Source organism: Acidiphilium sp. 20-67-58, from assembly GCF_002255515.1.
Taxonomy (GTDB): Bacteria; Pseudomonadota; Alphaproteobacteria; order Acetobacterales; family Acetobacteraceae; genus Acidiphilium.
On the sequence record NZ_NCAS01000011.1, the window covers coordinates 1 to 110831 of the forward strand.

Genomic DNA, 110831 nt, shown 5'->3' on the forward strand with positions numbered 1-110831 from the left:
ATAGGCGTATCGCTCCTCAGGGAGGTTCTGGCAGGCTTGGACACCCGCCACGATACGCCGCCTTCTCAAACCTCATCACCTATTTTCAGCCATAGCCCAGCCCGACGTGGTGATCAGCACACCCTTCTGGGCACCGTAATTGACCAGCGCACCGAGAAACGCCTGAACCATTTCACTGCCGATGGTGTTCCCCGGCTGGTAGCGCTTGGCCTGAAGGTAGATGCGGTCGAGCCCGAGTCGATCCTCCCGGATGACCCCATCGACCCCGCCATCTCCCGAACGGCCGAGTTGTTCGCCGGCCTCGAGACGCGAGCCGCGGTACCCCATTTTGAGGAGTAGATCGATGATCATGCGCTCGAAAAACGACGGTGTCGCTTCGAGGATGCGCGCCAAGAGGCTTTCGCGCAGCGCCTCGGCAAGCGTTCCGGCGGCCTGCTCGATCAGTTCCTCCGGCGTTTCGGATACCGGCGAGACCGCCGGAAATTGAGCATCGGGAGAATCAGCATCGCCACTTCGCCCGGATTTGCGAGGCTTTGTCCGCGCGAGGAAAGCTTGGAACACCGGGTCTGCCCGCAACATGTCGAGCGTGACCGGCTGCCCATCCGGACGGTCGAGCAATGCGCGTCCCTTGGCTGAAATGGTCACCAGTCCACGCTTCGGTTGTTCGACGAGGCCTGCCTGCTTCAGATAGGTCTTGGCCCAATGGACGCGGCTGGCGATGATCGTAACGCCGCCGCTTGGAATTTGCTCCGCCCGCTCGGCCGCGCTCAGGCCAAGATCATCCGAGATGCGCTCGATCAGGTCGCGCATCGACCAGACCCGCCCGGCGCAATGCTGGAGAACCGGCTGCATGAGAGCGTCGTATGCTGGAATGCCCATGATCTCATGACCCCCGCGAGATACGCGCGCAATCCGGCATAACCGGACGCGCGCCCTGTCTCACCTGCGTGAAGATTGACGGGACGTCAATGCAACCAACGAATGGAGGCTGGAGCGGGTAGCGGGAATCGAACCCGCGCGTTCAGCTTGGGAAGCTGACAGGCTACCATTACATCATACCCGCATGGCGCTAGGCGAGATTTAGTCTGCACCGGGCGCGGGCGCAACTCCCATCGCGGCGAGGGCGCGGGGGAAAAAGTCCGGGCCGCCGAAATTGCCGGATTTGAGGGCGAAGAGGCGGGGGGCGGACTCGATGCTGCGCAGCAGCGGCACGCCGGGGGCGATTTCGGCGCCGATCTCGAAGGCGGGGATGCCGAGGCGGTCGACGATCGCGCCCGAGGTTTCGCCGCCGGCGACGATCAGGCGGCGCACGCCGCGTTCGGCAAGTCCCACGGCGAGGGTGGCGAGGGCGGCCTCGATCCGCGCGCCGATCGCAGCACCATGGGCGGATTTCAGCGCCGCGACCGCCTCCGGCGTGGCGGAGCTGGCGAGCAGGACGGGGCCGGCGCCGAGATGCGCGCCGGCCCAGGCGAGGGCGGCGGACATGTCGCCGGCGAGAAGGGCGGCGGCGTCGAGATGGCGGACCGGCATCCGCCCCTCCACCGCGGCGATCTGGCCGAGCGTCGCCGCCGAGCAGCTGCCGGCGATGATCGCGGCAGGCCCCGCCGGCGCGGAGAAATCGGGGGCGGCGGCAGCGGCGGCAGGGCCCGCGATGGCGCGGGCGAGGCCGAGGCCGAGGCCGGACGCGCCGGTCGAGACCGGGCGGCGCAGCGCCGCCTTGCCCAGGGCGAGGAGATGGCGCTCGGCGATGGCATCGACGATGCAGGCCGCCCTGCCCTCGCCCGACGCCGCATCGAGCGCGGCCGCGATCGCCGCCTCCCCTTGCTCGACGAGATCGAACGGCGCGAGGCCGACCTTGCGGGATGACTGGCGGGCGAGCACGCGGACGAGGTTGGAATCCCGCATCGGGTTGAGCGGGTGGTCCTTGAGCGGGCTTTCGGCGAGCGGGACGGCGCCGACGAAGAGATGCCCCTGGTAGACGGTGCGGCCGGTTTCGGGAAAGGCCGGGCAGACCGGCACGCAGTGGCCGCCGGCGCGCGCCGCCAGCGCCTCGGTCACCGGGCCGATATTGCCCTCGTCGGTCGAATCGAAGGTCGAGCAGATCTTGTACATCACATGCTCAGCACCCCGGGCCGTGCAGTATTCGGCGGCGGCGAGGGCGGCGGCGACGGCCTCCCGCGCCGGGACGGAGCGGATCTTGAAGGCGACGACGATGGCGTCGATCTCCGGCAGGGCAAGGCCGTCGGCGGGGATGCCGATGGTCTGCACCGTGCGCAGGCCGTTGCGGCTCAGCGTGTTCGCGAGGTCGGAGGCGCCGGTATAGTCATCGGCGATGCAGGCGAGGCGCAGGCTCATCGGCCGCGCCCGGCGAACGTGGCGGGGCGCGGGCTCATCGGCCGCGCCCGGCAAACAAGGGCGGGGCGCAGGCTCATCGGCCGCGCCCGGCAAACCATTCGAGGCCGTCCTCGGTGCGGCCGCGCGGGCGGTATTCGCAGCCGACGATGCCGGCATAGCCGAGGCGGTCCAGCTCGTCGAACAGGAATGGATAATTCAGCTCCTCGCCATCCGGCTCGTGGCGCGAGGGGACCGAGGCGATCTGCACGTGGCCCACCTGGCGGATCAGCCGGCGCAGCCGCATCGTCACGTCGCCATGGATGATCTGGCAGTGATAGATGTCGAATTGCAGACGAACATTGCCCAGGCCGAGCCCGGCGATGAACGCGGCGGCGGCATCGACATCGTTGAGGAAATAGCCCGGCATGTCGCGGCCGTTGATCGGCTCCAGCAGCAGGTCGATGCCGTGATGGGCGAGGGTTTCGGCGGTGCGGCGGACGGCGTCGCGATAGCTTGAGCGCGCGGCGGGGTCGGCCGGATCGGCGAGCCCGGCCATCAGGTGCAGGCGGGTCACACCCGTCGCCGCCGCGTATTCGAGCGCGCGGGCGGTGCCGGCGGCGAGTTCCTCCTCGCGGCCGGGCAAGGCGGCGAGGCCGCGCTCGCCGCCGGCCCAGTCGCCGGGCGGCAGGTTGAACAGCGCCTGGGTCAGCCCGTGCCGCGCGAGGCGGGCGCCGATCTCTTCCGGCTGGTGATCGTAGGGGAAGAGGAACTCCACGGCGTCGAACCCCGCATCGGCGGCGGCGGCGAAACGGTCGAGGAAGGGAACCTCGTTGAACATCATCGAGAGATTGGCGGCGAAGCGGGGCATGGGGCCCTCCGGATCAGGCGTGTGGAGTCAGGCGTGTGGCGTCAGGACGGTCGGGATCAGGTCGGTTCGGGCAGCGAGATCGGCGCGATGCGGGCGAAGAGCCGGGCGACGGAGGCATCGTCGTCCCGCCCCATGCCGGCGGCGGCGGTCATCAGGAAGAGTTGCAGCGCCTCGGAGGCCATCGGCACCGGCATCCGGCCTCGCCGCGCCATGTCGAGCACGATGCCGAGATCCTTGGTGAAGATGTCGACCGCGCTGCGCGGCGCGTAATCGGCGTCGAGAATATGGGGCACGCGGTTCTCGAACATCCAGCTATTGCCGGCGGAACCGGTGATGACCTCGTAGACGCGGGCGAGATCGAGCCCCATCGAGGCGGCGAAGGCGATGGCCTCGCAGGCGGCGGCGATATGCACGCCGGCAAGGAGCTGGTTGACCATCTTGAAGCCGGCGCCGATGCCCGGGGCGTCGCCGAGTTCGTGGATCGTGGCGGCCATCGCGTCGAGCGCGGGGCGGGCGGCGGCGAAGGCGGCTTCGCTCCCCGAGGCCATGATGGTGAGCTTGCCCTCCGCCGCGCGGGCGGTGCCGCCGCTGATCGGCGCGTCGAGATAATGCACGCCCATCGCCTCCAGCCGGGCGGCGAGGGCGCGGACGGCCTCCGGCGCCATCGTCGCACAGGAGATGAAGACCGAACCCGGCGCCATCGCCGCGGCACAGCCGGCCGCGCCGAACAGCACCGCCTCGGTCTGCTCGGCGTTGACGACGACGCTGACGACGATCTCCGCCCCGCGCGCGGCGGCCTCGGGCGAGGCGGCCGGCGCACCGCCGGCGGCGGCGAGGCGGTCGAGATTCGCCGGCACGACGTCGAACCCGCGGAGCGAAAATCCGGCGCGCAGCAGGGCGGCGGCCATGCCCGCACCCATCGAGCCGAGGCCGATCACGGCGGCCGCCCTGCCCGTCCCCGCGCTCATCGCCGCCCGTCCGCTGAAGCTGTGGTCATGCCGTTCTCCTGAGGCTCATGTGCTGCCGCCGGCCTCGAGCGTGAAACCGACATCGAGGCGGCGGGTGGTCGGCTCCCGCCCGGAGATGCGGGCGAGAAGCATGGCGGCGGCCTCGCGGCCGATCTGGCGGCGGGGCGAGACGATGGTGGTGAGCGATGGCGTGGTCAGCGCCGCGATCGGCAGGCCGTTGAAACCGGCGATGGCGATGCGGCCGGGAATGTCGATCCCGTCGCGCCGGGCGCGCAGCAGGGCGCCGACGGCCATTTCGTCATTGGCGAAGAACAGCGCGTCGAGCGCGGGGGCGATGGCGAGCAGCTCGGGCAGCGCGTCCCACCCGGCCTGCTGGCCGCCGCTTTGGCCGCCGCTTTGGCCTTCCGTGCCCGCGCGGTCGAACAGGGTGATTGCGGCCTGGCCGGCGAGGCGGCGGCGCAGGCCGTCATAACGCTGGCGGGCGCGGTAATCGTCGTGCATGCGCAGGCCGACGAAGCCGATCCGCCGGTAGCCGCGGGCGAGCAGGTGGGCGGCCATCGCCGCCCCGGCGCGGACATGCGAGAGGCCGACATTCATGTCGATCGGCGCGCGGCCGGTTTCCATGAACTCGACGATGGGGATGCCGGCATGGCGCAGCAGGGCGGTGGTGCGCTTGTCGTGCCGCAGCCCGGCGACGAGCATGCCCGGCGGGGCCCAGCCGAGCAGGGTGGTGGCCAGCGCCGCCTCGGTCGCGAGATCGTAGCCGGTGCTGCCGAGCAGCATCTGGTAGCCCTCGGCCTCCAGGGTTTCCTGGATGCCCTCGATCACCTCGACGAAGACGACATTGGCGAGCGAGGGCACGATGACGGGGATGACGCGGGTGCGCGCCGAGGCGAGCGCGCCGGCCATGCGGTTGGGCACGTAGCCGAGCGCTTCGACCGCCTGTTCGATCCGGCTGCGCAGGGCATCGGAGACCGAGGCGGGGTTGTTGATCGCGCGGGAGACGGTGATGGGGGCGACGCCGGCGCCGGCGGCGACCTCGGCCAGGGTGACCGCGCCGCGGCCGCGCCGGATGCGGCGGGGGGGCGCGGCTTCCGCGTCCGTCGCCGTTCGCGCTCGTTCTGCCATTGCGCCGCCCGCGCGCGCCCTTGCCATGAAACGACTATCGCGGAGATCGGCGCGCGGCGCAAGATGGTAGCGCTGTCAAACAGTGGTTGCGCTACCACGACCCGGCTCCTATACATAGAGCACGTTCCGATCCATCCGGATCGGATGGCGTGCTCTGTCTTATTGATAATTGGAGCATCTTTATCCGATCAGATGATTCCATCTGATCGGATGATGCTCTAGCAGACGAACGAACCTGCGGGAGAAACCTTCATGTCGGCCAGCGGATCAAAACCCTCCATCGGCTTCATCGGCGTCGGCTTCATGGGCCACGGCATGGCGAAGAACATCGTCGAGGCCGGTTACGCGCTCACGGTGATGGCGCATCGCAACCGCGCGCCGGTCGAGGATCTGATCGGCCGGGGGGCGAAGGAGGCGAAGAGCCCGCGCGAGATCGCCGAAACCGCCGACATCGTGTTCCTCTGCGTCACCGGCAGCCCGCAGGTGCGCGCCGTGACCGAGGGGGAAAACGGCCTCGCCGCCGCCGGCAGGAAGCTCATCATCGTCGATTGCTCGACCTCGGACCCCTCTGTCACCGTGCCGCTCGCCGAGAGCCTTGCCGCGCGCAACATCACCCTGCTCGACGCGCCGCTCGGCCGCACGCCGAAGGATGCCTGGGAGGGCACGCTCGACGTGATGATCGGCGGGGCGGCGGAGGATATCGCCCGCGTGCGCCCGGTGATCGACACCTTCGCCCAGCGCGTGATCCATACCGGGCAGACCGGCACCGGCCACACGATGAAGCTGCTGAACAATTTCCTCTCGATGGGCTATGGCGCGCTCTATGCCGAGGCGCTGATGCTCGGCGCCAAGGCCGGGCTTTCGGCCGAGACCTTCCACAGCGTGATCGCCGGCGGGCGGATGGATTGCGGCTTCTACCAGACCTTCATGCAATACGTGGTCGGGCGCGACCGCAACGCCCACAAGTTCACGCTGAACAACGCGCTGAAGGACACCGCCTATCTCAACGCCTTCGCGGTGGCGCAGGGCGCGGCCAACCCGCTCGCCGCCGCCGTTCGCAATTCCTATGCCCAGGCGGTGGGCGCCGGGCGGGGCGACGATTTCGTGCCGATGCTGGCCGATTTCATCGCCGAGGCCAACGGGGTGAAGCGGGCGGAATGAGCGAGAGCGCGCTGCGCGAGGCGATCTGCCGCTTCGGCCGGTCGCTGTTCGAGCGGGGGCTGACGCCCGGCTCCTCGGGCAATATCAGCGTGCGGCTGGAGGATGGCGGCTGGCTCTGCACGCCGACCGACGCCTCGCTCGGCTTTCTCGACCCCGCGCGCATCGCCCGGCTCGACGCCAACCGGCGGCTGGTTTCGGGCGACAGGCCGACCAAGGAAATCCCGCTGCACGACGCGCTGTATGACACCAGGCCGGACGCGGGCGCGGTGGTGCATCTGCACTCGACCCATGCCGTCGCCCTCTCGCTGCTGCCGGAGATCGACCCGGCGGAGGCGCTGCCGCCGCTGACCCCCTATGTGATGATGCGCGTCGGCAAGGTCGCGCTGGTGCCGTTCCATGTGCCGGGCGATCCGGCGGTGGGCGATGCCATTCGCGGGCTCGCCGGCAAGCACAGCGCCGTGCTGCTGGCCAATCACGGCCCGGTCGTCGCCGGCACGTCGCTCCAGGCGGCGGTGTTCGCGATGGAGGAGCTTGAGGAAACCGCGAAGCTTCATCTGCTCACCCGTGGGCTCAACCCGCGGCTGCTGACGGCCGAGCAGCAGGCGGCGGTGCGGGCGAAATTCGGGGTCTGATTCCCCTTCCCTTCCCTGCCCTGTCGTCAGGCCGCGCCGGTTTCGTCGGGGAAAGATTGCGGCGCCTCGCGCCGGTCGGTCATGCCGTAGTCGCGGATGACGCGCACCAGCCGGTGCGACGCCCCCTCGCCCGCACCATCTACCGTTCCACTGCGGAGGAGCAAGACATCGCCGGGGGTGAGGACCGCCTCGAACACGTCCCAGCCGAGGAGGCCAGGCATCGCGGGGTCGAGCCCGAGGTCGCGGGCGAGACCCTCCGGCGCCATGTCCGCAGCCCCCTCGCGCCGCGCGGTGAGGAGGGAGACATGCGCGCCGTCATCGGCCAGCACGCCGACGCGCAGGCGATACTCCGCGAACAGCGCGCGCCGCGCCTCGGCCTGGGCGCGGTGGTGCAGGGTGTGGCGGCGCCAGGCGATCAGCGCCGCCTCGTCGCGCCAGAGCGAAACCGAGAGCAGCACGCCCGGCCGGGTCAGGCTGCGATAGCGGATGTTCTCGATGAAGCCGTCGATCGCTTCAAGCTCGGGGCGCAGCAGGCGGGCATGGCCGAAATACTCGTCCAGCCTGCCATCCTTCGGCCTGACCTCGAAGATGACAGCGTGCATCGAGCTATTCCGCCGCCGACGCCGCCTCGGCCTCGCGCTGGCGCTCTTCCGCCCGGGCGCGGATCTTGGCGACCAGCGGGCCCTGTTCGTTATAGGCGTGGCAGGAATTGAGCAGCGCGGTCGGGATGTCCCAGCGGTCTTCGGTGGTGCCGCCCTCGCGCGCGGCCTTGTGGGCGCGGATGGAGAACATGGTCTGGATCGCGGTGGTCGCGACCTGCTGGAGCAGCTCGCGCAGATGGGTGCAGCCGGCGGTGCCGCCGACGCGCTCCATCGCCCCCTTGAGGAAGCCCTTGCCGATGGTCAGCCCGACCAGTGCGGCGAAATTGGGCGCAACGCCGGGGCAGATCGCGTGTGGCGTGTCGTCCATCGTCGCCTCGGCGCGGACGACGGTCAGCTTGTCGTCCAGCGTCACGCGCAGGCCCATGCCGTGCAGCGCCTCGCCGGCATTGATCCGGCCGCGGTCGTGATTGCCGAAACTGTAGGTCTTGGTGTCTTTCAGATGCGCTTCGATGTCGACAAGGCCGTCGGCACGGAGGAAGCCGCGGATCGCGATGTCGCGCAGATGGAGCAGTTGCCGGGGCTCGGCATGGCTGAGGGGCATGGGGCGGTGACTTTCCCTGATCACGATATTGCCCAATAGGGTAAGCGCTGCCACGGCGCGTTGCAAATGCCACGGGCGGTTGCATGGCAGGGTTGCTGCCCCAGCGCCGGAGCGGCGCGGCAGCACGGTTGTGCGGCGGCGGCGGCGCGGGCAATCTGGCGCGCTGTCCTCCTCACCCCGAGCGGGCGCGAGCATCGCGGAACCATGGAATATACGCACAGGCAACGGCTTCAGGTCATTTCCGGCATCATCCTGTGCATCCTGCTGGCGGCGATCGACCAGACGGTGGTGATCCCGGCGGTGCCGGCGATGGCGGCGGGGCTGCACGGCTTCGCGCATCTCTCCTGGGTGGTGACGGCCTATCTGCTGACCTCGACGGCGACGACGCCGCTGTATGGCCGCCTGTCAGACCAGTTCGGCCGGCGGCAGACGCTGATCCCCTCGATCGCGCTGTTCGTGCTGGCCTCCTGCGTCTGCGCCACGGCACAGACGCTGCCCTGGCTGATCGCCGGGCGGGCCTTGCAGGGGGTGGGCGGCGGCGGGCTGATGGCGATCGCGCAGGCGGCGATCGCCGACGTGGTCAGCCCGCGCGAGCGCGGCAAGTACCAGGCCTACATGGCGGGGACATGGGGCGTCGCCTCGACCGCGGGGCCGGTGGTCGGCGGCTGGGTGACGGATCATCTCTCGTGGCAGTGGATCTTCTGGTTCAACGTGCCGCTCGGCCTCGCCGCACTGGTGCTGAGCCAGATCGGGCTGCGCCAGCTGCGCACGATGCCGCGCGGCGGGCGGATCGATTACGAGGGGGCGGCGCTGCTAACCGGCGCCGTTACCGCCTTCCTGATCGGCCTTTCATGGGGCGGTCGGACCTATCCGTGGCTGTCGCTGCCGGTGGTCGGGGTGTTCCTCGGCGGGGCGGCGCTGATCGCCGCGCTCTGGCGGTGGGAGGCGCGGGCCGCCGTGCCGCTGCTGCCGATGCGGCTGTTCGGCAATGCCTCGTTCGTGCAGCTCGTCGCCGTCGGGTTTCTCACCGCGCTGGCGATGTTCTCGGCGATCTTCCTGCTGCCGCTGTTCTTCCAGCTGGTCTACCACGCCAATGCCGCGCAATCCGGCTGGGACATCATGCCGTTCATGATCGCGAGCACGATCGGCGCCTATGCCGCCGGGCAGGTGGCGCGGCATACCGGGCGGACGCGCAGCCTGCTGGCCGGCGGGCTCGCGGTCGGCACCGCCGGGTTCCTGCTGCTCGGCCTGCTGCCGCGGGCAACGCCGCTCGGCCTCGTCGTGTTCAACTGCTTCGTCATGGGGCTCGGGATCGGCTTCGTGCTGCCGTCCAACCTCGTCGCCGTGCAGAACGCGGCGAGCCGGCACGATGTCGGCGCGGCGACGGCGACGCTGCTGCTGCTGCGCGCGATGGGCGGCGCGTTCGGCGCGACCATCGCCGGGGCGGTGCTGCTGCTGCGCCTCGGCGGGCGGATCGACACGTCCGGCCACGCGGCCCAGACCATGGCGGCGAACCCCGCCCTGCCGGTGGCGTTCCACGACGCTTTCCTGGTCGCATCCGGCTTCGCGCTGCTCGGGCTGGTCGCGGCATTGCGGGTGGAGGACACGCCGCTGCGCGAGACGGTGGCGACCGAGGGGACCGACACGGCCGAGGCCGCACCCGAGTCCGAGCCCGAGCCGGCGCCGATCGGGCATTAGAGCATCATCCGATCCCTCAGGATCGGATCAAAGCGGCGTTTCACCTTTTCGTGATGATGCGCCGCGACATCGGTCAGGCAGCGCGGTCCGCGCAATAAAATTTCGTGGCCGCCGCGGCGCGAGGGGAGCGGGATTGCCGCAGGAGGCTGCTGCGCGCAGCGATCGGCAAACTGTTACGATCCTGACAAAAACCTGATTTTGCTCGCAAATTCCGGCCACGCGGCGCATGATCCGGGGCGGAGAAAAAGCCCGGCGGCAACAGCCGGGCGGGGGAAAATTCCGCATGAAATCCGCCGACACCATGCTCGACATCCGCTACCGGCAAGGCGCCGGACGGGTGATCCTGACCGGAACCCAGGCGCTGATCCGCCTGCTGCTGACCCAGCGCCGGCGCGATGCGGCGTCCGGGCTGGACACCGCGGGGTTTCTCTCCGGCTATCGCGGCTCGCCACTCGGCGCGGTGGACATCCAGGCCCACGCCGCCGAAGCGGTGCTGGCGGCGGAGGGCATCGTGTTTCGCCCCGGCGTCAACGAGGACCTGGCGATGACGGCGATCTGGGGCACGCAGATGGTCCCGCTGTTTCCCGGCGCCACGCGGCAGGGCGTGTTCGCCATGTGGTACGGCAAGGGGCCGGGGGTGGATCGCTCGGGCGACGCGCTCAAGCACGCCAATTACGCCGGCACCACGCGCCACGGCGGCGTGCTGGTGGTGGCGGGCGACGATCATGCGGCGAAATCCTCCACCATCGCGCATCAGAGCGAGCCGGCGCTGATCGCCGCCGGCGTGCCGGTGCTGGCGCCAAGCTCGGTGGCGGAGATCCTCGAACTCGGGCTGTATGGCTGGGCGGCCTCGCGCCATGCAGGGCTTTATGTCGGGTTCAAGACGGTCGAGGAGATCATCGACTGCACCGCCTCGGTCGAAACCGGCCTCGATGTCCCGATCATCCTGCCCGACATCGACCCCGAGAGCGTCGCGATGCGGCTGCATGAGCCGGTGCTGGCGCAGGAGGCGCGGGTGCTCGGCCTGCGCCGGCCGGCGCTGATCGAGTTCGTTGCCGCCAACCGGATCAACCGCATCGTCGAACCCGCCCCCGGCGCGCGGCTCGGCATCGTCACCGCCGGGAAATCGTTCCTCGATGTCGAGCAGGCGCGGGCCGATCTCGGGCTCGGCTTCGCCCGCGTGCTCAAGCTCGGCATGACCTGGCCGGTCGAGCCCGGGATCGTGCGGGACTTCGCGCGCGGGCTGGAGGAGATCGTCGTCGTAGAGGAAAAGGCGCCGGTGATCGAGGACCAGTTGCGGGCGATCCTGTACGGGATGACCGACGCGCCGCGCATCGTCGGCAAGCGCGACGAGACCGGGGCCACGCTGTTCCGCGCCGAAAGCGATCTTGCCGCCGCCGATGTCACGCTCGGGCTGGGCCGGCGGGCGCAGCGGATCGTGCCGGATGCGGCGCGGGAGGCGGCGCTGGCGCGGCTCGCCGCGACGATCGAGGCCGGGCACGCGCTCGATTTCGGCGCGCACCGGGTGCCGCATTTCTGCGCCGGCTGCCCGCACAACACCAGCACCAGGGTGCCCGAGGGCTCGCGCGCGATGGCGGGGATCGGCTGTCATTTCATGGCGACCTGGATGGACCGCGCGACCGATGCCTATTCGCACATGGGCGGCGAGGGCGCGGCCTGGATCGGTCAGGCGCCGTTCACCGCCGAGCCGCACGTCTTCGCCAATATCGGCGATGGCACCTATCACCATTCCGGCCTGCTCGCGATCCGCGCCGCCATCGCCGCCGGGGTGAACATCACCTATCGCGTGCTGTTCAACGACGCGGTGGCGATGACCGGCGGCCAGCATGTCGACGGGCCGCTCAGCGTGCCGCAGATCACCCGCGAACTGGCCGCCGAGGGGGTGAAGCGGATCGAGGTGGTGACCGACGAGCCGGAAAAATATCGAGAGGTGCGCGATCTCGCGCCGGGCGTTGTCGTATCGCATCGCCGCGAGCTGGACGCGATCCAGCGCGCGATCCGCGAAATCCAAGGTGTCACCGCGATCGTCTACGACCAGACCTGCGCGACCGAGAAGCGCCGCCGCCGCAAGCGCGGCACGATGGCGGACCCGGCGAAGCGCGCCTTCATCAACAAGCGCGTCTGCGAGGGGTGCGGCGATTGCTCGCTTGTGTCGAACTGCATCGCCGTGGTGCCGGTGGAAACCCCGTTCGGGCGGAAGCGGGCGATCGACCAATCCGCCTGCAACAAGGATTTCTCCTGCGTCGAGGGGTTCTGCCCGAGCTTCGTCACCGTTCATGGCGGCGGGCTGAAAAAGCCGGAGGCGACGCGCGCCGCCCCGCCGGATGATCTGCCCGAGCCCACGCTGCCGCCCGCGGAATGGGACATGGTGGTGGCCGGGATCGGCGGCACCGGGGTGGTGACGATCGGCGCGCTGCTCGGCATGGCGGCGCATCTCGACGGGACGCAGGTTTCGGTGGTCGATGTGCTCGGCCTCGCGCAGAAAGGCGGCGCCGTGGTCTCGCATCTGCGCTTCGGCGCGGCGGCCGGGGCGGCGCAGGCGCTGCGGGTGCCGGCGGGTCGGGCCGACCTGCTGCTCGGCTGCGACGCGCTGGTCGCCGCCGAGCGGGAGACGCTCGACTGCCTGGGCGACAAGACGCGCGCGGTGGTCAACCTGCACGAGACGATCACCGGGGAGTTCACCCGCAACCCCGCCTTCTCGCTGCCGATGGCGCGGCTGCGGCAGAGCCTGTCGCGGCGGGTGGGCGAGGCGCATCTCGACACGATCGAGGCGACCGCGATCGCCACCGCGCTGATGGGCGACGCGATCGCGACCAACCTGTTCCTGCTCGGCTATGCCTGGCAGCGCGGGCTGGTGCCGGTGAGCCGGGCGGCGATCGCGCGGGCGGTGGAGATGAACGGGCAGGCGGTCGGGCTCAATCTCGCCGCCTTCGCCTGGGGCCGCGCGGCGGCGCATGATCCCGGCACGGTGGCGGAGCCGGGAGCGGAGCCGGGCGCCGCGCCGGGAGCGGAACCGGGGGGGTTCGACGCGCTGTTCGGGATGTTGCGCGACGATCTCGTCGCCTATCAGGACCGGCGCTACGCCGCCCGCTTCGCCGAGGCGGTGGAGGCGGTGCGCGCGGCGGAGCAGGCGGTGCGGCCGGGCTCGACCACGCTGGCCGAAACGGCGGCGCGCACGCTGCACCGGCTGATGGCCTACAAGGACGAATACGAGGTGGCGCGGCTCTACGCCCTCCCCGCCTTCCGCGCCGAGCTGGCGCGCAACTTCACCGACACGCGGGATATCCGCCTGCATCTCGCCCCGCCGCTGCTGGCGCGGCGCGACCAGGCGACCGGCCTGCCGCAAAAGCGCGAATACGGCCCCTGGATGCTCAAGGCGATGGCCGCGCTGGCGCCGCTCAAGGTGTTGCGCGGCACGGTGCTCGACCCGTTCGGCCACAGCGCCGAGCGGCGGGGCGAGCGGGCGCTGATCGGGCGCTACGAGGCGACGCTGCGCCGCATCGGCGCCGCGCTGGATGAGGGGAATTTCGCCGCCGCCCTGGCGCTGGCCGCCCTCCCCGCCGAGATCCGCGGCTTCGGTCACGTGAAGGCGCGCAGCCTCGCCGCCGTGGGGGCGCGCTGGGCGGAGCGCGAGGCCGCCTTCATCGCGCCGCCCGCCGCCGCACCGCGACTGCCGGCGGCAGCGGAGTGATCAGCGGCGATGATCAGCGCGGCCGGGCGGCGCGGCGGCGGAGCAGGCGGGCGAAGAGCGGCATGGTGAACATCACCAGCAGCACCCGCAGCACATGGACGGCGAGGACGAAGGTGACGTCGGTCCGCGCGGCGATCGCCATCGCCAGGGCGGCGTAGATGCCGCCGGGCAGGGTGGCGAGGTAGCCCTCGAACGGGGTGGCCCCGGCGAGATCGGCGAGCAGCGCGCCGAGCCCGGCGCAGATCACGTTGACCAGCAGGATGAGGCCGAGCGCGGTCGGCAAGGCGCGGCCGATTTCGGCGAGGCGGGCGCGGGTGAAGCGCACCCCGGCCTGCCAGCCGATCGCGGCATAGGCGAGATCGACGATCGGCGCGGGCACGCCGGCATCGCCGGTGCGGCCGGTCAGGGTGATCGCCGCGGCGACGATCAGCGGGCCGAGCAGCGGGCCGGCCGGCATCCGGGTCAGGCGCGCGAGCAGCAGGCCGAGCGGGGCGGCGAGGCCGACAAGGACGAGCCCCTTCAGCCCGGCCGGGGGCACGGCGGCGGCCATGGCGCTGCCGTGAGAAAAATGGCCGCCGACATGAGATAAGTGGTCGGCGGCGGTCATGCCGCCGACGTGAAAGACGAAGGCGGCGACCAGCGGCATGATCGCGGTGACGAGGCCGACGCGCAGATATTGCACCACAGCGACCATGCGGATGTCGGCGCCGAGTTCGGCCGCCAGCGCCACGATGGCCGAGGCGCCGCCGGTGGTCAGCGCCAGCGCGCCGGTGGTGGGATCGACATCGCGGCGCAGGCCCATCAGCAGGCCGGCGCCGATCGAGACCAGCAGCGTCGCGAAGGTGACGAGAACGACCGGGACCGCATGGGCGGCGAGGGCGCGCAGGGTCGGCCCGCTCACCAGCGCGCCGATGACGACGCCGAGCACGGCCTGTGCGGCGAGCGAGGCGCTGCGCGGCACGCCCTCCGGCGCGTATCCCGCCAGTGCGAGGGCGGTGGCGACGAAAAGGGCCGCGAACAGGGCCGCGGAGGGCACGCCGATCGCGGCGAGCGGCACGGCGGACGCCGCCGTGACCGCAGCGAGCAGCGCCCAGCGCGCGGCCGCCGACCGGCGCGGAACCATCATCCTCCGGCGGCTACAGGCTCAGCGGCGGCCGATCTCGGTCACCAGGAAGTCGCGGAAGACGGAGACGCGCTTCGAGTTCCGCAATTCCTCGGGATAGACGAAATACATGTCGATCTTCGGCGCCTTCACCTCGGGCAGCAGGCGGACCATGCCGGTGGTATCCTCGGTCAGGTAGTCCGGCACGGCGCCGATGCCGATGCCGCTGCGAATGGCGATCAGCATGGCTTGCAGCGAGTTGACCTCGAGCGCGCCGGTGCGCGGGGCGGCGCCGTCCGGCCGGCCGATGCTGGCGATCCAGTTGACATCGGCCACCGGCGGCTTGCGGTCGCCGAACAGGATCAGGCGATGATCGTCGAGATCCTCGGGCCGCTCGGGCGTCTTGCCGGCCTCGCGCAGGTAATCCTCGGAGGCGAAGATCTGCCAGCGGATTTCACCGAGGCTGCGCTGCACGAGGTCGGGCTGGCGGGGCGGGTGCATGCGGATCGCGACATCCGCCTCGCGCATCGCGAGGTCGAGATCGACATCGTCGAGCAGGAGCGAGATGCTGACATCGGGGTATTGCTTGAGGAAGGCGCGCAGCCGGGGGGCGAGCCAGACCACGCCGAAACTGTGCGTCGTCGTCACCTTCAGCCGGCCGGCCGGGCGTTCCTTGCTCTCGGCCAGCAGCGCCTCGGTCATGGCGAGCTTGGCGAAGACGTCGCGCACCGTGCGGTTGAGCTGCTCGCCCTGCTCGGTGAGGATCAGCCCGCGGGCGTGGCGGTGGAACAGCGGCACCGCCAGCGCCTCTTCAAGCGCCGAGATCTGCCGCGAGACGGCGGATTGCGAGAGGTTCAGCACGTCGCCCGCATGGGTGAAGCTGCCCGCCTCGGCCACCGCGTGAAACACGCGCAACTTGTCCCAGTCCATGTGATTGCCTGTCACGGTCAGCTTCCCTTTCCCGGCCCGGCAATGGGCCGTATTTTATATTGTCTCAAGCAGCCTGTTGTTCGATTTGCGCGTGGTGCGCAAGGAATTTCTCCGCCTCGAGCGCCGCCATGCAGCCGGTGCCGGCGGCGGTGACGGCCTGGCGGTAGGTGCGGTCCTGCACGTCGCCGGCGGCGAAGACGCCGGGAACCGAGGTCTGCGCCGTGCCGGGGATGGTGCGGATATAGCCTTCGTCGTCCATCTCGATCTTGCCGCGGAAGAGCGACGTGGCCGGATCATGCCCGATGGCGATGAACACGCCGTCAACCGCGATGCTGCGTTCGACGCCGGTTTTCACGTTGCGCAGCCGCGCGCCGGTGACGACGGCGGGGCTGCCTTCGCCGGTGATTTCCTCGACCGTGTGATCCCAGATCACCTCGATCTTCGGGTGGGCGAACAGCCGGTCCTGGAGGATTTTCTCGGCGCGCAGCGAATCGCGGCGGTGGATCAGTGTCACCTTGGTCGCGTGGTTGGTCAGGTAGAGCGCTTCCTCGACCGCGGTATTGCCGCCGCCGACCACGGCGACCTCGCGGCCGCGATAGAAGAAGCCGTCGCACGTCGCACAGGCGGAGACGCCGGCACCCTGGTATTGCTGTTCGGAGGGCAGGCCGAGCCAGCGGGCCTGCGCGCCAGTGGCGATGACCACCGCCTCGGCGCGGTAGAGCGTGCCGGAATCGCCGCGCGCGGTGAAGGGCCGGGCGGCGAGATCGATCTCGGTGATGATGTCGTATTCGATGCGGGTGCCGACATGCTCGGCCTGGGCGCGCATCTGCTCCATCAGCCAGGGGCCCTGGATGACATCGGCGAAGCCCGGATAATTCTCGACATCGGTGGTGATGGTCAGCTGGCCGCCGGGCTGCAGACCGGCGACGATCACCGGGGCGAGATTCGCCCGCGCGGCGTAGATCCCCGCCGTGTAGCCGGCCGGGCCGGCGCCGATGATCAGCAGTTTCGTCTCGATCGTGGCCTGATCCGCCATTTGTTGCACCTCTGATGCGGAATTAAGGGTGCGGCGGCGGGTTTTCCAGCTTTCCGCGCCGCATTCACACCCTGAGGTTATGCAATTATATGACCGGACTATATCTGTCACGCGATCAACTCTTTCCGAGCGGTGAAAACCCATGCCGTCAACCCCGGCCTCCCCGTCCTCGCCGCGCCTCGCCGAGGCCACGCCGATCGACGATATCGACCGCCGGATCATCGCCGAATTGCAGGCGGACGGGCGGATGACCAATGTGGAGCTGGCGAGCCGCGCCGGAATTTCGCCGCCGCCCTGCCTGCGCCGGGTGCGCCGGCTGGAGGAGGCCGGGCTGATCCGCGGCTATCACGCCGAGACCGACGCGCAGAAGCTCGGCTGGCAGATCGAGCTGTTCGCCATCGTCGGGCTGGACAGCCAGCGCCAGGCGGTGCTGGACGCGTTCGAGGCGATGGTCGGCGGCTGGGAGGAGGTGCGCGAGTGCCACATGATCCGCGGCGGCGACGATTTTCTCCTCCGCCTGGTCGCGCGGGATACGGCGCACGAGAACCAGCTCACCGAGCGGCTGACCGCCGCCCCCAACGTGACGCGCGTGCAGACGCTGCAAACCATCCGCACCAGCAAGGCGCTTGCCGGGGTGCCGATCTGAGGCCATACCCGGCGCATGAACACGTCCCGGCATGAATTCGACCGCACCGACGCGCGCGGGCTGATCGCCATCGCCGTGCTCGGCGCCGTCCTCGACCTCGCGAGCCGGCTGGTCCCCGCTGTGCTGCCCTATCTCGCGCCCTATATTTTCAACGCGGCGATCTTCGCCGGGCCGCTGCTGGCGGCGTTCTGGTATGGGCGCGGGCTCGCGCGGAGCGCGGCGCGGCCGGCGCGCTGGCGCATCATCGCCTTCTATGCCGGGGTGGCGGCGATCTATTTCGTCGGCCAGACGCGCTTCGAATATGCCGCCCAGCACATGTTCTTCCTCAACCGCGTGCAGCAGGCGACGTTCGGTGTGTTCGCCCCGTTCCTGATCGCGTTTTCCTGGCCGCGCGACGTGCTGGCCGCCGGGGTGCCGGCCGGGCTGATCCGGCTGTTCGAGCGCGGCGCGGGACGGGTCGTGCTGCGGGTGCTGCGGTTTCCGCCGGTCGCCATCGTGGTGTGGCTGGCGACGACGGATGTGTGGCTGATCCCGCGGGTCAATTTCGCCTCGATGATCAACCCGCCGCTCTATGCGGTCATGAATGTCTCGATGATCGCGGCGGGGCTGCTGTTCTGGCTGGTGGTGCTCGATCCGCGGCCGCGGGCGGAGGCGGGGTATTCCTACCTGACGCGGATGGCGGCGGGCTTCCTGCCGATGTTTCCGCAGATCGCGGTGTCGTCCTATATCGCGCTGACCCAGACCGGGCTCTACAATTTCTACGATCTGTGCGGCCGGCTCTATCCCACGATCTCGCCGATGAAGGACCAGATGCTGGGCGGCATCATCCAGTGGATTCCGCCGGGGATGCTGAACACGGCGGTGCTGTTCGTGCTGCTGCACGCGATCCGCCGGAGCGAGGACAGGCAGGTGGCGGCGACGCCGATCCCGCCCGGAGCACGGGTGATCGAGGCGCGCTGGACCGGGCGCTAGGCCGGGCTGCCCTTGCGGCGCGGGGCGGTTGCGGCTAGGCCGCTTGTCTGTGCGGATGCGGGACTGGCCCGGATCCGGTTGGGTGACATCGTGTGATGGGGAGACAGTCCTTGCGGCGACTGCGATTGGCTCTGATGACCACGGCGTGCCTCGCGCCGGTGTTCCTCGCACCCGCGGCGCGGGCGGCGACCCCTGCCCCGGCTGCGGCCACGGCGAGCGGCGGGCGCATCGCCTCGATCCGGGTGCGCGGCAACCAGCGCATCGATGCCAATACCGTTCTCTCCTATATCCTGCTGCGCCCGGGCGACCAGTTCAGCCAGCGGCGGATGGATCTCAGCCTGAAGACGCTCTACGCCACCGGCCTGTTCAGCTCGGTCTCGCTCACCCGCGAGGGCGACACGCTGGTGGTGGACGTGCAGGAGAACCCGGTGGTCAACCAGGTGTTCTTCCGCGGCAATTCGGTGCTGAAGGACGACAAGCTCTCGAAGGCGATCTCGCTCAAGCCCGGCGCGGTGTTCACCCGCGCGGCGGCGGCGGCGGACACCAGGGCGATCCTCGATCTCTACGGCAAGCAGGGGCATTACGGCGCCACCGTCACGCCCGAGATCGTCAAGCTGCCGGAAAACCGGGTGAACGTGGTGTTCCGTTGCCATGACGGCGCGGAGACGCTGATCAGCCGGATCGATTTCGTCGGCAACCACGCCTATGGCCAGACGCGGCTGCGCGAGGTGATCTCCAGCCGCGAGGACGCGTGGTTCCGCTTCCTCTCCAGCGCCGATGAATACAACCCCGAGCGGGTGAAATACGACGAGGCGCTGCTCAGCCGGTTCTATTTCCATCACGGCTATGCCGACTTCAAGGTGCAGAGCGCCACCGCCCAGCTCGCACCGGACCGCAAATCGTTCTTCCTGACCTTCGTGATGAACGAGGGGCCGCGCTATCACATCGGCGGGGTGAAGGTGGAGAGCAGCGTCGCCAACCTGCCCGCAGCGTCGCTGCGCGCGCTGGTGCCGATCGAGAAGGGTGACCTGTTCGACGGCGATGCGATCCAGACCGCGGTGAAGGCGATCTCGAAGGCGGCGCAGAATCGCGGCTTCGCCTTCGCCCAGGTGGTGCCGGACGTTCACGAGGACCACGCGACGCACAAGGTGGATCTCACCTTCCGCGTCGTCGAGGGGCCGAAGGTCTATGTCAACGACGTGGTGATCAGCGGCAATACCCGCACCGAGGACGAGGTGATCCGCCGCCAGGTCGAGCTGGCGCCGGGCGATGCGTATAATCAGGACGCGGTCGACCAGTCGAAGCAGAACCTCGAGAATCTCGGCTATTTCAAGAAGCAGGACGGGGTCAGGATCTCGACCGCGCCGACGACCACGCAGGATCGCGTCAATCTCGACGTCAATGTCGACGAGCAGGCGACCGGGCAGTTCTCGCTCGGCGGCGGCTATTCGACCGATCTCGGCGCGCTGGCGAATATCGGGCTGAGCCAGGACAATTTCCTCGGCACCGGCATCAGCACCTCGATCTCGGCGCTGCTGGCGCAGAAGGGCACGCAGTTCAATCTCGGCGTCACCAACCCGTATTTCCTCGGCCGCAACCTGATCGCCGGCTTCGACCTGTTCCGCACCGATACCTACAACTCGACCGCCTACGTGTTCAGCGAGCGCTCGCTCGGCGGCGACGTGCGGGTGGGCTTCCGCTACAACGACCATGTCAGCCAGGCCTTCACCTATACGCTGAGCACGCGCGACATCTACAACATCGCCTCGACCGCGAGCCTCTACATCCTGAGCGAGCAGGGCAAGACCACGCTCTCGCAGCTCGGCTCGACGCTGACCTTCGACTACCGCAACAACCGCATCGATCCCTCCAGCGGCGAGATCCTGTCGCTGTCGGGCGATTTCGCGGGGCTGGGCGGAACCGCGAAATATGTCCGGCTGGAGGCGCGCGGCGCCTATTACATCCCGCTCGAACGCCTGCTCGGCGACAAGGCCTGGGTGCTAGAGTTCGACGGGCATGTCGGCAAGATTCTCGGCATCGAGGGCTACCGCACGACGCTGGCGGACCGCTTCTTCCTTGGCGGCGACAGCATGCTCGGCTTCCAGACCGGCGGCGCCGGGCCGCATGACACGCAATATGGCGACAGCATCGGCGGCAATTTCATCTGGACGCAGGACACGGTGCTGCACTTCCCGCTGCCGGTCAGCCCCGATCTCGGCGTGACCGGCTTCGCCTTCGCCGATATCGGCAGCCTCTCCGGGGTGTCGCCGATCACGGTGAACGGCACCACGCTCGGCGTTTACGACAATGCGGCGCCGCGCATCTCGGCCGGTCTCGGCGTGGCGTGGAACACGCCGTTCGGGCTCATCGACCTGTCCTATGCCCAGCCGATCAAGAAATACAAATACGACCAGATCGAGCAATTCCGCGTTTCCTTTGGTACGAGGTTCTGATCACGTGACACGCATCGCCAAAATCCGCGCCGGGCTGGCGCTTCCGGCCCTCATCATGGCCTTCGCCGGCACCGCCCACGCACAGTCCGAAACCGGCAAGGGGTATTTCATCCCGAAGCCGAAGGTGGAGGCGCCGCACACCGCGCCGATCCATACGCCACTGCCCCAGCAGCCGCAGGCGCCCGCCGGGCAGCAGCCCGGCGTGCAGCAGGTGCCGCCCGAGAAACTGCCGCCGATCCCGCAGCTCGCCCCGCTGCCCAAGGAAAAGGCGCCGCCCGCCGCGGTGATGGGCAGGGCGTCGAGAAGATCATCAACGAGCGGCGGCAGAAACTCGCCGAGGAAGCGCAGGCCGACCAGAAGAAGTGGGAAGGCGAGCAGCACGCCATCATCGCCGAGAAGGGCAAGCTCTCGAAGCCGGCGCTGGCCGCGCGCGAGCAGAAGCTCCAGCACGAGATCGAGCAGGCGCAGCTCGATTTCCATAACCGCAGCGTCGCCATCGAAGTGTCGGCCCGCACGGCGCTCGGCAAGATCGAAAGCTCGCTGATCGCGGTGATCCGCCAGGTGGCGCAGGCGCATGGCATGAACCTCGTGCTGCACCGCTCGCAGGTGGCGCTGAACGTCAACGCCTTCGACATCACCAAGGAAGTTGCCGACCAGCTCAACAAGATCCTGCCGCAGGTCGCGGTGCCGCCCTCGGTCGTGCCGAAGATGGCGCACGGCGCGCACAAGGCCGCGAAGAAGAAGTAAGCCGCGATGACCGGCGCGACCGATCCGCGGCCGGGCGATGCGCGGTTCTTCGCCCGCAGCGGCCCCTTCAGCCTGGCGGAAATCGCCGCGGCTGCAGGAGCGACGGTAGCGGGGGCCACGGTGGCGAGGGCAACGGCGGCGGGGACCAGGGTCGCGGATGCGGGGCAGCGCCTTTCCGGCGTCGCCCCGTTGCAGACCGCCGGCGCTGGCGATGTCAGCTTTCTCGACAACCGCAAATATCTGCCGCTGCTGGCCGAAACCCGCGCCGGGGCGGTGATCATGCGCCCCGAGATGGCGGCCGCAGCACCCGCGACGGTGGCGTGCCTGGTCACGCCCACCCCCTATGAAGCCTGGGCGCGGGCCTGCGCGCTGTTCCACCCCGCCCCGGTGGCGGTGGCGGGCATCCATCCGAGTGCGGTGATCGGCGCGGGGGCGGAGATCGACCAAGCGGCCGAGATCGGACCCTTCGCGGTGATCGGCGCGGGGGCGCGCATCGGCGCACGCTGCCGCATCGGCCCGCACGCGGTGATCGGGCCGGGCTGCGTTCTGGGCGAGGGCGTGATCGTCAGCGCCGGGGCGAGCGTCAGCCACGCGCTGATCGGCGACCGGGTGATGATCCATCCCGGCGTGCGGATCGGCCAGGAAGGGTTCGGCTTCGCCACCACGAAGGACGGGTTTCTTTCGGTTCCGCAGCTCGGCCGGGTGATCATCGAGCATGACGTCGATATCGGCGCGAACACCACGATCGACCGCGGCTCGGCGCAGGATACCGTGATCGGCGCGGGCACGCGGATCGACAATCTCGTGCAGATTGCCCACAACGTGCGGATCGGGCGCTGCTGCGTGATCGTGGCGCAGGTCGGCATCTCGGGCTCGACCACGCTGGAGGATTTCGTGGTGCTGGCCGGCCAGGCCGGGGTGTCCGGCCATCTCACCCTCGGCAAGGGCGCGCGCATCGGCCCGCAGGCGGGTGTGATGTCCGACGTCAGGCCGGGGATCGACCTGCTCGGCAGCCCGGCGCGGCCGGCGAAGGAGTTCATGCGCGAGGTCGCGACATTGCGGCGCTTTGCGCGGCGCGGCGGATTGAGGCATGCTCCGCCCGCACCGGAGCGGGACGCCAAATCCTGACCGGATCATCCACAACACGAACGGGACACGGACGCTCTGACATGGACCGAAGCGCGACAGACACCACGGCACCACAGCCAGGGGGGATCACGGTGGATATCGCCGGGATCATGCATGCGATCCCGCATCGCTACCCGTTCCTGCTGATCGACCGGGTGGTGGAGCTGCAGCCCAATGTCTCGGCGGTGGGCGTCAAGAACGTCTCGGTCAACGAGCATTTCTTCCAGGGCCATTTCCCCGGCCATCCGGTGATGCCGGGCGTGCTCATCATCGAGAGCATGGCGCAGACCGCGGCGGTGCTGGTGGTGGAGACGCTCGGCCCCGAGGAGGCCGGCAAGGTGGTCTATTTCATGTCGGTCGAGGGGGCGAAGTTCCGCCGCCCGGTGGTGCCCGGCGACGTGCTGCGCATCCATGTCACCAAGGATCGCAACCGCGGCAATGTCTGGAAGTTCAACGCGGTCGCCAGGGTCGAGGGGGTGGCGGTCGCCGAGGCGAGCTTCGCCGCGATGATCATGGACCGGAAAGCCGGCGAGGCATGATCCACCAGACAGCGTCGATCGATCCGCGCGCCACGATCGGCGCGGGTGTCAGTGTCGGGCCGTTCTGCACGGTCGGCCCGGATGTGGTGCTGGAAGACGGGGTCGAACTCGTCTCGCATGTCGTCGTCGACGGGCATACCCGCATCGGCGCCGGCACCACGGTGTTTCCCTTCGCCACCATCGGCCTCGCGCCGCAGGACCTGAAATACAAGGGCGAGCCGACGCGCACCGAGCTGGGGCCGAACTGCGTCATCCGCGAGCATTGCACCATCCATCGCGGCACCGTGACGGGCACCGGCATCACCCGCGTCGGCGCCGGCTGCCTGCTGATGGCGGTGGTGCATGTCGCGCATGATTGCGCGCTGGGCGAGAACATCGTCATCGCCAACAACGTGGTGATGGGCGGGCATGTCGAGATCGCGGACCGCGCGATCATCGGCGGCGCCACCGCGATCCACCAGTTCGTGCGGATCGGCACCGGCGCCATGGTCGGCGGCGCCTCCGGCGTCGAGGCGGATGTGATCCCCTATGGCTCGGTGATCGGCAATCGCGCGCGGCTGCACGGGCTCAACATCGTCGGGCTGCGCCGGCGCGGGCTCGACAAGGAAGGCCAGCACCGGCTGCGCAACGCCTATCGCCTGCTGTTCCAGGGCGAGGGCACGTTCGCCGCGCGGGTCGAGGCGCTGCGCGGCGGCGCCGGGGATGATCCATATCTCGCGGAAATCCTCGCCTTCATCGATGCGCCGAGCAAGCGCGGCCTGATCCGCAGCACGACCCGCCACGGCGACGACGCCGAGACGTGAGCGCGGATGCGCGCGGCGAGGGCATGAGCCGGGCGGCGACGCCGCTCGGCATCGTCGCCGGTGGCGGCACCCTGCCCGGGCGGGTTGCCGCGGCGGCGCGCGCCGGCGGGCGGGACGTGTTCATCGTCGCCCTCGATTCCTATGCCGATCCCGCGGTGGTGGGGGTGTTTCCCCACGAGACGATCCGCGTCGGCGCGGTGGGTGCCGCGATCGCAGCACTGCGCGCCGCCGGCTGCCGCGAGCTGGTGCTGGCCGGCCCGGTGAAGCGGCCCTCGCTGCTCGACCTGCGGCCGGACGCGATGGGGGCGAAGCTGCTGGCGCGCATCGGCCGGGCCGCCTTCGCCGGGGATGACGGGCTGCTCGCCGCCATCGTGCGGGTGCTGGGCGAGGAAGGGTTCACCGTGATCGGCGCGCATGAGGTGATCGGCGAGGTGCTGGCGCCGGAAGGCTTGCTGAGCGCGACCGCGCCGGATGCCGCCGCACTCGCGGACATCACGCGCGGCGTTGCCGTGGTGCATGCGCTCGGCGCCGCGGATGTCGGGCAGGGGGCGGTGGTGCAGCAGGGCATCGTGCTCGCGGTCGAGGCGGTGGAGGGGACCGACGCGATGCTGGCGCGCGCGGCCACGCTGCGGCGGCCGGGGCCGGGCGGCGTGCTGGTGAAGCTGGTCAAGCCCGGGCAGGACCGCCGCGCCGATCTGCCGACCCTCGGTGTCAAGACCGTGCAGGGGGTGGTGGAAGCAGGATTGCGCGGGATCGCATTCGAGGCCGGCGGTGCCATATTGATGGATCGCGAGGCGATGACGCGCGCCGCCGACGCCGCCGGGCTGTTCCTGCTCGGGATCGATCCGCGTGCCGCGCGATGGACCGAAGGGAGACAGTCATGAGCGATTTCCAGTATCTGCACACGATGATCCGGGTGAGGAACCTCGATGAGAGCGTTGCCTTCTACACCGGGCTGCTCGGGATGAAGGAGCTGCGCCGCTCCGACGTGCCGGATGGCAAGTATACGCTCGCCTTCGTCGGCTATGGCGACGAGGCGACGCACACGGTGCTGGAGCTGACCTACAATTACGGCGTCGAGGCGTATGACCAGGGCACCGCTTTTGGACATCTCGCCCTCGGTGTGCCGGATATCTATGCTGCGGTGGACAAGCTCCGCGCCGCCGGCGTGAAGATCACGCGCGAGCCGGGGCCGGTGAAGTTCGGCAAGACGGTGATCGCGTTCATCGAGGACCCGAACGGCTACAAGATCGAGCTGATCGAACGGAAGTGAGCCGACCATGCCGCGGGATCCGGTGCCGGAGCCGCCATCGCGACGACCGGGAAAGAGTCTGAAATTCCGGCTGCTGTCGGCCGGGTTCGGCGCGGCGGAGCGGGTGCTGCCGCGCGGGGTGCCGGCGCTGGACGCGGCACGGATTGCCGCCGCCGCGGGCGGTGCGATGCCGGATTTCGCGCGCGAGGGGCTGGAGCGGCTGGTCGCCTCGCTCGCGGCGGAGACGCGGCTTTCGCTGTTCGGGCGGGTTTCGGTCCGCTACGACCTGATGCGGCTGGCGCGGAATGCCGAGGCGATCCGGCGGATGCACGCGGCGAGCACAGCGATCGGGCGGGAGGCCGTGCGGGCGCCGGTTTTCATCATGGGGTTGCCGCGCTCGGGGACGACGTTCCTGCACACGCTGTTCGGCCAGGACCCCGAGGTGCTGGTGCCGCGGGTTTGGCAGACGCTGTATCCGGCGGCGCGGCCGGTGGGGTTCGATGCGCGGCGCAGTGCCGCGGTGCGCCGGACCAACCGGCAGCTCGACATGTTCGCCGGCATGGCGCCGGAGTTTCCGGCGATCCACCCGATCGAGGGGGACAGCCCGCAGGAATGCAGCGAGATCACCGCGCATGTGTTCCACTCGCTGCGGTTCGACACGACGTTCCGGGTGCCGAGCTACACCGCATGGCTCGACGCCGAGGATGACGGGCCGGCCTTCGCGTTTCACAAGCAATGGCTGCAGGCGATGCAGCACGGAACCGGCGGACGGTTCTGGGCGCTGAAATGCCCGGAGCATACGTTTTCAGTGAAGGCGATCCTGAAGACCTATCCGGATGCGCGGTTCGTGGTGGTGCACCGCGACCCGGTGCATGTGTTTGCCTCGGTCGCGCACATGACGGAGGTGCTGCGGCGGCCGTTCCTGCGGGACATCGACCCGGCGGAAATCGGCCGGCAGGTGACGGAGCGGTGGATCGACGGAGCGCGGCGCCTGGTGGCGTTCGACCAGAGCGGGGCGGTGCCGGCGGAACGGCTGGTCAATATCCAGTACGAGGCGCTGACGGCGGACCCGATCGGGGCGGTTGCGGGGATTTACGCGCGGTTTGGCGAGACGTTCACCCCGGCGGCGGAGACGGCGATGCGGCAGTATCTCGGCGCGGCGCCGCGCGGCGGCTATGGGCGGAACCGCTACCGGCTGGCGGATTTCGGCATCAACGCCGAGCGGCTGCGGCCGCGCTTTGCCGGATATGTCGAATATTTCGGCGTGCAGGCGCGCAAGCCGGGCGGGCCGCAGCCGGCCTGAGGGGCGACAATTATCAATATGATAGAGCACTACATCCGATCCCAGAGGATCGGAACGTGCTCCATGACGATATTCCCATCGGTTTTATAGGAATATGATCCTTTCCTCGCGGCGGGTGGGACAGGACGACATTCCTTGTGCCGGAGAGGGGCTACCAGCCGAGAAAGGTTTCATGGCGGTGGGCGGCACGCGGCGGAGCGTGGCGCCAGAGGCGGGTTGTCGTTTCGCGCAGGGTGTCGGCGAAGCGGAGGGTGGCGAGGTGTTCGCGGCCGGCGCAAATGTCTTCGGCGGTGATGGCGAGGGTGGCGCGGAGTGTCTGGCCGGTGAGGGTTTCGATGGCGGCGAAGGTACTGCGGAAGCCGGTGGCGCTGGCGGTGGCGAAGGCGGCGCAGGCGGGCAGGTTGCGGCCCCTGACGGCAAGCCAGGCGCGGAGCGGGGCGGCGAGGGAGAAAGCCCAGACCGGGGTTCCAAGGATGAGCAGCTCGTACTTCGCGGGGTTGATCGTGGTCGGGAGGATTTCGGGCGGGTGGCCGCCAAGGCAGGTGCCGAGCGCGCGGAACGCGCCAGGAATGCCGTAGGCGCAGGCGGGGCAGCGGATGGTTTCCAGATCAGCGCCGAATTCGCCGGCGATCATGCTGGCGATGCGCGCGGTGGTTCCTGTCCGGGAATAATAGACGACGAGGACACGCATGCCGCTCGGTCCCTCTGCGTAATGACACATTTTTATACAGAAGAGACTCAGGTTTGGCGCGCGGAAGCGGTGAACGGGACGTTAATATTTTGATAGTTTCTGGGATGAGGGCACGGATTATTTACCGACAGGGTTGCTGTGGCGTGCGGTGAGGGTGTGGGTCGATGACCCGGCCGGTTGCGGGGAATGTTTCACGGGAAACAATCGGGGCGGTGCGGGGCCGCCGATTTCAGCCGTCCAACAGCGATCTCTCGTTTTTCGAGACACTCTCATACACCAGCATCTGCACGCCGTTGCGGAGAAAAGAGTCGGATTCGGTCATGCCGATGGCGCCGAGGACGGTGCGGCTGGCAAAATTGTCGGCGCGGGCGATGGCGATGATGCGGCGCAAATGAGCGCGGTCGTGGCCGTAGCGGAGGGCGGCGCTGGCGGCTTCGCGAGCGAGGCCGGCGCCGCGGACTTCGGGCCATAGGGCGAAACGGAGCGCGATGCCGCGGCCGTCCGGGCGGTCGGCGAGGCCGGTGATGCCGAGGAAGGCGTTGGTGGTGCGGCCGCGGATGGTCCAGATTCCGAAGCCTTGCGCGCCCCAGGCGGCGATGTCTTCCGCCAGTTCGGCCACGGCCTGTTCGCGGGTGCGGACCCCGCCGAGCATCAGGGCGAAGGCGCGGGGGTCGGTTTTCAGGGCGACGAGATCCTCGACATCGGACCAGCCCACCGGATCGAGCCGCAACCGCCCGGTGGTGATCTGCCATGTCGGGTTGATGGTCATGGAAATGGCGGGGCCTTGCCCCGGGCCCCATCAGGGGCGCTGCCCCTGAACCAAGCCAAAGGCGGAGCCTTTGGAATCCATTCGTTTTGGTTTTGGGGAGGGCATCCGGGCAATTGCCTTGGTAAAGGCAGGGACACGCCCTCCCCAAAACCAAAACGCGAGCGCGGTTCCAAGGGCTCAGCCCTTGGCGGGGGTGCAGGGGGTGGAACCCCCTGCGTGGGCCCGGAACCAAGACCCTGCATCCGCTGGCTACCTTGTGAGGGGGCGGTATTTGATGCGGTGGGGTTCGGTAGCGTCGGCGCCGAGGCGGCGGCGTTTGTCTTCCTCGTAATCCTGGAAGTTGCCCTGGAACCATTCGACGTGACTGTCGCCCTCGAAGGCGAGGATGTGGGTGGCGAGGCGATCGAGGAACCAGCGGTCATGCGAGATGATGACGGCGCAGCCGGCGAATTCGGCGAGGGCTTCTTCCAGGGCGCGCAGCGTATCGACGTCGAGATCGTTCGTGGGTTCGTCAAGGAGGATGACGTTGTGTTCGCCCTTGAGCATTTTCGCGAGGTGGACGCGGTTGCGTTCGCCGCCGGAGAGGATGCCGACTTTCTTCTGCTGGTCGGAGCCCTTGAAGTTGAAGGCGCCGACATAGGCGCGGGAGGGGACGGTGCGCTTGCCGAGGTGGATGACGTCGGTGCCGCCGGAGATTTCCTCCCAGACGGTCTTGTTGTCATCGAGGCTGTCGCGCGACTGGTCGACATAGCCGAGTTTCACGGTGTCGCCGACGACGAAGGAGCCGGCATCGGGTTTTTCGACGCCGGTGATCATCTTGAAGAGAGTGGATTTGCCGGCGCCGTTGGGGCCGATGACGCCGACGATGCCGCCGGGGGGGAGCTTGAAGGAGAGGCCGTCGATCAGGAGGTTGTCGCCGAAGCCCTTGCGGAGATCCTGGGCCTCGATGACGGTGCCGCCGAGGCGCGGGCCGGGGGGGATGACGATTTCGGCGACGCCGGAGACCTGCTCGCTCGATTTGGCGAGCATTTCCTCGTAGCGGCTGATGCGGGCCTGGTTTTTCGCCTGGCGGGCCTTGGGGGAGGCGCCGATCCATTCGCGCTCTTCCTTGAGGGCGCGCTGGCGGGCGGATTCTTCCTTTTCCTCCTGGGCGAGGCGCTTCTGTTTCTGTTCGAGCCAGGAGGTGTAGTTGCCCTCGAACGGGTAGCCGCGGCCGCGTTCGAGTTCGAGGATCCAGTTGGTGACGTTTTCGAGGAAGTAGCGGTCGTGGGTGACGAGGATGACGGTGCCGGTGTAGGCGCGCAGGGTCTTTTCGAGCCAGGCGACGGATTCGGCGTCGAGATGGTTGGTCGGTTCGTCGAGGAGGAGGAGGTCGGGCTTCTCGAGGAGGAGGCGGCAGAGGGCGACGCGGCGGCGCTCACCGCCGGAGAGGTTGGTGACGGCGGCGTCGGACGGGGGGCAGCGAAGGGCGTCGAGCGCGATATCGATCTGGCGGTCGAGCTCCCAGCCGTCGCCGGCGTCGATCTTTTCCTGGAGGGTGGCCTGTTCGGCGAGCAGGGCGTTCATCTGCTCGTCGTCCATCGGCTCCATGAAGGCTTCGGAGATTTCGTTGAAGCGGGCGAGGGCGGCGCGCATGTCGGCGAAGGCGAGGGCGACGTTCTCGCCGACGGTGAGGGTCGGGTCGAGATGCGGTTCCTGCGGGAGGTAGCCGACGCGGGCGCCCTCGGCGGCCCAGGCCTCGCCGCCAAATTCCTTCTCGATGCCGGCCATGATTTTCAGCAGGGTGGATTTGCCGGCGCCGTTGACGCCGAGAACGCCGATCTTGACGCCGGGGAGGAAGGAAAGGGTGATGCCCTTGAAGACCTCGCGGCCACCGGGGAAGGCCTTGGTGAGGTCTTTCATCACATAGACATACTGGTAGCTGGCCATCGGGAGTTCCTGTGCGCGTGCGGGGTTTTGCAGCCGGTATAGGTGGGGGGCGACGCGCGGGCAACCGAGGGCGGGGTTTTGCGGCTGTGGAGCGCGCGGAATGCAGAACGGCCGGAGCAGAACGCCAGAGCGAAATACAGAACGGCCGGAGCAGAACTCCGGAGCGAAATACAGAACGGCCGGAGCAGAACTCCGGAACGAAATGCAGAACGGCCGGAGCGAAACTCCGGCCGTGTACGCGTTCAGGGGTTGGGGGTGCGGGGTGTCAGATGTCGACGTGCCAGCCGAGGGCGAGGTTCAGCACGATGCCGTAGGTGAGATACATCAGCCACAAGCCGGTGACGGTGTGGAAGAAGCCCTGGGCGCGGAGGCTGAACGGGGCGGCGACGCCGAAATAGGAAAATATTCCGGAGAAATACACGCAGCAGAGGCCAACAAAGAGGATGGCCACCGGAATGTCGCCCGCTTCGGCGAAGACGATCAGGCCGAGGACGGAGACGAGGAAGAAGGCGACCGCCATGAAGCCGTTCACCCGCATGTCACCCTGGCGCATGCGGCTCAGGCCGATGGCGAACCAGTGAACGCCGAAGACCGAGGTGAGGATGCCGGCCGCGTAGAGCGGGGCGCCGTGGAAAACGTGGAACCAGGTCAGGCCGACAAGGATGTAGGTGCCGCAGAGGAATTGCAGGAAGCCGGGCATCCAGACGCCGTACCAGCCATTGGCCCAATCGACCGCAGGCGAGCGTTCCGGGAAGCCGAAGAGCTCCTGCGGACCATAGATCAGATAGCCGGTGCCGAGGCCGAAGAAGGCGAGGCCGAGGGGCACATAGGCCGAGGTTGGAAGACTGAAGACAGTGGGTGTCATTGGGCGTCTCTCATTGGTTTGATTGAGCCCGCGCCGGCACGGGGCCGGCGCGGGCGGTCCGACGATTGTTCGGCGCCGAACGCTTCTTATTCAAACCAGGTTACGAGATCGCCAGTTTTCGGGTTCAATTATGCGTTATTCACATGGATGTGATCAAACGCCCGCGATTTTGGCACGCTGGCGTACCAAAGCGAGGACGGCGGCGCAGGTGGGGGCCGGCAGGTCGACCCAGGCGGCCATCTCGACCACGGCGCCGAGCAGCGCCTCGATCTCGATCGGGCGGCCGCGCTCGAGATCCTGGAGCATCGAGGTCTTGTGCGCGCCGACCTCGGCCGCGCCATCGATCCGCTTCTCGACATCGATGGCGAAGCGCACGCCGAGCGCCTCGGCGATGGCCGCACCCTCGAGCATCATCCCCCGCGCGAGGGCGCGGGTGCCGGGGTCGGCGGTGATGACGTCGAGTGTCGCACCGGTCAGCGCGCTGATCGGGTTGAAGGCCATGTTGCCCCAGAGCTTGACCCAGATGTCGTCGCGGATGCGGGGGCGGACCGGCGCCTTGAGGCCGGCCTCGATCATCAGGCGGCTGATCAGGGCGGCGCGCTCGGTGCGGGCGCCATCGGGCTCGCCGAGGACGAAACGGTCGCCATAGGTGTGGTTGACCACGCCGGGCTCGACGATCTCGGCGGCGGGGTAGACGATGCAGCCGAGCGTCTGCGCCGGGGGCAGCGCGGCCCAGACCGCGCCCTCGGGATCGACCGCGGTGATCCGACGGTCGGTGAAGGGGGCAGGCAGGCCGTAGGTATACCACCAGGGGATGCCGTTGATCGCGGCGATGATGGTGGTCTGCGGGCCGATCAGGTGGCGGAGTTGCGGCAGGGCGGGCTCGATGCCCTGGGCCTTGAGCGTGATGAGAACATAATCCTGCGGGCCGAGTTCGGCGGCGTCGGCCACGCGGGGGCGGGTGAGAATTTTTTCCCCGCCGGAGAGGAGCAGAAGCCCGTTGGCCTCGATGGCGGCGCGATGCGGGCCGCGGGCGACGATCGAGACATCGGTGCCGGCCGCTTGCAGCCGGGCGGCGACGAGGCCGCCAATGGCCCCGGCGCCGAAGACGCAGATGCTGGTCATGCCTCGATCCCGAGGCGGGCGGCGAGGCCGACGCGCTGGACCTTGCCGGTCGGGCCCTTGGGGATCGCCTCCATGATCAGGATGCGGCGGGGCACCTTGAAGGCGGCGAGGCGGCCGGCGGCGAAATCGCGGATCGCCTGCGGGTCGGGCGCGGTGCCGGCGCGGGGGACGACGATGGCGGCGACGTCCTCGCCCAGCTTGTCGTGCGGGATGGCGAAGGTGCAGACCTCGGCGATGTCCGGATGGTCGAGCAGGGCGACATCGACCTCCAGCGGGCTGATCTTCTCGCCGCCGCGGTTGATCTGCTCCTTGAGCCGGCCGGTGAGGAAGAGATAGCCCTCGGGGTCGAGCATGCCCTGGTCGCCAGTGCGGAACCAGCCATTGGCGAAGGCCTTGGCGTTGGCGTCGGGGTTGGCGGCGTAGCCGGCAGTGACGTTGGGACCGCGGATGACGACCTCGCCGGTTTCGCCCTGCGGCAGGAGGGTGCCGTCATCGTCCATGATCGCGATTTCGGGGCCGGCGGCGATGCCGACCGAGCCGGCCTTGCGGGCGCGCGGCGGCAGCGGGTTGGAGGCCATCTGGTGGGCGGCCTCGGTCATGCCGTAGGCCTCGATCACCGGGGCGCCGAATTTCTGCTCCAGCGCCGCCATCACCTGCGGCGGCAGCGAGGCGGAGGAGGAGCGGATGAACCGCAGCCGGGCGAGCGCCCTGACCGCGTCGTCCTCGGGGGCGCGAAGCAGGATCGCCTGGTGCATGGTCGGCACCGCCGTGTACCAGGTGGGGGTTTCCTCCTCGAGCCAGGAGAAGAAGCGGAAGGCGTTGAAGCCGGGCGTGCAGCAGACGGCGGCGCCGGCGCGCAGCGAGGCGAGGGTTGCCGCGATCAGGCCGTGAATGTGGAACAGCGGCATCACGTTGAGGCAGAGATCGTCCGGCGCGAGGGCGAGGCTGGCGGAGATGTGGCGCGCCGAGGCGGCGAGGTTTTTGCTGCGCAGCGGGACGATCTTGGGACGCGCGGTGGTGCCGGAGGTGTGCAGGACCAGCGCCTCGTCCTCCGGTTCGGCCGGGCCGGGGTTGGCGGCCGGGGTTTCGGGCAGGGCTGAGACGTCGAGCGTGAAGACGCCGGCGGGGGCGGACTCGTCCTCGGCGAGGTCGAGCAGGGGGATGCCGAGCCTGGCGGCGACGCCGCGCACCGGGCTGTCGGTGCCGGCGGCGACGATGACGGCGCGGGGCTTCAGGTCATCGAGATAGAATTCGAATTCCTGGTCCTTGTAGGCCGGGTTGAGCGGGGCGGCGCAGCACATCGCGGCGATGGCGGCGAAGGCGGTCGCGGCGGCGGGGCCGTTCGGCAGGACGATGGCCACACGATCGCCACGGCCGATGCCGCGCGCGTTGAGCGCGGTGCGCACCTCCTCCGCCAGGGCGGCGAGGGCGGGGCCGGAACAGGGGAGCCGCGCGGGCGCGGCGATGGCGCGGGCGCCGGTATGGGCACTCAGGATGTCGTGGACCGTTTCGCTCATGGCTGGCTTGCCGCCTCCTTTTATATGCTGCGATCAGAGGTGTTAGAGCAGCTTTATCCGATCCTGATGGATCGGAACGTGCTCTGGTGCGGCGATGTCTCTGACGCGGATCGGCCCGGCGGGCAAGGGGGTGGCGCGCGTTCGACCGGGGTAGGGTCAGGGTATGGCGTAGGAGGCGATGAAGCGGCGGTCGATCCGGTCTTTCCAGCGCCGCACCCAGGCGCCGGAGACGACGAGGCCGTTGCGCGTGCCGATCGCGTGGTCCGGCCCGGTGGCGAGGAGGTAGAGGGCGGCGCGCTGCGGGCGGAAGCGGCGGAGCGGCAGCCCGGCGAGGGCGCGGCGAAGGTTTTCGGCCAGCACCGGACCCTGGCGGACCGCGTAGAGCCCGGATTTCGGCACGCCGAGGGCGCCAAAGCCGGCGATGTCGCCGGCGGCGAAGACGGTATCGTGCGAGCGGGAGCGCAGCGTCGGGGCGACGGCGACGAACCCCGCCGGATCGAGGGCGAGGGCGCTGCCGCGCAGCCAGGCGGGGGCGGCGGCGCCGGCGGCCCAGACCACGGCATCGGCGGCGAGGCTGGTTCCGTCATCGAGCGGGATCTGCCCCGCCCGCGGGATGCCGGCGCGCGCCGGCGGGCCGAGCGCGATGCGGCAGGCATCGAGGCGGGCGGCGACCAGGCTTGCGGCGCGGCGCGGCAGGCCGGGCAAGAGGCCGGATGGGCCGGGCAGCAGGGTGAGGGAGAGCGTCGCCGGATCGGCCCCGGTGGCGGCGCGGCGGGCGCGCAGCCGGTGCGCGAGGGCGAAGGCGAGTTCGACCCCGGCGGCACCGCCGCCGACCACGGCGAGGTGGAACGGCGCGGGGCGGGACGACGCGGCGTCCAGCGCCGGCAGATGGGCGAGCAGGGCGTCCGGCGGGCGGACCGGGATGACGCCATCGGCAGCGGGTGAAGCGGGCGGGGCGCCGATATCGAGGGCCAGCAGGTCGTAGCCGAGCGCCTCGCCGCCGGCGCGGAGGACGCGGCGCGCATCGGGGTCGAGGCCGGTTGCGCGGTCGAGGCAGAGGGTGGCGCCGGCGGCGGCGGCGAGGCGGACGATGTCGATCCGTCCCGCTGCCGGATCGGTGCCGCCAGCGACGATGCCGGGCAGCATGCCGGAATAGGACAGGCTTTCCGACGGGGTCAGCACGGTGACGCGCAGGCCGGGATGCGGTGCTTGCGCCAGGTCGCGCAGCACCGCGATGCTGGCATGGCCGGCGCCGACGAGCAGCAGATGGCGGGCGGCCGGCATCGGCACGGCGCGGGTCAGGCGGCGGCGGGCTTCACCTTGTAGCCCTCTTCCTCGATCGCGGCGGCGAGGGCGGCGGCCTCGGCGGCGGTGGCGGCGGGGATGCGCACGGTGCCGGCGGCAAGATCGACCGCGACCTCGGCGCCCGGATGCACCGCCTGCACCGCCCCGGTCACGGCGCGGACGCAATGCTGGCAGGTCATGCCTTCGACGTTGAACTCGATCATGGCGGATCTCCTCGACAGGGGCAGTATGGGTGGAAACATGGTGTCTGCCATGATGGGAAGGTCAAGGGGGCGGGTTTGACCTTCCCATCATGGCAAACCCATATCATGCGGCGAAAGGAGCCCGCCATGACCCCGAGCAGTGCCGCAATGACCGATGCCGCCGATCCGCAGGCGGTGGACCTCGCGGTGGAGGGCATGACCTGCGCCTCGTGCGTGGCGCGGGTGGAGCGGGCGGCGCGGAAGGTGGCGGGGGTGAGCGGCGCGGCCGTCAATCTCGCCAGCGAGCGGGCGCGGATTTCCGGCAGCGGGTTCGACACGGCGGCGGTGATCGCGGCGATCAGCAAGGCGGGATATGCCGCGCATGAGGTGGTGGACAGCGAAGCTGCGGCCGATGCCGAGGACGCGCGGCGGGCGGCGGACGGGCGGCGGGATCTGCGCCACGTGATCCTCGCAGCACTGCTGACGGCGCCGCTGATCGGCAACATGGCGCTGCATATGGCGGGCGCGCCGCTGGCGCTGCCGGGCTGGGCCGAGCTGGCGCTGGCGACACCGGTGCAGCTCTGGCTCGGCGCGCGGTTCTATCGCGCGGGGTGGGCGGCGCTGCGGGCGGGGGCGGGGAACATGGACCTGCTCGTCGCGCTCGGCACCACCGCGGCCTATGGGCTGAGCCTGGTGCTGCTGGTGCAGGGCTGGGCCGGCGGGCAAGGGGGCGTCCAAGGGGGCGTCCAAGGTGGCGCGCATGGGGGCGTGCCGCTCTATTTCGATTCCGCGGCGACGGTGATCACCCTCATCCTGTTCGGCAAGTGGCTGGAGGCGCGGGCGCGGCGGCAGACCGGGGCGGCGCTCGCGGCGCTGGCGGCGCTGCGGCCGACCACGGCGCGGCTGCGCGACGCCGATGGCAGCGAGCGGGACGTGCCGATCGGGCAGGTCCGGCGCGGCGATCTCGTCGCGGTACGGCCGGGCGAGCGGATTCCGGTCGATGGCGTGATCGAGGCGGGGGAGTCGAGCGTCGATCTCTCGATGCTGACCGGCGAGAGCCTGCCGGTGGCGCGCGGGCCGGGCGGGCAGGTGCCGGGCGGGGCGATCAACGGCGAGGGCGCGCTGTTGCTGCGCACCGAGGCGGTCGGGGCGGAGACGATGCTCGCCCGCATCATCCGCCTGGTGGAGACGGCGCAGGCGGAGAAGGCGCCGATCCAGCGCCTGGTGGACCGGGTGGCGGCGGTGTTCGTGCCGGTTGTCGTGGCGGTGGCGGCGGCGACGCTGGTGGGGTGGCTGCTGGCCGGGGCGGGGGCGCCGGTGGCGATCCTGAACGCGGTGTCGGTTCTGGTGATCGCCTGTCCCTGCGCCCTCGGGCTCGCGACGCCGACAGCGGTGATGGCGGGGACCGGCGTTGCCGCACGGCACGGCATTCTCGTGAAGGACGCCGAGGCGCTGGAGGCGGCGGCGCGGGTGACGGCGGTCGCCTTCGACAAGACCGGCACGCTGACCGAGGGCAAGCCCGCAGTGGTGGCGCTGGCCCCGGCCGGCGAGATGGACGCCGCGGCGCTGCTCGCCACGATGGCCGGGGTGATGGCGGGCAGCGAGCATCCGCTGGCGCGGGCGGTGTGCGCGCGGGCGGAGAGCGAGGGCATCGCGCCGCTGCCGGCGGAGGCGGTCAAGGCGCTGCCGGGGCGCGGGGTGAGCGGGGTGGTCGGCCGGCAGCGGATCATGATCGGCAGCTCCCGCCTGCTGGAGGAGACCGGCGCTGCCGCCGGACGGCTCGGCGCGACGGCGCGGGAGCTGGAGACGGACGGGCGCAGCGTGTCCTGGGTGATCGGGACCGAGCCAGCGGGCAGCGCGGAGATGGGCGGCGCGGCGCAGGTGCTCGGGCTGGTCGGGTTCGGCGACCGGGTGAAACCGGGGGCGGCCGGCGCGGTCGCGGCACTGGTCGCGCAGGGGCGGCTCGTGGCGCTGCTGACCGGCGACAATGCGGGCGCGGCCGCCGCCGTGGCGCGGGACCTCGGGATCGACAAGGTGTTTTCGGGGCGGCTGCCGGCGGACAAGGAAGAGATCATCGGCGCCCTGCGGCGGGACCGGCACGTGGTCGCGATGGTGGGGGACGGGGTGAACGACGCGCCCTCGCTCGCCGCCGCCGATATCGGGATGGCGATGGCGACGGGCACGGATATCGCGATGCATACGGCGGGGATCACGCTGATGCGCGGCGACCCGGCACTGGTCGTCGCGGCGCTGGACGTGGCGCAGGCGACGATGCGCAAGATCCGCCAGGGCCTGTTCTGGGCGTTCGTCTACAACGTGGTCGGCATTCCGTTGGCCGCACTCGGCTGGCTGAGCCCGATGGTCGCCGGCGCGGCGATGGCGGCATCGAGCGTCAGCGTGGTGACCAACGCGCTGCTGCTGCGCCGCTGGTGGCCAAAGGTGAAATAACGTCGCGTCAGTAGGTGGCGCGGCCGCCGGAGATGTCGAACACGGCGCCGGTGCTGAAGGAGGCTTCGTCCGAGGCGAGGAAGCAGATCAAGGCTGCGATTTCCTCGACCGTGCCGAAGCGGTTCATCGGGATTTTCGAGAGCATGTAGTCGATGTGCTGCTGGCTCATCTGCTCGAAGATCGCGGTGCGGACGGCGGCGGGGGTGATGCAGTTCACCGTGATCGGCGTGCCGGCGAGTTCCTTGCCGAGCGACTTGGTCAGGCCGATGACGCCGGCCTTGGAGGCGCTGTAGGCCGGGGCGTTGGGATTGCCTTCCTTGCCGGCGATGGAGGCGATGTTGACGATGCGCCCGGCGTTGCGCGCGCGCATGTGCGGCACCACCGCCTTGCAGGCGCAGAACACGCCGGTGAGATTGACCTCGATGACCTGGCGCCAGGCTTCGAGCGGGTAGTCCCACGTCGTCGCGTTCGGGCCGGTGATGCCGGCGCTGGCGATGAGAACATCGATCGCGCCGTGCTCGCGCACCGCCTCGGCGGCGGCGCGTTCGAGGGCGCGCAGGTCGGTGACGTCGAGCGACACGCCGGAACAGGACGGGCCAAGATCCTGGGCGGCGGCAACGATGGCCTCGCGGCTGCGATCCCACAGGATGGCGTTGCCGCCCTCGGCGATGATGCGGGTGGCGGCGGCAAGGCCGATGCCGGCGGCACCGCCGGTGATCACCGCGGTCTTGCCCTCGAAACGGTTTTCCACTCGTGTTTTCCTTCAGATCGCGGCGCGCTTGTCGTGCTTCGCAAGGCGATGGAGCAAAAAGTCGATTTCGGCGCGCGCGGTTTCGGTGAGCTTGCCGGCGGGGACGCGCTGGACGTCATGGGCGATAACGCCGCGTTTGCGAAGAACATATTTGCGGGTGGCGAGACCGACGCCTTGCTGCTGTTCGTAGCGGATCAGCGGCAGATGGGCGTCGAACAGATCATGCGCGTCGTCGCGCTTGCCCGCGTTCGAGAGGCGGACGATGTCGGCCAGCATGTCCGGGAAACAATAGCCGGTCATCGCACCATCGGCGCCGCGCTCCATTTCGAAATCGAGAAAGAGCCCGCCATTGCCTGTTAGAATCGAAAGCGGGCGCAGGCTGCCCTCGCGCTGGAAGGCGCGCAGCGCGGAGATTTTTTCGAGCCCCGGCCAGTCCTCGTGCTTGAGCATGACGCAGGAGGGCAGGTCCGTCACGATGCGGCGGATGACCTGCGGCGTCATGATCACCGAGAGCGTCAGCGGATAGTCCTGGATGACGAACGGGATGTCGCTGCCGATCACCTCGATCGCGTTGTGATAGTAGGTCACGATCTGATCATCGGTGCGCAGCGAGGGCGGCGGGGCGATCATGACGCCGGCGGCCCCCGCATCCATCACCGCGCAGGCGAGGTTGCGCATGGCGGCGAAACCGGGGGCGGAGACGCCGACGATGACGGGCACGCGCATCCGGCCGATGACCTGGCGGGAGATGGCTAACGCTTCGTCAGCGTCGAGCTTGGGGGCTTCGCCCATGATGCCGAGGATGGTGATGCCAGTCGCACCGGCGGAAGAATAGAAATCGCACATCGTGTCGATCGATGTCGTATCGATCGCGCCATCGGGCAGGAACGGCGTGGGCGCGATGGGGAAGACGCCGCGCGCGGTGTGGTCGAGTTTCATTGCGGCGGCATCTTCGCCGGGGTTTCGGCGACGGGGGTGATCGGGCCCTTGCCGTCGAACCAGGACATGACGTTGCGGATCAGCAGGTCCGCCATCAGGCCGCGGGTGTGGTGCGTGCCGGTGCCGATATGCGGCACGAGAACCGCGTTGTCGCAGGCGAGAAGTGAAGCCGGGACATGCGGCTCGTTTTCAAAGACATCGAGGCCGGCGGCGAGGATTTTGCGATGGGTCAGCGCGTCGATCAGGGCGGCTTCGTCGACCACGGTGCCGCGGGCGACGTTGATCAGGATGCCATCGGGGCCGAGGGCGGCGAGCACCTCGGCATTGACGACATGGCGGGTGGCGGCACCGCCGGGGAGAACGACAATCAGCACATCGACCGCGGCGGCGAGATCGCGCAGCGAGGGGAAATGCGGATAGTCGAGATCCGGGATCCTGTTGCGCGTGTGATAGGCGATCGGCAGGTCGAAGCCCGAGAGGCGGCGGGCGACGACGCGGCCGATGCGGCCCATGCCGGCGATGCCGATGCGCCGGCCACGCAGGCTGTGGCCGAGCGGGAAGGCGCCGCCGGTCCATCTGCCGTCGCGAAGATAGCGCTCGGCGGCAGGGATCGTTCTGATCGTGGCGAGCAGGAGGCCGACGGTGAAATCGCCCATCTCGTCGTTCAGGACATCCGGCGTGTTGGTGACGATAACGCCGTGTTTGGCCGCTGCATGCGCATCGACCGTGTCGTAGCCGACGCCGAAATTCGCGATCAGTTCGAGCGCGGGCAGGCGGGCGATCAGCGGCGCATCGGTCGGGCGGCGGCCGCGCGTCACGAGGCCGCGTATCCGCGCGCCGTGCTGCGCGATCAGCGCGTCGAGATTGCTGCCGTCATCGACCAGAATGTCGAAGCGGGCGGCAAGCGAGTCCTCGATGACCGGCATCAGGTCGCCAAGGAAGAGAAGTGTGGGGCGCTCGCTCATGCGGAGGGTCCTTCGCCACGGAGGAAATCGAAATCGCAGCCTTCATCGGCTTGCAGCACGGTGGTTTCGAACAGCCTGGCATAGCCGCGCGCAGGCGGCGGGCGCATCGGCCGGGCGGCGTGATCCGCCGCGCGGCGCTGCCATTCGGCATCGTCGATCAGCAGATCGAGCGTGCGCGCGGCGACGTCGAGCCGGATCGGATCGCCGGTGCGGACGAGGGCGAGCGGGCCGCCGGAAGCGGATTCCGGAGCGATGTGCAGCACGATGGTGCCGAAGGCGGTGCCGCTCATCCGTGCATCGGAAATTCGTACCATGTCTTTCACCCCGGCGCGGGCGAGCTTGCGCGGGATCGGCAGGTAGCCGGCCTCGGGCATGCCGGGCGCGCCGATCGGGCCGGTGTTGCGCAGGACGAGGATTGTTTCGGGCGTGACATCCAGCTCGTCGGAATCGATTCTTGTCGCCATGTCCTCGACATTTTCAAAGACGAGGGCGGGGCCGGTGTGGTTCAGCAAGTGCGGCGAGGCGGCGGATTGCTTGATGACGGCGCCGCGCGGGCAGAGATTGCCACGCAGCACGGCGAGGGCGCCGGAGGATTTCAGCGGCTTGTCGGCGGTGCGGATGACGGTCTGGCCGGGGACGATTTCGGCGGCTTCGGCGATCTCGCCGATGGTCTGGCCGCTGATGGTGGGTGAAGCAGGATCGAGATGGGGCAAAAGTTCGCGCAGCAGGCGGGGGATGCCGCCGGCGTGGTGGAAATGCTCCATGTAGTGATCGCCGGAGGGTTTCAGATCCACCAGGACGGGGACGGAACGGCCGATCGCATCCACTGTGTCGAGCTCGATCCTGATACCGGCGCGGCCGGCCATGGCGGTGAGGTGGATGATGCCGTTGGTCGACCCGCCGATGGCTTGCAGCACGGCGAGGGCGTTGCGCAGCGAGGCGGGCGTAATGAGGTCGCGCGGGCGGGGCGCGCCGGATTTCGCCAGCTCGACGATGCGCTTGCCGCTGGCCTCGGCGATGCGGCGGCGCTCGGCATGGACGGCGGGGATGGTGGCGCTCATGGGGAGGGAAAACCCGAGCGCCTCGATCACGCAGGCCATGGTGCTCGCGGTGCCCATCACCATGCAGGTGCCGACCGAGGGGGCGAGGCGGCCGCTGATGGTTTCGATTTCGGCCGCATCGATCTGCCCGGCGCGGTGCATTCCCCAGAGGCGGCGGCAATCGGTGCAGGCGCCGAGCACCTCGCCCTTGTGATGGCCGACGACCATGGGGCCGGTGGGGACGACGATGGTGGGCAGGTTGGTGCTGATCGCGCCCATCAGCTGGGCGGGGAGGGTCTTGTCGCAGCCGCCGATGACGATCACGGCGTCCATCGGCTGGGCGCGGATCATTTCCTCGGTGTCCATCGCCATCAGGTTGCGCAGGAACATCGAGGTCGGGTGCGCGAAGCTCTCGCCGATGGAGATGGTGGGGAAGACCATCGGCAGGCCGCCGGCGAGCATGACGCCGCGCTTGGCGGCCTCGATCAGGTCGGGGCTGTTGCCATGGCAGGGATTGTAGTCGCTGCCGGTGTTGGTGATGCCGATGATGGGCCGGTCCAGCGCATCGTCGGAGTAGCCCATCGCCTTGATGAAGGCCTTGCGGAGAAACAGCGAGAAGCCGGCATCGCCATAGCTGGTCAGCCCCTTGCGCAAGCCCGACATGGTCAGGCCTTCTGGCTGGCGCGGAAGGCTTCGTAGCGGGCTTTGGTTTCGGCGTTCGCCGGGTAGAGGCCGGGGAGCGGCACGCCGCGCTCGATCTCGGTCATGATCCAGGCTTCCAGCGCCTCCTGCTCGATGGCTTCGGGCACCACTTCGGCGAGCAGGGCCTGGGGGATGACCACCGCGCCATCGTCATCGACCACGATCATGTCGTTCGGGAAGACGGCGACGCCGCCGCAGGCGATGGGCTGCTGCCAGGCGACGAAGGTGAGGCCGGCGACCGAGGGCGGGGCGGCGGCGCCGCGGCACCAGACCGGCAGGCCGGTGCCGAGCACGCCGGCCAGATCGCGCATCACCCCGTCGGTGACGAGGCCGGCGACGCCGCGCTTGCCCATGCGGGCGCAGAGAATGTCACCGAAAATGCCGGCATCGGTGATGCCCATGGCGTCGGCGACGGCGATGCAGCCTTCCGGCATCGCCTCGATCGCGCCGCGGGTCGAGGTTGGCGAGGCCCAGGAGGCGGGGGTGGCGAGATCCTCGCGGGCGGGGACGAAGCGCAGGGTGAAGGCGCGGCCGACCTTGCGGCCCTGGCCAGGGGTGAGCGGCGACGTGCCGCGCAGCCAGACATTGCGCAGGCCCTTCTTGAGCAGGACCGTGGTGAGAGTCGCCGTCGAGACCGATTGCAGCGCGGCGATGAAGGCGGCGTCCTGCGCCTGGTCGGTTCCGGTATCCGGCGTCGCATTCGCGGTCATTGGCGTTCCCCCTGTCTGGCGCGGACGGCGCCATTCGGTCGTTTGTATATTAGGGGCACGCCATGCCGCAAGGCGGGTGGTCAGTCGTCATCGCCATGATGCCAGCCGTGGTAATAGCCGGGCGGGCCATAGCCATAGGGGTAGTAGACGCAGCCGGCGAGCGCGGTGGCGAGGCCGGCAAGGGCAAGGGCCAGAATCGTGGCCCGAAGTGCGGAGCGGTTCATCTGCTGTTTCCCTCCTCGTGGATGGCGTAACAAACCCGGCAAAACCGGTGTTTCGATGACACCAATGTGGCAGGGATGTGGAATTTTGTCCTAATTCAAGGTATTTGGGATATTATTCCTGTAACGGAACTGGGAATTTATTCCGTGATTCCGCAAGATCAGGGTTTCACGAAGACCATGATGACGATGATGACCATCAGGATGGTCGGGACCTCGTTGGCGATTCGGTAGAAGCGCTCGGGCTTGATGTTGGCGTCGTTCAGGAAATTTTTCCGCCATTTGGAGAGCGCACCGTGAAAGCCGCTCATCAGGATGACGGAGATGAATTTCGTCCACCACCAGCCGGCCGACCAGGAGATGGCGCCGGGGGTGAGGATGAGCAGGATGCCAAAACTCCAGGAGGAGATCATCGCCGGGGTGGCGATCTGCTTGAGCAGGCGGCGTTCCATCACCTTGAAACGGGCGGATTCGGCGGAGCCGGGGGCGAGCTGGCAGTGATAGACATAGAGGCGCGGCAGGTAGAACAGCGCCGCCATCCAGGCGATGATCGACATCACGTGAAAGGCGAGTTCCCAGCGGTAGAACGGCGCGAGGGCGGCGATGGTCATGATTTGGCTCCGATCGCGGCGGCGAGGGCGACGAGGTCGCGCAATTCGTGGTGGCCGGCGATGATTCGGGCGGCACCGGCGGCGAGCAATGCCTCGCCATTGCCGTGGGGGGCAAAGCCGTAGCAGGTCATGCCGGCGGCGACGGCGCCGGTGATGCCGGTGACGCTATCCTCGATCACGAGGCAGGTTTCCGGGGCGGCAGGCAGCGAGCGGGCGGCGGCGAGGAAGACATCCGGCGCCGGTTTCGGCCGTCCGCCTTCGGGGAACAGGCGCGGGGCGGAGAAGGTGCGGCCGGCCACGAGATCGCGCCAGCCGACGCGGCCGAATTTCGCCTCCATCTCGACATCGGCCGAGTTGGAGGCGATGCGCCAGGGCTGGCCGGCAGCATCGAAATGCTCGAGGATGTCGCGCGCGCCGGGAATGGGTTCGGCGTGACGCTCCATCGCGGCGACGATGCGGGCAATAAGCATCGTGTTCCAGTCGGCAGGCAGCTTGCTGCCGAGATCGGCCTCGATCATCGGGCGCATGGCGCGGAGCGAGACGCCGACGAAGCGGGCCATCGCCGCATCCGGCGTGATCGGCAGGCCCAGCTCGGTCATCGCCGCGGCGATGACGGCGGCAGAGACGCGTTCGCTATCGATCAGAACGCCGTCGCAATCGAAAATGACGAGGTCGAAGCTACGGGTCATGCCGCCTCGACCGCCCGATGCCGGGCCCAGGGGCAATCCCGGTTGCGGACATCGCACGACCGCCCGCCGCGATGCGAGCAGAGGCCGGGACCGTGGGCCACGGCGCGACGGGCGATTCCTGCCACGGCAGCGATGAAGGCGGGATCGTCGTTTTGCGCCGGGGCGCGGTAATAGCCGGGCAGCTTCAGATGGTCGGCGATTTCGCGATATTCGACATCAAGTTCGACCAGCGTTTCGATATGTTCGGAAACGAAAGCGATGGGGATAACGACGATCGCGGTCTTGTCCTTCGCGGCCTGTTCGATCGCCTGTTCGGTCGAGGGTTCGAGCCATTTCTGCGGCGTGGCGCGGGACTGGAAGCAGACCTGGTAATCGGGCCGGTGGCCGATCCTGTGCTCGATCGCCGCCATCACCGCTTCGGTGCAGGCCTCGACCTCCTCCTGGTAGGGATCGCCAGCCTTGACGATGGATTCCGGCAGGCCGTGGGCGGAGAAGAGCAGGCGGATTTTCGCACCCGAACCGAGATCGGCGCGGGCTTTCTCGTAGGTGCGGATGACCGGCTCGGCGGTGGCGGCGGCGAAAGCGGGATCGTCATACCAGCAGCAGAGCGTGGTGGTCGGAGCGACGAGGCCGGCGCGGGCGGCGGAATCGTGCCAGTCCGCCAGGGAACTGCCGGTCGTTGTCGTGGAGAATTGCGGATAGAGCGGCAGGAGCAGGATGCGCTCGGGGTTCCAGGCCTTCACCTCGCGGGCGACGTCGCGCGCGAAAGGATGCCAGTAGCGCATCGCGATGAAGCATTTCGACCCGGGAAGGGCGGCTTCGAGCGCGTCCGCCTGTTGCCGGGTGAGATCGAGCAGCGGCGATTTCCCGCCCATCAGCGCATAGCCTTCCTCGGCTTTTTTCTGCGCCGAACGGGCGATCAGCCGGGCGAGCCAGAAGCGGATGAAGATTGGCGCGCGGATGATCGCGGGATCGGAGAAGAGGTTGACGCGGAACGGCTTGATCGACTCGGGGCCATCGGGGCCGCCGAGGTTGAACAGCACGATCGCGGTGCGGACGGGCAGAGCGGGTTCGGAATCGTTCATGGCGCTCAGGTGGCGGCGAGGACGGATTCCTCAAGCTCGCCGGGTTCCAGCGAACGGAGGCGTTCGATCACCGCGGCGACGTGTTCGGGCGGAGTATCCGGCACGATTCCATGGCCGAGATTGAAGATGTGCGGGTGGCCTTCGAGGCCGCGGGCGATCCGCTCCACCGCGTGGCCGAGCGAAACGCCGCCGGCGCGCAGCAGCAGCGGATCGAGATTGCCTTGCAGGGCGACGCGGCGCGGCGCGAGCCGGGCAAGGGCGACGGGATCGACCGATGTGTCCATCCCGACCCCGTCGATGCCGGTTTCGGCGATGTAGGACAGGGTCATCAGCCCGCCGAGACGGGGGAAGCCGATGATCTTCACGCCGGGATGACGGGTGCGGAGCTGTTCGACGATGCGCGCCGTCGGGTGGATCACGTGGGCGCGGAAGAGATCCGGCGGCAGCAGCCCGGCCCAGGAGTCGAACAGCATGACGCAATCGGCCCCGGCCTCGATCTGCCAGGAGAGATAGTCGATCGTCGCGGTGGTGACGGTTTCGATCACCGCGGCGAGCAAGGCGGGATCGGCATAGGCGGTGGCGCGGGTGAGCGGAAAATCGCCGCCGCGGCCATCGATCATGTAGCAGGCGACGGTGAAGGGGCTGCCGGCGAAGCCGATCAGCGTCGTCTCCGGGGCAAGTGCCGCGCGGACGCGGGAGACGGTTTCCATCACCGGCTCGGTGCCGCGGCGCAGGGCGGCGGGGTCGAGCGCGTCCAGCGCGGGCAGACCGTCGATCCGTTCGAGGCGCGGCCCTTCGCCCTCGGCAAAGCGGAGTTTCTGGCCCAGCGCCCAGGGCAGGATCAGGATATCGCTGAACAGGATCGCCGCATCCATGCCGAAACGGCGGACGGGTTGCAGGGTCACCTCGGTCGCGAGCGCGGGCGTGGTGCAGAGGGCGATGAAGTTTCCCGCCGTTTCCCTGAGTTTGCGGTATTCGGGCAGGTACCGGCCGGCCTGGCGCATCAGCCATACCGGCGGCGGCCAGACGGCCTCGCCCCCGAGCACTCTGAGAACCGGTTTTTCCGTGCTTTGTCCCGTCATGCGACCTGCCTACCTTCATTTCGACTTATAGGAAAGGACGGTGGTAGGGCTTGTGGCTGTGAACTCTGGGGAACCCCGCAAACCGGATTTTTCTGCACAAAGTTTTCCACAAGCAAAACCGGCGTATACTCTGCTGATTCTGCATCAAACCCCCAGGTTTTCCACATACGCGGGGAGACCCCGGAAGATTCATCCACCGGCACGGGCGGCGGAAAATTCATCCCCGCTTTCCACCGCTTCCGGTATCGCGGCCCAGGTTATCCACGCTATGAGGCAGGGCATGGACGGCAAGCGGCTCAATCTCCACCTGGTTTCCGACGCCACCGGCGACACGCTCGGCGCGGTGGCGCGGGCGGCGAGCGTGCAGTTCGAGGGGGCGGATATTCACCTGCATCGCTGGAGCCTGATCCGCTCGCGGTTGCAGCTGCACCGGGTGCTGGAGGGGATCGAGGCGGAGCGGGGGCCGGTGCTGTGCAGCCTGCTCGACCAGGCGCTGCGCCATGAGCTGGACGAGGCGTGCCAGCGGCTCGGCGTGCGCATCCAGCACGTGCTCGACCCGGTGTTCGGCCTGCTGGCCGACGAGCTGGGCGCGCCGGCGCGGCCGACGCCGGGGCGGCAATATGTGCTGGACGCGGATTATTTCCGCCGGATCGACGCGATGCACTTCGTGCTGTCGCACGATGACGGGCAGGCGCTGCGCGGGCTGGCGGAGGCGGATGTGATTCTGGTCGGCGTATCGCGCTCGTCGAAGACGCCGACCTCGTTTTATCTCGCCAATCGCGGCATCAAGGCGGCGAACGTGCCGCTGGTGCCGGGGATCGACCCGCCGGCGATGCTGGACGACCCGCCCTGCCCGGTGGTCGGGCTGTTCATCGATCTCGAACCGCTGATCGAGATCCGCCGGCACCGGCTGACCCTGCTCGGCCAGGGCAGTTCGGTGGGCGGCGGAGCGGGTGTGTTCCGCCCGGATCGGGGCGACTATGTCGACGAGGAGACGGTGAAGGCGGAGTTGCTCGGCGCGCGGCGGATCTGTGCGGCGCGGGGCTGGCCGACGGTCAATGTCACCCGCCGCTCGATCGAGGAGACCGCGGCGGCGGTGCTGAAACTGATGGACGCCTGGCACGAGCGGCGCCGGCGGGGCGGCCCGGCGGACCGGTAAGGACAGCGCGATCACGTCCGCTTGACTTCCGGGGGTGAGGCTCTAGTGTCCCCAAAACGAGACCCGACAGGTTTCGACAAGAGGCGGACACGAGCAAAATCAGTATTTTAGTGGCCTGACGGTCCCTGAAGCCCGGATGCGCCGTTCAGGGGCAGGCCACGAGCCTGAAAATGGGGAAGGTCCTGTGGCCCAGCTTTCGATGCGGCATCCGGTGTTTGGCGGTTTCATCCTGCATGAGCGGGACGGCGCCATCGTATCGGTCGATTTCGACGCCGGCGAGGCTGCGGCGGCGGATGCGCCGACACCGCTGCTGAAGCGGGCGGCTTCGGCGCTGGAGCGCTATTTCGACGGCGATGCCCTCGACGAGACCCTGCCGCTCGCGCCGGCGGGCACCGATTATCAGCGCCGCGTGTGGGATCATTTGCGCGCGATCCCGCGCGGCCAGACCAGAACCTATGCCGAGGTGGCGCGCGCCGTGGGCGGCAGCGCGCGATCGGTCGGCGGGGCGAACCGCGCCAATCCGATCCCGATCCTCATCCCGTGCCACCGGGTGCGGGCGGCGGACGGGCTTGGCGGCTATTGCGGCAGCAGCGAGGAAGGCTGGGGCCTGGCGATGAAGCGCCGGCTGCTCACCCTCGAAGGGGCTGCGTTCGGCGAACCGACGCGCCGCGGCATCTGAAAAAAATCCGGGAGACAGGACATGACGACCAAGGCCATCCGTATCCACACCCATGGCGGACCTGACGTGCTGCGCTGGGAGGACGTGCCGACACCCGAGCCGGGACGCGGCGAGGCGCTGGTGCGGCACGAGGCGGTGGGGCTGAATTATATCGACGTCTATTTCCGCACCGGCCTCTACAAGATGCCGCATCTGCCGGCGACGATCGGCATGGAGGGGGCGGGGATCGTCGTCGCGGTGGGCGAGGGCGTCACCGAAGTGGCGGCGGGCGACCGCGTCGCCTATGCCGGCGGGCCGGTCGGCGCCTATGCGACCGAGCGGGTGATCGCCGCGGACCGGCTGGTGAAGCTGCCGGCGGGGATCGATTTCCAGACCGGGGCGGCGATGATGCTCCAGGGCATGACCGCGCAATACCTGCTGCGGCGGACCTATCGGGTGCAGGCGGGCGAGACCATTCTCGTGCATGCCGCGGCCGGCGGCGTCGGCCTCATCCTCTGCCAGTGGGCGCGGCATCTCGGGGCCACGGTGATCGGCGTCGTCTCGACCGAGGCGAAGGCGGATCTCGCCCGCGCGCACGGGGCGCATCACGTCATCGTCGGGCACGACAATCTCGCCGCCGAGGTGAAGCGGCTGACCGACGGCGCGATGGTGCCGGTGGTGTATGATTCGGTGGGCAAGGACACGTTCGGGCCGAGCCTCGATTCGCTGGCGCCGCTCGGGCTGATGGTCAGCTACGGCAATGCCTCGGGGCCGGTGCCGCCGCTCGATGTCGGCATTCTCGCGGCCAAGGGCAGCCTGTTCCTCACCCGGCCGACGCTTGCGACCTATACCGCCAAGCGCTCCGACCTCGTTGCCGTGGCGAACGACCTGTTCGGGGTGGTCGAGGCCGGGGCGGTGAAGATCCGCGTCAACCAGACCTTCCCCCTCGCCGAGGCGGCGGCGGCGCACGAGGCGCTGGAGGCGCGGCGGACCACCGGCAGCACCGTCCTGCTGCCCTGAAAAAGGTCGGGCGACGCGCGATCACGATCGCGCGCGCGCCGGATTCCTGCCACGTTTGGATTTGCAGAGTGGAGAGACCCGGCGCGGTGCTTGCCGTATCGGGTTTCATTCCCACACTCCATTCCTGTCCCTCCGTGGACAGTCAAAAACAGGAGCAGAGACAATGTCCGACGACAAGAGCAGACAGAATGGCCGGCGCGCGCTGTTGCGCAAGGCGGCCGGAATTTCCGCCGGTATCGCCGTGGCCGGCATCGTCGCCACGCAGGCGGCGGAAGCGGCCGGCATGGCCAAGTCCGCGGTGAAATATCAGGATATGCCGAAGGATGGCCACCAGTGCGACGGCTGCGCGCTGTATGTCCCGGCATCGACCGCCGGCAAGGACGGGCGCTGCAAGGCGGTGGCCGGCGCGATCTCGCCCAAGGGCTGGTGCGAGCTGTGGAGCCCGAAGGCGTAATTTCGCGCCGAGCATGAGGTTTCGGCGGGGCGGCCCGGAATGGCCGCTCCGCGCACCCAAGGGCGCGAGGGGATGATCGCGCCGCATCGACACACAGGAGACGAATGTGAGAGTAACCAGGCGAGGCTTGACTGCACTTGTGCTTGCGGCCGGGCTGGCCGGTGGGACGGGGATCGCGCAGGCGAAGACCATGCGAATTTCCGCCCAGCTTCACCCGGTGGCCGGGACGATGTCCCACGCGACGGGCGCGCTGCACGGCACGTTCAACACGGTGACCCGGCGGGTGACCTGGGACGTGACCTACAGCCACCTCAGCAGCAAGGTGATCATGGCGCATTTCCATGGGCCGATCACCAAGCCCGGGCAGAATGCGGGCGTGCAGGTGTGGCTGTCGAAGAAGCCGCCGCATCCGATGGCGGCCGGGCCGATCCGCGGCGCGGCGGTGCTGACGCCGGCGCAGGCGAAGGAGCTGATGGCCGGGCAGTGGTATGCCGTGGTCCATACCGTCAAGTTCAAGGCGGGCGAGCTGCGCGGCCGGGTTCACGCGGGTTAGAGCATTTTCCGATCCGAAAGGATCGGAGCGGGTCTGCATCTGATCCGACATGCGACGGCCGGGCTTGCCTGCCCGGCCGGAGACGCGGTGCCGCACTCTTGCCTTTGGTCGCGTGGCGGCGCATGGGCGAAGGATGAACGAAAGCCATTTTCCCGCCCCGCCTGCCACCGCAGCGCCGGCGCTGCGGCGGATGTTCGTGCGGGACATGGTGCTGGAAGCGCATATTGGCGTCCATGCCCATGAATTCGGCCGCACGCAGCGGGTGCGGATCAATCTCGATCTCGCGGTGCGCGAGGAGCATGATGGCCCTGCCGCGCAGATGTCGCGCGGGGGCGTGGGGCGGGACGATCTCGCACGGGTGGTCGATTACGAGCGGATCGTGCTCGGCGCGCGGGCGGCGGTGGCGGCGGGGCATGTCCAGCTCGTCGAGACGCTCGCGGAACGGCTGGCCGAGCTGTGCCTCGCGGATGCGCGGGTCGTGCTGGTGCGGGTGCGGGTCGAGAAGCTCGACGTGTTCGCCGACATGGATTCGGTCGGCGTCGAGATCGAGCGGCGGAATTCCTGATCGGATGATGCTTAAATTATCAACAAGATAGAGCACGACACCCGATCCGGATGGATCGGATGATGCTCTAGACCAGCAGCATCGCCAGGGTGCAGGCTCCCATGAGTGCTGCGGTGAGCCAGCCCATGACGCGCAGCCAGCGCGGCAGGATGTGGCCGTCCATCACCGCGGGGCGGCTGGCGAGGGCGACCATCGCCGCGATGATCGGCACCGCGGCGATGCCGTTGATCACCGCCGCCCAGAACAGCGCGCGGATCGGCGGGAGCGGCGAGAAGACGATGCCGACGCCGGCAAGCGTCGCGACGGCCAGCACGCCGTAGAAGGCGCGGGCCTCCAGCGCGCGGCGGGAGAGGCCGACCGTCCAGTGCAGCGCCTCGCCGATCGCATAGGCGGTGCTGCCGGCGAGGACAGGGACGGCGAGCAGGCCGGTGCCGAAAATGCCGAGGGCGAAGACGAGCCGCGCGAAGCTGCCCGCGATGGGGGCAAGCGCGCTCGCCGCATCCGCCGCCGAGGCGATGTCGGTGATGCCGTGGACATGCAGGGTCGCCGCCGTGCCGATGATGATCGAGAGCGAGACGGCGTTCGAATAGGTCATGCCGGCCCAGGTGTCGACGCGGATGCGGGCGAGTTCGCCGGCCACCGCCGCGCCGTCGGCGGGGATGCGCCCGGCATCCTCGGCTTCCTCGGCGGCCTGCCAGAAGAAGAGATAGGGGCTGATCGTGGTGCCGAAGACCGCGATCAGCGCGAGCAGGGCCGGGCGGTCCAGCGTGAGGCGGGGGATCAGCGCGCCGGCGAGGATCTCGCGCGCGGGCAGGCGCAGGACGAAGAGCAGCGCGACATAGGCGAGCAGTGCCGCGGTGAGGAATTTCAGCACGGTGACGTAGCGGCGGTAGGGGATGCGGATTTCGGCGATGACGCAGAAGATCGCGATTGCCACCGTGTAGAGCCGCTCGGGGCCGCCGGCGAGCATGTGCGCGGTCTGCGCCATCGCGCCGAGATCGGCGCCGAGATTGAACACATTGGCGATGGCGAGCAGCAGGATCAGGGAGAGGGCGAGCGGGCGGGGCAGATGGGCTTCCATCGCCGCGCCGAGGCCGCGGCCGGTGATGCGGCCGATCCGCGCGCTGATCTCCTGCACCGCCACCATGAAGGGCAGGGCGAGCACCACCGACCAGCCCAGCGTGTAGCCGAACTGGGCGCCGACCTGGGAATAGGTGGCGATGCCGCTCGGATCGTCGTCGGCGGCGCCGGTGATCAGGCCGGGGCCGAGGCGGGCGAACAGGGCGCGGGGGACGCGCAGCCAGCGTGCCGGCCGGGCAGGAGTGCTGTTCATCGGCGGCACCTCGGGGTTCGGGAACGATAATCCCCAGTCTAGAGCACTTTCCGATCCTTCCGGATCGGATGTAGTGCTCTATCATGTTGATAACTAGAGCATCTTTATCCGATCAGATGATTCCATCCGATCGGATGATGCTCTATAGCCCTGGTCTGCCGTCGGAAAACAGGGCCTTGTCCGATCAGGCGGGTTTACCCGATCGGACGAGGCTCCAGGTCGTCAACGAGATAGAGTACGTTCCGATCTGGAAGGATCGGAACGTGCGCGAGGGGAAGCTGGGTCAGGCGGCGCGGGCGATCTCCATCTCCCCCCAGATCAGGCGCAGCGCGTCGATCAGCCGGTCGATATCCGCCTCGGTGTGCAGCGGCGAGGGGGTGAGGCGCAGGCGCTCGGTGCCGCGGGGCACGGTGGGATAGTTGATCGGCTGGACGTAGATGCCGAACCGGTCGAGCAGGGTGTCGCTGATCTGCTTGCAGAGTGAGGCGTCGCCCACCATCACCGGCACGATGTGGCTCGGGTTGGGCAGATGCGGCACGCCGATCGCGTCGAGCTTGCGGCGCAGGGTGGCGACGCGGGCGTGCATCGCGATGCGCTCGGCGTCGCTGGTCTTGAGGTGGCGGATGCTGGCCAGCGCGCCGGCGGCGACGGTGGGCGGCAGGGCGGTGGTGAAGATGAAGCCCGAGGCGTAGCTGCGCACGAAGTCGCACATCGCGGCGCTGCCGGTGATGTAGCCGCCGATGACGCCGAAGCCCTTGGCCAGCGTGCCCTCGATCAGGGTGAGGCGATGGGCGAGGCCCTCGCGCTCGGAAATGCCGCCGCCGCGCGGGCCGTAGAGGCCGACGGCGTGCACCTCGTCGAGATAGGTCATGGCGTTGTAGCGATCGGCGACGTCGCAGATATCGGCGATCGGGGCGATGTCCCCATCCATCGAGTAGACGCTCTCGAAGGCGACGAGCTTGGGCCGCGCCGGGTCGAGTGCGGCGAGGTGGCGGGCGAGGTCGGCCGGGTCGTTGTGGCGGAAGACGATGCATTCGGCCCGGCTGTGGCGGATGCCCTCGATCATCGAGGCGTGGTTCGAGGCATCCGACAGCACGGCGCAGTTCGGCAGCTTGTGCGCGAGGGTGCAGAGCGAGGCCCAGTTGGACATGTAGCCCGAGTTGAACAGCAGCGCCGCTTCCTTGCCGTGCAGGTCGGCCAGCTCGGCTTCGAGCAGCACGTGATAGTGGTTGGTGCCGGCGATGTTGCGGGTGCCGCCGGCGCCGGCGCCGCAGCGGTCGAGCGCCTGGTGCATCGCGCTGAGCACGGCCGTGTGCTGGCCCATGCCGAGATAGTCGTTCGAGCACCAGACGGTGACCGGGCGGCCGCCATCGTCGCCGTGCTGGGTGGCGCGGGGGAAGTTGCCGGCATGGCGCTCGATGTCGGCGAAGACGCGGTAGCGCCCCTCGCTGCGGAGCTGGTCGAGCTGGGAGCGGAAGAAATGTTCGTAGTCCATGGCGCGTATCCTCCCTTTCTTGGTGTTGGTGCCGCGCGGTGACGGATCAGGTGGCGAGGTGCAGTTCGCAGCCGGCGAAGGCGGCGGCGAGCCCGGGTTCATCGAGATCGCGGCCGATGGCGACGACCCGCGGGGCCTCCCCCTCGGCGGCGGCGAAGGCGGCCATGCTGGCCTGGTGACCGGCGACGTCGAACTGGATCCAGCCGCGGCCGACGCGGGCGAGGCCCTTGAGCCGGGCGACCGGGCCGAAGGTGCCGCGCGCCGCCGCCTCGATCACCCGGCCGATCGCCTCGGCATCGCAGAGCGGGCCGAGCGTGCCGTGCCATGAGACGAAGCCGGCGGCGGCGCCGTGGTCGTGATCGTGGTGTTCATGGTCGTGGTCGTGGTCGTGGTCGTGGTCGTCGTGATCGTGATGGCCGTGAGCGGCGTCGTGGTGGTGCGCATGATTGGGCGCGTGGTCGTGGTGGTCATGCGCGTGGTGATCGTGATCGTGGTCGTGGTGATCGTGCGCGTGCGGGTGCGGGGTCGTGGCCTCCGGCGCGGGGCGGGGGGTCAGCGCATCCGGCGGCACCGCGCCGTAGCAGGCGGTGACCAGCCTGGTCTCCGGGCTCAGCCGGTGCAGCGTCGCCTCGACGAGCAGGCGCTCGGTCGGGCTGACGAGATCGGTCTTGTTGATCACCACCAGCGAGGCGAGCCGGGCCTGGACGGTGAGGTGCGCCTGCATCTCGGCGAAATCGGCGAGGAAGGCGCCGGCATCGATCAGGGTGATCACCCGCAGGTCGCGCACGAAGCCGGCGATGGTCGGGCGCTGGATGACGCCGATCAGCGAGGCGAGATCGGCCACGCCCGAGGGCTCGATCAGCACGCGGTCGGGCGCGAAGCGGGCGACCACCTCCTCGAGCTGGGTGGCGAGATCGTCGCGCAGCGAGCAGCAGATGCAGCCGTTCGGCAGCTCCACCACATCCGCCCCCTGGCCGCGCAGCAGCGAGCCGTCGATCCCGACCGTGGCGAAATCGTTGACGAGGACGACGGTCTTTTCGCGGGTGGCGGCCGGCTGCTCGGCCAGCATGGCGAGGCGGCGGCGCATGAAGGTGGTCTTGCCGGCGCCGAGGAAGCCGGCGACGATCTCGACCGCGAAGGGCCGCGCCGGGGCGCGCGAGCGCAGGCTCCATTTCCACAGCCGCGCCGCCGGCAGCGGCAGCACGAGGAACCAGTGCTCGAGGATGGCGAGCGCCATCATCGTGCCGAGGAACATGTCGCCGACGCGGGCGAAGGCGGTGGGGGTGGCGGTGGCGCGCTGGAACATCAGCACGGCGATCACCGTCGAGATCGTGATGGAGAAGGGGAAGAGCAGGTTCATCGGCCGCTTGCGCAGGAAGCTCTTCAGGAAGGTCAGGTGCTCGGGGAGGAATTCCTCGTTGAGGTTGCGCACGCCGAGAAAGACGTTGAGCTTGGCGCTCTGGTGCATCCACCACAGCACCATGAAGGTCCAGGTGCCGATCTGGTTCGGCTGGCCCCAGGTGAGGGCGACGACGAGGCCGGCGGTGGCGATGATCGCCAGCTCGTGCCACAGGCTGGTCTGCACCGCGTGGCCGAAATGCCGCCAGCCGGCGCAATTCTCCGGGCAGGGCGCGCGGCGCGGCCCGGTGACATAGCCCATGTAGAAGCTGATCTCCTGCCAGCCCCAGGCGAACAGGCCGTAGAAGAAGGCGAGATAGGCGGCGCCGACGGTGGTTCGCCCGGCGGTGTCGTGCAGGCCCCACAGACAGGCGAGCAGCACCGCGCTGGCGCCGAGCATGCTCCATTTGAAGGTGCGGCGGGGCAGGCCGTCGAGATAGATGATCGCGCCGGTGCTGAACCACCAGACGAACAGGGCGAAGGCGGCGGGGATGACATACTGGTGCATGGCGCGGCTCCTACCAGACCGGCTGCATGCGGATGTCCGCCGGCAGGGCGTTGGGCTTCGGGCGCATCAGGTAGAGCCGGCCGAAGGCGAGGGCGGCGCGGGCGGCGTTCGCGCCGCGGCGCAGCCGGGCGAGCGGGCCGGGCACCTCGCGCAGGGCGAGATTGGCGACGTCGAGCCGGCGCAGGGTTTCGAGCCCGGCGAGGAAGGCCGGGTTCTCGATGTCGAGCGTCAGCGGGAAGACCTGCCGGCAGATCGCGGAAGTGATGCGGAAGACCTGCATGTCGTAGTCGGTGGGATCGAGCCCGAGGGCAGCGTGGAAGCGGGGGCGGGCATGGTCGCGGATGTACATCGTGGCGAAGACCGCGAGCTGGAAGAAGCGCACCCAGAGCCGGTTGGCGCCGGTGAGCATGCCGGGATTGGCGCGCATCAGCAGCGCGAAGGCCTCGCCGTGGCGGAACTCGTCGTTGCACCACTCGCGGAACCACTTGAAGATCGGGTGGATCCGCAGCTCGGGATGGCGTTCGAGCTGGCGGAAGATCGAGATGTAGCGGGCGTAGCCGATCTTCTCGGAGAGATAGGTGGCGTAGAAGATGAATTTCGGGCGGAAGAAATGGTATTTCTTCGCCTTCGTCAGGAAGCCGAGATCGACCTTCATGCCGATGTCGTGCAGGGCCTCGTTGATGAAGCCGGCGTGGCGCGCCTCGTCGCGGCTCATGTAGCCGAACAGGGCCTTGAGGTCGGGGTTGGCGATGCGCTTGCGGATTTCGGCATAGAGCACGCAGCCGGAGAATTCGGCGGTGACCGAGCTGATCAGGAAGTCGATGAATTCCTGATACAGCTCCGGTTCCATCCTCGAGAGATCGACGGCGAATTCGTCGGTCCGCACGAAATGGCCCTTGTTGGGATCGGCCTCGAACTCGGCCATCAGCCGGTCCCACTCGGCGCGCACCGGCTCGATCGAGAGTCGGTCGAGGGCGGGGAAATCGGTGGTGTAGAAGCGCGGGCTGAGCATGGTGCTCGACTGGGCGATGGCCGTTTGCGCGTCGGGTGCTGCGGTGGGTGATGTTCTTGCGTTCATGGCTCAGGCTCCCGGTGCGGCGAGGGCGGCCTCGGCCTCGGCGCGCGGCATGAAGCCGACCTCGTAGAGTTCGGTGATCTCGAGGATCGAGCGGAACTCGACCCACCAGCGCTCGATCGGGCTGGCCCGCCGCAGGGTGGCGCGGCGCGCGCAGGTCAGGCGCGTGCCGAAGCCGATCGCGGTCGGCATGTCGTGGACGATCACGACATCGCCGGGGCGGATCTCGACATCCTCGGGAATGGCGTGGGCGTGAAGGCTTTCGGGCGTTTGCTCGATGTCGATCGAGCAGAGCAGCTCGATGTCGCGGATGCTTCCGATCATGATGGCTCTCCCGGTTTGAGGGTCTCCGCGTTGCGGAGCAGCGTCGCGAACTGTTTCGCGTTGGCGGGCCCGAAGGCACGCAGGTCGATCCGCTCGTGCGTGGCCGGATCGGCGACGACGAGGCGGTCGGGCCCGTAAAGGGCGAGCTGGAAGGGAAGGTCGCGGGTGATGCCGGCGCGGGCGCGGGCGGCGAAGAGGATCCGCATGGTCGCGCGCAGGAACGTGTCGGCGGTGGGGGCGATGCGGGCGATGGGCTGCGCGGTCGTGGCGTTGCGGATCACCAGCGCGTCGTCCGGCGCCTGGGTGAAGCGCAGCAGCACGGATTCGCGCGGCGGCGGGGCGGGGTGCGGCTGGCGCGTGAGGCGCGCGCCGGCGGCGAGCGCGATGGTGCCGGCGACCAGCAGGAAACAGCCGGCGAGCGCCCAGGCGGGGATGTGGATCCGGTCGTCATGCGCTTCGAGACCGTCATCGATCTGGGAGTAGACGACCCTGCCATCGCGGGGCAGCGCGGCAACAGGTGCGGCGGCGCGGGGCAGGGTGGGGCGGGTCATGCCGGGCTGGCCTCGCCATGTGCGCCGGCCGGCTCGATCGCGGGCCGTGCGGCTTGTGGTGCGGCCGATGTTGCGATGGGTGTGGCGATGGGGCGCGGGGCGACGCCGTGCGCCGTCAGCGCATCGGCCAGGCAGGCGGCGACGGACTCGGCCTCAGGGATGGCGCGCAGCATCGGCATCGCCCGTGCCCCGCGTCCGGCGCGCACATGCGGCCAGAGGAGGAGATAGGACAGCCGCGCATCCGGGCGCGGGGTCAGCGGAATGTCGCCGGTGCCATCGGCGAAGCGGCGCAGGCCGGCGGCGTCGATCGCGGTGAAGGGCAGGTTGAGATGCTTGCGGATGGCGGCGCCGTGGGCGATCACCACGCGGCGGCTGGTGATGGTGTAGATCGTGCTGCGCGCGGTCAGGCCGGCGAAGGCGACCAGCAGCAGCAGCGGCACGGCGCCGAGGGCGACGCACCAGGCGGCGGCGGCGAGGCCGGCGGCGGTGGAGTGATCGGCGATCGCGCTGCTGATCCCGCCCCAGGCCACCAGCAGGCCGACATAGACCAGCCACAGCCGGATGCGGAAGGCGGAGACCAGGAGGCGGCCGAAGCGCGGCGCGCCCTGCCAGAGCAGCGCCTCGCCGGCGGGCAGCGCGTGGGGCAGACCGCGCGGCGCGCTCACAGCAGCGGCTCGGCGCGCTGGGGTGTTGCGTAGAGATGGCCGGAGGCGAAATAGGCCATCAGCCGGTCTTCCTCGCGCGGGCTGATCTGGTCGGGATGGGCGAGGGCGGGGGCGGCGGCGAATTGCGCCGCGGTGACCGACTTGACCATGACCTTGACCGTCTGGCCCGGCGCGCCGCCGGTCACACGGGCGAGCATGATCGGCACCAGGACATGGCGGGCGGGATCGGCGGCGAGGCTCGCCTCGAGCCAGACGGCCATCTGGTCCGCCCGGTCGATCCAGATATCGACGACCGTGCCGGGGGACTGGCGGTCGCAGCAGATGACCGCGGCGCCGCGCGGATCGGGGTCTTCGCTCGCCACCCAGTGATCGGTCGCGACGCGCAGCGGGACGATCCGCGCCGCGCCCTCGGGCATCAGCTCGGGATCGGTGTCACGCTGGGTGAAGGCGGCCGGCCCGAGGCCGTCCTGCATCGGGTCGCCGAGCGGGATGATCGGCGCGCCGTCCCAGGGGGCGCTGGATTTCGCGTTCAGCACCTCGATCGGCTCGTTCCACGGCACCGAATGGGTCTTGCCGTTGGGCAGGAGGAAGGTTTTCGGCGCCGGCAGGGTGGGAAAGCCTTCCAGCCGCTCGCCCTTGTGCCCGGTGACCAGCGGGTAGCCCTCGCGCTTGCTCTCGCGCTGGAGATAGAACACGAGGCCCGCGAAGAAGATCCAGAACGCGTAGAGAACGACCTGGGCGACATCGATATAGGGGGTTATGGCGCCGGTTGGCATGACGGACCTCATTGTCAGGGGTGGTGGGGCAGGATGGCGGCAAGGCCGGAAGGCTGCCTGCTGGAGCGGCGGACCAGGGGTCCGATCGCGACGAGGGTGGCGAAGAGCAGCAGGATCTCGAGGTGATAGACGACGCCGTAGCCGGCGGCGGGGCCGGCGAGGGCGGTGCCGAGCGCGCCGGTGACGGCGAGATGGGCGACGGTGTCGCGCAGCACGCCGGCCATCGCGATGGCGAGGCCGGCGGCGAGCGCCTGCACCGCGCCCCAGGCGCCGAGCGCGAGGCCGCTCATGTTGCCGACGACGCGGATCATCGCGTCCGACAGGGTGCCGGCGAGAAACAGCCCGCCGCCGAAGCCGATCAGCCCCACCCCGGCGGCGAACAGCGCCGGCGAGGCGAGCGGGGCGGAGCAGATCACCGCGCTGAAGGCGAGCAGGCCGGAGAGCACGCCGGCGGCGGCGATGCGGTAGGGGTCGCTGCCGCCGGCGAGGCGGCGGCTCGCGACCAGGAAGGCCAGCCCGGCGCCGCCGGCCAGCATCGCGGTGAGTGCCGTGGTCGCACCCACCGGCAGGTGCAGCACCTGGCCGCCATAGGGTTCGAGCAGGATGTCCTGCATCGAGAAGGCCAGCGTGCCGATGAAGATGGCGACGAGGCGGCGCAGCGCGTGCGGCTGGGCGCGGAAGCGCGACCAGGCGAGGGCGAGGGTTTCCGCCGGCCTGGCGGCGGCGTCATCCTCGGCCGCCTCGGCGGCGGGGCTGCGGCGGGGTTCCTGTTTCCACAGGGCGATGCCGTTGCAGACGAGGGTGAGCACGGCGGCGGACTGGATCACCTGGATCAGCCGGAACGCGCTGAACGGGGTGAGGGCGGCGCCATAGGCCAGCGCGCCGCCGATCATGCCGAGCAGCAGCATCGCGCAGAGCATGGCGACGACGCGCGGGCGGGCGTGTTCGGGGGCGAGGTCGGTGGCGAGGGCGAGGCCGGCGGTCTGCGTCGTGTGCATCCCAGCACCGGTCATCAGGAAGGCGATGGCGGCGCCGAAGCGGCCGGCGACCGGGGCGGTGCCGCTGGCGAGCAGCAGCAGGGCGAAAGGCATGATCGCGAGGCCGCCGAACTGCATGATCGTGCCGAACCAGATATAGGGGACCCGCCGCCAGCCGAAGGCGGAGCGGTGGCGATCCGAGCGGAAGCCGATCAGCGCGCGGGCCGGGGCCAGCAGCAGCGGCAGGGCGATCATGCTGGAGACCAGGGCGGCGGCGACGTGCAGCTCGACGATCATCACCCGGTTGAGCGTGCCGATGAGCAAAGCGGCGGCGAGGCCGACGGTGAGCTGGAACAGCGACAGGCGCAGCAGGCGCGGCAGCGGCAGCTCGGGGGTGGCGGCATTGGCGAAGGGCAGCCAGCTCGCATCGAGCCGCATCCAGAACGGAGCCGTCCCGCCGGTGCGCCGGCGCTTCACCGCCGCAGCTCCAGCGCCTGGGAGATGTAGAACCCGGTGCTGATCCGCCGCGTGCGCCCCGCTTCGAGGCGGGCGAGTGCGGGGCTGAGGCCGATCGCGGCGCGCAGCGCGGCCTCGGGCTGCGGCACGATGCCGGGCGCCCGGTCGCCGCGCGGAAACCAGCTTCCGGCGAGGTGCATGATCGCCAGAAGTGCCGTGCGGGGGGCGAAGGTGAAGAGCAGCGAACGGTCGGTGCGGGCGGCGAGCCGGCCGAGGGCGGCGATCACGTCCGCCCTTTCGTAGTGGATCAGGGAATCCATCGCGACGACATGGTCGAACCTGCCGAGTTCGGCGCCCAGCATGTCGCCGCTCACGAAGTCGATCCGGGCGGCGGCGGGGTCGGACGCGGCGCGCTCGCGGGCGAGGTCGACCAGTTGCGGCGAGAGATCGACCGCGACCACCTCGGCGCCGCGCCGCGCCGCCGCGAGGGCGAGCGCGCCGGTGCCGCAGCCGGCATCGAGCAGGCGAAGGCCGGAGAGATCGGCCGGCAGCATGTCGAGCAGGGTGGCGCGCATCGCGTCGCGCCCGGCGCGGACGGTGGCGCGCACGCCGCTGACCGGCGCGTCTGACGTCAGCCGCGCCCAGTTCGCCAGCGCGGTGCGGTCGAAATAGGTTTCGATCTCGCCGCGGCGGCGGTGGTAGCGGTCGGCGGTGGCGGCGTCCGGCGTCATCACTCGAATCCCAGCAGGTCGAAGATCTCGCGGTCGCGCAGCGGGACCGCGGCGAGCGGCTCGACGCCGGCCCAGAGCGAGGCGGCGAGATCGAGATAGGCGGTGCGCACGGCGTCGAGCTCCGGCACGTCCTCCATTTCGAAGACGACGGATTTCTTCAGCCGGCTGCGGCGGATGGCGTCGAGATCGGGGAACCGGGCGAGGGTGGAGAGGCCGGTGGCCTCGTTGTATTTCGCGAGCTGGTCGACCGCGGCGCTGCGGTTGGCGATGACGCCGCCGAGCCGCACGCCGTAGTTGCGCGCCTTCGCGCCGATCGCGGCGACGATGCGGTTCATCGCGAAGATGCTGTCGAAATCGTTCGCCGTGACGATCAGCGCGCGGTCGGCGTGTTGCAGCGGGGCGGCGAAACCGCCGCAGACGACATCGCCCAGCACGTCGAAGATGACGACGTCCGATTCCTCGAGGAGATGATGTTCCTTGAGCAGCTTCACCGTCTGCCCGACGACGTAGCCGCCGCAGCCGGTGCCGGCCGGCGGGCCGCCGGCCTCGACGCATTGCACGCCGGCGAAGCCCTCGTAGACGAAATCCTCGACGCGGAGTTCCTCGGGGTGGAAATCGACACCTTCCAGCGCGTCGATCACGGTGGGGACCAGGCGCTTGGTGAGGGTGAAGGTGGAATCGTGCTTGGGGTCGCAGCCGATCTGCAGCACGCGGCGGCCCTGCAGGGCGAAGGCGGCGGAGAGGTTGGAGGAGGTCGTGCTCTTGCCGATGCCGCCCTTGCCGTAGATGGCGAAGACCTTCGCCCCGTCGATCCGCAGCGCGGGATCGAGGGCGACCTGCACGCTGCCCTCGCCGTCGCCGTCGCCACAGCCGGTGGCGCAGCGCGCGGCGGCGGGAAACGCGCCGGCTTGGGGGCTGATGTCGTTCATGCGGCTTGCTCCATGTCGAGACCTTCGAGACGGTCTTCCAGTTCGGCGCCGGCGCGGCGCAGCGCATCGAGCATCGCCTCGTCCGGGCTCCAGTAGTGGCGCTCGTGCGCTTCGAGCAGGCGGTTGGCGATGCGGACCGAGGCCACCGGGTTCAGCTCGGCGAGGCGGCGGCGCATTTCGGGGTCGAGCATGAAGACGCTGCCGATCTCGCGGTAGATCCAGGGATCGACCTGGCCGGTGGTCGCCGACCATCCCAGCGTGTTGGTCACCGCCGCCTCGAGATGGCGCACGCCCTCGGCGCCGTGGGCGAGCATCGCCTCGAAATATTTCGGGTTCAGCGTGCGGGTGCGGGTTTCGAGCGAGACCTGCTCGGACAGGCTGCGCACGGTGCCGGCGCCGGTGGTCTGGTCGCCGATATAGACCGCGGCGTCGCTGCCGCGGGCGGCGCGGACCGCCCGGCTGATGCCGCCGAGGCCATCGAAATAGTGATCGACCGTGGTGATGCCGAGATCGAGGGATTCGAGGTTCTGATAGGCGAGATCGACGGTCTTGAGCACGCCGCCGAGCACCGCGTCGCACCGCGTCGGCCGGCCATCGGTGCCGTAGGCGAAGCCCTTGCGGCGCAGGAAGGCATCGCCCAGCTCGTCCTCGGTCTGCCAGGTGCCGGACTCGACGAGCTGGTTCACGTTGGCGCCGTAGGTGCCGTCGGCGTTGCTGAAGACGCGCAGCGCCGCGGTCTCGATCGTGCCGCCATGGGCGGCGATATGGGCGCGGGCGTGCCTCGCGACGAAGTTTTGCGTCTCCGGCTCGTCCGCCTGGGCGGCGAGCAGCAGGGCTTCGGCCAGCAGCTTCGTTTGCAGCGGCAGCAGGTCGCGGAAAATGCCGGAGAGGGTGACGATCACGTCGATCCGCGGCCGGCCCAGCTCGGCGAGCGGCACCAGCTCGGCGCCGGCGAGGCGGCCATAGGAATCGCGGCGCGGCCGGGCGCCGACGAGGCAGAGCGCCTGGGCGATCGGGCCGCCCTCTGATTTCAGGTTGTCCGACCCCCAGAGCAGCATCGCCACGGTTTCGGGCAGCCGGCCGCAATCGGCCATGTGGCGGGCGAGCAGGCGGTCGGCCTGGCGGGCGCCGTCGTCCATCGCGAAGGCGCCGGGCATGCGGAACGGATCGAACCCGTAGATGTTCCGCCCGGTGGGCAGGATTTCGGGGTTGCGCAGCAGGTCGCCACCCGGCGCGGGGCGGATATAGCCGCCATCGAGCGCGTGGATGATGGCGGGAAGCTCGCTGTCGGCCGCGAGCAGTGCGTCGGTCTCGGCGCGGCGGGCGGGATCGGTGATCCCGGCGGCATCGAGCAGTTCGGCGCGCTGGCTGGCGCCGGGCGGCTGGCCGACGACGTGCAGGCCGACCGGGATCAGCGCGTATTCGACATCGAGCAGCGAGGCGTGCAGCCGGGCGATGGCGGCATCGGCGTCGGCCCAGGAGAGATCGGCGGGATCGGTGGGGGCGAGATCGAGCCGCGCCGCCTCGGCCTGGATCAGGGCGGCGAGGCCCTGCCGCTCTTCGGCCCCGGCCTCGGGCGGCAGGGCGCGCCAGCGGAAGACCGAGGCCTTGAGATCGGCGAGGCCGCGATAGAGCCCGGCCTCGGTGACCGGCGGGGTGAGGTGGCTGATCAGCGTCGCGTTGGCGCGGCGTTTCGCGAGCATGCCCTCGGAGGGGTTGTTCGCCGCGTAGAGGCAGAAATTCGGCATCTCGGCGATCAGCCGATCCGGCCAGCAGGCGGCGGACAGGCCGGCATGCTTGCCGGGCATGAATTCCAGCGCGCCGTGGGTGCCGAAATGGAGCAGCGCGTGGGCGCCGAAATCCTGCCGCAGCCAGCGGTAGAAGGCGCTGAAGGCGTGGGTCGGCGCGAAGCCGCCCTCGAAGAGCAGGCGCATCGGGTCGCCTTCATGGCCGAAGACCGGCTGGACGCCGATGAAGACGTTGCCGAAGCGGGCGCCGAGGACGAACAGCGAGGCGCCGTCGGTATCGTGGCGGCCGGGAGCCGGGCCCCAGACCGCCTCGATCGCGGCGAGATGGGGTTCGGCGCGGAGATGCGCATCGCGCGGGATTTTCGCCGCGACATTGGCGGCCGCGCCATGGTCCTGCGCGTTGCCGACACAGACGGCGTGGCGCAGTGCTGCGACATCGGCCGGCAGGTCGACCGTGTAGCCGGCGGCGCGCAGGGCGGCGAGGGTGTTGAACAGGGATTCGAAGACGGAGAGATAGGCGGCGGTGCCGGTGGCGCCGGAATTGGGCGGGAAGTTGAAGATGACGATGCCGATGCGCCGCTCGGCGCGGGCGGTGCGGCGCAGCTCGACCAGGCGGGCGACGCGGGCGGCGAGCATGGCGGTGCGCTCGGGATGGGCCGACATCCGGCGCACGCCATCCCCGCCGTCATCCTGGCCCTCGGCGCGGCCGCCATAGGTCATCGGCATGATGCCGCCATCGAGTTCGGGGAGGGAGATCATCATCGTCGCCTCGATCGGCGTCAGGCCGCGCGGGTCGGCCTCCCAGGCGGCGATGCTCTGGAATTCGAGGGCGTGGGCGGAGATGTAGGGCAGGTCGAGCCCGGCGAGGACGGCCTCCGCCGATTTCGAATCGTTGTAGGCCGGGCCGCCGACCAGGGAAAACCCGGTGAGCGAGACCAGTGCGTCGATCACCGGCGCGCCGTCCGGCGCGAGATAGCGCGCGATGGCGGGGCGGGCGTCGAGCCCGGCGGCGAAGACCGGCAGGGTGCGGAAGCCGGCGGCCTCGAACGCCGCGATCACCCCGTCATACTGGCCGACATCGCCGGACAGGACGAGGCTGCGCAGCAGGATCAGCCCGATCGTGCCGCGGCTGCCGGCGATGCGGGGGAGGGACGCTTCGTCGGTCGCGATGCGGCCGGGAAGGCGCGGATGGTAGAGCCCGGTTTCGGGATAGTCGCGCGGTGGGGCGATGGCGGCCTGGCTGCGCAGGGCGGCGCGGGGGCCGGCGGCATAGCGCGCGACCAGCAGGCGGAGCAGGCCCTCGATATTGTCGGCCGAGCCGGCGAGCCAGTAGGACATGCCGAGGAAGAAATTGCGCAGGTCCTGCGCCGTGCCGGGGATGAGCCGCAGCAGGCGCGGCAGCCGGCGGAGCATGCGCAGCTGGGATTCGGCCGCCGAGACCTCCTTGCCGCCGCGCTTGCGCAGCGAGCGGAGGAATTCCAGCGCCGGGTTCTTCTGCCGGCTCATGTCCAGCCGGCCGAGCCTGGTCAGGTTCACGATCTCGGCGGCGGAGAGGATGCAGAGCATGGCATCGCAATTCATCCGCCGCGCCTCGAGATGCGGGCGGACGAGGCGGATGTGATCGTCGAGGAAGAGCATGGTCGCGATCACGATGTCCGCCGTCTCGATCGCGCGCACGCAGGCGGCGAGGCACGCGGGGTCGGCGGCGAAGCGCTCGGCGGTGTGCAGCTCGACGACCAGGCTGGGATGGTCGGCGGCGAGGGCGGCGCGCGCGGCGGCGATGACCCCGCTCAGATGGGAGTCCATCGTCACGATGGCGATGCGCAGGGGCGTCGCGTCAGGCTGAGAAATGGGCCTTGGCGTCATAGATCGTCTCGATGGTGATGGGGTTCAGGCCGCGTTCGCGGGCGAAAATCTCGGTGTTCCGCCGCGCCTTGCCGCGGACGAAGAAGGGGATCTTGCGCAGCTCGGCTTCGGCATCGTCGCGCCAGACCGGCGCGCTTGCTTCGTCGCGCCAGACCGGCGCGCTTGCTTCGTCGCGCCAGACCGGCGCGCTGGCATCGTCGCGCCCGACGGGCGCGCTGGCCAGTGTGTCGGCCAAGGCGCCGGCGGTTGCGCCGGCAGGGGCGGGCGCGGCCGATGCGGGTTCCGGCGGCGTGGTGGCGTGCGGGCCGAGATGGGAGGGGGCGGCGGTGTCGTTGAATTCGAAATCGTCGCGGAACATGCCGAGGAGATGTTCCTCGAGCCCCATCATCAGCGGGTGGATCAGGGTGTCGAACAGCACGTTCGCGCCCTCGAACCCGGCGAAGGGCGAGTGGCGGGCGGGGAAATCCTGGACATGCGCCGGGGCCGAGATCACCGCGCAGGGAATGCCGAGGCGCTTGGCGATGTGGCGTTCCATCTGGGTGCCGAGGACCAGCTCGGGCTGCGCCGCGGCGATGGCGGCCTCGACGGCGAGATAATCGTCGCTGATCAGCGCCTCGATCCCGTAGGACTGGGCGGCGGCGCGGACGGGGGCGGCGAATTCGCGGCTATAGGTGCCGAGACCGACCAGGGAGAAGCCGATCTCGGCGGTGGCGACGCGCGCGAGAGCGATCGCGTGGGTGGCGTCGCCGAAGATGAAGACGCGCTTGCCGGTGAGATAGGTGGAATCGACCGAGCGCGAATACCAGCCGAGCCGGCTCTCCTCGGCGAGGCCGGGCGGTGGGGTGATCTGCGCGAGACCGGCGATCTCGGCGACGAAATCGCGCGTGGCACCGAGGCCGATCGGCACGGTGGAGATCGTTTTCTGGCCGAAGCGGCGGGCGAGATAGCCAGCGGCGGTGCCGGCGGTCTCGGGGTAGAGCACGAGATTGGCGTGGGCCGCCGGCAGGCGGGCGAGATCGGCGAAGCTGGCGCCGAGCGGGGCGATGACGTTGACGGCGATGCCGAGCCGCGCGAGCAGGGCGGCGATGTCGCGCACATCGTCGCGATGGCGGAAGCCGAGTGCTGTGGGGCCGAGGATGTTGACGCAGAATGGCTGCGCCGCGCGGTCGGGCGGGGCCTGGCCGGCGGTCGCGGTGCGGACGAGCTGGTAGAAGGTTTCGGCCGCGCCCCAGTTTTCCTTGCGCTGGTAGGCCGGCAGCTCGACCGGGATGACCGGGATCGGCAGGCCGAGCCCGGCGGCGAGGCCGCCCGGGTCGTCCTGGATCAGCTCGGCGGTGCAGGAGGCGCCGACGATCATCGCCTCGGGGCGGAAGCGGTCATAGGCGTCGCGCACCGCGGTGCGGAACAGCTCGGCGGTGTCGCCGCCGAGATCGCGGGCCTGGAAGGTGGTGTAGGAGACGGGCGGGCGGCGGTCGCGCCGCTCGATCATGGTGAAGAGCAGGTCGGCATAGGTGTCGCCCTGGGGGGCGTGCAGGACGTAGTGCACGCCGTGCATCGCGGTGGCGATGCGCATGGCGCCGATATGCGGCGGTCCTTCATAGCTCCAGAGCGTGAGCTGCATCGGTTCAGACCTCCAGCAGCGCGCGGCGCGCGAGGGGACGGGCGAACAGGGCGGCGAGATCGGCGGCCTGTTCGAAGCCCTGGATCGGGCTGAACACCAGCTCGATCGACCATTTGGTGGCGAAGCCCTCGGCTTCGAGCGGATTGGCGAGGCCGAGACCGCAGACCACGAGATCGGGGCGGGCGGCGCGGCAGCGGTCGAGCTGGCGCGCGACGTCCTGGCCCTCGGCGAGCTGGGCGTCGGCGGGGAGCAAGGCGAGATCCGGCGCCATCAGCCTTCGGTTGAGGAAGGGTGTGCCGACCTCGGTGAGGATCATGCCGCATTCGCGGGCGAGGAAGCGGGCGAGCGGGATTTCGAGCTGGGAATCGGGAAAGAGGAACACGCGGCGGCCGGCGAGGCGGGCGCGCGGCGCGGCGAGGGCGGCGGTGGCGCGGCGGACGGGCAGCGACAGCACGCCATCGACATGGGCGGGATCGATGCCGAAGGCGGCGGCGATGCTCTCGAACCAGAGCCGCGTGCCCTCGGCGCCGAGCGGGCAGGGGGCGGCGATCTGCACCGCGCCGCGCCGCTCCAGCGCGGTGGCGGTTTCGCCGAGGAAGGGCTGGGCCAGCACGTAGCGCGTGAAGGGGCCGACCGGCGGCATCGCGTCGGCGCGGCGGGCGGGCAGGAAATCGACCGTGGCGATGCCGAGGGCAGCGAAGAGGCGGCGGAACTGGTCTTCCACCACATCGGCGAGGGCGCCGACCACCAGCAGGCGCGTGGCCGGGCCGGGCGCGGGTGCGAGGGTGGGGACGAGGGCGGACAGGCAGGCATCCTCGCCTTCGGTGAAGGTGGTGCCGATGCCGCTGCCGGAATAGGCAAGCACGCGCGGGCTGCGGCCGAAGCGCTCCTCCAGCCGGGCGGCGGCGCGGCCGAGATCGAGCCGGATCACCTCGGAGGGGCAGGAGCCGACCAGGAACAGCAGCCGGATATCGGGGCGGCGGGCGATCAGGCGGGTGGCGACGCGGTCGAGCTCATCGTCGAGATCGGCGCGGCCGGCGAGGTCGCGCTCCTCGATGATCGCGGTGGCGAAGCGGGGTTCGGCGAAGATCATCACCCCTGCCGCCGACTGGAGCAGATGCGCGCAGGTGCGCGAGCCGACGACGAGGAAGAACGCATCCTGGATGCGGCGGTGCAGCCAGACGATCCCCGTCAGTCCGCAGAACACCTCGCGCTGGCCGCGCTCGGCAATGATTGCGGGCGGGGCGGCCGGCGATGTGGTGCAGGCGCTCATCAGCTGGGGATCGCGGCGCGGGGGGCGGCTTCGAGCCGGGCGGCGCGCAGCTTCATCAGGAACTGGGTAGCGTTGACCAGGTAGGTGCCATAGGCCGCGAGCGCGATCAGCATCTGCGTGTGCGCGGGTGCGGCGCCGGTGACCAGCACCGCGACGTAGGTGACGTGCAGCCCGATCACGAGGACGCTGAACACGTCTTCCCAGAAGAAGGCCGGGGCGAAGAGATACTGGCCGAAGACCGCGTTTTCCCAGATCGCGCCGGTGACCATGATGGTGAACAGGATCGCGGTCTTGGCGAGGATGGAGGCGGTGGCCACGGCCAGGCCCTCGCCGGTGGCGAGATAGCGCAGCACGAGGCAGACGCTGATCAGGAACACCGCGAACTGGACCGGGGCGAGGATGGCCTGCACCGTGGTCCAGGGTGTCGTGTCCCGCCGCCGCCGTTCCTCGACACTATAGAGATAGGGTGCGCGCCGCGTGCCGCGCCGGGGCGCGGGATGCGCCTGCGCGGAGATGCCGTAGGCGTGGCCTTGCCAGGGGCAGCAATTCACGGGGGCGACGAGCCGGTCGATGATGCGTGTAAAGTCCACTTGACATGCCCTCTCGAGAAGCGTTCGATCGACAGATAAAAAAAGCCGGCAGGCAATCGCCCCGCTATCGTGCGGGTTTTGCCCAGCCAGCCCGTCGGGGGCAGCGATGGCCAGATTTCAATTTATCGAGCCGGATCATGGGAGTTTCCTCCACCGCGGCATAGCGGCTGGAAGAAAGCTAGCGTCCGGTCACGTTGAATGTCAATCTATATTTACGTCAATTTCGATTGACACGTGGGAAAAGTTAATGCCATTCTGCCTCCAGGTTCGGGAGGCAACCGATGCGTGAATCGGCCGACGCGGATTTCGAAATTCACTACGGCGAGACCGGCGGCGCCACCGAGCGGAGCGGCAGCGGAGACCTCGTCGCACGCGGCGGCGAGCAGCGCCGGCAGCCACAGCAGAGCTTCTTTCCCCCCTGGGCGGAGCTGCTCGATCGTGTGCTGACCCAGCAGGTGCTGCCGCGCGTCGTCGCCAGTCATCTGCCGCTGCCGGTGTGGGTCGATGTCAGCCTGATCCGGCCTTCGGCACGGGAGGTCGAGCAGTTTCTCGGCTTCATCCTGACCGACGATCTGAACCGCGCGCATGTGCTGATCGACCAGTTCACCGGGCGCGGGGCGGATCACGACATGATCCTGCACGATCTGCTGACCCCGGCGGCGCGCCGGCTCGGCGTGTTGTGGGAGGAGGATCGCTGCGATTTCGCCGCCGTAACCCTCGCCATGGTGCGGCTCAACCAGATCCTGGTCGAGAACGGTCCGCCGGCGGATCTGCCGGGCGGGGCGATACGGGTGGCCGGGCATGCGCTGTTCGCGGCCGCACCGGGCGAGCAGCATACATTCGGAATCGCGGTGCTGACGGATGTGTTCAGCCGCGCCGGCTGGCTGGCGAGTGCCGAGCCGCGCAGCACCCGCACGGTGCTGCTCGGGATCGCGCGGCGCAACTGGCTTGACGTGATCGGTCTGTCGGTGACGACGGATCGCTGGCTGAAGGGCCTGCCGGCCATCATCCGCTCGCTGCGCGCGGTGGCGCCGAACCCTGATCTGCATGTGATGGTCGGCGGCAAGGCGTTTCTCGACTACCCGGAACGCTGCCAGTTCGTCGGCGCCGACTCGATGGCCGCCGATGCGCAGGACGCGCTCCGCCAGGCCAGCGTGTTGACGTTGAACCGCGACGCGGCGCGACGTTGAATTTTGCCCTGAACCAGACGCATGTCAGTGCGCATTGACGACCAGGGTAGTTGAAAGTTGACACTAGGGAGGATACTTCAGACGTCTGGAATATATATACAACCGGCTGAAAGAGTGGTCCGAGATGAAAGCCTTCAAATCGCCCGGCAAATGGCTCGTCGGCATGAGTCCGGACATTGTCGGCATAATGATTGCGACGATGGCGGATATCGCGCTGATCGTCGACCGGAAGGGCGTGATCCGTGACATCGCGGTGCAGAACGCTGGCCTCGCGCGCGAATTCGCGGACATTTCCGGCTGGGTCGGGCAGCGCTGGGTGGACACGGTGACGGTGGAAAGCCGTGACAAGGTGGTGGCGATGCTGCGGGCGGCGGCCGATGACCAGGCCGAGCAGCCGCACGCAGCGGAACGGCACGTGAATTGCCCCGGCCATGACGGCCGCGATGTTCCTGTTATGTTCTCAGCGCTCGCGATCGGCGAGAAGGGCAGCATCGTCGCGTTCGGCCGCGATCTCAGGACCATCGCGGTGTTGCAGCAGCGGCTGATCGACGTGCAGCAATCGCTCGAGCGGGACTACTCGCGGCTGCGCCATGTCGAGACGCGCTATCGCATCCTGTTCCAAAAATCATCCGAGCCGATGCTGGTGGTCGACGGCGCGACGCAGCGCGTGGCCGAGGCCAACCCGGCGGCGCAGCGTCTGTTCCACGTGCAGGGCAAGCTGGTGGGGCGGCCCTTCGCCGATCTGGTGGAGCCGGGCAGCCGGGCGACGCTCGACCAGATGCTGGGCGGGGTGAGCCGGGCGGGGCGGGGCGACGACACGCCGATCCGCCTGCTCGGGCAGGCGGAGCCGGTGCATCTCTCGGCCTTCGTGATCCGCCAGGGTGCGGGGCTGAACTTCCTCATTCGCCTGACGCCGACGCCGCTCGCCGTGCGCCAGGACGTGCTGCCGGATGGCCGGGCGGACCTGCTGAAACTGATCGACAACGCGCCGGACGGCTTCGTCGTCGTTGGTCATGACGGGCGGGTGATCGCGGCGAACGCGGCCTTCGCCGAAATGGTGCAGGCGGCCTCCGCCGAGCAGGTCGTCGGGCGTTCGCTGGAGCAGTGGCTCGGCCGGCCGGGCGTGGACCTGCCGGTGGTGACCGGCAATCTGCGGCAGAACGGCGCCGTGCGGCTCTACCCCACCACCCTGCGCGACGAGTTCGGCACCGAAATCGATGTCGAGATCTCGGCAGCGTCGGTCACCAGCGGCGGCAAGCCCTGCTATGGTTTCGCGATCCGCAACGTCGCCGGGCGGAGCACGCCGGAGCTGATGCGCCCGACGGCGACGCGGGCCGTGCCGCGCTCGCTCGAACAGATCGGCGAGCTGATCGGCCGGGTGTCGCTCAAGGACATCGTCCGCGAGGCGACCGACGTGATCGAGCGGCTGTCGATCGAGGCGGCGCTCGACATTACCGGCGACAACCGGGCCTCGGCGGCCGAGATGCTCGGCCTGTCGCGACAAAGCCTTTACGTGAAGCTGCGGCGCTACGGCATGATGGATGCCGCGCCGGCCAGCCCCGGATAGGCGGAAGGGGGAGCGATGGCGTCAGCAAAAGAGACGAACCTCACGCTTGCTCCCCTGCGCGTCGCCCCGGCATCGCTGCCCGGATTCCGGGTCTGTCTCGAACTTCTCAAGCCGGTCACGTGGTTCGCCGCGATCTGGGCCTTCGTTTGCGGGGCCGTGTCCTCCGGCGCGCCGCTGGCCGGGCGCTGGCCGGAGCTGCTGCTCGGCATGGTGCTGGCGGGGCCGATGGTCTGCGGCACCTCGCAGGCGGTCAATGACTGGTTCGACCGCCATGTCGACGCGATCAACGAGCCGGACCGGCCGATCCCCTCCGGCAGGATGCCGGGGCGCTGGGGGCTTTACGTCGCGCTGATCTGGACCGCGCTGTCGCTCGCGGTGGCGGTGCCGCTCGGGCGCTGGGGGTTCGGCGCCGCGGTGTTCGCCCTGCTCGCGGCCTGGGCCTACAGCGCGCCGCCGCTTCGGCTCAAGCGCAATGGCTGGTGGGGCAATGCCGCCGTCGCGGTCTGTTACGAGGGGGTGCCGTGGTTCACGGGTGCCGCGGTGATGCGGGGCGCGCTGCCCTCCGCCCCGGTGCTGTGGCTGGCGCTGCTCTACAGTTTCGGCGCGCACGGCATCATGACGCTGAACGATTTCAAGTCGGTCGAGGGGGATCGGCGGAGCGGCATCCGCTCATTGCCGGTGCAGCTCGGCGTTGCCCCTGCGGCGCGGCTCGCCTGCGTGGTGATGGCGCTGCCGCAGCTCGTGGTGATCGGGCTGATGATCGCCTGGGATCACCGGCTCGCGGCGTTCGCGGTCGGGCTGCTGCTGGCGTGCCAGCTCGGGCTGATGGGAAGGCTGTTGCAGCGCCCGCGCGAGCGCGCCCCCTGGTACAATGCGACCGGGACGACGCTTTATGTCATCGGCATGCTGGTCTGCGCTTTCGCGCTCGCCGGCGGAGGAGCGTGAAATGGCCGCGATACAGGATTATGACGTGGCGGTGATCGGCGGCGGGCCGGCGGGGGCGACGGCTGCCGCCACGCTGGCGCGGGCCGGCCGCTCGGTGCTGCTGCTCGACCGCGCGGGGCGGATCAAGCCCTGCGGCGGCGCGGTGCCGCCACGGCTGATCCATGATTTCGACATCCCCGATCATCTGCTGGTGGCCCGCGCGCGGGGGGCGCGCATCGTCTCGCCGCGCGGGCGGCAGGTGTCGATGCCGATTGCCGGGGACGGGTTCGTCGGCATGGTGGATCGCGACGTGTTCGACGAGTTCCTCCGCGCGCGGGCGGCAGCTTCCGGGGCGGTGCGGCTGACCGGGCGGCACGAGCGCATCGAGCGCGCGGCGGACGGGCGGACGCTGGTGCATTACCGCGCCGGCGAAATGCGGCACACGGTGGCGGCGCGGGCGGTGATCGGCGCCGATGGCGCGGCCTCGGCGGTTGCGCGGCAGATGGTGCCGGGTGCGGGTGCCGCGCGGCGGGTGTTCGCCTATCACGAGGTGATCCGCACGCCGGCGGCGGGTGCGGCGGCCGCGGGCTGGGATGGCAGGCGGTGCGACATCTATTACGACGCCCGGGTTTCGCCCGATTTCTACGCGTGGATCTTCCCGCATGGCGAGACCGCGAGCATCGGCACCGGCAGCGCGGTGAAGGGGTTCTCGCTGCGCCGCGCCGTCGCGGCACTGCGCGAGGAGACCGGGCTCGGGCAGGCGGAGACGATCCGCGCCGAGGGCGCGCCGCTGCCGCTGAAGCCGCTGGCGCGGTGGGATGACGGGGTGAACGTGCTGCTGGCCGGGGATGCCGCCGGGGTGGTGGCGCCGGCCTCGGGCGAGGGGATCTATTACGCGATGCTCGGCGGGCAGCTCGCCGGCGAGGCGGCCGACGCGTTCTGCGCCAGCGGCGATGCGCGGGCGCTGCGCGAGGCGCGGCGGCGGTTCATGGCGGCGCATGGCATGGTGTTCACCGTGCTCGGGATGATGCAGGATTTCTGGTATGCGAGCGACCGGCGGCGGGAGCGGTTCGTCGCCATCTGCGGCGATGCCGACGTGCAGTCGATCACCTGGCAGGCCTACATGGAGAAGGCGCTGGTGCGGGCGAAACCGGCGGCGCACTTGCGCATCTTCGCGAAGAACATCGCGCATCTGACCGGGCTGGCGCGGGCATGAGCGCGCTCGGGGGCGGCTGGGGGCCGGTGATGGTCGCGGCGGGTGCGGCGGCGGCGACGGCGCTGGCCGGCGGGCTCGCGACGCGGCTCGGCGTCTGGTATCGGCAGCTGCGCAAGCCCGCCTGGCAGCCGCCGGAATGGCTGTTCGGCCCGGTCTGGACGCTGATCTTCGCGCTTGCCGCCGCCGCCGGCGTGATCGGCTGGGAGAGCGCGTCCGCACCCGGCGCGGCAGGGTGGCTCGTGGTGCTGTTCGGGCTCAACGCGGTGCTGAACATCCTCTGGAGCGTGCTGTTCTTCACCCTGAAGCGGCCGGACTGGGCGCTGGCCGAGCTGGTGGCGCTGTTCGCCTCGATCGCGGCGATCATGCTGGCGATGCAGCCCTATGCGGCGGGGGCGAGCCTGTTGCTGCTGCCCTATCTGCTGTGGGTCGGCTTCGCCGGTGTGCTGAACCTGACGATCGTGCGGCTCAACCGCCCGTTCGGCGCCGCCATGGGAGCGCGCTGACATGGGCCCGTATCCGTTCAGCGCGATCGTCGGCCAGGCGGAGATGAAGGAGGCGCTGCTGATCGCGGCGACCGAGCCGGCGCTCGGCGGGGTGCTGGCGCTGGGCGATCGCGGCACCGGCAAATCGACCGCGGTGCGGGCGCTGGCGGCGTTGCTGCCGGCGGTGAGTGCCGTGGCGGGCTGCCGCTATCGCTGCGATCCGGCCGATCGGCGGCGGCTCTGCCCGGAGTGCCGGGCGCGGCGCGTCGGCGGCCGGTTGCCGCGCGAGCGGGTGCGGGTGCCGGTGGTCGACCTGCCGCTCGGCGCCACCGAGGACAGGGTGGTCGGCGCGCTGGACATCGAGCGCGCGCTCGCCGACGGGGTCAAGGCGTTCGAGCCGGGGCTGCTGGCCCGCGCCAATCGCGGCTTTCTCTATATCGACGAGATCAATCTGCTGGAGGATCATCTGGTGGATCTGCTGCTCGATGTCGCGGCGTCGGGGGAGAACGTGGTCGAGCGCGAGGGGCTGAGCCTGCGCCACCCGGCGCGCTTCGTGCTGATCGGCAGCGGCAACCCCGAGGAGGGCGAGTTGCGGCCGCAGCTGCTCGACCGGTTCGGCCTGTGCGTCGAGATCAGGACGCCGACGGATATCGGCGAGCGGATCGAGGTGGTGCGGCGGCGGGATGCGTTCGAGCAGGACCCGGCCGGCTTCGCGCGGCGCTTCGCGGCGGCGGAGGCCGGGCTGCGCGATGCGATCGTCGCGGCGCGGCGGTTGCTGCCGATGGTCGCGGTCGCCGAGGAGGTGCTGGCGCTCGCTGCCCGCCTCTGCGTGGCGCTCGGCACCGACGGGCTGCGCGGCGAGCTGACGCTGCTGCGCGCGGCAAGGGCGAAGGCGGCGCTGGAAGGCGAGGTCGCGGTGACGCCGGCGCATCTGCGGGCGGTGGCCCCGGCGGCGCTGCGCCACCGGCTGCGGCGCGATCCGCTCGATGAATCGATGGCCGGCGCGCGGGTCGATCGCGCGCTCGACGAGGTGTTCGTCGCATGAGCCCGATGCCGCCGCCGCGCCCGGCGCGCAGTGCGGCGGTGGTCGCGGCCCTGTTCAGCCTCGACCCGGCGGGGCTGGGCGGCATCTGGGTCCGCGCGCCGTTCGGCCCGGCGCGGGACGGGTTTGTCGAGCATGTCCGCGCCCTGCTGCCGGCGGGGGCGGCGATACGGCGGGTGCCGGCCGGGATCGATGACGGACGGCTGCTCGGCGGGATCGATCTTGCCGCCAGCCTTGCCGCCGGGCGCCGGGTGATGGCGGCCGGACTGCTGGCGGAGGCGGCGGGCGGCGTCCTGGTGCTGCCGATGGCCGAGCGGCTCGACCGCGCGTTGTGCGCGCGGCTGGCACAGGCGCAGGAGGGCCGGTTCGGCGCCATCGCCCTCGATGAGGGGATCGGGCCGGAGGAACATCTCTCCCCAGCACTGGCCGACCGGATGGCCTTCGCCCTCGATGCCGCCGATCTGCTGGCGCGGCGCCCGCCTGCGCGGGTGCGCGGGCTTGGTGCGGCGCGGCGGCGGCTCGTGCGGATGCGGATGGATGACGGGGTGGCCGAGGCGCTCTGTCATGTGGCGGCGCAACTCGGCATATTTTCGCTGCGGCCGGTGATCCTCGCCATGCGGACGGCGCGGGCCGCCGCGGCGCTGGCCGGCCGCCGCAGCGCCGGCGAGGAGGACGCGATGCTGGCAGCCCAGCTGGTGCTCGCCCATCGCGCCACCCGCCTGCCGGCGCCGGCGGAACAGGACATGGATCAGGCGCCCGAGCCGCCGCCGCCGGCGTGCGGCGACGATGCGGCGCCGCCGGCGCCACCCGAGACGGAGGGCGAGCAGGCGGCGGACCGGGTTCTCGATGCTGCCCGCAGCGCGCTGCCGCCGGAACTTCTGGCAGCACTGCTGCTCGGCCAGGGCCGCCGCGGCGCCGCGGGCGGGCGCGCCGCAGCCCCTGCCGCCGCAACGGCGGCGCATGGAAGACCGCTCGGCGCGCGCCCCGGCCGGCCGGGGCGGGAGCATGGTCTTGCCCTCGTCGATACGTTGCGGGCCGCCGCCCCGATGCAGGCGCTGCGCCGGCGCGAGCGGCCGGATCATCCGGGGCGGGTCATTGTTCTTGGCAGCGATTTCAGGGTTCGCCGGCATCAGGCGCCGGTCCGCTCGGTGGCGATTTTCGCGGTCGACGCTTCGGGCTCGTCGGCGCTGAACCGGCTGGCGGAAGCGAAGGGCGCGGTGCAGCTGCTGCTCGCCGATTGCTATGTGCGGCGCGACCAGGTGGCGCTTCTGGCGTTCCGCAACCGCGGCGCGGAGCTGCTGCTGCCGCCCACCGCGGCGCTGGCCCGCGCCCGGCGGAGCCTTGCGGCGCTACCGGGCGGCGGGGCGACGCCGCTGGCCAGCGGGATCGACGCCGCGCGAGACATGGCACTCGGCGCGCGGCGGCGGGGCAACCGGCCGCTGCTGGTGCTGCTGACCGATGGCGGGGCGAATATCGGCCGCGACCGGCAGCCCGGCCGCGCGGCGGCGGCGGCGGATGCGCGGGCGGCGGCGTCTGCCTGTGCTGCCGATGGAATTCCCGCCCTGCTGATCGACACGGCGCCGCGGCCGAACGCGTTCGCCGCCGAACTCGCCGGCGTGATGCGGGCGCGCTACCTGCCGCTGCCCTTTGCCGATGCGCGCGCGCTGAGCCGGGCGATCCGCGCGGAGCAGGCCGCATGAGCGCCGCGCTCGCGCTGTGGGACCGGGTGTTCGACGCCAATGCGCCCGACTGGGAGACCGACGGGCGGGACTGGCCGAACCGGGCGGCGAGCCGCTTCGTGACCGCCGGCGGGCTGCGATTCCACGTTCAGGTGATGGGGGCGGGGCCGGTTCTGCTGCTGCTGCACGGCACCGGTGCGGCGACGCATTCGTGGCGCGCGCTGGCGCCGCTGCTGGCGCGGGATTTCACCGTCATTGCGCCGGATCTGCCGGGCCACGGCTTCACCGCGGCGCCGTTCTGGCCGCGCATGTCGCTGCCCGGCATGGCCGGCGCGATCGCGGCGTTGCTCGACGTGCTGGATGCGCCGCCGGCGCTGGTGGCCGGGCACTCGGCGGGGGCGGCGATCCTGGCCGAGATGTGCCTGCAGGGGCGGATCGCGCCGGCGGGGCTGGTCAGCCTCAACGGCGCGCTGCTGCCGCTCAAGGGCGTTGCAGGGCAGGTATTCTCGCCGCTGGCGCGGCTGTTCGCGCTCAACCCGCTGGTGCCGCGCGTGTTCGCCTGGCACGCGGCGGACAAGGCGGTGGTGGCGCGGCTGCTGCGCGGCACCGGATCGCGCATCGATGCGCAGGGGGCGGAATTCTATGCACGGCTGGCGCGGCGCAGCGGCCATGCGGGGGCGGCACTGATGATGATGGCGAACTGGGACCTGGCACCGCTGGCCGCGGCGCTGCCGCGTCTCGCGCCGAGGCTTTTGCTGATCGTGGGGGCGGCGGACCGCTCGATCCCGCCGGCCGATGCGCGGGAGATCGCGCGTCTTGTGCCGGGGGCGCGGGTGATCGTGTTGCCGCGTCTCGGCCATCTCGCGCATGAGGAGGCGCCGGAGCCCGTCGCCGGGGAGATCGCCGGCTTCGCGCGCGAGATCGGGGTGCTGGCGGCATGAACGTGATCACCCGTCAGGATGCGGGGCAGGAGGCGAGGACGAAGCGGCCGCATGCCATCGTGATCGGGGCGGGGTTCGGCGGGCTGGCCGCCGCGATCCGGCTCGGCGCGCGGGGCTGGCGCGTCACCGTGCTGGAGCGCTGCGAGCAGCCCGGCGGCCGGGCCTCGGTGTTCCGGCAGGACGGGTTCGTGTTCGATGCCGGCCCGACCATCATCACCGCCCCGTTCCTGCTGGAGGAACTCTGGACGCTGGCCGGCGGGCGAATGGCCGATGATGTCGATCTCCGCTCGATCGACCCGTTCTACCGCATCCGCTTCGACGATGGCTCGCATATCGACTGTTCCGGCCATCATGACGCGATGTGCGCGGAGATCGGCCGGCTCGCGCCCGGCGATGTCGCCGGCTACGAGCGCTTCATCGCGATGACCGAGGAGATCTACCGGATCGGGTTCGAGCAGCTCGGCCACGTGCCGTTCGGCCACTGGACCGACATGGCGCGCATCCTGCCCGACCTCGTGCGGCTGTCCGGCCATCGCAGCGTGCACGGGCTGGTCGCGCGGCATGTGCGCGATCCGCGGGTGCGCGCGGCGCTGAGCTTCCATCCGCTGCTGGTCGGCGGCAATCCGTTCCGGGTCAGCGCCATCTACGCGCTGATCCTGCATCTGGAGCGCCGGCATGGCGTGCATTTCGCGATGGGCGGGACCGGGGCGATCGTCGCCGGGCTGGCGCGGCTGATCGAGCGGCAGGGCAACCGCATCCGCTGCAACACGCCGGTCGACCGGATCCTCGTGCGCGAGGGGGCGGCATGCGGCGTCGAACTCGCGGATGGCAGCCGGATCGCGGCGGATATCGTGGTCTCGGACGCCTGCACCGGGTTTACCTATGGCCATCTGCTGCGCGGGGTGGCGCGGCGGCGCTGGACCGACCGCAAGCTCGCCGCGGCGCGCTACTCGATGGGGTTGTTCGTCTGGTATTTCGGCACCGACCGGACGTTCGGCGACGTGCCGCACCACACGATCGTGATGGGGCCGCGCTATCGCGGGCTGCTCGACGATATTTTCGAGAAGAAGCGCCTGGCGCCGGACATGAGCCTCTATCTGCACCGGCCGACGGCGACCGATCCGGCGCTCGCGCCCGCGGGGTGCGACGCCTTCTATGCGCTGGCGCCGGTGCCGCATCTCGGCGGCGGCCAGGACTGGGCGCGCGAGGCCGAGGCGTTCCGCCAGCGGGTCGAGCGGCGGCTGGAGGAGACGGTGATGCCGGGGCTTGGCGGGGCCATCGTCACCTCGCGGGTGATGACGCCGCAGGATTTCGCCACGCGCTACGATTCGACCTGGGGCGCCGGCTTCGGGATGGAGCCGGTGCTGACCCAGAGCGCCTGGTTCCGCCCGCACAATGCGAGCGAGGATGTGCGCAACCTTTTCCTGGTGGGCGCGGGCACCCATCCCGGCGCCGGGGTGCCGGGCGTGCTCTCGACCGCCCGGGTTCTCGACACGGTGGTTCCCGATGCCAATGCGTTCGTCTGATCCCGACATCGCCGCCTGCACGGCAAGGCTGCGCCGCGGCTCGGTCAGTTTCCACGCCGCCTCGCGCCTGTTGCCGGCGGAGGTGCGCGCTGCGGCGACCGCGCTCTACGCCTTCTGCCGCGAGGCCGACGACGCGGTCGACCTTGCCGCCGACAAGCAAGCCGGGGTTGCGACGATATCGGCGCGGCTGGAGGCGATCTGCCGGGGCGTGCGGCTCGATGATCCGGTCGATCGCGCGTTTGCCGCGACGATCGCCCGGCACGGTATCCCGCTTGCGCTGCCCGAGGCGCTGATCGAGGGGCTGGCCTGGGACGCGGCGGGGCGGCGCTATGCCACGCTGGCCGAGCTGCGCGCCTATGCGGCGCGGGTGGCGGGGTCGGTCGGCGTGATGATGGCGATGCTGATGGGCGCGCGGGATGAGGCGAGCCTTGCCGCCGCCTGCGATCTCGGCCTCGCGATGCAGCTGACCAATATCGCCCGCGATGTCGGCGAGGATGCGGCCGAGCGCCGGCTCTATCTGCCGCTGGACTGGCTGGAGGAGGCGGGGCTGGAGCCCGAGCGGTTCCTTGCCCGCCCGGCCTTCACCCCGGCGCTGGCACACGTGATCGGGCGCTTGCTCGACGAAGCCGAGCGGCGCTATGCGGCGGCCGGATGCGGCATCGCCGCGCTGCCGCTGGCCTGCCGGCCCGGCATTGCGGCGGCGCGGCGGATCTATCGCGAGATCGGCCGGCTCCTGGCGGCGAACGGGCTCGACTCGGTCTCCACCCGCACCCGCGTGTCCGGCCGGCGGAAGCTCGGGCTGGCCGCACTCTCGCTGGCCGATGCCGCGACTGCGGGGCTATGGGCGCCGCTTGCCGCATCGCCGCCGCCCTGCCCGGAAGTGCGCTTCCTGATCGATGCTGCGGCGGCAGCGGGGGGCGAGACGGTGGGCGCGGCGGCGCGGGTGATCCTGCTGATCGACCGGCTGGAACGCGAGGAACGCACGGCGCGGATGAGGGCGGCCGGGGCGCGCGGCCCGCTCGTCTGCGGCGCGGCGGAGCCGGCGTGATGGAAGACGCATGATGGAAGCATGGGCCAGCCACTACGCGACTTTCCTGGAGTTTTCCGGCATCGACGTGCTGGTGCTGGCGGCCGCCATCTGGTCGCTCGTGTCGGTGCGGCGGAGCCTGCGGCGGGACCGCGAGCGCGACGGGTCCTAGAGCACTTTCCGATCCAGTTGGATCGGATGTAGTGCTCTATCATATTATTAAACAGAGCATCTTTATCCGATCAGATGATTCCATCTGATCGGCTGCCTCAATCTCAGATGAACCGGCGCGGCATGCGGAAGGGCAGCATGAACTGCACGGCGGGGTGGACCAGACGGTCGCAATCCAGCGTCTCGTGCACGGCCTCGACTTGTTCGCCGCCGAGCGAGGCGGCGATGCGGGCGCGGGCGTAAAACGGCGTATCCTCGAGATTGCGGATGAGGCGGGCGCCGCCATCGCTGCGGGTTTCGCGCGCGAGGCGCCAGCGCGTCGCCGGCAGGGCGGCGATGGGCGGCGGCGTGAAGGCGGTGGCACCGCCGGCGGCGTCGAAGCCCAGCGCGAGCGCGGTCTGCCCGCCATCGCGCCGCTCCGCGTGATAGAGGATCGCGGCACCCCGCCGCGTTGCCGCGCGCGACCAGTGCCAGCGCCGGAAGGCACGCGCGACCGGTTCGTCGCCCTCGTTGCGGTCGAGATAGGCGTTGCCCTCCCAGGCAAGTTCGGGTGCGGTGAAAGCGACGCGGATGCGCGCGCAGGGGGCGAGCGGCTGCCAGCGGTGCCGGCCCGCCGCATCGAGCTCGTAGGTGGTCGGCTCGACGGCGTGGGGGGTGAGGCGGATCGTGCCGCGCACCCGGCGCGGCAGCGGGTTCGACCATTCGGCGATCTCGGCGGCAAGCCCGCCTTCATCGACGGTGAGCCGGCTCGGGCCGATGGCGAGGCTGTCGGCCTCGGCCCGCAGGCTGTGGCGGCGGCGCTCGGTCATGGTCCAGCGATTGCCGCGCGGGCCGTAGAGGGCGAGGTTGATGGCGACGAAATCCTCCGGTGCCGCGCTGTCGGGGGCGAATCGGCGGGCGGCGGCGTAATAGGGTGAGAACACCGAGCCGATGAAGGCAATCAGCGTGAGCGCGTGGCGCCCGTCATCGCTCAGCGCGTCGACATACCACCAGGCATAGCCGCCGCGCGGGACCGGGCGGTCGAAGCGGATCATTCGGTATCCGCCATGATGGCGGCGGCGGCGAAACTGCCGGAGAGGGCGGCCATCGGCAGGCCCGGGCCGGGATGTGCCGAGCCGCCGGCGAGGTAGAATCCCGGCAGCGCGGTGCGCGCCCGCGGGCGGGCGAAGGGGTCGCGCCAGCCGGCGAGATCGCGGCCATAGAGCGCGCCGCCGGCGCCGGGGAACAGGCGCTCGAAACCGGGCGGGCCGGTGACGGCACTGCCCACGATGTCGAGCGTGAGGCCGGCGGCGGCGAGGCGGGCGCGCACCCGCGCCCAGCAGGCGTCGGTCGCGGCGTCGTCCGGTGCGGCGCGGTCGCCGAGCGGCGGGGCGTTGACCAGCACCAGTAGCCGTTCCGCCGCAGCGCCGGCGTTGCGGTCGGCCGGTCCCGGCCCGCCGCGATCCAGCATGCGATCCGGCATGCGATCAAGCATGCGATCGTGGGGGCGGTGCTGGGTACGGTCTTGCGCGCAGACATAGATGGTCGGGTCCGTCGGCAGCGTGCCGGCGGCGAGGGCGGCGAACTCGGCGGGGTAGTCGCGGCTGAAGAACACGTTGTGATGGCTGAGCGGGAAACCGCGCGCATGGGCGACGACCTGCCAGGTCACCGCCGAGAGCGAGCGCGGGGCGGCGGCGGCGCGGCCGAGGGCGGCGCGGGCGGCGGCGCCGAGGCTGCCGGCCGCGATCGCGCCGATCTCGCCGGCGGCGATGACCGTGCGGCCGGCGATCTCCGAACCGTCCGCGAGGCGGACGCCGCGGACGCGGGCGCCATCGGTCAGCACCTCGGCCACCGGCGCGCCGAGGTGGAAGCGCGCGCCGTGGCGGCCGGCGGCGCGCATCAGGGCGGAGGCCAGCATCGTCATGCCGCCCTCGATCGTCCACACGCCGCGCTGTTCGGCATGGGCAATCAGCATCAGCGTCGCCGGCGCGGCGAAGGGCGAGGCGCCGGAATAGGTCGCGTAGCGGGCGAAGAGCTGGCGCAGCCTCGGATCGGTGAAGCGGCGGCCGAGAACCGACCACAGGCTGGCGAAGGGCGAGGCGCGGCTGAGGGCCAGCAGGCCGGCGACGCCGGTGCGGCGGCCAAGGTCGAGAAGACCGGGAGAGGGGTTGCGCATGAAGGCGGCATCCAGCGCGTCGTACAGCGCGCGGCTGCGGCGGCAGAAAGTGGCGAACTCGCCGGCTGCGTGCGGGCCGAAGGCGGCGAGGATGGCGGCCTCGCTCGCCTCGGCGGTCTGCCGCAGGTCCAGCCGGGTGCCGTCCTGCCAGTGATGCCGGGCGATGACATCGAGCGGCGCGAGGCGCAGCTCGGCCGCGAGGCTGGTGCCGGCGGCGCGCAGCAGGTCGTCGAACACGTGACGCATCGTCACCACCGTCGGCCCGGCATCGATGGCGCGGCCGGCGACGGCGACCGCGCGCAGCTTGCCGCCGGGTGCGGCCGCGCGGTCGAACACCGCGACGCGCCGGCCGGCGGCGGCAAGCCGGATGGAAGCGGCGAGGCCGCCCATGCCAGCGCCGATGATCAGGACCGTCGATGTGTCTCGTGCTGAAATCGCGGCGTCCTCCGTTGCGGTCGAGTATCCGAAATTACTTGACTGAGTGTCAACCAAATCGCACAGTTAAAAACGACAATAAAAAGTGACACACGGCTTAACCATCGGAGGTCCGTCATGGATGCCATGTCGCTCATCGAATCCACTCTCACCACGGCCATGCTGCGGGCCGAAACCGGCGGCGGGCCGCCGAAGCTGGCGGCGGCGATGCGGCACGCGGTGTTTCCGCGCGGCGCGCGGGTGCGGCCGCGACTGTGCCTGGCGGTCGCCTCGGCCTGCGGGGCGGAGCGGTTCGACGCGGCGGTGGCGGCGGGGGCGGCGCTGGAATTTCTGCATTGCGCCTCGCTGGTGCATGACGACCTGCCGTGTTTCGACGATGCGGCGACGCGGCGCGGCCGTCCCTCGGTGCATGCCGCGTTCGGCGCGCCGCTCGCGGTGCTTGCGGGCGACGCGCTGATCGTGCTGGCGTTCCAGACCCTCGCACTCGGCTGCGCGGTGCAGCCGGGCCCGGTGATCGCGCTGAGCGGGATCGTCGCCGAGGCGGTGGGCATGCCGGGCGGGATCGTCGCCGGCCAGGCCTGGGAGAGCGAGGACGAGGTGGATCTCGCGCGTTATCAGCGGGCCAAGACCTCGGCGCTGTTCGCGGCGGCGGCGATGGCCGGGGCGGCGAGCGCGGGCAAGGATCCGCTGCCGTGGCGGGCGCTGGGGGACAATCTCGGCGATGCCTATCAGATCGCCGACGATCTCTGCGATGCCGCCGGGGATGCGGCTTCGTGCGGCAAGCCGGTCGGGCGCGACGACGCGCTGCAGCGGCCGAGCGCCGTGCGGCGCTTTGGCATCGAGGGTGCGCTCGACCTGCTGGACGAGGTGGCCGAACGCGCGGCTTCGTCGATTCCCGATTGTCCGGGCGTCGCGTCGCTGCGCGCGCTGATCGTGCAGGAGGCGAAGCGGCTGGTGCCCAAGGGGCTGGCCCGCGTGGCGGCCTGAGGCACGCACGGTGACGGCGAGCGTGTCGGGCTTCGTGGATCCGCCGGTGCCGGCCTGGCTGCGGCGCTGGCGGGATTTGCGCAACCGGCTGCTTGCGAACGGCACCTTCCAGGATCTTGCGGCGCGCTTCCCGCCGACCCGGTTCGTGGCGCGGCGGGAGGCGCGGGCACTGTTCGATCTCTGCGCCGGCTTCGTCTATTCGCAGACGCTTGCGGCCTGCGTCGAACTCGACCTGTTCGCCCAGCTGGCGGCGGGGGCGGAGACGGTCGAGCATCTCGCCGCGCGCTGCCGCCTCGCGCCGGCCGCGCTGCTGCGGCTCGCGCGTGCGGGGGCGGCGCTGCGGCTGCTGGAGACCGATGGCGCACGCGTGGCGCTTGGCCCGCTGGGTGCTGCGCTGCTTGCCAATCCGGGCATCGCGGCGATGGTTCGGCATCATGCGCTGCTCTATCGCGACCTCGCCGATCCGGTCGGGCTGCTGCGCGGCGAGACGGACGCGACCCTGGCCGGGTTCTGGCCGTATGAGGGCGGCGACGCGCCGCGGGCGGATGCCTATTCGCAGCTGATGGCGGCGTCGCAGCCGATGATCGCCGCGGGGATCCTCGCCGCCTGGAAATTCCGCCGGCACCGCCGGATTCTCGATGTCGGCGGCGGCGATGGCCGGTTTCTCGAGGCGGTGGCCGCCCGCGCGCCGGCGCTCGCGCTCATGCTGTTCGACCTGCCGGACGTGGCGGCGCTGGCGCGGGCCCGCTTCGCCCGCGCGGGGCTCGCCGGGCGGGCCGCCGCGTGGGGCGGCGACATGCGCGCCGACCGGCTGCCGGAGGGGGCGGACATCGCCACCCTCGTCAGGGTGCTGCACGATCACGACGACGACGATGCGATGGCGATCCTGCGCAATGTCCGCGCCTGCCTGCAACCGGGCGCGACACTGCTGATCGCCGAGCCGCTGGCCGCCGCCGCGGGGGCGGCGCCGGTCGGCGATGCCTATTTCGGGTTCTACCTGCTGGCGATGGGGCGCGGCCGGGCGCGGCGCGCGGCGGAGCTTGCCGCGATGGCCGAGCGCGCCGGCTTCATCGGGGCGCGGCAGATCGCCACGCCGCAGCCGCTGCTGACCGGTTTGATCGCGGCGCGCGCCGGTTGAGCCGGCGCGATAAAAGAAACGTTGACTGTAAGTTTAAATTGACATTTTGTTTTGTACTTGTAAGCTGACATTTACAATACGACCGCACGGCTCGCGGCACTCCAGAGGGGACGTGCCTTGCTCGACAGTCTCGCCATCATCATCGAAAGACCGTTAGACCTGTCGCTCCGGCGGGTGAGGCTCGATCCGCCCGCGGCCACGGATGTGGTGGTCGAGGTCGCGTGGTCGGGCGTGAGCACCGGCACGGAGAAGCTGATCTACACCGGCGAGATGCCGTCCTTTCCGGGCATGGGCTATCCGCTGGTGCCGGGCTACGAGGCGACGGGCACGATCGTCGAGACCGGGCGCGAAGTGCGCGGCCGGATGGGCGAGACGGTGTTTGTTCCGGGCGCCCGCTGCTTCGGCGAGATGCGCGCGCTGTTCGGCGCCGATTCCAGACATCTGGTGGTGCCGGCCGAGCGGGCGGTGCGGGTTCCCGCCGCCCTCGGCGCGCATGCGACCCTGCTGGCGCTGGCGGCGACGGCCCGGCATGCGATCAGGATTGCCGGCGGCGCGCCGGAGCTGATCGTCGGGCATGGCGTTCTCGGCCGGCTGATCGCCCGCCTCGCGACGCTCGATGGCGGCGCGCCGGTGGTCTGGGAAACCAGGGTGGCGCGGTTCGCCGGGGCGCAGGGCTACGAGGTGCGCGCTGCGGCGGACGACCCGCGGCGGGATTATCGCACGATCATCGACGCCTCGGGCGATTCCGCAATTCTCGACCGGCTGATCGGGCGCCTGGCACCGGGGGGGATGATCACCCTCGCCGGGTTTTACGCCGCGCCGCTCGGCTTTGCCTTTCCCCCGGCCTTCATGCGCGAGGCGCGGATTGCCATCGCCGCCCAGTGGCAGCCGGAGGATCTCGCCGATGTCGCAGCACTGGTCGCGGCGGGGCGGCTCGATCTGTCCGGCCTGGTGACGCACCGGGTGCCGGCGGCGGACGCGGCGCAAGCCTATTCCGCCGCCTTCAACGACGATTCCTGCCTCAAACTGCTCATCGACTGGAGAGACATGACATGAACGCAAGCGCCGGCCGCACGGCTCCGGATACCGAGATTGGCGCGAGCGCGAATCCGGCGAAGAAGACCCAGATCATCGCGATCTATGGCAAGGGGGGGATCGGCAAGAGCTTCACCCTCGCCAACCTGTCGTATTCGATGGCGCAGCTCGGCAAGCGGGTGCTGCTGATCGGGTGCGACCCGAAAAGCGACACGACCTCGCTGCTGTTCGGCGGCAAGTCGTGCCCGACGATCATCGAGACCTCGGCGCGGCGCAAGGCCGCCGGCGAGGCGGTGGAGATCGGCGATGTCTGCTTCAAGCGCGACGGGGTGTTCGCCATGGAGCTGGGCGGCCCGGAAGTCGGGCGCGGCTGCGGCGGACGCGGGATCATCCACGGGTTCGAACTGCTCGACAAGCTCGGCTTTCACCAGTGGGATTTCGATTACGTGCTGCTCGACTTCCTGGGCGACGTGGTCTGCGGCGGGTTCGGCCTGCCGATCGCGCGCGATCTGTGCCAGAAGGTGATCGTGGTCGGCTCGAACGACCTGCAATCGCTCTATGTCGCCAACAATGTCTGCTCGGCGGTGGATTATTTCCGCAAGCTCGGCGGCAATGTCGGCGTTGCCGGGCTGGTGATCAACAAGGATGACGGCACCGGCGAGGCGCAGGCCTTCGCCGAGGCGGCGGGGATTCCGGTGCTGGCCGCGATCCCGGCGGATGAGGATATCCGCCGCAAATCGGCGAATTACGAGATTGTCGGGCGGCCCGGCGGGCGCTGGGCGCCGCTGTTCGAGGCGCTGGGCGTGCAGGTGGCCGAGGCGCCGCCGATCCGCCCGACGCCGCTGACCCAGGACGGGCTGCTCGGCCTGTTCAAGGGCGACGTGGTGGGCCGCGGCGTGGTGCTGGATCCGGCGAGCCTCGAGGACATGTGCGGTTCGGACGTGCTGAACCGGCCCTCCCTCGAAGTCGTCTACGAGGGGGCCTGATCATGCCCCCGCCGGAGGGAACGATCGCGCGGCCGCAGGAAGCCGGCTGCCATGGCGGGCGGGAGACGATGCGCGAGGCCGCCCGCGCCGCCGGCAAGTCCGCCGTGCTGGAGCGGCTCGCCGCCGATTACCCGCAGGGGCCGCACGACCAGCCGCAATCGATGTGCCCGGCCTTCGGGTCGTTGCGCGTCGGCCTGCGGATGCGGCGGGTGGCGACGATCCTGTCCGGCTCGGCCTGCTGCGTTTATGGTCTTACCTTCACCTCGCATTTCTACGGGGCGCGCCGCAGCGTCGGCTACGTGCCGTTCGATTCCGAGACGTTGGTCACCGGCCAGCTCTTCGAGGATATCCGAGACGCGGTGCGCCGGACGGCGCAGCCGGACGCGTATGACGCCGTCGTTGTCATCAATCTGTGCGTGCCGACCGCTTCGGGCGTGCCGCTCGACCTGCTGCCGCGGGAGATCGATGGTGTGCGGGTGATCGGCATCGACGTGCCGGGCTTCGGCGTGCCGACCCATGCCGAGGCGAAGGACGTGCTGGCCGGGGCGATGCTGCGCTATGCCCGGCGCGAGGCCGAGGCCGGGGCGGTGGCGCGGCCGCGCACGGGGCTTGCCGAGGAGCGGCGGATCACCCTGCTGGGCGAGCTGTTTCCGGCCGATCCGCCAGGGGTTGCGGCGATGCTGGCGCCGATGGGGCTCGGCGTCGGGCCGGCGGTGCCGGCACGGGAGTGGCGGGATCTGTACGGCGCGCTCGATTGCGTCGCGGCCGCCGCGGTGCATCCGTTCTATACCGCCAGCGCGCGGGAATTCGAGGCCGCGGGCCGCAAGCTGATCGGCTCGGCGCCGGTGGGCGAGGAGGCGACGGCCGACTGGCTCGACGCCGTCGGTCGCATCGCCGGGATCGAGGCGGTGCGGATCGACCGGGCGAAGGCCGCGGCGATCGCGCCGGTGCGCGCAGCACTCGCCGCCAACCCGGTTTCGGCGCGGATGATCGTTTCGGGTTACGAGGGGTCGGAGCTGCTGGTCGCGCGGCTGCTGATCGAGGCGGGGGCGGAAATCCCCTATGTCGGCACCGCGCTGCCGGCGACGCCGTGGAGCGAGGCGGACCGCGCCTGGCTTGCCCAGCAGGGCACGCATGTGCAGTTCCGCGCCTCGCTCGAACAGGATTGCGCGGCGCTGCGCGACGTTCGCCCCGACCTCGCCTTCGGCACCACGCCGCTGGTGCAGGCGGCGAAGGAGGCGGGTGTGCCGGCCGTCTATTTCACCAACATCGTATCATCGCGGCCGATTTTTGGCGCATCCGGTGCTGCGTCGCTCGCTGCGATCGTCACGGCGCAGACGCGCGGGCGCGAGCGGTTCGGCCGGATGATCGGCTTCTTCGCCGGCGATGCGGCGCAGGCGGAGGAGGTTTCCTGATGCTGGTGCAGGATCATGACCGGGCGGGCGGGTATTGGGGCGCTGTATACGCCTTCGCCGCGATCAAGGGGTTGCGCGTCGTCATCGACGGGCCGGTGGGCTGCGAGAACCTGCCGGTGACGGCGGTGCTGCATTACACCGACGCGCTGCCGCCGCACGAGTTGCCGATCGTGGTGACGGGGCTCGACGAGGAGGCGCTCTCGATGAGCGGCACCGAGGGGCCGATGAAGCGCGCCGCCGGGATCGGCGACCAGAAGGTGCCCGCGGTCGTCGTCACCGGCTCGATCGCCGAGATGATCGGCGGCGGGGTGACGCCGGAGGGCTCCAACCTGCGGCGCTTCCTGCCGCGCACGATCGACGAGGACCAGTGGCAGTCCGCCGACCGGGCGATGGTGTGGCTGTGGAACGAGTTTGGCAACGCGAAGGCGAAGCGCCCGGAGCGCAAGGCGGGCAAGCCGCGCGTCAACATCATCGGGCCGATCTATGGCACGTTCAACATGCCATCCGATCTCGCCGAGATCCGCCGGCTGGTCGAGGGGATCGGCTGCGAGGTCAACCTGACCTTTCCGCTCGGCGCGGACCTCAAGGACACGCCGCGGCTGGCCGACGCGGATGTCAATGTCTGCCTTTATCGCGAATTCGGCCGCAAGCTCTGCGAGGCGCTGGACAAGCCCTACCTGATGGCGCCGATGGGGATTTTCGCGACCACGAATTTCCTGCGCAAGCTCGGCGAGCTGGCCGGTGTCGATCCCGAGCCGTTCATCGCCCGCGAGAAGGAGACCACGATCAAGCCGATCTGGGATCTGTGGCGGAGCGTGACGCAGGATTTCTTCGCGACCTCGTCGTTCGGGGTGGTGGCGACCGAGACCTATGCCCGCGGCCTGCGCCGCCTGCTCGAGGATGATCTCGGCATTGCGTGCAGCTTCGCGATTTCCCGTCGCCCCGGGGTGAAGCCGGACAACGACGCGGTGCGCGCGGCGATGGCGGCGAACCCGCCGCTGGTGCTGTTCGGTTCGTATAACGAGCGGATGTATGCGGCGGAGCGCGGCGGACGGTCGGTCTATATTCCGGCATCGTTTCCGGGCGCGATCATCCGCCGCGCGACCGGCACGCCGTTCATGGGGTATGCGGGTGCGACCTATGTCGTGCAGGAATACTGCAACGCGCTGTTCGACGCGCTGTTCAACATCCTGCCGCTCGGCACCGATCTCGACCGGATCGAGCCGACGCCGGCGCGCGCCGATGCGGGCGAGGCCTGGGCCCCGGATGCGGCCGCAGCACTCGACCGGCATCTCGCCCATGAGCCGTTCCTGATCCGGATTTCCGCGGCCAAGCGGCTGCGCGACAGCGCCGAGCGGTGCGCGCGCGAGGCGGGTGCCGAGCGCGTCGAGGCGGCGCATGTCGCCGTGGCGCTGCGCGAGACGGTGCCGGCATGACCGCTTCACCTGACAGATCAGCACCCGGGCCGAGCCTGGCGCTGCCCCTCCTGCTTGCCCCAGCGGCGAGGCTCCCCCATCGGCCGCCCGCCGCAAGGCGCCGGCTGTCCCCCCGCGCGGGGTTCGCGCGGAACTGGCAGGCACGGGCAACCGCGCCGGCCACAACGAGGATAACAGTCTGATGTCCATGACCACACATGATCGGGAAGGGTCGTTATCCGGCCTGACCGAACGGGAGGCGAAGGAGTTCCACTCGATCTTCATCGCCAGTTTCATCGGCTTCACCGTCATCGCGATCATTGCCCACTTCCTGGTGTGGCAGTGGCGCCCGTGGATCCCGGGGCCGCACGGCTATGTCACGGGGTTCCTGGATAACGCGCATATCGGGGTGAAGATGCTCACCTCGCGTATCGGATAAGGGAGGACAGACCATGTGGCGCATGTGGCTTCTTTTCGATCCGCGCAGGGTGCTGACCGCGCTCGGCGTGTTCCTGTTCGCGCTGGCGATCCTGATCCACTTCATCCTGCTGAGCACGCCGCGTTTCGACTGGCTCGGCGGCGCACCGGCGATGTCGGCGGTGCAGCAGCAGTCGGCCATGCCGGCAAACAAGTAACGGGGCCTGCCAAACCCCTCCAGATGACCCCGGCGCCGGTCGGCTCGTGCCGACCACGCCGGGGGGAGGGGCCCCAACCGAACGGTGAGGAACTGCCCGATGGCACTGCTCAGTTTTGAAAGAAAATACCGCGTCCGCGGCGGGACCCTGATCGGCGGGGACCTGTTCGATTTCTGGGTCGGGCCGTTCTATGTCGGCTTCTTCGGTGTGACCGCCGCCTTCTTCATCATGCTCGGCACGGCGCTGATCATCTGGGGTGCGGCGCTCGGGCCGACCTGGAATATCTGGCAGATCAACATCGCGCCGCCCGACCTTTCCTATGGGCTCGGCCTCGCGCCGCTGGCCAAGGGCGGGCTCTGGCAGATCATCACGGTCTGCGCGATCGGCGCCTTCGGCTCCTGGGCGCTGCGCGAGGTGGAGATCAGCCGCAAGCTCGGGATCGGGCTGCACGTGCCGGCGGCGTTCAGCGTCGCGATTTTCGCCTATGTCACGCTCGAGGTCATCCGCCCGCTGCTGATGGGCGCCTGGGGCAACGGCTTTCCCTACGGCATCATGAGCCATCTCGACTGGGTGTCGAACACCGGATACGCCTATCTCAATTTCGAATACAACCCGATGCACATGGTCGCCGTGACGCTGTTCTTCACGACGACGCTCGCCCTCGCGCTGCACGGATCGCTGGTTCTGGCCGCGATCAACCCGCCGGCGGGCGAGACGGTGAAGTTCGCCGAGCACGAGGACACGTTCTTCCGCGATTTCATCGGCTACTCGATCGGCACGCTGGGCATTCACCGGCTCGGCCTGTTCCTCGCCCTCGGGGCGGGGTTCGCCAGCGCCACCTGCATCCTGCTCTCCGGCCCGTTCTGGACCCAGGGCTGGCCCTCGTGGTGGGGGTGGTGGCTGCACCTGCCGATCTGGCAGTTCGGCGGTCATTGAGGTGCGCCATGCAAGACCGCACCAGTCATAACCTTCAAGCAGTCCGGGGGCTCGGATGATCGAATATCAGAACATCTTCACGCGGGTGCAGATCCGTGGGCCACTGCATGACGGCGTTCCGGCGCCGGCGGGTGTGTGGGGCCGGCAGGGCAAGCCGTTCTTCAGCTACCTGCTCGGCCAGATCGGCAACGCCCAGGTCGGCCCGATCTATCTCGGCTCGCTCGGCGTCGCTTCCATCGCCTGCGGCCTGATCGCCTTCGAGATCATCGGGCTGAACATGATGGCCTCGGTGAACTGGAACCCGATCCGCTTCGTGCGCGACCTGCCATGGCTCGCGCTCGAACCGCCGCCGCCGGCCTACGGGCTGCGGCTGCCGCCGATGGACCAGGGCGGATGGTGGCTGCTGGCCGGGTTCTTCCTGACCACCTCGCTGCTGCTCTGGTGGATGCGGGTCTATCGCCGCTCGAAGCAGCTCGGCCTCGGCACTCATACCGCGTGGGCCTTCGCCTCGGCCATCTGGCTGTTCCTCGTGCTCGGCTTCATCCGCCCGCTGCTGATGGGCAGCTGGGGCGAGGCGCCGCCCTTCGGCATCTTTCCGCATCTCGACTGGACCGTCGCGTTCTCGTTGCGATACGGCAACCTGTATTACGATCCGTTCCACATGCTCTCGATCGTGTTCCTGTATGGCTCGGTCCTGCTGTTCGCGATGCATGGCGCGACCATTCTCGCCGTCAGCCGGTTCGGCGGCGAGCGCGAGGTGGAGCAGACGGTGGACCGGGGCACCGCATCGGAGCGCGCCGCGCTGTTCTGGCGCTGGACGATGGGGTTCAACGCGACGATGGAGAGCATCCATCGCTGGGCCTGGTGGTTCGCGGTGCTGACCACGCTGACCGGCGGGATCGGCATCCTGCTGACCGGCACCGTTGTCGACAACTGGTTCCTGTGGGCGATCAAGCACCATGTGGCGCCGGCCTATCCGCACATCTACGGGCATGTCGCCGATCCGGCGCAGGGTGCGGCCGCGGGCAAGGGGACAATGCCATGAAAGTCACGATCACCCTGCTCGCCCTGATCGGCGGCATGACGGCGATGGTCCTCGGCGTGCTGACCTTGCAGCCGCCCACGGTCCGCTCGGTGCAGCGCGGCTATCGCGGCACCGGCCAGCAGGTCGAATACAGCCCGGCGGTGATCGCCGCCGCCTTCGCCGCCAACCAGGCCCCCTCCGCCCTGCCGCAGAACAATGCCGGGCCGCCGGCCGGCACGATCTACAAGAACGTTCAGGTGCTCAAGAACGTTCCGGCCGGCGCCTTCGCGCGGATCATGGTCTCGATGGTGCAGTGGGTCGCGCCGAAACAGGGCTGCGGCTACTGCCACGTCGCCGGCAATTTCGCGTCCGACGCCAAGTATCAGAAGCGGGTCGCGCGGCGGATGCTGGAGATGACGATCTTCGTCAATGCTGACTGGCAGACGCATGTGAAGAATGTCGGCGTCACCTGCTATACCTGCCATCGGGGCAACAACGTGCCGAGCCGGGTCTGGTTCGAGGGCGTCGCTCCGCCGCATGCGGGTGGGCTGCTGCAGACCAACAGCGGCGAGGCGCGGCCCTCGGCGGTGGCGGATGGCTCGGCGCTGGCGGCCGATCCGCTCACACCCTTCCTGCTCGGGCACGAGCCGATCCGGGTGACCGGCACGAGCGCGCTGCCCGCCGGCAACCGCCTCTCGATCCAGCAGACCCAGTGGACCTATGCGCTGATGATGCACTACGCGACCGCGCTGGGCGTGAACTGCGATTTCTGCCACCAGACCCGCGCCTTCGCCGACTGGTCGGAAAGCACGCCGCAGCGGGTGACGGCCTATTATGGCCTGCACATGGTCCGCGCGCTCAACAACGACTACCTGCTGCCGCTGACCGGCACCTTCCCCAAGGCCATGCTTGGCCAGGCCGGCGATGTGGCGAAGGTGGACTGCGCGACCTGCCACCAGGGCGTGTTCAAGCCACTCTATGGCGCGCCGGTTGCGAGCCCGTTCCCCTATCTCCGCGGCCCCGCCGCGCTTGCCCAGCCCGATCCGAAGGCGGCGGCGGCGCATGGCGAGGATAACCCGGCGATGATCACCATGGCGTCCGCCCCGGCTGCGGGCAGCGCCAAACCCACAGCGTCCCCCGCCCCGACCGGGGCGGGTGCACCGGGCCAATAGCGCCGCGGCTCCCCGGCGTTCGCCCGTTACTTGGCGTGGGTCGAGAGACCCACGCCATTTTCTTTGCGCCATTCTCCTTGCGCCATTTTATCGGTGCGGGGGCGTTTCGGTTTGGCGGGCCGGTTTGGCGGGCCGGTTCGGCGGGGGTGACGCGGATGGGCCGCGTGGTGCGCCGGGAGGGACTCGAACCCCCAACCAAACCGTTATGAGCGGTCCGCTCTAACCATTGAGCTACCGGCGCCCAGCGCCTGTATGACGTCGGGGCGGGGCAATTGGCAATATCCTTCCGGACGGCTAGAAGGCGCGCGACATCATTCAGGAGGTTTCGCCATGGACGTTACCAAGATCCCGGCCGGCAAGGCGCCGCCGTCCGACATTCATGTGGTGATCGAGATCCCGCAGGGTTCGGCGGTGAAATACGAGGTCGACAAGGAAAGCGGGGCGGTGATGGTGGACCGCTTCCTGTTCACCCCGATGGCCTATCCGGCGGCCTACGGGTTCATCCCCAACACGCTCGCCGACGATGGCGACCCGGCGGACGCGCTGGTGCTGGTGCCGGCGGCGGTGGTGCCGGGCGCGGTGATCCGGGCGCGGCCGATCGGCGTGCTGCGGATGGAGGACGAGGCGGGGCAGGACGAGAAGATCGTCTGCGTGCCGCATGACAAGATCCACCCGCAATTCTCCGGCATCACCGAGATCGACCAGCTGCCCGCGATCACGCGCGACGCGATCGAGCATTTCTTCACCCATTACAAGGACCTGGAGAAGGGCAAGTGGGTGAAGGTGACCGGCTGGGAAGGCCGCGAATCCGCCGAGGCGGCGATCAGCCAGAGCCTCGCCCGCGCCGCGAAGTAGTTTTGTTCCCCTCCCGGCCCAAGGGGGAAGGGAGGTTTTTCGCCCGGTGAGGGGCGGAACGCTTGTTTGTTCCGTTCAGAATTCGGTTTCCGCCGCGAGGATGGCTTCGAGCCCCTCGCGGTAGGAGGGAAAACGCCAGGGACGGCGCAGCGCCGCCCTGGTGCCCTCGCTCCGCACGATGCGGTTTTCCGACCAGAAGGACAGCGCCATCGGCGACATTCCGCGCCGCGCCTCGTCGAAGGGGATCAGCGGCGGCGGGGCGATGCCGAGCAGGGATGCGGCATGGGCGATGACATCGGCGCTCGGGGCCGGCTCGTCATCGGCGAAGTTGAGGATGCGCGCGCCGCCGGCCGCCGTGGCGATGGCTGCGAGCGTGCCGCCGGCGATGTCGTCCACATGGATGCGGCTGAATTTCTGCTCAGGCCGGTCGATCCGGCGGGCGGTGCCGGCGCGCAGGTCGTCGAAGGCGGAGCGGCCGGGGCCGTAGATGCCGGCGAGGCGGATGATGTCGACGGCGCGACGCTCGTTCGCCATCGCCGCCCAGTTCTGCTCCGCCTCGACCCGCCGGAGGGTGCGCGGCGAGCCGGGGGCGGGCGGCGTGGCTTCGTCGACGGCGCCGCCCTGGCGATCGCCATAGACGCCGGTCGTGGAGAAATAGCCGATCCAGCGCAGCGCCGGGGCGGCGGCGATGGCATCGGCGCAGAGGGCGAGCAGCGGGTCGCCCGCTTCGCCGGGCGCGGCGGTGAGCAGGAGATGGGTGGCGTCCGGCAGGGCGGCGGCGGCATCGGCGAAGGGGATGAGCGCCACGCCCGCTTGCGCGGATTTGCCCGCCGGGTCGCGCGCAGTGGCGGTGACGGCGAATCCCGCTTCGCGGGCAGCGGTGGCGACGGCCCGGCCGGTATAGCCGAGGCCTGCGATCAGCAATGTCGGAGTCATCTCTTCTGCGGCAGCTTGTCGGGGAGCGAGGCGCGGTCGGCGGCGGCGCGTTCGAGGCGGTCGCCATGGCGGCGGGCGAGGAAGACCATCGCCACGCCGACGCCGATGATGATGACCGCCGCGGCTGCGCCGAGCGGGCCGGCGAAACGGTTGATCTGCTTGCCGAAAATATAGGCGACGCCGCCATAGACGCTGGCCCAGATCAGGCAGGCGAGGACCTGGAAGCCGATGAAGCGGCGCCAGTCCATCACCGTGACGCCGGCGAGCAGGGCGGCGAGGGCGCGCATCACCGCGAAGAAGCGGCCGAAGACGACGATCTTGCCGCCGTGATTCTCGAACAGCCAATGGCCGGCGCGCAGGCGGCGCTCGGTCAGGCCGATATGGCGGCCATGGCGCAGCAGCATCGGGTAGCCGGCATTGCGGCCGATCCAGTAGCCGGCGGCGCCACCGACGATCGCACCTGCCGCGGCGGCGAGGATGAGGGCCGAAATGTCGATCCGGTGGGTGGTGCCGGCATAGATCGCGGCGGAGACCAGCGCGGTTTCGCCGGGCAGCGGCAGGCCGAGGCTTTCCAGCATGATCAGCGCGGCAACGGCGACGCTGCCATAGGCGGCGATCCAGGGAGCCAATGCGTGGTTGAGGGCGGCGATCATGTTGTGTTGCGGGCCTGTATGGCGGTTCGGGTTAATCGGCTTTCATTGTAACGCAAAATCCGCGATAAGCATCGCATGGTGGAGCAGGAAACCGAAATTCAGGCGATCGAGCGGCTCGAAGCGGCGCTGGCGCGCATTGCCGCCCATGTGGCGAAGCCCGCCGAGGCGGAGCGGCGCGACGACATCAAGGACGCGCTGGATCGCATGATCGGGCAGTTGCGCGCGGCGCTCGACGAGGCCGAACGGGTGGAACAGGGTTGATATGGCGAACGTGAACATCCGCATCAACGGATTTTCCTATTCGGTGAGCTGCGAGGACGGCCAGGAGCGGCATTTGCAGGCGATGGCCGGCGAGATCGACCGCCGGGTGAGCAGCATCAAGGCGATCGGCGAGCAGACCGGCGAGGCGCGGCTGCTGGTATTGGCGGCGCTGCTGCTGGCCGACGAGCTGCACGACTTGCGGGCAACCCATGAGGCGTTGCGGGCGGCGAAGCCCACCGGCGTTTCCCCCGAGCATGTCGCAAGGCTGCGGCGCGTCGCCGCGCGTGCGGAAGAGATTGCAGCGGACCTCGCGGAGTCCTAAGTAGATGGGGCGAGGCTGCCCGGTGCGTCAGGCAAGCACATCCCCGGGGCCAGTAAGTATCTCCCAGGGAGCTGGCTCTGTCGGAACCGTGGTTCCGGTATTTCCGGCGCCCACCTGCTCACGCAGGCTCTGGGAGGATGTCAACGCCAACGGCCAGGGCGGCTTCGCACTCTTGTTCCTCTCCCCGACATCATGACCGAGACCGATCTCATCGCCCGCAAGGCGGCGGCGCGACAGGCTGCCCTCGACCGGCGCGACGGGCTTGACCCCGCGCTCGGCGCGATGCTGGCCTCCGTCGTGCTGGAGCAGTGCCCGCCGCCTGCCGGCGCGGTGGTTTCGGGGTTCTGGCCGATCGGGGCTGAAATCGACATCAGGCCGTTGCTGGCCGAGCTGGAGGCGCGGGGGCACGCGATCGGCCTGCCGGTGACGCCCAAGCGCGGCCTGCCGCTGATCTTCCGGCGCTGGCGGCGTGGCGAGGCGCTGGTGCCGGGGCGGTTCGGCACCTTGCACCCCGAGGGCGAGGAGATCGTGCCCGATTTCGTGCTGGTGCCGCTGCTGGCCTTCGACCGGCGGGGCAACCGGCTTGGCTATGGCGCGGGATATTACGATCGCACGCTCGCCGGCCTGCCCGATGCGTTCCGGCTGGGGTGCGCCTATGCATCGCAGGAGGTGGACGAGGTGCCGGTGGGGCCGCAGGATGCGCGCCTTCATGCGGTGGCGACCGAACGCGGCGTGGTGCGCGCGGGCTGACGCCGCCTTTCAGGGTGGTCAATGGATATCATTCGGATTCCGCGATCGAAGATCGGCGATATCGGGCGGCTGGCCTTTGCCGACCCGGAGGTGGACAATCTGGCGTTCGGCGAGTCCGACCGGCTGCCGCCGGACGCGGCGCGGACGGCGCTGATCCGCGCCGTCGAGGCCGGGGACACGCATTACGTGGACAGCCGGGGGCGGCTGTCGCTCCGCCTCGCGCTGGCGGAATATCTGAGCCGGGTGCATGCGAAACCGGTGGCGGAGACGCGGATCGCGGTGACCGCCTCGGGCATGGCGGCTATCGGCGTCGCGTTCACCGCGATCTTGCGGCAGGGCGACAAGGTGGTGATCCACGAGCCGGAATGGCCGAACCTCGCCGGGGCGGCGCTGGCGCGGCGGGCCGAGGTGATGCGGCTGCCGCTGGATGAGGATGGGATGGGCGGTTTCCGCCTCGATCTCGACCGGCTGGACGCAGCGCTCGACGGCGCGCGGGTGTTTTGCCTCAATTCGCCGAACAATCCGACCGGGTGGATGGCGAGCGATGCGGAGATCGTCGCGATCCTGGAGATCTGCCGGCGGCGGGGCGTGTGGCTGCTGTCCGACGAGGTGTATTCGCGGCTGAGTTTCGACGGGCGGGCGGCGGCGCCCTCGGCGCTGGACCATGCGGGGCCGGAGGATCGGGTGATCGTCGCCAATTCGGTGTCGAAGACCTGGGCGATGACGGGATTCCGCGTCGGCTGGCTGGTGCTGCCGGAGGGCGAGCGGGACGCGGTGGGCGAGCTGATCGAGGCGACCCATTCCGGCGTGGCGCCCTTCGCGCAGGAGGCGGCGCTGGCGGCGCTGGACTGCGAGGACTATGTCGCCGGGTTCCGGGCATTCTGCGCCGAGGGGCGGGCGATCGTCGGCGCCGGGCTCGCCGGGCTCAACCGCGTGCGCTACAGCGCGCCGCCGGCCGGGCTTTATGCCTTCGCCCGGATCGAGGGGGTGTGCGCACAAGGTGGCGGTGGCGCCGGGGATCGCGTTCGGCGCGGCGGGCGAGGGGCATTTGCGGATCTGCTTCGCGCAGAGCCCGGAAAAGCTGGAGCGGGCGATGGCGAAATTGCGCGCTGGGTTGACTTCGTTAACCTGATATTAACTCGTTCACGCTATGTTCGAAATATGGTTCTGGTCATGAGATGGATACGCCTGATCGCGGCAACCTGGGTGCTAGCCGGCGGTGTCGCGGCGGCGCGGGGGGTTTCGCCGCTGCCCGATGCGGCGCTGACGCCGGGGGCGATCAACCCCGCGGTGCGCGAGGCGACGATCGATGCGACGATCTGCCGGCGCGGCTGGACGCGGACGGTGCGACCGCCAGTGTCCTATACCGAGCCGCTGAAGAAGGCGCAGATCCGGCGCTATGGCTATGCCGATTCGCGGCCCTGGAAATACGAGGAGGATCACCTGATCCCGCTCGCGCTCGGCGGGTCGCCGAGCAGCCCGGCGAATCTCTGGCCGCAGCCGCATCTCGGGCGAGGGCAGTGGGGCTCCTTTGCGAAGGACCGGCTGGAGGCCCGGATGGCCCGGCTGGTCTGCGCGCATCGGCTGGGGCTGGATGAAGCGCGGCGGATGATCGCGCGGGACTGGATTTCGGCGTATCGGCGCTTCATCGGCAACCGGCCGAACAATGCGCGGCTGCACGGGCGCGGCGCTGGGTATCACGGCGGATACCGGCCGTATGACCACTGGCATCACTGGCATCACTGGCATCGGCGCGACTGGTGAGGCGCGACTGGTAAGGCGGGGCGGCGCGAGCCGTCACGCTACGGCAGGTCGCCTTTTAGAGCATCATCCGATCAGATGGAATCATCTGATCGGATAAAGATGCTCGACTTATCAATATGCTAGAGCACTACATCCGATCCAATCGGATCGGAACGGCTGAAATTCAGCAATGCGCGGATCGTCGGGTTTCCGGATGATCCGGGACGGCGCGAGACTTCAGGCGGGGCGGTCGGCGTCGGCGCCGGTCAGCGCGCGGGCGAATTCGGTGGCGTCGAACGGGCGGAGATCGGCCGCCTGTTCGCCGACGCCGACGGCATGGATCGGCAGGGCGGCGGTTTCGGCTAGGGCGACGACGACGCCGGCGCGGGCCGAGCCGTCGAGCTTGGTGACGATCAGCCCGGTGAGGTCGACCATTTCCTTGAACGTGGCGACCTGGGCGATGGCGTTCTGGCCGGTCGTGGCGTCGAGCGTCAGCAGCACGGCGTGGGGGGCGGTTTCGTCCTGCTTGCGGATGACGCGGATGATCTTGCGCAGCTCCTCCATCAGTGCGGCCTTGTTGTGCAGGCGGCCGGCAGTGTCGATCAGCACGATGTCGTGCCCGTCGCGCCGGGCGCGGGCGATCGCGTCGAAGGCGAGGCCGGCGGGGTCGGCGTTGGCGGGGCCGGTCATTACCGGCGCGCCGGTGCGCTCGCCCCAGACCTGGAGCTGTTCGACCGCGGCGGCGCGGAACGTGTCGCCGGCGACGAGCAGGGGCCTGGCGCCGGCCTCGCCATAGGATTGGGCGAGCTTGCCGATCGTGGTGGTCTTGCCAGTGCCGTTGACGCCGACCATCAGGATGACGAACGGGTTTTTGCTCCGGTCGATATCGAGCGGCTGCGCGACAGGGGCGAGGATTTTCGCAACCTCCTCGGCCAGCGACGCGCGGATTTCGGGCGCGGAGACGTCCTGGCCGAAACGGGTGCGGCGGAAGGCGCGGATGACGCGGGCGGCGGCGGCGGGGCCGAGATCGGCGGTGATGAGGAGGTCTTCGAGCTCTTCCAGCGCCGCATCGTCGAGCTTGCGCTTGGTGAAGGTGTCGGTGATGCCGGCGGCGAGCTTCTGGGTGCTGCGGGTGAGGCCGGATTTGAGCCGCGCGAGAAAGCCGAGCGCCATCATTCTGCTCCTGCGGTCACGCCGGTGGCATCCGCGCCGGTGATCCTCGCGGTGATGAGCGCGCCCGGGGTGACGGGTGCGGAAAACCGGATCGGCGCGAAGGTTTCGGTGTGGCCGGTGGTTTCGGTTTCGGCCAGCGCGGTGACGGTGGTGCCGGTCATCGCCCGGAAGCGGGCCTCGGCGCGGCGGGCGCCGGCTTCGCGCAGGCGGGCGGCGCGGGCGCGGCGCTCGACCATCGGCAGGGCTGGGATGCGCGCGGCGGGCGTGCCCTTGCGGGCGGAGAAGGGAAAGACGTGGAGATAGTCGAGCCCGGCATCGTCGACCAGCGCGAGGGTTTCGGCGAAATGCGCCTCGGTTTCGGTGGGGAAGCCGGCGATGAGGTCGGCGCCGAGGGCGATTTCGGGGCGGAGCGCGCGGGCGCGGGCGGCGGCCTCGATGACGTGATGGCGGAGATGGCGGCGCTTCATGCGCTTGAGAATGAGGTCCGATCCGGCCTGCACCGAGAGATGCAGATGCGGCATCAGCCGGGGCTCGGTTTCGATCAGGCGCCAGAGATCGTCGTCGATCTCGGCGGGGTCGATCGAGGAGAGGCGCAGGCGCGGCAGGTCCGGCACGGCGGCGAGCAGGCGGCGGCAGAGCTGGCCGAGTTTCGGCGCGCCGGGCAGGTCGGCGCCGTAGGAGGTGAGGTCGACGCCGGTGAGCACGACCTCGTTGTAGCCATTCGCGACGAGGGTGCGGACCTGCTCGACCACGGCGCCGAGCGGGATTGAGCGCGAGGGGCCGCGGCCATAGGGGATGATGCAGAAGGTGCAGCGGTGATCGCAGCCCTGCTGCACCTCGATGAAGGCGCGGGCGCGGGTGCCGAAGCCCTCGATCAGGTGGGCGGCGGTCTGGCGGAGCTGCATGATGTCGGCGACCAGGACCGGCGCTTCCGATTGCCAGGCCTCGGGCGTGAGCTTCTCGGCATTGCCGAGCACGCGGGCGACGCCTTCGATTTTCGACCAGGCTTCGGGGTCGATCTGGGCGGCGCAGCCGGTGACGATGATTTTCGCGCCGGGGTCGGCGCGGTGGGCGCGGCGGATGGCCTGGCGGGCCTGGCGCTCGGCCTCGGCGGTGACGGCGCAGGTGTTGACGATGACGGCGCGGCCGAGCCCGGCGGCCTCGGCGTGGCCGCGCATCACCTCGCTCTCGAAGGCGTTGAGGCGGCAGCCGAAGGTGAGGATGTCGAGGCTCATGGCGCGAGCGTGGCGGCGTCCAGCTCGCCCTCGAAGACCAGGGCGACGGGGCCTTCCATCAGCACGTGGCCGTCGTCGCGCCAGGTGAGGGTGAGGGTGCCGCCGTCCATCTCGATCTCGGCGCGGCGGGCGGCGAGGCCGCGGCGATGGGCATTGACCAGGGCGGCGCAGGCGCCGGAGCCGCAAGCGAGGGTGAGGCCGGCGCCGCGCTCCCAGACGCGCAGGCGGATGCGGTCCGGCGCGTCGATCCGGGCGAAGCCGATATTGGCGCGCGCGGGGAAGAGGCGGGCGCGTTCGAGCTTCGGGCCGATCGTCTCGATCTGCAGGTGGGTCAGGTCGTCGACGAAGAAGGTGGCGTGGGGGTTGCCCATCGAGCAGGCGGCGGGGTTCTGCACCGGGCCGAGGGCGAGGCGGAGCGAGAGCGTATCCGCCGGTTCGGCCAGGGGAATGTCTTCCCAGCCGAATTTCGGCACGCCCATGTCGACCTCGACCAAGGTGGGGCCCTTGATGTCGGCGGGCAGCAGGCCGGCATTGGTGCGGATGGTGAGGTGGCGGGCGCCGGTTTCGGCGGCGAGCAGCGCGGCGACGCAGCGTGTGGCGTTGCCGCAGGCGCCGGATTCCGAGCCGTCCGCGTTGAGGATGCGCATGAAGGCAGCGGCGCTGTCGTCCGGCTCGATCAGGATGATCTGGTCGCAGCCGACGCCGCGGTGACGGTCGGCGATGCGGGCGGCGGCGGCGGGGGCGAGGTCAAGCGGATGCGCGCGGGCATCGAGAACGACGAAATCGTTCCCGGCGCCGTGCATTTTCAGAAAGGGTCGGGTCGCTGCCATGCAGTTCGTATATGGCGTTGCGGCGCGGCGCGGAAGGGGGCGCTATTCGAGGGGGAGCGTTGCGGTGATCGCGGCGAGGTCAGGCGCGGCGCGGCGGGCGCGCAGGTAGAGAGCCGTGCCGATCAGCGCCATCACCCCGCCCTGGAACAGCGGCTGGACGTAGAAGGGCGCGTGGGGCAGCACCAGCACCGAGCGGATCAGCGCGATGGTGACGACGATCGATAGCAGGGCGACGGGCACGACCATGACGCCGCGGCGGAAGGGTTCCGACCAGCCATGGCTGGCATGGCGCGGGTTGTAGCGCAGGTTGAGCGCGGCGCAGGCGACGGCGAGCCAGACCAGCAGGATGGTGACCGAGCGGGCGACGATGCCGAAGGCCCAGCCGATATAGGTCGCCTGCACGAGGAAGAGCGAGGCGAGCACGACGGTGAGGGTGAGGGCGGCGACCGGGGCGCGGCGGCGCGAGGTTTCGGCGAAGCGGGCGGGGATCAGCCCGTCCTCGGCCCAGGCGAAGACCATGCGCGAGGTGACGACCATCTGCGGCGCGAGCGTCTTGCCGACGATGAGCGCGATCACGAGGTCGAGCGCGGCGGCCAGCGGGCGCGGTGCGGCGAGGCCGATGATGCCGGGGGCGGTGACGAGGGAGGCGTGCTTGTGGCGGATGAGGTCGAGCGCCGCCCACCAGGGCACGGCGTGCAGCAGGGCTGCGGCGACCAGCGAGAACAGCACGACCGAGGTGAGCCAGGCGATGACGATGCCGCGCGGCATCACGGTTTCGGCGCGTTCGGTCTCGCCCGACAGGGCGGGCGCGCCGGACAGCCCGCCGTAGGCGAAGATGAACAGGGTGCAGACGGCGAGGAAGGCGTGCGGGTCGAACGGCGGGGCGGCGGCCGGGCGGGTGAAGGCGATGCCGGTGCGCGCCGCGGCGGTGTGCAGCAGGGCGGCGGGGTCGGCGGCGAAGCCGATGACGCCGACGGTGAGGGCGGTGGCCACGACGAGGGCGAGCAGGATGACGACCAGGCGGCCGTAATCGCGGATGCCGGCGACATGGATGCCGTAGATGATCCAGAGCGCGGCGAGGCCGAGGGCGAGATGGCCGGGTTTCGAGAGCAGCGTGTGGCCGGCGGCGAAGCCGGCATTGAGCATCGCGTTGCCGAGGAAATTGCCGAAGGCGAAGGCGATGAAGCCCATCGCCGCGGTGATGCTGGCCCACCAGACGAAATGCAGGATGAAGCCGAGCGGCAGGTTGAGGGCGCGCACCGTCCAGACATAGGACGAGCCGGCGCGCGGCATCGCGCTGGAGAACCGGGCATAGAGAAAGACCTTCAGGAAGATCACGAGGCCGGTCGCGAACATCGCCAGTGGCACCAGCGCGCCGATGTCGGGGTAGACGCCGAGGCTCTGGGGGACCACGAAGTTGATTCCCGCGCCGTATTCCTGGGTGACGGCGGAGGCGACGACGGCGGCGAGGCCGAGGGTTTTCGCGAGGCGGAAGCCGGAGGACGCGCTCATGCCCGGCGGGCCCGGACGGGTGCTGCGGGCTTGGGGGTGAAGACGCACCATTGCGCGCCGGGGCAGCGCCAGCATTCGGGCTGGCGGGCCTTGCAGACATAGCGCCCGTGCAGGATCAGCCAGTGATGGGCGCGGCGCAGCAGGTCGGGCGGGATGCGCTTGATCAGGCCATCCTCGACCTCGCGCACCGTCTTGCCGGGGGCGAGGCCGGTGCGGTTGCCGAGGCGGAAGATGTGGGTGTCCACCGCCATGGTGGGTTGGCCGAAGATTTCGTTCAACACCACATTCGCGGTCTTGCGGCCGACGCCGGGCAGGGCTTCGAGCGCCTCGCGCTCAGCGGGGACGGCGCCGCCGTGCCGCTCGACGAGGAGCTGGGCGAGGGCGGCGACGTTCTTCGCCTTGGACTGCCAGAGGCCGATCGAGCGGATATGCGGACCGATGCCCTCGGCGCCGAGGGCGGCCATCGCCGCCGGGGTGGGGGCGGCGGCGAACAGGAAGGGGGTCGCCTTGTTCACCGCGGCGTCTGTCGTCTGCGCCGAGAGGACGACGGCGACGAGGAGGGTGAAGGGGTCGGCATATTGCAGTTCGGTACGCGGATCGGGGTTGCCGGCGGCGATGGCGTCGAGGAAAGGGCGGATATCCGCCTGCTTCATCTTGCGCGCGGTGCGGCGGGCGGTGCTGCGCTGCTTGGGGTGTGCGGCTTCTTCGGACGGCATCGGCGATTAGTGCGGTTCGGACGGGAATTTGGCAAGCTCGGGCGCTTGCGGAACCTGGATTCGATGCGAAGATAGGGTGATGTCCGATATCGCGAGCACGGCCGTGGCGCCGCCAGGGCGGCTGATCTTCCAGGCGATGCTGACGCCGCACCGGAGCATGAGCCGGCGGGGCATGTTTGTCGTGTTCGGACTGATGGCGGTCGGCTCGCTGCTGGTGACCAGCCTGATGTGGCGGCTCGGCGCGGTCATGGTGATCGGGTTCAACGGCGCGGATCTGCTGCTGGCGGTCACGCTTTATGCGATGAACATGCGGGCGGCGAAGGCATCGGAGGCGATCGTGCTGACCGACGAGGCGCTGACCATCACCAGGACCACGCCTGGCGGCCGGCGGAGCGAGGTGCGGCTGGCGCCGGGATGGCTGCGCGTCGAGATCGAGGAGCAGCCGGGAAGCAATCCGCTCGTCTGGGTCGCGAACCGCGAGGCGCGCCACATCGTCGGGCTTGCGCTCGGGGATGCGGCGCGGCGGGATCTGGCCGGCGCGCTGCGCGAGGCGATCCAGCGGATGCGCTCGCCGCGGTTCGACAACCCGCAGACACGGGGCTGAGTTCCGCCGGGGGGCGTTGCCGCCGGCGCCGGCGGCGTGTTCATTGCGGCTCTCTCTTCGCGGAATTCCGGCATGAAACTCCCCTTACTCGCGCTCATCGTCGCGAGCTTCGCCATTGGCACGAGCGAATTCGTCATCGTCGGGCTGGTGCCAGAGCTCGCGCGTGATTTCTCGGTCTCGATCCCGCGCGCGGGGTTCCTGGTCAGCGCCTATGCGCTGGGTGTCACCTTCGGCTCGCCGTTCCTCGCGGTGCTGGTCGGGCGGTGGCCGCGGCGGGCGGCGCTGCTCGGGCTGATGGGCGTGTTCGTGCTGGGCAACGCGCTTTGCGCGCTGGCGCCTGGCTATGACACGATGGTGGCGGCGCGGGTGGTCACCTCGTTGTCGCACGGGGCGTTCTTCGGGATCGGCTCGGTCGTCGCGGCGGAGCTGGCACCGCGGGAGAAGCGGGCCCGGGCGGTGGCGCTGGTGTTTCTCGGCCTCACGCTCGCCAATGTGCTTGGCGTGCCGGCGGGCACGATTCTCGGCCAGGCGGCGGGGTGGCGGGCGACCTTCTGGGTCGTGGCGGTGATCGGCCTTGTGGCGATGGCGGCGATCGCGCTGCTGCTGCCGCGCGACCTGCGCGCCGGATCGGCCAGGCTGCTGAACGAGGTGCGGATTCTCGGACGCTCGCAGGTGCTGCTCGCCATGCTGATGGCGGTGCTGAGCTCGGCGAGCCTGTTCAGCGTGTTCACCTATATCGCGCCGATGCTCGAACGGGTGGGCGGGCTGTCGCCGCATTGGGTGAGCGTGGCGCTGCTGGTGTTCGGCGCCGGGCTGACGGCGGGCGGGCTGCTCGGGGGGCGGCTTGCGGACCGGCAGGCGGCGCGGACGATCATCGCGACGCTGTCGACGATCGCGGTGCTGCTGGTGGCGCTGCGGGCGGTGCTGCCGTTCGGCCTCGTGGCCGTGGTGGTGATGGCGGGCTGGGGGATGGCGGTGTTCACCCTGGTCTCGCCGTTGCAGACGCGGGTGATCGATCATGCGCGGGATGCGCCGAATCTTGCTTCGACCATCAACCAGGGGGCGTTCAATCTGGGCAATGCCGGCGGGGCGTGGCTGGGCGGCGCGGCGCTGGGGGCGGGGATCGGGTATCGCGGCCTGCCGCTGCTGGGTGCTGCGCTCGCGCTGATGGGGCTGGCGGTGGCGGCCTGGGCGTTCGGGCTGGAGCGGCGGCGGGGCTGAATGGCGGGACGAGGGCACTGCATCCGGTCCGAGAGGATCGGAAAGTGCCATAGAAAAAGTGCCATAGAAAAAGCCGTGGGGTTGCCCCCACGGCTTTCCTTGTTCCGGGCCGGAGCCTGGAGCGGTGGATCAGAAATCCATGCCGCCCATGCCGCCCATGCCGCCCATTCCGCCATCGCCACCGGCGGGGGCCTTCTTTTCCGGACGCTCGGCGACCATCGCTTCGGTCGTGATGAGCAGACCGGCGACCGAGGCGGCGTCCTGCAGCGCGGTGCGGACGACCTTGGTCGGGTCGATGATGCCGGCCTTCACCATGTCCTTGAACTCGCCGGACTGGGCATCGAAGCCGAAGCTGTACTCGTCGTTGTCGAGCACCTTGCCGGAGATCACGGCGCCGTCTTCACCGGCGTTCTCGGCAATCTGGCGCATCGGCGCGAGCAACGCCTTGCGGATGATGTCGATGCCGAAGCGCTGGTCGTCGTTATCGGCCTTGAGCTTGTTGATCGCGAGCGAGGCGCGGGCGAGGGCCACGCCGCCACCCGGGACGATGCCTTCCTCGACGGCGGCGCGGGTCGCGTGCAGCGCGTCGTCCACACGGTCCTTGCGCTCCTTCACCTCGGTCTCCGAGGCGCCGCCGACGCGGATGACGGCAACGCCGCCAGCCAGCTTCGCCAGACGCTCCTGCAGCTTCTCGCGGTCGTAGTCCGAGGTGGTCTCCTCGATCTGCGCGCGGATCTGGTTGCAGCGGCCGGTGATGTCGGACTTCTTGCCGGCACCTTCGACGATCGTGGTGTTTTCCTTCTCGATCAGCACCTTCTTCGCGCGGCCGAGCATGTTCAGCGTCACGGTCTCGAGCTTGATGCCGAGATCTTCGCTGATGACCTGGCCACCGGTGAGGATCGCGAGGTCTTCCAGCATGGCCTTGCGGCGGTCACCGAAGCCGGGCGCCTTGACGGCGGCGATCTTGAGGCCGCCACGCAGCTTGTTGACGACCAGGGTGGCCAGCGCCTCGCCCTCGACGTCCTCGGCGATGATCAGCAGCGGCTTGCCGGACTGGACGATGCTCTCGAGCAGCGGCAGCATCGGCTGCAGGCCGGAGAGCTTCTTCTCGTGGATCAGGATGTACGGGCTGTCGAGATCCGCGACCATCTTTTCCGGGTTGGTGATGAAGTAGGGCGAGACGTAGCCACGGTCGAACTGCATGCCTTCGACGACGTCGAGTTCGGTCTGGATGCCCTTGGCTTCCTCGACCGTGATGACGCCCTCGTTGCCGACCTTCTGCATCGCCTCGGAGATCATCTTGCCGATCTCGGCTTCGCCGTTGGCGGAGATGGTGCCGACCTGGGCGGTTTCGCTCGGGGTCGTGATCTTCTTCGTGCGCTTCTTGAGCTCTTCGACGATGGCGCTGACCGCCTTGTCGATGCCGCGCTTCAGATCCATCGGGTTCATGCCGGCGGCAACCGCCTTCGCACCCTCGCGGACGATCGCCTGGGCGAGGACGGTCGCGGTGGTGGTGCCGTCACCGGCGAGGTCGTTGGTCTTCGAGGCCACTTCGCGCACCATCTGCGCGCCCATGTTCTCGAACTTGTCGGCGAGTTCGATTTCCTTCGCGACCGTCACACCGTCCTTGGTGATGCGGGGCGAACCGAAGCTCTTCTCGATGACGACGTTGCGGCCCTTGGGGCCGAGGGTGACCTTCACCGCGTTGGCGAGGAGGTCGACACCGCGAATGAGGCGCTCGCGGGCGTCGGCCCCGAAACGGACGTCTTTAGCAGCCATGAGTAATTTCCTTTATACGATATCGGAGGGGAAACCGGGGGTGATCAGGCGGCCTTCTTCTTGGAAGCCGTACCCTCGATGATGCCCATGATGTCGGATTCCTTCATGATCAGCAGCTCTTCACCGTCGATCTTGACCTCGGTGCCCGACCACTTGCCGAACAGGATGCGGTCGCCGGCCTTGACGTCGAGCGCGACGATGGCGCCGGTCTCGTTACGGGCGCCCGGGCCGACGGCGATGACTTCGCCTTCCATCGGCTTTTCCTTGGCGGTGTCGGGGATGATGATGCCGCCGGCGGTCTTTTCCTCGGCATTCAGCCGGCGAACGACCACCCGGTCGTGCAGGGGACGGAATTTCATGTGGCTCGCTCCTGACTTCAGAAGTCTGTTGCAACAGTATCGGGCTCAGCAGCGCCGGCCCTTTCGATAGGCACCGGATGCTTGCTAGCACTCTCTCCGGGAGAGTGCCAAAGGGATAGGGTTACGGGCGGAGGATGTCAAGCCCGGCAGCACTTGCCCATGATGAGTGCTAAAGTATTGATAAGAAATATTTTTCTTGCCAAACCCCGGGGCTGTCATGGCATCGTCATGGTCTGGAGGAGCGGACTGCCACGGCCCGCCAATGACAGCGCGACGGAGACAGACCATGATGATGAGCCGACAGCTCGAGGGATACCGGCTGACAACCGCGGAGATTCTCTACCACCTGCCCGACCATCCGGGCGTTCTGCAGAGTTACGTTTGGCAGGACCTCGATATCGCGCCGCGCTATCCGGTGCTGCACCAGTTCCTCGATTTCTGGAGCCGGCAGATCGAGGGCAGGCTGCATTCGGTGCGGGTGGGCACCGCCGCGCTGATCACGCCCGGGGAGATGCGCAGCCCGCATATGTTCCAGCTTCACTGAGGGGCAGGTGCGCGCCGCGCGGCGGACTGCGGCGAGCGTGGCGCCGAGGTAACACAATTACCGGAATTGCAGCCCTGCGGTGCGGTTAAGGATACGTTCAGTCATCCATGCGATAACATGCGTGGCGCAAGGGTGACTGTGATGGCGGGCGTGACGCGACAATTTCTCCTCGTTCTGGGTGTGGCGCTGGGCGTTGCGTCGTCGGTCGTCGCTGCCCGCGCCGACGGGGTGAACCCGGCGATCGTGGCGAGCGAGACCAGGATCTCGCTCGGGGTGACGGCGAGCGGATATACCTATCGCGAGAGTGGCGGGATCGATCGGGAAAGCGGCGTGCTGCCCGGGTTCAGCGCCGGAGTCTCGCGGCTCGGGCCGGCGTTCGGGCTGCCCGATATCTATACCGGCGTCGTGTATGATTTCTCGGGCGGGGCGCTCGGATATCAGGGATATCTCCAGGGTGGCGCCGGCGTGCCGCGACCCTATGACCAGTCGGACAGCGCGCGGTTCAATCATGTCGAGGTGCAGCTTGGCACCGCGGTGCCGCTGGGCCGGGCGACGAGCGTGATCCCCTTCGTCGCGCTCGGGTATCAGAGCTGGTCGCGCAATATTGGCGGCAGCGGCGGGTATGGCAGTTTCTATCACGCGGTGCTGGCGGGGGTTGGCGCGAAACTCGACTACGCGGCCTCGGGGCGGCTCGTGCTCTCGGCGGCGGCCGAGGGCCTGGCCGTGCTGGGCGGCGGGGTTTCAACCCCGGCGCTCGGCCTTTCGGGCGGGTTCGGCGCCAGCGGCGAGGAGGAAGTGAGGCTGGGCGCGGACTGGCGGCTCGACGATGTCTGGCACGCCTTCGCCGGGCTGGAGATGCGGCATTTCAACTATGCCGGGACGAAACCCGCCAACGGGGTCTACGAGCCGACGAGTGGAACCTTTGCCGCCCGCGGCGAAATGGGTGTGACGTTCGGCTTCCGGTGAGCCGGCGCCAGCGCCGCGAATGTACTGGCCACAAAAAATTCTAACATAGAGTTTTTCTTCTTTCCCACCCGCCCCGCTTTGGGCTATCCCTGCCGTCATGATGCGGTTCTGTGCGCGGCGCGGTGGATGAGGCGCTGTGGCGGGACAGATGCAGGACCGGAACCGGCTTCGGAGTTCCGGCAATTCTGCATGACGATGCTGGCGCCGCGCGGGCAGCGGCCGGAGCGGCATCACCTTGCGCTGATCGACGTGCTGGAGCGCGTCACCAGCGGCGAGGTGGACCGGCTGATGGTGCAGATGCCGCCGGG

The 110831-nt window shown here is 69.8% G+C and carries 107 protein-coding genes, 2 tRNA genes and 1 other RNA gene (1 of these 110 running past the window's edge); 54 read left to right on the plus strand and 56 right to left on the minus strand.

Annotated elements, in window-relative coordinates; translation table 11 throughout:
- Positions 1–75: 75 nt before the first annotated feature.
- The 6 genes from B7Z76_RS05580 to B7Z76_RS05605 form a co-directional block, all read right to left on the minus strand.
- Positions 76–879 carry a restriction endonuclease gene (locus tag B7Z76_RS05580; RefSeq protein ID WP_366925307.1) on the minus strand — a complete coding sequence of 268 codons (804 nt, stop codon included), beginning with the start codon at positions 877–879 and terminating at the stop codon, positions 76–78.
- A 110-nt stretch (positions 880–989) separates the two neighbouring features.
- A tRNA-Gly gene (locus B7Z76_RS05585) sits at positions 990–1063 on the minus strand.
- 17 nt (positions 1064–1080) lie between these two features.
- Complete coding sequence (gene otnK, locus B7Z76_RS05590) at positions 1081–2355, minus strand: 3-oxo-tetronate kinase (protein WP_291342675.1); 1275 nt, start codon at positions 2353–2355, stop codon at positions 1081–1083.
- A gap of 73 nt (positions 2356–2428) precedes the next feature.
- On the minus strand, positions 2429–3202 hold the full coding sequence (gene otnI / locus B7Z76_RS05595) for a 2-oxo-tetronate isomerase (RefSeq protein WP_174503492.1): 774 nt from the start codon (positions 3200–3202) through the stop codon (positions 2429–2431).
- Positions 3203–3258: 56 nt separating this feature from the next.
- Positions 3259–4170, minus strand: coding sequence for an L-threonate dehydrogenase (gene ltnD, locus B7Z76_RS05600; RefSeq protein ID WP_174503493.1), 912 nt, complete (start codon positions 4168–4170; stop codon positions 3259–3261).
- A gap of 45 nt (positions 4171–4215) precedes the next feature.
- The gene (locus B7Z76_RS05605; RefSeq protein WP_291342679.1) at positions 4216–5325 is read right to left on the minus strand and encodes a LacI family DNA-binding transcriptional regulator; all 1110 of its coding nucleotides are present in this window, start codon (positions 5323–5325) and stop codon (positions 4216–4218) included.
- Positions 5326–5550: 225 nt separating this feature from the next.
- Between B7Z76_RS05605 and B7Z76_RS05610 the strand changes: the two genes are divergently transcribed.
- Positions 5551–6459, plus strand: a complete 909-nt coding sequence (locus tag B7Z76_RS05610) for an NAD(P)-dependent oxidoreductase (RefSeq protein ID WP_291342681.1) — start codon at positions 5551–5553, stop codon at positions 6457–6459.
- A complete protein-coding gene (locus B7Z76_RS05615; protein ID WP_291342683.1) occupies positions 6456–7091 on the plus strand; it encodes an aldolase in 636 nt (211 codons plus the stop codon). Before B7Z76_RS05610 ends, B7Z76_RS05615 begins: the two co-directional genes overlap by 4 nt.
- 26 nt (positions 7092–7117) lie before the next feature.
- On the opposite strand, the gene B7Z76_RS05620 is transcribed toward B7Z76_RS05615, so the two are convergent.
- Both B7Z76_RS05620 and B7Z76_RS05625 read right to left on the minus strand, forming a co-directional pair.
- Complete coding sequence (locus tag B7Z76_RS05620; RefSeq protein WP_291342685.1) at positions 7118–7693, minus strand: antibiotic biosynthesis monooxygenase; 576 nt, start codon at positions 7691–7693, stop codon at positions 7118–7120.
- 4 nt (positions 7694–7697) lie between these two features.
- Positions 7698–8294 carry a DUF2889 domain-containing protein gene (locus B7Z76_RS05625; RefSeq protein WP_174503498.1) on the minus strand — a complete coding sequence of 199 codons (597 nt, stop codon included), beginning with the start codon at positions 8292–8294 and terminating at the stop codon, positions 7698–7700.
- Positions 8295–8498: 204 nt separating this feature from the next.
- Here B7Z76_RS05625 and B7Z76_RS05630 point away from each other — a divergent pair, with 204 nt between their 5' ends.
- Positions 8499–9992 carry an MDR family MFS transporter gene (locus tag B7Z76_RS05630; RefSeq protein WP_291342687.1) on the plus strand — a complete coding sequence of 498 codons (1494 nt, stop codon included), beginning with the start codon at positions 8499–8501 and terminating at the stop codon, positions 9990–9992.
- Positions 9993–10275: 283 nt separating this feature from the next.
- Complete coding sequence (locus B7Z76_RS05635) at positions 10276–13704, plus strand: indolepyruvate ferredoxin oxidoreductase family protein (protein WP_291342689.1); 3429 nt, start codon at positions 10276–10278, stop codon at positions 13702–13704.
- A 13-nt stretch (positions 13705–13717) separates the two neighbouring features.
- Here the strand turns inward: B7Z76_RS05635 and B7Z76_RS05640 are convergent, their stop codons facing one another.
- The 3 genes from B7Z76_RS05640 to trxB form a co-directional block, all read right to left on the minus strand.
- Positions 13718–14830: an AbrB family transcriptional regulator gene (locus B7Z76_RS05640; RefSeq protein WP_174503501.1), complete on the minus strand. Its 1113-nt coding sequence runs from the start codon at positions 14828–14830 to the stop codon at positions 13718–13720.
- An 18-nt stretch (positions 14831–14848) separates the two neighbouring features.
- Positions 14849–15736 carry a LysR family transcriptional regulator gene (locus B7Z76_RS05645; RefSeq protein ID WP_291342877.1) on the minus strand — a complete coding sequence of 296 codons (888 nt, stop codon included), beginning with the start codon at positions 15734–15736 and terminating at the stop codon, positions 14849–14851.
- Positions 15737–15800: 64 nt separating this feature from the next.
- The gene (gene trxB, locus B7Z76_RS05650; protein ID WP_174503502.1) at positions 15801–16772 is read right to left on the minus strand and encodes a thioredoxin-disulfide reductase; all 972 of its coding nucleotides are present in this window, start codon (positions 16770–16772) and stop codon (positions 15801–15803) included.
- A 142-nt stretch (positions 16773–16914) separates the two neighbouring features.
- Between trxB and B7Z76_RS05655 the strand changes: the two genes are divergently transcribed.
- The 10 genes from B7Z76_RS05655 (at position 16915) to B7Z76_RS05700 (ending at position 26615) form a co-directional block, all read left to right on the plus strand.
- Positions 16915–17418 carry an Lrp/AsnC family transcriptional regulator gene (locus tag B7Z76_RS05655; RefSeq protein WP_174503503.1) on the plus strand — a complete coding sequence of 168 codons (504 nt, stop codon included), beginning with the start codon at positions 16915–16917 and terminating at the stop codon, positions 17416–17418.
- Between the two features lie 15 nt (positions 17419–17433).
- Entirely contained in the window at positions 17434–18390 is a 957-nt protein-coding gene (locus B7Z76_RS05660) for a cytochrome c oxidase assembly protein (RefSeq protein WP_236656340.1), read from the plus strand.
- A 134-nt stretch (positions 18391–18524) separates the two neighbouring features.
- Complete coding sequence (bamA, locus tag B7Z76_RS05665) at positions 18525–20843, plus strand: outer membrane protein assembly factor BamA (protein ID WP_174504841.1); 2319 nt, start codon at positions 18525–18527, stop codon at positions 20841–20843.
- 309 nt (positions 20844–21152) lie between these two features.
- The gene (locus tag B7Z76_RS05670) at positions 21153–21590 is read left to right on the plus strand and encodes an OmpH family outer membrane protein (protein WP_291342879.1); all 438 of its coding nucleotides are present in this window, start codon (positions 21153–21155) and stop codon (positions 21588–21590) included.
- Between the two features lie 6 nt (positions 21591–21596).
- A complete protein-coding gene (gene lpxD, locus B7Z76_RS05675) occupies positions 21597–22718 on the plus strand; it encodes a UDP-3-O-(3-hydroxymyristoyl)glucosamine N-acyltransferase (protein WP_291342693.1) in 1122 nt (373 codons plus the stop codon).
- A gap of 41 nt (positions 22719–22759) precedes the next feature.
- A complete protein-coding gene (fabZ, locus tag B7Z76_RS05680; protein WP_174503506.1) occupies positions 22760–23257 on the plus strand; it encodes a 3-hydroxyacyl-ACP dehydratase FabZ in 498 nt (165 codons plus the stop codon).
- Complete coding sequence (gene lpxA, locus B7Z76_RS05685) at positions 23254–24060, plus strand: acyl-ACP--UDP-N-acetylglucosamine O-acyltransferase (RefSeq protein WP_291342696.1); 807 nt, start codon at positions 23254–23256, stop codon at positions 24058–24060. The genes fabZ and lpxA overlap by 4 nt, the downstream gene beginning before the upstream one ends.
- 23 nt (positions 24061–24083) lie before the next feature.
- Positions 24084–24944: an LpxI family protein gene (locus B7Z76_RS05690; protein ID WP_174504842.1), complete on the plus strand. Its 861-nt coding sequence runs from the start codon at positions 24084–24086 to the stop codon at positions 24942–24944.
- Entirely contained in the window at positions 24941–25333 is a 393-nt protein-coding gene (gene gloA / locus B7Z76_RS05695) for a lactoylglutathione lyase (RefSeq protein ID WP_174503508.1), read from the plus strand. Before B7Z76_RS05690 ends, gloA begins: the two co-directional genes overlap by 4 nt.
- Positions 25334–25340: 7 nt before the next feature.
- The gene (locus B7Z76_RS05700) at positions 25341–26615 is read left to right on the plus strand and encodes a sulfotransferase (RefSeq protein WP_291342699.1); all 1275 of its coding nucleotides are present in this window, start codon (positions 25341–25343) and stop codon (positions 26613–26615) included.
- Between the two features lie 151 nt (positions 26616–26766).
- On the opposite strand, the gene B7Z76_RS05705 is transcribed toward B7Z76_RS05700, so the two are convergent.
- The 8 genes from B7Z76_RS05705 to B7Z76_RS05740 form a co-directional block, all read right to left on the minus strand.
- Complete coding sequence (locus B7Z76_RS05705) at positions 26767–27306, minus strand: hypothetical protein (protein ID WP_174503510.1); 540 nt, start codon at positions 27304–27306, stop codon at positions 26767–26769.
- 229 nt (positions 27307–27535) lie between these two features.
- Positions 27536–28075, minus strand: coding sequence for a GNAT family N-acetyltransferase (locus tag B7Z76_RS05710; RefSeq protein ID WP_291342700.1), 540 nt, complete (start codon positions 28073–28075; stop codon positions 27536–27538).
- Positions 28076–28324: 249 nt separating this feature from the next.
- Positions 28325–30004, minus strand: coding sequence for an energy-dependent translational throttle protein EttA (gene ettA / locus B7Z76_RS05715; protein ID WP_174503512.1), 1680 nt, complete (start codon positions 30002–30004; stop codon positions 28325–28327).
- A gap of 265 nt (positions 30005–30269) precedes the next feature.
- Positions 30270–30869 (minus strand): hypothetical protein, encoded by a 600-nt coding sequence (locus B7Z76_RS05720; protein WP_291342702.1) that lies wholly within the window; start codon positions 30867–30869, stop codon positions 30270–30272.
- Between the two features lie 153 nt (positions 30870–31022).
- Positions 31023–31994, minus strand: coding sequence for a 2-dehydropantoate 2-reductase (locus tag B7Z76_RS05725; RefSeq protein WP_291342704.1), 972 nt, complete (start codon positions 31992–31994; stop codon positions 31023–31025).
- Positions 31991–33511, minus strand: coding sequence for an acyl--CoA ligase (locus B7Z76_RS05730; RefSeq protein ID WP_291342706.1), 1521 nt, complete (start codon positions 33509–33511; stop codon positions 31991–31993). Before B7Z76_RS05730 ends, B7Z76_RS05725 begins: the two co-directional genes overlap by 4 nt.
- A 156-nt stretch (positions 33512–33667) precedes the next feature.
- Complete coding sequence (locus B7Z76_RS05735; RefSeq protein WP_291342881.1) at positions 33668–34795, minus strand: FAD-dependent oxidoreductase; 1128 nt, start codon at positions 34793–34795, stop codon at positions 33668–33670.
- 14 nt (positions 34796–34809) lie between these two features.
- Positions 34810–35019 (minus strand): heavy-metal-associated domain-containing protein, encoded by a 210-nt coding sequence (locus tag B7Z76_RS05740; RefSeq protein WP_174503516.1) that lies wholly within the window; start codon positions 35017–35019, stop codon positions 34810–34812.
- A gap of 126 nt (positions 35020–35145) precedes the next feature.
- Here B7Z76_RS05740 and B7Z76_RS05745 point away from each other — a divergent pair, with 126 nt between their 5' ends.
- Positions 35146–37446: a cation-translocating P-type ATPase gene (locus B7Z76_RS05745; protein WP_291342708.1), complete on the plus strand. Its 2301-nt coding sequence runs from the start codon at positions 35146–35148 to the stop codon at positions 37444–37446.
- Positions 37447–37453: 7 nt separating this feature from the next.
- Here B7Z76_RS05745 and B7Z76_RS05750 read toward each other — a convergent pair whose 3' ends face one another.
- The 10 genes from B7Z76_RS05750 to hemE form a co-directional block, all read right to left on the minus strand.
- On the minus strand, positions 37454–38197 hold the full coding sequence (locus B7Z76_RS05750) for an SDR family NAD(P)-dependent oxidoreductase (RefSeq protein WP_291342710.1): 744 nt from the start codon (positions 38195–38197) through the stop codon (positions 37454–37456).
- Between the two features lie 12 nt (positions 38198–38209).
- Complete coding sequence (locus tag B7Z76_RS05755) at positions 38210–39136, minus strand: dihydrodipicolinate synthase family protein (protein WP_291342712.1); 927 nt, start codon at positions 39134–39136, stop codon at positions 38210–38212.
- On the minus strand, positions 39133–40101 hold the full coding sequence (locus tag B7Z76_RS05760) for a 2-hydroxyacid dehydrogenase (protein WP_174503520.1): 969 nt from the start codon (positions 40099–40101) through the stop codon (positions 39133–39135). The genes B7Z76_RS05755 and B7Z76_RS05760 overlap by 4 nt, the downstream gene beginning before the upstream one ends.
- The gene (locus B7Z76_RS05765; RefSeq protein WP_291342714.1) at positions 40098–41804 is read right to left on the minus strand and encodes an IlvD/Edd family dehydratase; all 1707 of its coding nucleotides are present in this window, start codon (positions 41802–41804) and stop codon (positions 40098–40100) included. The genes B7Z76_RS05760 and B7Z76_RS05765 overlap by 4 nt, the downstream gene beginning before the upstream one ends.
- A gap of 2 nt (positions 41805–41806) precedes the next feature.
- Positions 41807–42553 carry a ribonuclease activity regulator RraA gene (locus B7Z76_RS05770; RefSeq protein WP_174503522.1) on the minus strand — a complete coding sequence of 249 codons (747 nt, stop codon included), beginning with the start codon at positions 42551–42553 and terminating at the stop codon, positions 41807–41809.
- A gap of 80 nt (positions 42554–42633) precedes the next feature.
- Entirely contained in the window at positions 42634–42777 is a 144-nt protein-coding gene (locus B7Z76_RS05775) for a hypothetical protein (protein ID WP_174503523.1), read from the minus strand.
- Between the two features lie 158 nt (positions 42778–42935).
- Positions 42936–43385 (minus strand): protoporphyrinogen oxidase HemJ, encoded by a 450-nt coding sequence (gene hemJ, locus B7Z76_RS05780; RefSeq protein WP_174503524.1) that lies wholly within the window; start codon positions 43383–43385, stop codon positions 42936–42938.
- Positions 43382–44074 carry an HAD family phosphatase gene (locus tag B7Z76_RS05785; protein ID WP_291342716.1) on the minus strand — a complete coding sequence of 231 codons (693 nt, stop codon included), beginning with the start codon at positions 44072–44074 and terminating at the stop codon, positions 43382–43384. The genes hemJ and B7Z76_RS05785 overlap by 4 nt, the downstream gene beginning before the upstream one ends.
- On the minus strand, positions 44071–45159 hold the full coding sequence (gene hemH / locus B7Z76_RS05790) for a ferrochelatase (protein ID WP_174503526.1): 1089 nt from the start codon (positions 45157–45159) through the stop codon (positions 44071–44073). The genes B7Z76_RS05785 and hemH overlap by 4 nt, the downstream gene beginning before the upstream one ends.
- Before the next feature lie 5 nt (positions 45160–45164).
- Positions 45165–46241, minus strand: coding sequence for a uroporphyrinogen decarboxylase (gene hemE / locus B7Z76_RS05795; RefSeq protein WP_174503527.1), 1077 nt, complete (start codon positions 46239–46241; stop codon positions 45165–45167).
- A gap of 280 nt (positions 46242–46521) precedes the next feature.
- Between hemE and B7Z76_RS05800 the strand changes: the two genes are divergently transcribed.
- The 6 genes from B7Z76_RS05800 to B7Z76_RS05825 all read left to right on the plus strand — a co-directional run bounded on the left by B7Z76_RS05800 (position 46522) and on the right by B7Z76_RS05825 (position 50650).
- The gene (locus B7Z76_RS05800) at positions 46522–47400 is read left to right on the plus strand and encodes a pyruvate, water dikinase regulatory protein (protein WP_174503528.1); all 879 of its coding nucleotides are present in this window, start codon (positions 46522–46524) and stop codon (positions 47398–47400) included.
- A gap of 184 nt (positions 47401–47584) precedes the next feature.
- Positions 47585–48079, plus strand: a complete 495-nt coding sequence (locus B7Z76_RS05805; protein WP_291342720.1) for a methylated-DNA--[protein]-cysteine S-methyltransferase — start codon at positions 47585–47587, stop codon at positions 48077–48079.
- A 21-nt stretch (positions 48080–48100) separates the two neighbouring features.
- The gene (locus B7Z76_RS05810) at positions 48101–49078 is read left to right on the plus strand and encodes a quinone oxidoreductase (protein WP_174503530.1); all 978 of its coding nucleotides are present in this window, start codon (positions 48101–48103) and stop codon (positions 49076–49078) included.
- A gap of 163 nt (positions 49079–49241) precedes the next feature.
- Positions 49242–49532 (plus strand): high-potential iron-sulfur protein, encoded by a 291-nt coding sequence (locus B7Z76_RS05815; protein WP_174503531.1) that lies wholly within the window; start codon positions 49242–49244, stop codon positions 49530–49532.
- Between the two features lie 127 nt (positions 49533–49659).
- Positions 49660–50085: a CHRD domain-containing protein gene (locus tag B7Z76_RS05820; RefSeq protein ID WP_291342725.1), complete on the plus strand. Its 426-nt coding sequence runs from the start codon at positions 49660–49662 to the stop codon at positions 50083–50085.
- 133 nt (positions 50086–50218) lie between these two features.
- Complete coding sequence (locus B7Z76_RS05825; protein ID WP_291342727.1) at positions 50219–50650, plus strand: dihydroneopterin aldolase; 432 nt, start codon at positions 50219–50221, stop codon at positions 50648–50650.
- A gap of 67 nt (positions 50651–50717) precedes the next feature.
- Here the strand turns inward: B7Z76_RS05825 and B7Z76_RS05830 are convergent, their stop codons facing one another.
- The 15 genes from B7Z76_RS05830 to bchF all read right to left on the minus strand — a co-directional run bounded on the left by B7Z76_RS05830 (position 50718) and on the right by bchF (position 68966).
- Entirely contained in the window at positions 50718–51983 is a 1266-nt protein-coding gene (locus tag B7Z76_RS05830) for an NRAMP family divalent metal transporter (protein WP_291342729.1), read from the minus strand.
- A gap of 283 nt (positions 51984–52266) precedes the next feature.
- On the minus strand, positions 52267–53478 hold the full coding sequence (hemA, locus tag B7Z76_RS05835) for a 5-aminolevulinate synthase (RefSeq protein WP_174503535.1): 1212 nt from the start codon (positions 53476–53478) through the stop codon (positions 52267–52269).
- A 46-nt stretch (positions 53479–53524) separates the two neighbouring features.
- Positions 53525–55384, minus strand: coding sequence for a putative photosynthetic complex assembly protein PuhE (puhE, locus tag B7Z76_RS05840; RefSeq protein WP_291342732.1), 1860 nt, complete (start codon positions 55382–55384; stop codon positions 53525–53527).
- Between the two features lie 10 nt (positions 55385–55394).
- The gene (gene acsF / locus B7Z76_RS05845; protein ID WP_291342733.1) at positions 55395–56462 is read right to left on the minus strand and encodes a magnesium-protoporphyrin IX monomethyl ester (oxidative) cyclase; all 1068 of its coding nucleotides are present in this window, start codon (positions 56460–56462) and stop codon (positions 55395–55397) included.
- Positions 56463–56465: 3 nt separating this feature from the next.
- The gene (locus B7Z76_RS05850; RefSeq protein ID WP_174503538.1) at positions 56466–56783 is read right to left on the minus strand and encodes a hypothetical protein; all 318 of its coding nucleotides are present in this window, start codon (positions 56781–56783) and stop codon (positions 56466–56468) included.
- Positions 56780–57334, minus strand: coding sequence for a photosynthetic complex assembly protein PuhC (gene puhC / locus B7Z76_RS05855; RefSeq protein ID WP_174503539.1), 555 nt, complete (start codon positions 57332–57334; stop codon positions 56780–56782). The genes B7Z76_RS05850 and puhC overlap by 4 nt, the downstream gene beginning before the upstream one ends.
- Positions 57331–57999, minus strand: coding sequence for a photosynthetic complex putative assembly protein PuhB (gene puhB, locus B7Z76_RS05860; RefSeq protein WP_291342734.1), 669 nt, complete (start codon positions 57997–57999; stop codon positions 57331–57333). The genes puhC and puhB overlap by 4 nt, the downstream gene beginning before the upstream one ends.
- The gene (gene puhA, locus B7Z76_RS05865) at positions 57996–58775 is read right to left on the minus strand and encodes a photosynthetic reaction center subunit H (protein ID WP_291342735.1); all 780 of its coding nucleotides are present in this window, start codon (positions 58773–58775) and stop codon (positions 57996–57998) included. Before puhA ends, puhB begins: the two co-directional genes overlap by 4 nt.
- A 14-nt stretch (positions 58776–58789) precedes the next feature.
- Entirely contained in the window at positions 58790–60229 is a 1440-nt protein-coding gene (locus tag B7Z76_RS05870; RefSeq protein ID WP_291342736.1) for a BCD family MFS transporter, read from the minus strand.
- Positions 60226–60939, minus strand: a complete 714-nt coding sequence (bchM, locus tag B7Z76_RS05875; protein WP_174503542.1) for a magnesium protoporphyrin IX methyltransferase — start codon at positions 60937–60939, stop codon at positions 60226–60228. Before bchM ends, B7Z76_RS05870 begins: the two co-directional genes overlap by 4 nt.
- Positions 60939–61868: a ferredoxin:protochlorophyllide reductase (ATP-dependent) iron-sulfur ATP-binding protein gene (gene bchL, locus B7Z76_RS05880; protein WP_174503543.1), complete on the minus strand. Its 930-nt coding sequence runs from the start codon at positions 61866–61868 to the stop codon at positions 60939–60941. Before bchL ends, bchM begins: the two co-directional genes overlap by 1 nt.
- Entirely contained in the window at positions 61865–65482 is a 3618-nt protein-coding gene (locus B7Z76_RS05885; RefSeq protein ID WP_291342739.1) for a cobaltochelatase subunit CobN, read from the minus strand. Before B7Z76_RS05885 ends, bchL begins: the two co-directional genes overlap by 4 nt.
- On the minus strand, positions 65454–67103 hold the full coding sequence (gene bchB, locus B7Z76_RS05890) for a ferredoxin:protochlorophyllide reductase (ATP-dependent) subunit B (RefSeq protein WP_291342741.1): 1650 nt from the start codon (positions 67101–67103) through the stop codon (positions 65454–65456). Before bchB ends, B7Z76_RS05885 begins: the two co-directional genes overlap by 29 nt.
- A gap of 4 nt (positions 67104–67107) precedes the next feature.
- A complete protein-coding gene (locus B7Z76_RS05895; RefSeq protein WP_291342743.1) occupies positions 67108–68376 on the minus strand; it encodes a ferredoxin:protochlorophyllide reductase (ATP-dependent) subunit N in 1269 nt (422 codons plus the stop codon).
- Positions 68376–68966 (minus strand): 2-vinyl bacteriochlorophyllide hydratase, encoded by a 591-nt coding sequence (gene bchF / locus B7Z76_RS05900; protein WP_174503547.1) that lies wholly within the window; start codon positions 68964–68966, stop codon positions 68376–68378. Before bchF ends, B7Z76_RS05895 begins: the two co-directional genes overlap by 1 nt.
- A 281-nt stretch (positions 68967–69247) precedes the next feature.
- Between bchF and B7Z76_RS05905 the strand changes: the two genes are divergently transcribed.
- The 11 genes from B7Z76_RS05905 (at position 69248) to B7Z76_RS05955 (ending at position 80732) form a co-directional block, all read left to right on the plus strand.
- Entirely contained in the window at positions 69248–70156 is a 909-nt protein-coding gene (locus tag B7Z76_RS05905; RefSeq protein WP_174503548.1) for a B12-binding domain-containing protein, read from the plus strand.
- A 124-nt stretch (positions 70157–70280) separates the two neighbouring features.
- On the plus strand, positions 70281–71723 hold the full coding sequence (ppsR, locus tag B7Z76_RS05910) for a transcriptional regulator PpsR (protein WP_174503549.1): 1443 nt from the start codon (positions 70281–70283) through the stop codon (positions 71721–71723).
- A gap of 15 nt (positions 71724–71738) precedes the next feature.
- Positions 71739–72668 carry a chlorophyll synthase ChlG gene (chlG, locus tag B7Z76_RS05915; RefSeq protein WP_174503550.1) on the plus strand — a complete coding sequence of 310 codons (930 nt, stop codon included), beginning with the start codon at positions 71739–71741 and terminating at the stop codon, positions 72666–72668.
- 1 nt (position 72669) lies between these two features.
- A complete protein-coding gene (locus tag B7Z76_RS05920; protein WP_174503551.1) occupies positions 72670–73863 on the plus strand; it encodes a geranylgeranyl diphosphate reductase in 1194 nt (397 codons plus the stop codon).
- Complete coding sequence (locus B7Z76_RS05925) at positions 73860–74366, plus strand: TspO/MBR family protein (protein WP_174503552.1); 507 nt, start codon at positions 73860–73862, stop codon at positions 74364–74366. Before B7Z76_RS05920 ends, B7Z76_RS05925 begins: the two co-directional genes overlap by 4 nt.
- A gap of 1 nt (position 74367) precedes the next feature.
- Positions 74368–75390 (plus strand): magnesium chelatase ATPase subunit I, encoded by a 1023-nt coding sequence (bchI, locus tag B7Z76_RS05930; protein ID WP_291342749.1) that lies wholly within the window; start codon positions 74368–74370, stop codon positions 75388–75390.
- Positions 75387–77087 (plus strand): magnesium chelatase subunit D, encoded by a 1701-nt coding sequence (locus B7Z76_RS05935; protein WP_291342751.1) that lies wholly within the window; start codon positions 75387–75389, stop codon positions 77085–77087. The genes bchI and B7Z76_RS05935 overlap by 4 nt, the downstream gene beginning before the upstream one ends.
- Positions 77084–78007 (plus strand): alpha/beta fold hydrolase BchO, encoded by a 924-nt coding sequence (gene bchO, locus B7Z76_RS05940; RefSeq protein ID WP_291342753.1) that lies wholly within the window; start codon positions 77084–77086, stop codon positions 78005–78007. Before B7Z76_RS05935 ends, bchO begins: the two co-directional genes overlap by 4 nt.
- Positions 78004–79533 (plus strand): phytoene desaturase family protein, encoded by a 1530-nt coding sequence (crtI, locus tag B7Z76_RS05945; protein ID WP_291342755.1) that lies wholly within the window; start codon positions 78004–78006, stop codon positions 79531–79533. Before bchO ends, crtI begins: the two co-directional genes overlap by 4 nt.
- A complete protein-coding gene (locus tag B7Z76_RS05950; RefSeq protein WP_291342757.1) occupies positions 79520–80581 on the plus strand; it encodes a phytoene/squalene synthase family protein in 1062 nt (353 codons plus the stop codon). The genes crtI and B7Z76_RS05950 overlap by 14 nt, the downstream gene beginning before the upstream one ends.
- 10 nt (positions 80582–80591) lie before the next feature.
- The gene (locus B7Z76_RS05955; RefSeq protein WP_174503556.1) at positions 80592–80732 is read left to right on the plus strand and encodes a hypothetical protein; all 141 of its coding nucleotides are present in this window, start codon (positions 80592–80594) and stop codon (positions 80730–80732) included.
- A gap of 103 nt (positions 80733–80835) precedes the next feature.
- On the opposite strand, the gene B7Z76_RS05960 is transcribed toward B7Z76_RS05955, so the two are convergent.
- Entirely contained in the window at positions 80836–81765 is a 930-nt protein-coding gene (locus tag B7Z76_RS05960) for a carotenoid 1,2-hydratase (RefSeq protein ID WP_174503557.1), read from the minus strand.
- The gene (locus B7Z76_RS05965; protein WP_291342760.1) at positions 81762–83378 is read right to left on the minus strand and encodes an NAD(P)/FAD-dependent oxidoreductase; all 1617 of its coding nucleotides are present in this window, start codon (positions 83376–83378) and stop codon (positions 81762–81764) included. The genes B7Z76_RS05960 and B7Z76_RS05965 overlap by 4 nt, the downstream gene beginning before the upstream one ends.
- A gap of 60 nt (positions 83379–83438) precedes the next feature.
- Here B7Z76_RS05965 and B7Z76_RS05970 point away from each other — a divergent pair, with 60 nt between their 5' ends.
- The 11 genes from B7Z76_RS05970 to pufC all read left to right on the plus strand — a co-directional run bounded on the left by B7Z76_RS05970 (position 83439) and on the right by pufC (position 94064).
- Entirely contained in the window at positions 83439–84308 is an 870-nt protein-coding gene (locus B7Z76_RS05970) for a polyprenyl synthetase family protein (RefSeq protein WP_174503559.1), read from the plus strand.
- A gap of 22 nt (positions 84309–84330) precedes the next feature.
- Positions 84331–85446 (plus strand): methyltransferase, encoded by a 1116-nt coding sequence (locus tag B7Z76_RS05975; RefSeq protein WP_291342763.1) that lies wholly within the window; start codon positions 84331–84333, stop codon positions 85444–85446.
- A gap of 117 nt (positions 85447–85563) precedes the next feature.
- Positions 85564–86502, plus strand: coding sequence for a chlorophyll synthesis pathway protein BchC (gene bchC, locus B7Z76_RS05980; RefSeq protein ID WP_291342764.1), 939 nt, complete (start codon positions 85564–85566; stop codon positions 86500–86502).
- Positions 86499–87467: a chlorophyllide a reductase iron protein subunit X gene (locus B7Z76_RS05985; RefSeq protein ID WP_174503562.1), complete on the plus strand. Its 969-nt coding sequence runs from the start codon at positions 86499–86501 to the stop codon at positions 87465–87467. Before bchC ends, B7Z76_RS05985 begins: the two co-directional genes overlap by 4 nt.
- Positions 87468–87469: 2 nt before the next feature.
- Positions 87470–88882 carry a chlorophyllide a reductase subunit Y gene (bchY, locus tag B7Z76_RS05990; protein WP_174503563.1) on the plus strand — a complete coding sequence of 471 codons (1413 nt, stop codon included), beginning with the start codon at positions 87470–87472 and terminating at the stop codon, positions 88880–88882.
- On the plus strand, positions 88882–90318 hold the full coding sequence (gene bchZ, locus B7Z76_RS05995) for a chlorophyllide a reductase subunit Z (RefSeq protein ID WP_174503564.1): 1437 nt from the start codon (positions 88882–88884) through the stop codon (positions 90316–90318). The genes bchY and bchZ overlap by 1 nt, the downstream gene beginning before the upstream one ends.
- Before the next feature lie 181 nt (positions 90319–90499).
- Positions 90500–90736: a light-harvesting antenna LH1, beta subunit gene (gene pufB, locus B7Z76_RS06000; RefSeq protein WP_371808626.1), complete on the plus strand. Its 237-nt coding sequence runs from the start codon at positions 90500–90502 to the stop codon at positions 90734–90736.
- Positions 90737–90749: 13 nt separating this feature from the next.
- Complete coding sequence (gene pufA, locus B7Z76_RS06005) at positions 90750–90932, plus strand: light-harvesting antenna LH1, alpha subunit (protein WP_174503565.1); 183 nt, start codon at positions 90750–90752, stop codon at positions 90930–90932.
- A 99-nt stretch (positions 90933–91031) separates the two neighbouring features.
- On the plus strand, positions 91032–91868 hold the full coding sequence (pufL, locus tag B7Z76_RS06010) for a photosynthetic reaction center subunit L (protein WP_174503566.1): 837 nt from the start codon (positions 91032–91034) through the stop codon (positions 91866–91868).
- A 55-nt stretch (positions 91869–91923) separates the two neighbouring features.
- The gene (gene pufM / locus B7Z76_RS06015; RefSeq protein WP_174503567.1) at positions 91924–92913 is read left to right on the plus strand and encodes a photosynthetic reaction center subunit M; all 990 of its coding nucleotides are present in this window, start codon (positions 91924–91926) and stop codon (positions 92911–92913) included.
- A complete protein-coding gene (gene pufC, locus B7Z76_RS06020) occupies positions 92910–94064 on the plus strand; it encodes a photosynthetic reaction center cytochrome PufC (protein ID WP_291342767.1) in 1155 nt (384 codons plus the stop codon). Before pufM ends, pufC begins: the two co-directional genes overlap by 4 nt.
- 165 nt (positions 94065–94229) lie before the next feature.
- Here pufC and B7Z76_RS06025 read toward each other — a convergent pair.
- Positions 94230–94305 (minus strand) — tRNA-Ile (locus B7Z76_RS06025).
- A gap of 89 nt (positions 94306–94394) precedes the next feature.
- On the opposite strand from B7Z76_RS06025, the gene ppa reads away from it, so the two are divergent.
- On the plus strand, positions 94395–94919 hold the full coding sequence (gene ppa / locus B7Z76_RS06030; RefSeq protein ID WP_174503569.1) for an inorganic diphosphatase: 525 nt from the start codon (positions 94395–94397) through the stop codon (positions 94917–94919).
- A 75-nt stretch (positions 94920–94994) separates the two neighbouring features.
- On the opposite strand, the gene B7Z76_RS06035 is transcribed toward ppa, so the two are convergent.
- Together B7Z76_RS06035 and B7Z76_RS06040 are read right to left on the minus strand one after the other, a co-directional pair.
- Positions 94995–95855 (minus strand): SDR family NAD(P)-dependent oxidoreductase, encoded by an 861-nt coding sequence (locus tag B7Z76_RS06035; protein WP_174503570.1) that lies wholly within the window; start codon positions 95853–95855, stop codon positions 94995–94997.
- The gene (locus B7Z76_RS06040) at positions 95852–96508 is read right to left on the minus strand and encodes a DedA family protein (protein ID WP_174503571.1); all 657 of its coding nucleotides are present in this window, start codon (positions 96506–96508) and stop codon (positions 95852–95854) included. Before B7Z76_RS06040 ends, B7Z76_RS06035 begins: the two co-directional genes overlap by 4 nt.
- A 75-nt stretch (positions 96509–96583) precedes the next feature.
- Between B7Z76_RS06040 and B7Z76_RS06045 the strand changes: the two genes are divergently transcribed.
- The 5 genes from B7Z76_RS06045 to B7Z76_RS06065 all read left to right on the plus strand — a co-directional run bounded on the left by B7Z76_RS06045 (position 96584) and on the right by B7Z76_RS06065 (position 99605).
- Positions 96584–96769: a hypothetical protein gene (locus B7Z76_RS06045; protein WP_174503572.1), complete on the plus strand. Its 186-nt coding sequence runs from the start codon at positions 96584–96586 to the stop codon at positions 96767–96769.
- Position 96770: 1 nt separating this feature from the next.
- The gene (gene zapA / locus B7Z76_RS06050; protein ID WP_174503573.1) at positions 96771–97091 is read left to right on the plus strand and encodes a cell division protein ZapA; all 321 of its coding nucleotides are present in this window, start codon (positions 96771–96773) and stop codon (positions 97089–97091) included.
- Between the two features lie 9 nt (positions 97092–97100).
- Positions 97101–97260: non-coding RNA, 6S RNA (ssrS, locus tag B7Z76_RS06055), on the plus strand.
- 23 nt (positions 97261–97283) lie between these two features.
- On the plus strand, positions 97284–97841 hold the full coding sequence (locus B7Z76_RS06060; RefSeq protein WP_174503574.1) for a 5-formyltetrahydrofolate cyclo-ligase: 558 nt from the start codon (positions 97284–97286) through the stop codon (positions 97839–97841).
- Between the two features lie 21 nt (positions 97842–97862).
- Positions 97863–99605 carry an aminotransferase class I/II-fold pyridoxal phosphate-dependent enzyme gene (locus B7Z76_RS06065; RefSeq protein ID WP_291342770.1) on the plus strand — a complete coding sequence of 581 codons (1743 nt, stop codon included), beginning with the start codon at positions 97863–97865 and terminating at the stop codon, positions 99603–99605.
- 216 nt (positions 99606–99821) lie between these two features.
- On the opposite strand, the gene ftsY is transcribed toward B7Z76_RS06065, so the two are convergent.
- Genes ftsY through nth form a run of 5 tightly spaced genes read right to left on the minus strand, consistent with a single transcriptional unit; the run spans position 99822 to position 104987 of the window.
- Positions 99822–100757 (minus strand): signal recognition particle-docking protein FtsY, encoded by a 936-nt coding sequence (gene ftsY, locus B7Z76_RS06070; RefSeq protein WP_174504848.1) that lies wholly within the window; start codon positions 100755–100757, stop codon positions 99822–99824.
- Positions 100757–101992 (minus strand): tRNA (N(6)-L-threonylcarbamoyladenosine(37)-C(2))-methylthiotransferase MtaB, encoded by a 1236-nt coding sequence (gene mtaB / locus B7Z76_RS06075; RefSeq protein ID WP_174503577.1) that lies wholly within the window; start codon positions 101990–101992, stop codon positions 100757–100759. Before mtaB ends, ftsY begins: the two co-directional genes overlap by 1 nt.
- Positions 101989–102822: a diaminopimelate epimerase gene (dapF, locus tag B7Z76_RS06080; protein WP_291342773.1), complete on the minus strand. Its 834-nt coding sequence runs from the start codon at positions 102820–102822 to the stop codon at positions 101989–101991. The genes mtaB and dapF overlap by 4 nt, the downstream gene beginning before the upstream one ends.
- Before the next feature lie 42 nt (positions 102823–102864).
- A complete protein-coding gene (locus tag B7Z76_RS06085) occupies positions 102865–104334 on the minus strand; it encodes an APC family permease (RefSeq protein ID WP_174503579.1) in 1470 nt (489 codons plus the stop codon).
- Positions 104331–104987 (minus strand): endonuclease III, encoded by a 657-nt coding sequence (gene nth, locus B7Z76_RS06090; RefSeq protein ID WP_201712642.1) that lies wholly within the window; start codon positions 104985–104987, stop codon positions 104331–104333. The genes B7Z76_RS06085 and nth overlap by 4 nt, the downstream gene beginning before the upstream one ends.
- A gap of 142 nt (positions 104988–105129) precedes the next feature.
- On the opposite strand from nth, the gene B7Z76_RS06095 reads away from it, so the two are divergent.
- Both B7Z76_RS06095 and B7Z76_RS06100 read left to right on the plus strand, forming a co-directional pair.
- Positions 105130–105654, plus strand: a complete 525-nt coding sequence (locus tag B7Z76_RS06095; protein ID WP_174503581.1) for a DUF2244 domain-containing protein — start codon at positions 105130–105132, stop codon at positions 105652–105654.
- A 72-nt stretch (positions 105655–105726) separates the two neighbouring features.
- On the plus strand, positions 105727–106875 hold the full coding sequence (locus tag B7Z76_RS06100; protein ID WP_291342776.1) for an MFS transporter: 1149 nt from the start codon (positions 105727–105729) through the stop codon (positions 106873–106875).
- Between the two features lie 129 nt (positions 106876–107004).
- On the opposite strand, the gene groL is transcribed toward B7Z76_RS06100, so the two are convergent.
- Complete coding sequence (gene groL, locus B7Z76_RS06105) at positions 107005–108654, minus strand: chaperonin GroEL (protein WP_174503583.1); 1650 nt, start codon at positions 108652–108654, stop codon at positions 107005–107007.
- Between the two features lie 44 nt (positions 108655–108698).
- Complete coding sequence (groES, locus tag B7Z76_RS06110; RefSeq protein WP_174503584.1) at positions 108699–109013, minus strand: co-chaperone GroES; 315 nt, start codon at positions 109011–109013, stop codon at positions 108699–108701.
- A 217-nt stretch (positions 109014–109230) separates the two neighbouring features.
- Here groES and B7Z76_RS06115 point away from each other — a divergent pair, with 217 nt between their 5' ends.
- The 3 genes from B7Z76_RS06115 to terL form a co-directional block, all read left to right on the plus strand.
- Positions 109231–109557 carry an usg protein gene (locus tag B7Z76_RS06115; RefSeq protein ID WP_371808627.1) on the plus strand — a complete coding sequence of 109 codons (327 nt, stop codon included), beginning with the start codon at positions 109231–109233 and terminating at the stop codon, positions 109555–109557.
- 141 nt (positions 109558–109698) lie between these two features.
- Positions 109699–110523 (plus strand): hypothetical protein, encoded by an 825-nt coding sequence (locus tag B7Z76_RS06120; RefSeq protein ID WP_174504849.1) that lies wholly within the window; start codon positions 109699–109701, stop codon positions 110521–110523.
- Positions 110524–110712: 189 nt separating this feature from the next.
- Positions 110713–110831, plus strand: partial view of a phage terminase large subunit gene (terL, locus tag B7Z76_RS06125; RefSeq protein WP_236656347.1) — the beginning only. It continues 1207 nt past the right edge of the window; the window shows 119 of its 1326 coding nt (coding positions 1–119); the start codon lies at positions 110713–110715; the stop codon falls past the right edge of the window.

What these genes read in the sequence shown, in the direction of transcription:
- B7Z76_RS05580 (WP_366925307.1), bottom strand. Translation starts at nt 879, where the DNA reads ATGGGCATTCCAGCATACGACGCTCTCATGCAGCCGGTTCTCCAGCAT.
- otnK (WP_291342675.1), bottom strand. Translation starts at nt 2,355, where the DNA reads ATGAGCCTGCGCCTCGCCTGCATCGCCGATGACTATACCGGCGCCTCC.
- otnI (WP_174503492.1), bottom strand. Translation starts at nt 3,202, where the DNA reads ATGCCCCGCTTCGCCGCCAATCTCTCGATGATGTTCAACGAGGTTCCC.
- ltnD (WP_174503493.1), bottom strand. Translation starts at nt 4,170, where the DNA reads ATGAGCGCGGGGACGGGCAGGGCGGCCGCCGTGATCGGCCTCGGCTCG.
- B7Z76_RS05605 (WP_291342679.1), bottom strand. Translation starts at nt 5,325, where the DNA reads ATGGCAAGGGCGCGCGCGGGCGGCGCAATGGCAGAACGAGCGCGAACG.
- B7Z76_RS05610 (WP_291342681.1), top strand. Translation starts at nt 5,551, where the DNA reads ATGTCGGCCAGCGGATCAAAACCCTCCATCGGCTTCATCGGCGTCGGC.
- B7Z76_RS05615 (WP_291342683.1), top strand. Translation starts at nt 6,456, where the DNA reads ATGAGCGAGAGCGCGCTGCGCGAGGCGATCTGCCGCTTCGGCCGGTCG.
- B7Z76_RS05620 (WP_291342685.1), bottom strand. Translation starts at nt 7,693, where the DNA reads ATGCACGCTGTCATCTTCGAGGTCAGGCCGAAGGATGGCAGGCTGGAC.
- B7Z76_RS05625 (WP_174503498.1), bottom strand. Translation starts at nt 8,294, where the DNA reads ATGCCCCTCAGCCATGCCGAGCCCCGGCAACTGCTCCATCTGCGCGAC.
- B7Z76_RS05630 (WP_291342687.1), top strand. Translation starts at nt 8,499, where the DNA reads ATGGAATATACGCACAGGCAACGGCTTCAGGTCATTTCCGGCATCATC.
- B7Z76_RS05635 (WP_291342689.1), top strand. Translation starts at nt 10,276, where the DNA reads ATGAAATCCGCCGACACCATGCTCGACATCCGCTACCGGCAAGGCGCC.
- B7Z76_RS05640 (WP_174503501.1), bottom strand. Translation starts at nt 14,830, where the DNA reads ATGATGGTTCCGCGCCGGTCGGCGGCCGCGCGCTGGGCGCTGCTCGCT.
- B7Z76_RS05645 (WP_291342877.1), bottom strand. Translation starts at nt 15,736, where the DNA reads ATGGACTGGGACAAGTTGCGCGTGTTTCACGCGGTGGCCGAGGCGGGC.
- trxB (WP_174503502.1), bottom strand. Translation starts at nt 16,772, where the DNA reads ATGGCGGATCAGGCCACGATCGAGACGAAACTGCTGATCATCGGCGCC.
- B7Z76_RS05655 (WP_174503503.1), top strand. Translation starts at nt 16,915, where the DNA reads ATGCCGTCAACCCCGGCCTCCCCGTCCTCGCCGCGCCTCGCCGAGGCC.
- B7Z76_RS05660 (WP_236656340.1), top strand. Translation starts at nt 17,434, where the DNA reads ATGAACACGTCCCGGCATGAATTCGACCGCACCGACGCGCGCGGGCTG.
- bamA (WP_174504841.1), top strand. Translation starts at nt 18,525, where the DNA reads ATGACCACGGCGTGCCTCGCGCCGGTGTTCCTCGCACCCGCGGCGCGG.
- lpxD (WP_291342693.1), top strand. Translation starts at nt 21,597, where the DNA reads ATGACCGGCGCGACCGATCCGCGGCCGGGCGATGCGCGGTTCTTCGCC.
- fabZ (WP_174503506.1), top strand. Translation starts at nt 22,760, where the DNA reads ATGGACCGAAGCGCGACAGACACCACGGCACCACAGCCAGGGGGGATC.
- lpxA (WP_291342696.1), top strand. Translation starts at nt 23,254, where the DNA reads ATGATCCACCAGACAGCGTCGATCGATCCGCGCGCCACGATCGGCGCG.
- B7Z76_RS05690 (WP_174504842.1), top strand. Translation starts at nt 24,084, where the DNA reads ATGAGCCGGGCGGCGACGCCGCTCGGCATCGTCGCCGGTGGCGGCACC.
- gloA (WP_174503508.1), top strand. Translation starts at nt 24,941, where the DNA reads ATGAGCGATTTCCAGTATCTGCACACGATGATCCGGGTGAGGAACCTC.
- B7Z76_RS05700 (WP_291342699.1), top strand. Translation starts at nt 25,341, where the DNA reads ATGCCGCGGGATCCGGTGCCGGAGCCGCCATCGCGACGACCGGGAAAG.
- B7Z76_RS05705 (WP_174503510.1), bottom strand. Translation starts at nt 27,306, where the DNA reads ATGCGTGTCCTCGTCGTCTATTATTCCCGGACAGGAACCACCGCGCGC.
- B7Z76_RS05710 (WP_291342700.1), bottom strand. Translation starts at nt 28,075, where the DNA reads ATGACCATCAACCCGACATGGCAGATCACCACCGGGCGGTTGCGGCTC.
- ettA (WP_174503512.1), bottom strand. Translation starts at nt 30,004, where the DNA reads ATGGCCAGCTACCAGTATGTCTATGTGATGAAAGACCTCACCAAGGCC.
- B7Z76_RS05720 (WP_291342702.1), bottom strand. Translation starts at nt 30,869, where the DNA reads ATGACACCCACTGTCTTCAGTCTTCCAACCTCGGCCTATGTGCCCCTC.
- B7Z76_RS05725 (WP_291342704.1), bottom strand. Translation starts at nt 31,994, where the DNA reads ATGACCAGCATCTGCGTCTTCGGCGCCGGGGCCATTGGCGGCCTCGTC.
- B7Z76_RS05730 (WP_291342706.1), bottom strand. Translation starts at nt 33,511, where the DNA reads ATGAGCGAAACGGTCCACGACATCCTGAGTGCCCATACCGGCGCCCGC.
- B7Z76_RS05735 (WP_291342881.1), bottom strand. Translation starts at nt 34,795, where the DNA reads ATGCCGGCCGCCCGCCATCTGCTGCTCGTCGGCGCCGGCCATGCCAGC.
- B7Z76_RS05740 (WP_174503516.1), bottom strand. Translation starts at nt 35,019, where the DNA reads ATGATCGAGTTCAACGTCGAAGGCATGACCTGCCAGCATTGCGTCCGC.
- B7Z76_RS05745 (WP_291342708.1), top strand. Translation starts at nt 35,146, where the DNA reads ATGACCCCGAGCAGTGCCGCAATGACCGATGCCGCCGATCCGCAGGCG.
- B7Z76_RS05755 (WP_291342712.1), bottom strand. Translation starts at nt 39,136, where the DNA reads ATGAAACTCGACCACACCGCGCGCGGCGTCTTCCCCATCGCGCCCACG.
- B7Z76_RS05760 (WP_174503520.1), bottom strand. Translation starts at nt 40,101, where the DNA reads ATGAGCGAGCGCCCCACACTTCTCTTCCTTGGCGACCTGATGCCGGTC.
- B7Z76_RS05765 (WP_291342714.1), bottom strand. Translation starts at nt 41,804, where the DNA reads ATGTCGGGCTTGCGCAAGGGGCTGACCAGCTATGGCGATGCCGGCTTC.
- B7Z76_RS05770 (WP_174503522.1), bottom strand. Translation starts at nt 42,553, where the DNA reads ATGACCGCGAATGCGACGCCGGATACCGGAACCGACCAGGCGCAGGAC.
- B7Z76_RS05775 (WP_174503523.1), bottom strand. Translation starts at nt 42,777, where the DNA reads ATGAACCGCTCCGCACTTCGGGCCACGATTCTGGCCCTTGCCCTTGCC.
- hemJ (WP_174503524.1), bottom strand. Translation starts at nt 43,385, where the DNA reads ATGACCATCGCCGCCCTCGCGCCGTTCTACCGCTGGGAACTCGCCTTT.
- B7Z76_RS05785 (WP_291342716.1), bottom strand. Translation starts at nt 44,074, where the DNA reads ATGACCCGTAGCTTCGACCTCGTCATTTTCGATTGCGACGGCGTTCTG.
- hemH (WP_174503526.1), bottom strand. Translation starts at nt 45,159, where the DNA reads ATGAACGATTCCGAACCCGCTCTGCCCGTCCGCACCGCGATCGTGCTG.
- hemE (WP_174503527.1), bottom strand. Translation starts at nt 46,241, where the DNA reads ATGACGGGACAAAGCACGGAAAAACCGGTTCTCAGAGTGCTCGGGGGC.
- B7Z76_RS05800 (WP_174503528.1), top strand. Translation starts at nt 46,522, where the DNA reads ATGGACGGCAAGCGGCTCAATCTCCACCTGGTTTCCGACGCCACCGGC.
- B7Z76_RS05810 (WP_174503530.1), top strand. Translation starts at nt 48,101, where the DNA reads ATGACGACCAAGGCCATCCGTATCCACACCCATGGCGGACCTGACGTG.
- B7Z76_RS05815 (WP_174503531.1), top strand. Translation starts at nt 49,242, where the DNA reads ATGTCCGACGACAAGAGCAGACAGAATGGCCGGCGCGCGCTGTTGCGC.
- B7Z76_RS05825 (WP_291342727.1), top strand. Translation starts at nt 50,219, where the DNA reads ATGAACGAAAGCCATTTTCCCGCCCCGCCTGCCACCGCAGCGCCGGCG.
- B7Z76_RS05830 (WP_291342729.1), bottom strand. Translation starts at nt 51,983, where the DNA reads ATGAACAGCACTCCTGCCCGGCCGGCACGCTGGCTGCGCGTCCCCCGC.
- hemA (WP_174503535.1), bottom strand. Translation starts at nt 53,478, where the DNA reads ATGGACTACGAACATTTCTTCCGCTCCCAGCTCGACCAGCTCCGCAGC.
- puhE (WP_291342732.1), bottom strand. Translation starts at nt 55,384, where the DNA reads ATGCACCAGTATGTCATCCCCGCCGCCTTCGCCCTGTTCGTCTGGTGG.
- acsF (WP_291342733.1), bottom strand. Translation starts at nt 56,462, where the DNA reads ATGAACGCAAGAACATCACCCACCGCAGCACCCGACGCGCAAACGGCC.
- B7Z76_RS05850 (WP_174503538.1), bottom strand. Translation starts at nt 56,783, where the DNA reads ATGATCGGAAGCATCCGCGACATCGAGCTGCTCTGCTCGATCGACATC.
- puhC (WP_174503539.1), bottom strand. Translation starts at nt 57,334, where the DNA reads ATGACCCGCCCCACCCTGCCCCGCGCCGCCGCACCTGTTGCCGCGCTG.
- puhA (WP_291342735.1), bottom strand. Translation starts at nt 58,775, where the DNA reads ATGCCAACCGGCGCCATAACCCCCTATATCGATGTCGCCCAGGTCGTT.
- bchM (WP_174503542.1), bottom strand. Translation starts at nt 60,939, where the DNA reads ATGACGCCGGACGCCGCCACCGCCGACCGCTACCACCGCCGCCGCGGC.
- bchL (WP_174503543.1), bottom strand. Translation starts at nt 61,868, where the DNA reads ATGAACGACATCAGCCCCCAAGCCGGCGCGTTTCCCGCCGCCGCGCGC.
- B7Z76_RS05885 (WP_291342739.1), bottom strand. Translation starts at nt 65,482, where the DNA reads ATGACGCCAAGGCCCATTTCTCAGCCTGACGCGACGCCCCTGCGCATC.
- bchB (WP_291342741.1), bottom strand. Translation starts at nt 67,103, where the DNA reads ATGCAGCTCACGCTCTGGAGCTATGAAGGACCGCCGCATATCGGCGCC.
- B7Z76_RS05895 (WP_291342743.1), bottom strand. Translation starts at nt 68,376, where the DNA reads ATGAGCGCCTGCACCACATCGCCGGCCGCCCCGCCCGCAATCATTGCC.
- B7Z76_RS05905 (WP_174503548.1), top strand. Translation starts at nt 69,248, where the DNA reads ATGCGTGAATCGGCCGACGCGGATTTCGAAATTCACTACGGCGAGACC.
- ppsR (WP_174503549.1), top strand. Translation starts at nt 70,281, where the DNA reads ATGAAAGCCTTCAAATCGCCCGGCAAATGGCTCGTCGGCATGAGTCCG.
- chlG (WP_174503550.1), top strand. Translation starts at nt 71,739, where the DNA reads ATGGCGTCAGCAAAAGAGACGAACCTCACGCTTGCTCCCCTGCGCGTC.
- B7Z76_RS05920 (WP_174503551.1), top strand. Translation starts at nt 72,670, where the DNA reads ATGGCCGCGATACAGGATTATGACGTGGCGGTGATCGGCGGCGGGCCG.
- B7Z76_RS05925 (WP_174503552.1), top strand. Translation starts at nt 73,860, where the DNA reads ATGAGCGCGCTCGGGGGCGGCTGGGGGCCGGTGATGGTCGCGGCGGGT.
- bchI (WP_291342749.1), top strand. Translation starts at nt 74,368, where the DNA reads ATGGGCCCGTATCCGTTCAGCGCGATCGTCGGCCAGGCGGAGATGAAG.
- B7Z76_RS05935 (WP_291342751.1), top strand. Translation starts at nt 75,387, where the DNA reads ATGAGCCCGATGCCGCCGCCGCGCCCGGCGCGCAGTGCGGCGGTGGTC.
- bchO (WP_291342753.1), top strand. Translation starts at nt 77,084, where the DNA reads ATGAGCGCCGCGCTCGCGCTGTGGGACCGGGTGTTCGACGCCAATGCG.
- crtI (WP_291342755.1), top strand. Translation starts at nt 78,004, where the DNA reads ATGAACGTGATCACCCGTCAGGATGCGGGGCAGGAGGCGAGGACGAAG.
- B7Z76_RS05950 (WP_291342757.1), top strand. Translation starts at nt 79,520, where the DNA reads ATGCGTTCGTCTGATCCCGACATCGCCGCCTGCACGGCAAGGCTGCGC.
- B7Z76_RS05955 (WP_174503556.1), top strand. Translation starts at nt 80,592, where the DNA reads ATGATGGAAGCATGGGCCAGCCACTACGCGACTTTCCTGGAGTTTTCC.
- B7Z76_RS05960 (WP_174503557.1), bottom strand. Translation starts at nt 81,765, where the DNA reads ATGATCCGCTTCGACCGCCCGGTCCCGCGCGGCGGCTATGCCTGGTGG.
- B7Z76_RS05970 (WP_174503559.1), top strand. Translation starts at nt 83,439, where the DNA reads ATGGATGCCATGTCGCTCATCGAATCCACTCTCACCACGGCCATGCTG.
- B7Z76_RS05985 (WP_174503562.1), top strand. Translation starts at nt 86,499, where the DNA reads ATGAACGCAAGCGCCGGCCGCACGGCTCCGGATACCGAGATTGGCGCG.
- bchY (WP_174503563.1), top strand. Translation starts at nt 87,470, where the DNA reads ATGCCCCCGCCGGAGGGAACGATCGCGCGGCCGCAGGAAGCCGGCTGC.
- bchZ (WP_174503564.1), top strand. Translation starts at nt 88,882, where the DNA reads ATGCTGGTGCAGGATCATGACCGGGCGGGCGGGTATTGGGGCGCTGTA.
- pufB (WP_371808626.1), top strand. Translation starts at nt 90,500, where the DNA reads ATGTCCATGACCACACATGATCGGGAAGGGTCGTTATCCGGCCTGACC.
- pufA (WP_174503565.1), top strand. Translation starts at nt 90,750, where the DNA reads ATGTGGCGCATGTGGCTTCTTTTCGATCCGCGCAGGGTGCTGACCGCG.
- pufL (WP_174503566.1), top strand. Translation starts at nt 91,032, where the DNA reads ATGGCACTGCTCAGTTTTGAAAGAAAATACCGCGTCCGCGGCGGGACC.
- pufM (WP_174503567.1), top strand. Translation starts at nt 91,924, where the DNA reads ATGATCGAATATCAGAACATCTTCACGCGGGTGCAGATCCGTGGGCCA.
- pufC (WP_291342767.1), top strand. Translation starts at nt 92,910, where the DNA reads ATGAAAGTCACGATCACCCTGCTCGCCCTGATCGGCGGCATGACGGCG.
- ppa (WP_174503569.1), top strand. Translation starts at nt 94,395, where the DNA reads ATGGACGTTACCAAGATCCCGGCCGGCAAGGCGCCGCCGTCCGACATT.
- B7Z76_RS06035 (WP_174503570.1), bottom strand. Translation starts at nt 95,855, where the DNA reads ATGACTCCGACATTGCTGATCGCAGGCCTCGGCTATACCGGCCGGGCC.
- B7Z76_RS06040 (WP_174503571.1), bottom strand. Translation starts at nt 96,508, where the DNA reads ATGATCGCCGCCCTCAACCACGCATTGGCTCCCTGGATCGCCGCCTAT.
- B7Z76_RS06045 (WP_174503572.1), top strand. Translation starts at nt 96,584, where the DNA reads ATGGTGGAGCAGGAAACCGAAATTCAGGCGATCGAGCGGCTCGAAGCG.
- zapA (WP_174503573.1), top strand. Translation starts at nt 96,771, where the DNA reads ATGGCGAACGTGAACATCCGCATCAACGGATTTTCCTATTCGGTGAGC.
- B7Z76_RS06060 (WP_174503574.1), top strand. Translation starts at nt 97,284, where the DNA reads ATGACCGAGACCGATCTCATCGCCCGCAAGGCGGCGGCGCGACAGGCT.
- B7Z76_RS06065 (WP_291342770.1), top strand. Translation starts at nt 97,863, where the DNA reads ATGGATATCATTCGGATTCCGCGATCGAAGATCGGCGATATCGGGCGG.
- ftsY (WP_174504848.1), bottom strand. Translation starts at nt 100,757, where the DNA reads ATGGCGCTCGGCTTTCTCGCGCGGCTCAAATCCGGCCTCACCCGCAGC.
- mtaB (WP_174503577.1), bottom strand. Translation starts at nt 101,992, where the DNA reads ATGAGCCTCGACATCCTCACCTTCGGCTGCCGCCTCAACGCCTTCGAG.
- dapF (WP_291342773.1), bottom strand. Translation starts at nt 102,822, where the DNA reads ATGGCAGCGACCCGACCCTTTCTGAAAATGCACGGCGCCGGGAACGAT.
- B7Z76_RS06085 (WP_174503579.1), bottom strand. Translation starts at nt 104,334, where the DNA reads ATGAGCGCGTCCTCCGGCTTCCGCCTCGCGAAAACCCTCGGCCTCGCC.
- nth (WP_201712642.1), bottom strand. Translation starts at nt 104,987, where the DNA reads ATGAAGCAGGCGGATATCCGCCCTTTCCTCGACGCCATCGCCGCCGGC.
- B7Z76_RS06095 (WP_174503581.1), top strand. Translation starts at nt 105,130, where the DNA reads ATGTCCGATATCGCGAGCACGGCCGTGGCGCCGCCAGGGCGGCTGATC.
- B7Z76_RS06100 (WP_291342776.1), top strand. Translation starts at nt 105,727, where the DNA reads ATGAAACTCCCCTTACTCGCGCTCATCGTCGCGAGCTTCGCCATTGGC.
- groL (WP_174503583.1), bottom strand. Translation starts at nt 108,654, where the DNA reads ATGGCTGCTAAAGACGTCCGTTTCGGGGCCGACGCCCGCGAGCGCCTC.
- groES (WP_174503584.1), bottom strand. Translation starts at nt 109,013, where the DNA reads ATGAAATTCCGTCCCCTGCACGACCGGGTGGTCGTTCGCCGGCTGAAT.
- B7Z76_RS06115 (WP_371808627.1), top strand. Translation starts at nt 109,231, where the DNA reads ATGGCATCGTCATGGTCTGGAGGAGCGGACTGCCACGGCCCGCCAATG.
- B7Z76_RS06120 (WP_174504849.1), top strand. Translation starts at nt 109,699, where the DNA reads ATGGCGGGCGTGACGCGACAATTTCTCCTCGTTCTGGGTGTGGCGCTG.